The following is a 115,343-nucleotide window of genomic DNA, read 5'->3' on the forward strand; positions in this document are numbered from 1 at the left end:
CTTTTATTAGTAAATTTATAGGAAGTATGATTTTTCCTTTTATGGCAATTTATTTATCGAGTTATTATGGAGTGAAAACGGCGGGGATATTATTATTATTAAATGTATTGATGGGGATTGTAATCAACTTCTTTGGAGGATATTTTTCTGATAATTATGGGAGAAAGAAGCTGATCCTTTATGCAGAAGTGGGTCGGTTTATTGCATTTTTGATCATGATGTTATCTAATTCACCTTGGTTCGAATCCGTTTTTATCACGTTTTTAATGATGACTTTAAACACGATATTTATGGGGTTGTCAGGACCTGCAAATCAAGCGATGTTAATTGATGTAAGTAAACCAGAGCAAAGAAGAGTGATGTATTCCATCACATATTGGGCAAATAATCTATCGATAGCGTTTGGTGCAATGCTAGGTGCTCTATTTTTTGAACATTATTTATTCGAATTGTTAATCGGCCTTTCCGTGGGTGCTTTAGCAGTTGTCATCCTAGTGTTGTTTTTTATTGAAGAAAGTTACTTTCCTGTAAAAAAAGAAAATGCTTCATCCCATGTGACAGAAATGTTAAAAACCTATAGTCTCGTATTTAAAGATAAATTGTTTGTTCTATTTATGACCGCGGGTGTATTCATATTATCTATGGAAATTCAATTACCCAACTATATTGGTATTAGATTAAGTAAAGAAATGCTAACTCAGACCTTTTTGTTTTGGGAATTAGATGGTGTGAATATGGTGGGTTTTCTACTGACTGAGAACACAATTCTTGTCGTATTATTTCTTCTATTTACAACAAGTTTATTCAAACGATATTCAGATAAAAGTGTGCTTCTGTTAGGTTCTATCCTTTTTGTTATTGGATATGGTGTCGTATCTTATACGAATAACATTTGGTTTTTACTTGTTTTTATTGCTGTTGCCACATTAGGTGAAGTGGTGAAGTTACCTGTGCTACATTCCTATATGGCATCCATTCCACCTGAACATGCGAGAAGCTCTTATATGGCAGTCAATAATATGACGCTGAATCTTGCCCAAATCATTACCTCCATTTCTGTCACGATAAGTGCATTTTTATCCACATGGATAATGAGTATCTTTATTATAAGTATCGGTTTCATTGGCGTAGCCATCTATCATTTTATTTTTGCAGAACTTCAGACGAGAGTGGAGAAGGAGGAGAAAGTGAGTTCAGCTAATAAACAAAAACTAGCTTCATAAGGTTGTATAAGAGATAAATCTATTGTGTTGTTTTGAACATAAAATTTTTTAAGAGTGCAGTGTAATTTTTAATAAAATATGAGATAGTAGAAGAACAAAACACAGGATGAGTTCATCATCAATTTGGAGCAAGGAATGATAATAGAATGAGCATACTCGCAGTCGAGCATCTGCTAAAAACGTATGGAGAAAAAGTATTGTTTGATGATATTTCTTTTACAATATCTGAAAAGCAAAAAATAGGTTTAATTGGTGTCAATGGCACGGGTAAATCCACCTTATTAAGAGTGATTGCTGGCCTGGATTTAGTTGAAAAAGGGGAAATTATTCATGCAAATCAGTTTCATATTGAATATCTCCCTCAAGCTCCTCAGTTTGAAGAAGATTTAACGGTATTAGAGCAAATTTATTACGGCAATTCTTCCATTATGATCACACTAAGAGAATATGAGCTAGCATTGATGGAACTTGAACATGATCCCAACAGTGAGAATAAACAAGCTGCTCTTTTTAAAAAACAACAAAAGATGGATCAAGAGGAAGCATGGGAAGCGAATACTTCAGCAAAGACTGTATTAACTAGATTAGGCATTACAAACTTTACTGACCAGGTGAAAAACTTATCTGGAGGGCAACGGAAAAAAGTCGCCATTGCTAAGGCACTTATTCAACCTGCAGATTTACTCATATTAGATGAACCGACAAACCATTTAGACAATGGCACCATTGAGTGGTTAGAAGGGTATTTGTCAAAATATCAAGGAGCGCTCATCCTTGTTACACATGATCGTTACTTTTTAAATCGTGTGACAAATCGTATGTTTGAATTGGATCACGGGAAGCTTTATGCCTATGAAGGCAATTATGAAACTTTTTTAGAGAAAAAATCCGAGAGAGAAGAACAAGCTATCATTGATGAAAGCAAACGTAAAAATCTATTAAGAAAAGAACTAGCATGGTTGCGCCGTGGAGCTAAAGCAAGAACCACTAAACAAAAGGCACGTATTCAAAGAGTACATGAACTTCAAAATAAAAAAACAATTACGAAAGAAGATAGTTTGGATATCTCGATTGGGTCGAACCGACTTGGGAAAAAAGTGTTTGAGATTGAAGGGTTGTCTAAATCCATAGATGAAAAAAAACTTATAGATGATTTCAATTATTTAATAGTACCCCATGAACGTTTAGGCATTATTGGACCTAATGGCAGTGGGAAATCTACCTTATTAAATATATTAGCAGGAAAAATCAAGCCAGATACGGGAAATATGGAGATCGGTGAAACTGTAAAAATCGGTTATTATACGCAAGATAATGAGGAGTTAGATGGAAACTTAAGAGTAGTTGAATATATTAAACAAAGAGCAGAGATTGTAAAAACAGCCGATGGCACAACGATTACAGCAGAGCAGATGTTAGAGCGGTTTCTATTCCCTAGAAGCATCCAATGGACCTATATCCGAAAATTGTCCGGGGGAGAACGACGCCGTTTATATTTGTTATCCATATTAATGTCTGAGCCGAATGTATTATTACTAGATGAGCCTACGAATGATCTGGATATTCAAACGTTAACCATATTAGAGGATTATTTGGAAGTATTTAATGGCGTAGTCATTAGCGTTTCACATGATAGATATTTCTTAGACCGCGTAGTGGATCATCTAATTTGTTTTGAAGGGAACGGAGTTATTACACGTTTTCAAGGAAACTACACGGAGTATATGGAAATGAAAAGTGCTGAAAAAGAAAAACAAGCACTTGAAAAACAAAATGAAGTTCTTGTTAAAAATCAGACGAATAAAAAAGAACGACGTAAAAAGTTATCTTATAAAGAACAGATAGAGTGGGAAGAAATTGAAGATAAAATCACCAATATAGAGCAGCGAATTTCAGAAATTGAAGCAGAAATCGTAGAAGCGGGTAGTGATTCTGAAAAAGTAAGCGAACTTTATGAAGAACAGCAAAAAATGGAACAGTTACTAGAGCAAACGATGGAGCGTTGGGAAGAGTTGTCTTTGTTTATTGAAGAAATAGAGCAGGGTTGAATAACAGCTGAGGAGGGGCTGGAGAGCCAGCCCATAAATGATTATAGTAAAGAGCAACTTTTTCATTCTAACGCTGGTACTGGGGTACTCAAAGTTTTTGAACTCAAAGAGCTTGGGTTTTGCAATCAGCAATAATAGGTAGTTGAACCTTAAAGCAATTCATCTCGTTTTCAACTGAAACTGAACAATTCCCCTTATGCAGTTTTACGATACTTTTTATAATAGGAAGTCCTAAGCCGTTTCCAGGACGTGTACTATCAACCTGATGAAAGCTGTTCCATACCATGTTCATCTGTTTTTGATTCAATAGGTTGCCTGTATTAGCAATCGAAAAAACAACATGATTTCCATCATGGTTTGTCCTAATGAGAATCAACCCTTCACGATCAGAGTATTTAAGCGCATTAGATAAAAGATTGACTACTACTTGTTCTAATCTTCTTTGATCTGCATGAATCATAGGGATTTCTGTAAAATCCATTTGAATGGAAAGTCCTTTTTCATCTGCTTTCAATTGGTATCGCTCCAGTATATCCCTGATTAGTTCATTTAAATCAACTTGACCATACGTTAATCTAAATACGCCTGACTCATAACTCGATAAATCGAGCAAGTCTTTAAGGAGTTTTCCAAGTCGATCAGCCTCTTCAACAATAATCTTCTGGTAGTATTTTTTATCTTTCTCTGTTTTTGGGATGTCATGGAGGAGTCCATCTGCATACCCCTGAATCATACTCAGAGGATTCTTCAGTTCATGAGACACATCTGAGACAAACTGCCTGCGCATTTGCTCCATGCTTCGTTCTTTTTCTAGCTCAAAATTCAGTTTTTCATTGGAGATTTTAAGATCATCTATGACCTCTTCCAGCTTATTCGAGAGAATGTTGATATTACTGGATAGCTGTCCTATCTCATCATTGCTTTTGACTACAATTGGATCGGAAAAATCCAACTTACCCATTTTTTTTGTTTTGGCGCTCAGGTTTTTCGCTTCTTGTCCTATTAAATTCGATATTTTCCAGATTATGATTATACCCAACACAAATATCAAAGTGGCGGCACTGTATAAAAATCTCATTGCCACTGAGACCGATTCTAAAGCTTCTTTGCCTTTATAAATCTGTATAATTAAATCACCGTTGTGTAAAACCTTCAAGTGATAAATGGTCTTGTACTTACCTCTACCCATTATTTCAGCACCTTTGAGCACCTTATCTGGGTCCTCTTTGAGCTGTTTTATTAAAATGGGTGCCTCTTTCATAAACATATCAATAAACTTTTTTGGTGGCTTTTGTATACCATTAGATTGTCCAGATTGAGGAGATGAAGGATGTTCTAATCGAGCACCAGGATGTTGAGCTGGATTTATTGTTTCCTCATTGTAAACAAGATACAAACTTGCGCTTCGAATGTCGTTAATCCAGTAATAGTCTGGATTTTCACGGAGCTTCTCATTCAAATTCTCAGCAGTATTCTCCATATTTCGATGTGCATTCCATATAATATACGATTCCATAAAATATGTATTGATAAACAACAGGGTTCCTAGCAGGATAAAGAATACCAATGAAAATATCAAAGTCATTTTGATGCCCAAATTGCTAATATTACCCCACCTTAAACTGATAACCTACACCCCGCTTTGTTAATATCCATTTCGCATATTCTCCTAATTTCACTCTTAGTGTTTTAACATGCGTATCTACTGTACGTGGATCGCCGTAATAGTCGTAACCCCAAACAATATCAAGAATTCTGTTTCTGTCAAGAACAAGTTCATTATTCTTTATAAAATACTCGAGAAGCTCATATTCCATTTTGGTTAAATTAATAAAGGTTTCCAAAATTTTCACTTCACGTTTTGAAAAGTCCATTTTAAAATTTCCGACTTCAAAAAGTGTTTGTTTTGCTGTTCTTTTACGTCTGAGTGCTGTATTAACACGAGCAATTAAAATATCAAATCGAAACGGTTTTGTTATGTAGTCATCCGCACCAAAATTCAAACCTTTAATTTCATCATAAGACTCATCCAGAGCAGTCAAAAACAGGATAGGTACATCCGTCAGCTTTTTAATCTTCTCTATTGCTTCAAACCCCGTCATCTTAGGCATTCTGACATCAAGTAAAATCAAGTCCAGATTTGGATTGACCATTACTTTATCAATGCAATCCAATCCGTCCATGCCTTCTAAAACTTCATAACCTTCTGCTCTCAAGTAGTCTCCAATCACTTTTCGAATGTGATATTCATCATCAACAACAAGGATTTTCATACTTTAGCCTCCATGAAAAACTTATTCTCCTTTGTGAGCATTATAAAACCAAGCAATGTCTGCAAATTTCAAATATCTTTTCTATATGTGCTTCTAAATTTAAATGTTTCATCATCCATTGTAAAATGAAAATAAACACGTGTCCAACCTGGATTCATGGTAATTAATTCCCATACATAGTGCATTAGTGAACTTCTCAATCTCATCAGAATGAATTTTCAGAAGTTTGATACCATAAGGTTCAACTTTATATTGAGCTATCTCTCCTACAGGTACTTTTTCCCAAGGCAATCACTTCACAGTCTCTTCACATAACATCCCTAATATTTGTTTAATGAATCAACTATTAAATGTAAACGATTGATTATATACGCTGATTAAATGGATTCTGGAAAAGGGATTTATTTTCTGGAGGTGGAACTTATGCCAATACCCACACAGAGCAAGAATATACAGGGAAAGTTACTACTCTTGTAAAAAAACACGTCGACAATATGTAAGTTATAAATTACTACAAGGATCATACCCTGTATATAACAACAGTCTATCAGGAGGTACAATGATTATGTAAATGACGCAGATTTTAACGTATTATTAGGAAAAACAATCACAGTAATCGGATATGGAAGTTAAGGACATGCAAGCTCAAATCTTATGCATTGGATTAAAAAATAAGGTCTAATTTACTATAGCCCAGGAGGTTTTATGAATGAGAAAAAATAAATTATATATCATGTTGATGATAGTATGTTTCTTGTTAGCGAATGTTTCCATACCCCAAACACATGCTGAATTAAACACACTGAATTATGTAGCCTTAGGTGATTCAATAGCAGCGGGTTATACACCTGAAGGAGAAATTGACGAAGGTTACTCAGATTTTATTGAGGAATATTTAGATGAAAATGCACCATTGATTACGTATACAAAACAATTTGCAATTCCAGGACTTACAACTTCCGATTTAAATGGTCTAATTCAAAATAATTTATCAACAGAACAGTTCCTATCTCTATTTGGGGGAGGATTTCCTTCACCACTAGTTGGAGAAATAACAGAAAACATTAGTATTGAAAATTTAACAGTACAAGACGCAATTATAGATGCAGACGTCATTACTTTAACTATCGGAGCGAATGATATATTATCAGAAATACCCTACGATGCAGTAACAGGTACTATTGAGATGTCTGGTATTGACATTGATCAAATAACGAGAAAGATGGGGGAAGTAGAAGAAAATTTATCTAGTGTGTTGGAGCAAATCTTTGCACTAAATGGTGAAGTTCAAGTTTATGTTTCTGGGTATTTCTTCCCTTATCCACATTTAATTGATCAGATGCCACAAGCACAATTAGATATTTTGCTGGACACATTGGATTCATTAAATTCAATAATTATAGATGCAACAAATGACCATAATGACGCTTTCTATGTTTCTTTAGAGAGTGTATTTCCAAATGATCCAACTGAGTATTTACCAAATGAACAAATTCATCCTACAATTGAAGGTTATGAATTAATTGCTGATCGATTTATGGAAGTGATGGAGGAGCAAGCTAGCGGATTACCAGAACTACCAGAACCAGAAGAAACACCACTTACATTGAATTATGTAGCTTTAGGTGATTCAATAGCAGCGGGTTTCACACCAACTAGAACCATTGACAAAGGATACACAGATTTTATAGAGGAATATTTAGATGAAAATGAACCATTGATTACGTATACAAAACAATTTGCAATTCCAGGACTTACAACTTCCGATTTAAATGGTCTAATTGAAAATGATTTATCAACAGAACAGTTCCTATCTCTATTTGGGGGAGGATTTCCTGTACCACTAGTTGAAGAAATAACAGAAAACATTAGTATTGAAAATTTAACAGTACAAGACGCAATTATAGATGCAGACGTCATTACTTTAACTATCGGAGCGAATGATATATTATCAGAAATACCCTACGACACAAACAACAATATTGTTAACATGTCTGAAATGAATATTGATCAATTAATGACCAATATGGAAAAGGCAAAAGAAAATTTATCTGGTGTGTTGGAACAAATCTTTGAATTAAATGATGAAGTTCAAGTTTATGTTTCTGGGTATTTCTTCCCTTACCCACATTTATCTGATCAGTCACAAGTACAACCTTTGATGGAAACATTGAATACATTTAATACAAAAATTAAAACAGCAGCAGAAGACAATAACGCATTCTATGTTTCTTTAGAGGGTGTATTTTCAAATGGTCTATATTTATTACCAGGCGAAATCCATCCTACAGAAGTAGGTTATCAATTAATTGCTGAGCGGTTTATTGACGTGATGGAACAACAAGCTGAGGATTCACAGGAAAAGAATGAACCAGAAGAAACAACGGAAAGTAGAAATACATCTTCTACTAATTTAAATCGTGGCAATGAAACAGATAATGAAACTGAAGTATCTGATCCTGAAGTAGTTGAACCTGAACTTGATCCTGAAACTACAGAAAAAACAACACAACAAAAATTTGAAACATTAAAAACTATAGGCATCTTTAACGGTTATGAGGATGGTATGCCTCATTTAGAAGATGTGATGACAAGAGAACAAGCAGCTAAAATTATTACATTATTATTAGGGTTGAATATAGAAGATGCAGATTCATTAGATGAGTCTCAATATAGTGACGTTGAACAAGAACGATGGTCCTACAAATATATAGCAGCAGCAACTAAAGCAGGAATTATGAATGGCGTAGGAGATAATAAATTTGATTCTACTGGAAATGTCACTATGGAACAGTTTATTAAGATAATGGTAGAAGGATATGCATTTGTGAGTGGAATAGAAATAGCTGAAAATGAAAACTTAGAACTCGAAAATGTAAGTGGCTGGGCAAAGAAATATGTAGTCGCAGCGATTCAATTGGGACTGATGGAGGAACAAGCCGATTATACTTTGCCAGCATCCCGTGCATTACTAGTTGAAGGGGCATACACTATATATCAATCCCTGTATGAGGAGTAACCCCCAACGTGTTTCTGAGGGAAAAAAGAAAAATGTATATTGTGAGGGAATAAAGCGAGGTGTTATTCAAATGAAAACACGTGAATTCCTAGTTGAGGCGGCGCACAATGTATCAGCAAAGAACGGAACAGCTACTAGAGCAAACGATTGAGCGATGGGAAGAGCAGTCTTTAATTGAGCAGGGTTAAATGAAGAAGTGATCTTAAACCGTTAAGCAGGAGATTATGAATTATTGCTAACGGTTTTTTCATAAAGCTTCTAAACAAATAAATTTTTTCTATTATTCATACATATGGATTATCGTTGTATATATCAATTCAAACAAATATGATTGCTTAAATAGTAAATAAAAGGGATTATTTTGTAGTATATGTTAGATACACCCTTCTTATTTTATGACGTATAGTGAAGAAATATGTAGCCACAGCGATCAAATGGGAGCTTATAAAAGATCGAGAGAATTATAGGTTGTACTCAATACATGAATTCTTAGTTGAAGCTTCATACACAATCTATCAAATCCTCTATAAAAGTGTTCCTTTTTAGAAAATAAACTATTGACAAGAATGTAAGTAATAAGGTACATTCATATAAATGATTGTTGTTTATAAAAAAAGTCTAGCAGGAGGAATTATTCAATGGCAGTTACAATGTATTATGAAAATGACGCAGATTTAAACGTATTATCAGGAAAAACAATCGCAGTAATCGGATATGGAAGTCAAGGGCATGCACAGGCTCAAAATCTTAGAGATAGTGGTATTAAAGTAATCATCGGTTTACGTATAGGGCGTTCTTGGGATCAAGCAACTAATGATGGCTTTGAAGTATATACAGTGGATGAAGCAACGAAAAATGCAGATATTATTCAAATTTTAATGCCTGATCAAACACAAGCTGCAGTATATAGAGAATTGATCGCTCCATACTTGAAAAAAGGGGCAGCCGTCATGTTTTCACACGGTTTCAACATTAACTTTGGTCAAATCGTACCTCCTTCAGATGTGGACGTATTTATGATTGCACCAAAATCACCAGGACATTTAGTTCGTCGTACTTATGTAGAAGGATTTGGTGTACCATCATTAATTGCAGTTGAACAAGATGCAACGGGTCAAGCGAAAGAACTTGGGTTAGCTTACGCAAAAGGGATTGGGAGTACACGTGCAGGAGTCATTGAAACAACAATCCGTGAAGAAACGGAAACAGATTTATTCGGTGAACAAGCGGTATTATGCGGAGGTGTAAGCGCACTTGTAAAAGCTGGTTTTGAAACGTTAACTGAAGCAGGATACCAACCAGAAATTGCATACTTTGAATGTTTACACGAATTAAAATTGATTGTTGATTTAATGTACGAAGGTGGATTAGAGCGCATGCGTTATTCTATTAGTGATACAGCTGAGTATGGAGACTATGTATCAGGTCCTCGTATTGTGACAGAAGAGACGAAAAAAGAAATGAAAAAAATATTGGAAGAAATTCAACAAGGAAAATTTGCTCGTGAATTTATATTAGAAAATCAATCAAATCGTGCTTTCTTTACAGCTACACGTCGACAGGAGTCTGAACACCCAATTGAAGAAGTAGGTTCAAAATTGCGTGAAATGATGCATTGGATTAACAAATAAAAAGTACCTTCTAAATACATGAGAAATATTACGAACACTAGGGGATACCTCCAACCAACTTAAATTTTATTTCAAAGCTCCGTTAAATGCTGGATTGAATCCACAAGAAATAATTGGAGTTATCATTCATTGTAATGTTGGTTTCGGTTGAGATCGATTTCGAGTGGATTCAATCTAAATGGCAGAGTGAAAAGTGGGTGTGACTAAACATGATTGATATCAATAGCCGTTTTTTAGCAGAGATGGATTATAACTGGTTTTGGAAATTAAAGCGATTAAAGAAAGCAGAACAGAGAGGGATTACACATGTTGTATCTACACATCACTTTAATATAGATCACCAGTTAAGTAAAAAAGAAAATATCTTAGAAGTAATCTCAGAATTAAATGGAAGTGTGCAAAGAGAAGGTATGAATATCAAAATATTAGCAGGTCATCAAGTTTTAATATATGAAGATGTAGTTGAAGATTATAAAAAAAATCTAGTTCTATCTCTTAATAATGAACATCAATATATTTTTATTTCATTTCCTCTAACTCACATTCCTCCTTATACACGACGAGTGATATATGAGCTTCAAATGCTAGGTTTAAAACCCATTATTGTTTTACCAGAACGTAATCCAGTCATTTTAGAAAATCCAAATATATTATATCAACTTGTATGGAATGGATCTTTTACTCAAATAGGAGCATCGAGTATAACAGGGAAATTTGGCAAAAACATACAAAAACTTGCACTTCAATTTATTGCTCAGCAATTAACTCACTTTGTAGCGACAGATGAAGATGAATTTGATGATTTAATCCAATCTTATCAGAAGATTCAGCAAGAGTTTGGTGCAAGTACAAGATATAAAATGTTAGAAAATGCAAATAAATTAGCGAATAACAGGTTGTTTATTTCAGAAGAGCCAGTAAAACTTACAAGACAAAAATGGTGGAACATAATATAAGTTTTCAAACACATATACAAAACAATTTGCAATTCGCACAAATTTTGATAGATACATTGAATAATCCAACTTATCCATCCTTAAAAGAGTCTAGTGAAAAATAATGAACTAAGCTCTTTATTGTTGGCTTTTTTAGGTTATAATGAATATGAAGGAAAAATATTAGGAGCGATCAAATGAGCAGTACAAAAGAAAAGATTATTCAAGCAAGTCTTGATCTATTTGCAGATTATGGGCATAAAGTGACAACAGTAAAGATGATTGCTGAAAAACTAGACTTGAATGAACTAACCATATATCGTCATTTTGGATCTAAAGAAAAAATTATTGAAGAAGTTATACATATGATTCCAAGATTTGAGCCTCGTATTGTTGAATTTTTCTTAAATCAAGTTGTTTATGATTTAGAGACAGATCTGCGCAGTTTTGCAAAATTAATAATAGATACAAGTCAAGATAACTATATCTTTTTGAAGTTATTAATTAATAATTTAGATTTAAAAGAAAGAAACTATATGAATAAAAGTGATAGAGACAGGGTCAAGGAAGCATTTCATCATTACTTTAAGCAAATGGAAACGATGGGGAAAGTAATATCTTTAGATATGGTTTCTTTAAGCTTACTGCTTTATTCCACAGTGGAAGGAGCATTTCTTCTTATTGATAAATTCGGCGATTCCGAAGTTCAAGACATAAATTGGGAATTGTATATTGAATCATGGGTCAAGTTATTCGTAAAAGGTTTAGAGGTCAGATAACTCTACCCTTTCATATTAATAGATGATCATAGCAATATTTTAGGAGTGATGAAATGAGTAATACGAAAGAGAAAATACTCAAAGCAAGCCTTGAACTATTTGCAAAACATGGCTATAAAGTCACAACGGTAAAAATGATTGCCGATAAAATAGATATGAACGAGTTAACCATATATCGTCATTTTGGCTCAAAAGATAAAATTCTTAAGAACATACTTATTTTTTTTCCAAAACCAGAACCTCTTATCATTCATTATTTAAAAAACGAAGTTGTTTTTGATTTAGAGACAGATCTATACAACCTTGCAAAAATAATTTTGAAATTTAATGAAGATAATTATATGTATAAGAAGTTTTTAATCAATGTAGAGTTAGATAAAAGCACTTTTCCTATAGAGGAAAGAAATAGAGTTAGAGAAGAGCTTTATCTTTATTTTGACAATATGAAAAATATGGGAAAAATAGATGATGTAGATATCCAATCAAATATAATAATATTTTTTTCAACTTTGGAAGGAGCCATACTTCTTATTGAAAAGTTAGGGGAAGTCAAATTTCATGAGGTAAACTGGGATGAATATATTAATACGATGGTTAAAGTTCTTGTAAGAGGTTTAAAAGCCTGATGAAAAAAGATAAAAAAGCGTGATGAAACTTCACTCTATCCTTATTCCACTCCTAATACAAATCTTAGTGAAATCAACATACTTAAACTGATAAGTACAAACCAATACTTTGGTCTGCACCTATCACCTCAGTATGTTTTTTCTGTTTTGTGAGAATTTTGTGAGAGACTTCATTTAATATTTAATTATATTAAATAAGTATAGTTGAGGAGAGGGAAAATATGAAACAGAGGATATCTATGTTGATGAAATATTCAACTCAATGGAATGGTGGGGATGTAAAGAAATTTGATGGACCCGATGGCATTGCGATAGACAGCCAAGATAATGTGTATGTGGTTGATTATTGGCATAACCGTTTACAGGTCTTCGATAGTAACGGTGCGTATTTGAGATCTTGGAAAGGTGGGGATATAGGGGGATTTGATGGTCCCAGTGGCGTTGCAATAGACAGTCAAGACAATGTGTATATTACTGAATTTTTTGGTAACCGCGTACAAAAATTTACTAGTGATGGTGAATATGTGACATCTTGGTTTGGTTCGGTTTCTATAAGGGGAGGATTCGGAGATTTTAGGGAACCCAGTGGTATTGCGATAGACAATCAAGATAATGTGTATGTTGCAGATAGTGGAAATAACTGCGTACAAAAATTTACTAGTAATGGTAAATTTTTAACGTCTTGGTCTGGTTCAAATGCAATAAAGGGGGAACCTGGCGAATTTAAGGCTCCCAATGGTATCGTTACAGACAGTGAAGACAATGTGTATGTGGCTGAATTTTCTGGTAATCGAGTGCAAGTATTCAATAGTAATGGTGAGTATGTGACATCTTGGTCTGGTTCGGATTCTACAAAGGGGGAACCTGGGAGATTTGATGGTTCCAATGGTATTGTTGTAGATAGTCAAAGTAGGGTGTATGTGACTGAATTCTCTAGTAACCGCGTCCAAGTATTTAATAGAGATGGTGAATATGTGACATCTTGGTCTGGTTCAGACTCTACAAAGGGGGAGCCTGGAGTTTTTGGTAGACCAATTGGTATCGCTATCGACAGTTATGACAATGTATATGTGACTGAGTATCTTGGTGATCGAGTTCAGAAGTTTAGAAAAGTTTAAACTTAATGAGAACAATTGTACATCATGGTTATCTAAAGTGATGTTAGTCATTATATTATAGATTCAAGAAGAGCCTGATGTTGTGAGGTAGAACATGAAAACGAAACTAGTGGCAGTACTGTTATTAATATTCATATCATTAACGATCTTCGGAATAATGGCTCTGTTTGTATCCCAAAATAAGCAAAACACTCCTATTGCAAAAAATGGAATATTGGATTTATCAAAATGGGATTTTAAAAAAGCAGGGAAAGTAGCCCTTGATGGAGAGTGGGAGTTTTATCCTAATCAATTATTAGAGCCAATTGATTTCATTGATAGTCGGCAAGATGAGCTTACCCCCTATATTGTTCCTGTTCCAGAGAAGATTTCTTGGACAAAGTATGATCTTGGTGATCAATCTATGGAGGTGTTTGGAAAAGGGACCTTTCGTTTAAAAATCAAAATAAAGGAAGAAGATCAGATTTTTGGGATCAGAGTCTGTGGTATATCTAGATCAAACAAATTATTTGTGAATGGGAAGCTATTAGGTTCTAGTGGGAATCCTAATGATTACATAACTAGTATTAAACCTTACGTCGCGTATTTCATGGTTAATAGTGGCGTCAATGAAATTGTGTTGCAGGTGGCAAATTCCAATTTTACTGGAGGTGGTATCTATGTCTCTCAATATTTTGGTACGCAACAGCAAATCTCTCAATTTCGGGATACTTTGGTTATGAATCATTGGATTAGTATTAGTATTTTTCTTATTATGGGACTTTACTTTCTTGGAATGTATTCTCAAAGGAAAAAGGATCTCTTTTTACTATATTTCTCTCTTTATTGCTTATCGACAGGGGTATTTAGTGCTACTCATGGTGAAGGAGCAGGGTATATGGTCTTTCCTAACATTCCAGACTGGTTAATCATTAGGCTAGAGAGTGTATCTCTTATCACTTCAAATCTATTCTTAATATTATATATTTATACAGCTTTTAAAGTAGTGTCTTCAAAAAAGATAATTTGGTTTGCAGTTACAATAGGTTTGAGCATTGTGTTATATGAAATATTTATTGAATATGTTCCAAGTTGGATGAAAATTGTTGCCTATGTATATATGTTTTTTTCAATGTTATATGTAATGTATATTATGATCTTGGCCTTTTTAAAAAAAATGGAAGGCAGTGTATTTTTAATTTTTGGGACAATTGTAATGAGTGTGCATTTTATTAAGAATTCTTTTATATATGTTTTAGGGATTGAAAGTTTTAGGAGTTCCTTTCCATTTGAACCTTTCGTCTTAATTTTAATGTTCGCATTATTAATGTCTTTTCGTTTTTCCAATGCTTTCAACAAAATTGAACAATTATCCGAAGAATTGATGAAAGTGGATCAGGTGAAGGACGAATTTTTAGCGAAAACGTCGCATGAATTAAAAACACCGCTGCACGGCATTATGAATGTCTCAAACTTTTTACTTGATGAAGGGAAGGATAAGGTTCCAAAGGCGTATAGTGAGAACCTTTCACTCATTCATGATACTTCAATTAAACTTTCTAATCTAGTGAACGATTTAATTGATGTTACACGTTTGAAAAATGGAGAATTCAGATTGCAATCCACTACGGTAGATATGAAAGTTTCTACTCAAATCGTATGTGATGTACTCGCCTTTGAGGTTCAAGGGAAACCGATACAATTGATGAATAACATAACGGAGTCCGTCTTCATCGTCGCGGATGAAAACAGACTTCGACAAATTTTATATAATTTGATTCAAAATGCCATTAAACACACGGAGAATGGGACCATCATGGTTTCATGCCAACGAGTAGATGACATGGTGCAAGTGTATGTCGAGGATACCGGTGTTGGAATACCAGAAGATAAAAGGGAAGAGGTTTTTGGTTATTTTGAACAGTTGGATAAACTGTCACCCCAGGATGGCTATCAAAGCATGGGATTAGGGTTATATATTAGCAGACAGCTGATTGAGAAAATGAACGGTGAAATATGGGTCGATTGGTCGGAGGTTGGAAAAGGAACGAGAGTGGCTTTTACGTTGCCAAAAGCGGAGTATTCAGAACAACAAGCTAGTCAGTTACTCGTCCAATCCCATATTCCTTCGACTGCAGTTTCATTGCCACAGCATGATTTTGACAGGGTACAAGCATATGATCAAACGATTCTCATTGTAGATGATGAACCAACGAACATTCAAGTGTTGCTCCATTTATTATCCAAGCAGGGGTATAACGTCATCACTGCTTTTTCTGGTAAAGAAGCACTGAGAAAGATGAAACAATATCAAAACATTGATCTTGCTATATTGGATGTGATGATGCCTGTTATGTCTGGGATAGAGCTGTGCCGGAAGATTCGAGAAACGCATTCCTTACTCGAACTGCCTGTCTTATTTGCAACGGTGAAGGATCGACCGAAAGATATTGAATTAGGTTTTCAAGCAGGAGCGAATGACTATATTACCAAACCGTTTGATGGCAATACGATTTTAGCTAGAATTCAAACTTTGCTTTCGATGAAAAGTTCAATGGAAGATGCGTTTCATAATGAAATGGCTTTTTTACAGGCACAGATTAAACCGCACTTTTTATATAATGCGATGAGTAATATCATATCCTTTTGTTACACAGATGGGCAAAAGGCAGCCCACTTGTTAAATCATTTAAGTCAATATTTACGAATGATTTATAGTATGAATCATAAAACGATATTTATCCCTCTTCACAAAGAAGTGGACTTAATTAAAGCCTATGTCGAAATTGAGAAAGCTAGGTTTGATCGTTTTGATTTCAGTTATTACATCGATGAAGGTCTAGAAGATAATATTGTTCCATCCCTTTCCATCCAGCCTTTTGTAGAAAATGCGATCCGTCATGGTCTCTTTGAAAAAGAAGGAGAGGGTCAGGTGACCCTAATCATTCTTGAAAAAGATGAAAGCATTGAAGTGGTGGTAGAAGATAATGGTGTAGGAATGCGAGAAGACATTCTTAAACAGTTTGAACAAGGTGAAATACACAACGCTGGGATCGGGATGACGAATATAAAGAAACGATTAGAATCGATTTCTGGATCTGCGATTGAAGTAAGTTCAGAAATAGGTGAAGGAACGAAAGTCACAATACTGTTCTCTAAAGTGATGTAAGTCGTTATTTTGGACAGCCTCACGTTGATCAATAACATATTTTTATGAATATAAAACTATGATTATCCTTTAACTATATACTTTTCCATTTCAATTATTATTCGTTAATGGTTTAATGTTGCTAAGATATTTTGTTACTTTATACCATTCACTGTGTAATGAAGCTAAAAAACTATAGTATATAAGAACAATTGAATTCTATTAATTATTGAATAGTAAAATTAGAGGTAGTATATGAAAACTAGACTAGTGGCAGTACTGTTATTAATATTAATATCATTAACAACCTATGGAACGATGGCTGTATTTGTATCCCAAAATAAGCAAAACACTCCAATTGCAAAAAATGGGGTATTGGATGTATCAAATTGGGATTTTAAAGAGAAAGGGAAAGTTCCCCTTGATGGAGAGTGGGAGTTTTATCCTGATCAATTATTAGAGCCTGCTGATTTCGATGATAGTGAGCAAGGTAAGTTAATACCTTATATTGTTTCTGTTCCTGAGGTATCTTGGACTAGGTATGATCTTGGAGATCAAACGATGGATGCCTTCGGAAAAGCAACTTACAGGTTAAAAGTTAAAATAGAGGAAGATCAGATTTTTGGAATTCTAATAGGTGGTATTTTTAGATCACATAAATTATTTGTAAATGGAGAGGTATTAGGTTCTAGTGGTGATCCAGATGATTACTTGTCTAGTATTGAACCTTACGTCGTGTATTTCACGATAAATAATGGCATCAATGAAATTGTGTTGCAGGTGGCTAATAATAATTTCCCTGTTGGTGGTATTTTTGTTTCTCAAATTTTTGGTACGCAACAGCAAATCTCACAATATCAGGATACGTTGGTGATAAACGATTGGACTGCCATTAGTATTTTCTCTATTATGGGGTTTTACTTCCTTGGCATGTATTCTCAAAGAAGGAAGGATCACTTTTTATTGTTCTTTTCACTTTATTGTTTAACGACAGTGGGATTTATTGCTTCACATGGTAAAGGAGCAGGCTTTATGGTCTTTCCTAACATTCCAGATTGGATTGTACTTAGGTTTCAGTTTGGATCTCTCATAGCTTCGAGTCTATGTTTAATATTATATATTTATACAGTTTTTAAAACGGAATCATCGAAAAAGTTGATGATGTTTCTAGTAACATTAGGTTTGATCATTTTTCAATATACAATATTATTTACTGAAAATATTCCAATTTGGATGATGAATGGAGTCTATTTATATATGTTTTTTTCAATGGCATACGTTGTGTATGTCATGATTTTGGCCTTTTTAAAGGGAATGGAAGGTAGTATCTATTTGATTGTAGGGGTAATTGCAATGAGTGTGCATTTTATTAAGAATTCTTTTGTATATGTTTTAGGGATACAGAGCTTTAAATCTTCCTTTCCTTTTGAACCCTTTATTTTACTGTTAATGTTAGCATTATTAATGTCCTTACGTTTTTCAAATGCGTTCAAAAGAAATGAACAATTATCAGAAGAATTGCTGAAAGTAGACCAAGTGAAAGATGAGTTTTTAGCGAAAACGTCGCATGAATTAAAAACACCGCTGCATGGCATTATGAATATCTCATCCTTTTTACTTGATGAATCGGAGGAAAGGGGTTCAAAGAAATATCATGAAAATCTTTCCCTCATTCATGATACTTCCATTAAACTTTCCAATCTAGTGAACGATTTAATCGATGTTACACGTTTGAAAAATGGAGAATTCAGGTTACAACCTACATCGGTAGATATGAAAGTGTCTGCACAAATCGTATGTGATGTACTCACCTTTGAGGTTCAAGGGAAACCGATACAATTGATGAATAACATAACGGAGAGCGTCTTCGTTGTCGCGGATGAAAACAGACTTCGACAAATTTTATATAATTTGATTCAAAATGCCATCAAACACACGGAGAATGGGACCATCATGGTTTCATGCCAACGAGTAGATGACATGGTGCAAGTGTATGTCGAGGATACCGGTGTTGGAATACCAGAAGATAAAAGGGAAGAGGTTTTTGGTTATTTTGAACAGTTGGATAAACTGTCACCCCAGGATGGCTATCAAAGCATGGGATTAGGGTTATATATTAGCAGACAGCTGATTGAGAAAATGAACGGTGAAATATGGGTCGATTGGTCGGAGGTTGGAAAAGGAACGAGAGTGGCTTTTACCTTGCCAATAGAGGAGTATTCAGAACAACAAGTTAGCGAGGAACTAATTTTAAAATCAGACATGCCTTCAACTGCTGCCGTATTGTCACAACATGATTTTGACAGGGTACAAGCGTATGATCAAACGATTCTCATTGTAGATGATGAACCAACGAACATTCAAGTGTTGCTCCATTTATTATCCAAGCAGGGGTTTAACGTCATCACTGCTTTTTCTGGGAAGGAAGCACTAAGAAAGATGGAACAATATCAAAATATTGATCTTGCTATATTGGATGTGATGATGCCTGTTATGTCTGGGATAGAGTTGTGTCGAACGATTCGAGAAACGCATTCCTTACTCGAACTGCCTGTCTTATTTGCAACGGTGAAGGATCAACCGGAAGATATTGAACTGGGGTTTAAAGCAGGGGCGAATGACTATATTACCAAACCGTTTGATGGCAATACGATTTTAGCTAGAATTCAAACTTTGCTTTCGATGAAAAGTTCAATGGAAGATGCGTTTCATAATGAAATGGCTTTTTTACAGGCGCAGATTAAACCGCACTTTTTATATAATGCGATGAGTAATATCATTTCCTTTTGTTACACAGATGGGCAAAAGGCAGCTCACTTATTAAATCATTTAAGTCAATATTTACGAATGATTTATAGTGCGAATCATAAAACGATATTTGTCCCTCTTCACAAAGAGGTGGACTTAATTAAAGCCTATGTCGAAATTGAGAAAGCTAGGTTCGATCGTTTTGATTTTAGTTATCACATTGATGAAGGTCTAGAAGATAATATTGTTCCGTCCCTTTCCATCCAGCCTTTTGTAGAAAATGCGATCCGTCATGGACTTTTTGAAAAAGAAGGAGAGGGTCAGGTGACCTTAATCATTCTTGAAAAAGATGAAAGTATTGAAGTGGTAGTAGAAGATAATGGTGTGGGGATGTCGGAAGACATTCTTAAACAGTTTGAGCAAGGTGAAGTACACAACGCTGGAATCGGGATGACGAATATAAAGAAACGATTAGAATCGATCTCTGGATCTATGATTGATGTAAGTTCAAGATTAGGCAAAGGTTCAAAGGTAACAATGCGTTTACCTAAAGCAATGTAAGGTCAAATGATCTAAGGAGGGATATTTTTGCTAAAAGTGATGATTGTAGAAGATGAGCAACCGATTTTAAATTTAATGAAGATGGTCATTGAAAAAAACAATAAATTGTCCATTGTAGGATGTTTTACAAATCCTCTTCAAGCATTATCTAAGGTACCATTTTTAAAACCAGACGTTGTTTTTCTAGATATTGAGATGCCAAAAATGACGGGTTTAGAATTAGCTGAAAAAGTACTAGAAGTAGATGAAGATATTCAGATTGTTTTTACAACAGCATATGAGCGGTATGCATTAGAGGCTTTTAAAGTCTCTGCAGTTGATTATATTCTAAAACCTGTAACACCAGAGGAGATTGAAAGAGTAACAACCCGCTTAATGAAAATCCATAACAATTTGAGTGAAAAAAAAGATGATTCATCTCAAAATCAGGAAAAATACATTTTATGCTTAGGGACACTTGAAATGAGAGATGAGGATAACTCAGTCATTAAATGGCCTACAAGAAAAACAGAGGAGCTGTTTGCTTATTTTCTAATGCATCCTAATCAAGTCATTAGTAAGTGGAGATTAACCGAATTGTTGTGGGGGGACATGGAAGATCATCGTGCGATCCACAATTTGCATACAACGATTTACCGTTTAAAAAAAACCTTGAAAGAACATAGTAAATGGATCACTCTAAATAAGCTGAATGAAGGATATATGTTAGATATGTCAACTATTAAAAGTGATGTAGATGAATTCAAAGCATACTTTCACAATCATTCAGTTGTATCTGAAGATAATTTTGTTGAAAGTAAGCGAATTTTCAAACTATATAAAGGTTCTTTATTTGGAATGAAGGATTATATTTGGAAAATAGGATTAGAAGAAAACTTAGTAGAACAGTATAGTATTTTAACTCAGCTTATTGCAGATTTTTATTACAGTAAAGGTCAGTTAGATGCTGTAGAGAAGATATTAAAAGCATTTTTATTATTATATCCCCTTCACGAACAAATAAATCTAATGTTATTAAAGCTGTATTCATCGAATGATAATCAATTGAACACTCTAAAAAATTATTATAAATCTTATGTGGGATTATTACAGAAGGAGCTGGGAGTAACTCCACCATTAGAAACTCAGCAGTTCATACGACAATTTATGTGAATGTCATATGAATTTATCAGAAAAATTTATTGACAAATTACTCTTAATACATTACATTCATTTAAGTAGCTAATATGTATGATAGTATTTACATAATTATTTTCTGGGATGGAAAATTGTTTTTGCGATATAAGTTAGATAAATCTTGTATATCAGAAATAGTGTTTTTTTGCTACTAACATAGAAAGATGCTACATACTTATTATTGTGAATTATATTTTGAGGTTGTTCTATCTTGGAAGTATTCAGAATTTTATTTAGAGGGGAGATATTGAAAGCATTAAATTTTTTTTTGAATTTATTGTAAGTGTGATGCATCTTGCAGTAATAAAATTTTTTATTTAAGTATAGAAGATTAACAAAGAAAAGAAGAATAAGATCATTGTGGAGGGGTTAATTTTGAAAATAAATAAAATACTAGTGTTATGTCTAATTGGAATGATAAGTATATTTTTTGTAGCATGTTCTAATGGGGAGCATGCGGGAGAAGCGGTTCAAACTACGACGGAAACAAATAACGAAGGGAATGAAGAAACTTCTGAACAACCAGAAGAAACTTCTAAAGAAGTCGAGGAAGCTGTAAATCTTGAGATCACTCAATCAACTGGCGAAGCATGGGAAGATTCAATCGGAACGATATGGGTGAATTCTGCCGCAGTTTTTGAAAATAAGGGAAATGTTCCAGTAAAAATAAATGAAGCGCAAATGAATTTTAAAGATCAAGAAGGTGGTATTTTAGGTACAGCACAGATGATTTATGCTACACCAGAAGTAGTCCTTCCAGGGGAAACCGCGTATATTGTTGAAAGTACAATTTTGGAAGGAATTGAGTCTGCTGAAGCTTTTAAAGAAACTAGCTTTAATTTTGGTTTTGACGAAACTGACGAAAGTCCCAATCTTCTTGAAGTTTCAGGTGTAAAAGGAATTATAGGAGATGAATATACTCGTTACTTGGTTACTGGTTTGGTGAAAAATACAACAGAAGAAAAACAGGAAAACATTGAAATTGCCGCAGGTTTATTTGCAGAAGATGGTTCATTAATCGGTGTATTAGTAGGTACTATTGATGTGGGTGTTAATCCAGGTGGAGAAGCTGGTTTTGAATTAAGTTATCCAGAATTGCCAGCAGGAATTGATTTTGAAACAGTATCTACTATTGATGTGAAAGCCTATGGTTGGGACTGGTAAACAAGACTTTCAAACCAAGAGATAGATAATCTCAAACGTTCAGGATCAGAATGAATTACGCTTTAGAAGATAGTTTCCATCATATATATATATTGGGTACCGAAATCTTCTTATTATGGAGGTTTCGGTTTTTTAATTTAATAAGAAATGTCTTAGTGACATAATAATGAAATAAAGTTTATGTGTCTTTACCAAGTTAATAAAAAGGGGGGATATCTAAAAGTGAATAAAAAAATGTAATTTTTCTTCATTGGGTTTATAAAACATGCCTCATGGTCAAAGGTGATTATTCTTATCACAGCATGAAGAAAGATGAACTTGATTAATTCATCTTTTTTATTTTTTCAAGAACTTTATCAGTACTCCAAACCGCATTTGCTATCATTTTAAAATTAACCAAAGCAGCTTTATAACCATCTAATCCATCTATACTAGCCCCCGCTGTAGCATCGAAAACGATAACCACCTCAAATCCGTTTTCAATAAGTTCGCGCATATGTGATTCAACACACAGGTTGGCTGACATTCCTGCTAATATGACTTTTGATATACCATGTTTTCTTAATTGTAAAACTAAATCATTCGACTCAGGTCCATAAATTTTATGGGGACTTATTATGATAGACTTTTCATTGTCTATGTACGGTTTATATTGATCTAGGAAATCTGCACCTGAACCATTAAATCCTTCTATTTTCAAAGGATCTTTTAGTAAATACATATTTGTATCATGCATTAATTTTTCTACTGGTCCCCCAAAGATCCAGTTTTGATCGTAAGGAAAATAATAGTGTGGGGAGATAAAAGTTTTGATGTTATTTTTATTTGCAATTTTTAGAAGCTTTTCAAGATTTTCAATGGTGTCATTTTCTTTTACACTTTCTTTGACTAATTCCCAAGCAACACCCTCAGAACTTAGAAAGTCATTTTGTGGATCTGTAATTACGACTGCAGTATTATGAAGATCGATCTCCATCTGTGTTTTTGGTAAAGCACTTTCTTCTGCAAATGTGGGTACAACAACAATACTCAAAAAGAGTAATAAGCAAAAGAATAGTATAATAGGTTTTATTACATTTTCCATATAAGATTCCCTCCTATATACATAGAGTTTATTAATTAAGAAGAAAGTATACATTTTTCTTAATTTTTTTGTCCGAATCATCAAATATCTAATTTTCATAAAATATAATAAAATTTAGTAGAATTTCTATTAATTAAAAGGAAAGTGATCTACCTTTATAGAAATAGGTTAATTATTCCAACTAGATTTAGCGAACAACAAAGCTCATATTTTAGGAGGGATTGCAATGATAAAGAATAGTATGATTTTGATGTTATGTTTAGTATTAATAGGTTTATTTTTTGGAACAGATCAATTAGCACAAGCAGTAGGAGAAGGTCCTAATTATAATGGAAATGAAACAATCAAAAATGAACGTCTTCACTCTTATAATGAAATGGTAAATTTCCTTGAAAAAGTGGAGAAAAGGTCTGATGAGATGATCCTTGAAGTATACGGACAATCCATAAAAGGAAGGGATTTATATTTAGCTAAGTTTGGAGAGGATGAAGATAATCCAACAGTTCTATTCTTGACACAACAGCATGGAAATGAAGCACTTTCAACAGAATCGGCACTTGAAATCATTAAATATTTAACAAATAACAGTAAGGGAGTAAAAGAAATTCTAGAGAATGTAAACGTTTTAATTGCCCCACGCTTAAATGTGGATGGTGCAGAAGGAGATGTGAATTTTTCATTAGAGGATTACGTATCAGGAACACATACACGTTATAACGCAGATGGATTTGACTTAAATAGAGATCATGTAAATCGAAATCAACCTGAGACCAAAGCGCTTCATGAAAATGTGATTCAAAAGTATGGACCAGACTATATGATTGATTTCCATCATCAAGGTACACAAACAACACTAGGGGGTACAGATGAATACGTTTCTGGCTCCATTTTATATCCTACGAATGAAGGAGTAGATCCTGATGTGAGAGAACGTTCCAAGCAATTAGGAGCCATTGTGTATAATGCGGTTGATACAAATGGGTATGGTTTATTATCTAAGTATCGTGGTGGAACTGCACCAACGATCAGCCGGAATGGTCTTGCTCTGGAATATGGGATTGCGACACTACTATTTGAAATGAGAGGGATGGCAGATCACTATTATAAACCATATGTTTTAGGTCAAAAAAGTAATGGCTATTTGATTCAACAAGGTGTGACGGCAATGAAGGCGGTACTTGAATCATTTGTAGAAGGTTCCATTGAAACAGTGGATACTTCTTTTTGGGATACGCTTCCTTTGAGTGGTTCTAAAGGGGAAGAGCATGAAGATGAGCATCAATGATTAATTTTTACTTTAGTATGATCTGTTAAATGATGTTGGAAAAGACAGTAAGTACTGTATAGTGTTTAACATCATTATATATTTTAATTTTAGATATGAAATAGAAGAATAAATAAAAACTTTAAGTAATAATATTTGATTCAAAAATGTATGAAAACTAACTAAGAGGCTGGGACAAAACCCAATTAAAATGAATAAATCGCATGAAATCAATTTAATAATCCTTGATTTCATGCGATTTTATTTATGCGTTTTATGCAAAAATCAGTTAGTTTTCAACTTATGTCCCAGCCTGTTTTTAGTAAAAAAAACTAAAATAACATGAAAATAACTCTAATAAAATATTAAAAGAAAATTAAAAGAAAATTAAAAGAAAATTAAATTTTTCATAAGATTTATTACATATTTAAGTATGTCAACCCTATATTTCTTCCAATAGTTTCATATTTTATATGATTTTAGTTTGAAATCGCTTGCATTAGAAAACAATTTAATAGCTTGCTAACCCTTGATATATTAACGTTTGCTATGAATAGATAGATTATAATATATATGACTATTTTCATTGGTGGAAGATTCCTCCTCTAGTATCCTGAAAAACGTATGTTATAGTAAATGTGCAAGAGAAAAAACAAACCAAAACCAGGAGGAATTTATCATCATGAAAAAAGGAATGTTTCTATCTATTGCAGCTGCTACAGCACTATTTGTTTCTTCTTTAGGAATTAATTCTGCAGATGCTAGTCAGATCCAAGGTAAAACTTATAAGGAGGATTATTATCAGTTTAATCAAAGTGATATCAATGAAATGATAGAGCGTTTACTGATTAAAGTAGGTAGTCAGTATAAAATAGATGTCACTAAATTGATAGAAAAGTGCGGTGAGATTGTAAAACCGAAACCAGAGCAGCAGAAACCAGAGCAACCGAAACCAGAGCAACCGAAACCAGAGCAACCGAAACCAGAGCAACCAAAACCAGAGCAACCGAAACAAGAGCAACCAAAACCAGCACCATCAAAACCAGCTCCATCAAAACCAACACCACCGCCTAACAATGGAAATGAACCTGGTAAAGAAGAACCTTCTAAGTTAAGTGCGTATGAACAACAAGTAGTAGATTTAACAAATGCAGAACGTGCTAAACATAATTTGCCTGCATTGAAAGTAGATGAGAAGTTAAGTGAGGTTGCACGTATTAAGTCTGCTGACATGCAATCTAATGGATACTTTGATCATACAAGCCCAACTTATGGTTCACCATTTGATATGATGAGAAGCTTTGGAGTATCTTACAGATCTGCTGGAGAAAACATTGCTTATGGTCAAAGAACACCACAAGAAGTAGTAACTGCTTGGATGAATAGTAGCGGTCACCGTAAAAATATTTTGAGCTCTAGCTACACTCATATCGGTGTTGGCTATGTAGAACAAGGTAATTATTGGACTCAAATGTTTATTGGAAAATAAATAGTAATTATAAATATTAATTGCATGATCACGGCATGGGCCTGATTTTTCGAAAGATAGAAATCGGACTCATGATGTGAATTTCAGGTCACCGAAAGGTGACCTTTTAACTTTTCCATATAATAAATATAATTTCCCATTCGGTGTTTTATATTCTTAAATTTCAAATTTTCTAAGTATATTTGTGTAAAATGTTAGCCGTGTTCAATTACTGAACAGATTAAAGGGCTGTATGAACAGCCCTTTAAGGAATTAAATAAAAACTTTTGTTGAGAGGATTTAAATTTGATTCTAAATACTATTTAGGACAAATTTAATGCATTTATTTTTAATTTAGAGTCGGATTGAATGCTATCGCGGTTCATATTAGTATTCATATCAGTAGCTAACCACTTAGCTACTTCTTCAATATCTTTTGAAAATGCTCTGTCTTGAACTATTGATGGAGTTATTTTTCTGCCTTCTTCTAATATTGAACGTGTACTTTTGGACATTTTTTCTACTCCTCTTAATTCACAAGCTTGCATAGCACAAATAGCTTCAATAGCAATGACCTTCCTTACATTTTGAATGATTTGGTATGCATGTCTTGAGCCTATGGTTCCCATACTAACATGATCCTCTTGATTTGCTGAAGATGGAATAGAATCCACACTGGCTGGATGTGCAAGCGTTTTGTTCTCAGATACAAGAGAAGCTGCACAATATTGCATAATCATCGCCCCAGATTGCAGACCAGGTTCAGGGCTTAAAAATGGAGGCAAATCATTTAATTGTGGATTGACAAGACGTTCAATTCTTCGTTCTGAGATGTTTGCAATTTCAGCTATAGCAATCCCTAAAAAGTCCATGGCAAATGCAATCGGTTGACCGTGAAAATTACCGCCTGAAAGAACCTTTTCCCCATCGTCAAAAATAAGTGGATTATCGGTTACTGCATTCATTTCGATCTCAAGTTTTTCTTTTACATAGTTTAAGGTTTGCCATGTTGCACCATGTACCTGTGGGATGCAGCGAAGTGAATAAGCATCTTGTACACGTATCTCACCTTGTCTAGTAACTAGTTGACTACCTTCAAGGTATTTTCTAATGCGTTTTGCCACTTCAACTTGTTCTTTATAACCACGAGCTAAATGTATATCTTCATCCATGGCATCAATGACACCCTGTAATGCTTCAAAGGTTAATGAAGCTATTTGATCAGCTTGTAAAGCTAAATCCTCAGCTTCTATATAGGCAAGTATACCCATGGCAGTCATCGCTTGTGTACCGTTTATAAGTGCTAAACCTTCTTTTGCTGACAACGTTATGGGCATTATATTTTCATGGTTTAATGCACTCAAGGCTTCCATTTGTTTTCCTTTATAAAAAACTTCACCTTCTCCAACTAATACTAAAGCAAGGTGTGAAAGTGGTGCTAGGTCGCCGCTTGCACCCAATGAACCCTGTTGTGGAATGACAGGATGAATCTGTGAATTCACAAGTTGTATTAATCTCTCAATGACAACTGGACGAACACCAGAAAATCCTTTCAGTAAGGCATTTGCCCGCAATAAGGTCATCATTCGACTGACTTGTTCTGGGAAAGGTTCACCTACACCACATGCGTGAGAACGAATTAAATTTAGCTGTAGTTTTTCAACGTCTTCCTTTTGTATGAGGACATCACTAAATTTTCCAAATCCGGTTGTAATTCCATATATAACTCTTTCTTCTTTCACGATTTTTTCTACTGCTTTGCGACTTTCTTTTACTTTTTCCATGCTTTTATCTGAAGCCATTACTTTTTCATTTGTATATAAAACTTTTTTCATTTCTTCAATTGTTAATGAATTTCCTGTTAATGTAATCATAATGCTTTCCTCCTCACATATTTTAGGTGTAATAGTGGTTTTATTTCACTTTACTCAAGTAAAGTGAAATAAAAAAAGGACTATATCATGAAATCAAGCTGATTTCAAAAATATAGCCCCCTAATTACTCTATTTTCTATGGGCAAACGATTGTATTTTTTTTTAACTTAAGAATTTATAAAATTTCAAATTCTAAGTTTCAACAAAAACTACCTTTAAAGAAAACTCGATGATTGGCAAGTCTAGACGAAGGCAGAATCTGCCCTTATACTATCTACATTTTAATTATTTAATTTATGATAGTGTAAAGAAGTATTCGGCTACCTCCTCGAGAGACTCCGATAGGAGTTTTTGTTCTATGCTTCACTTTTTGGGGTGCTTACTAGATGTGATTAATTCCTAGCCCCATTGTTTCATGCTCAAGTCCTTTAATCGGAGCACCTATAGTACCATATAATGCTACAGCAATCCATTCTCCCTCTTGTTGTTTCTCATAAGGATTTCCTCTCACGATGGAAAAACGTAAACCTACAGTTCTAAGCACAGACCCGATTGATAATTGACCTCGAGTAATTCCATGTAAAGCTTCAATAATAGCATGGTATAAAGCATGTGTTTCTCGATAAATATCACCATCAATCATCCCATTGTTTTTCGCGGCGGTTTCAATAGCTGCAACAATTTTTTGGGAATCCATTGTCCCTACTTTTCCTGTACAGCTTTTCCAAGAATCAGGTATATTGCACTCATCTTCTAAAAGTAGTAGAAGCATGGCATGTTTACCAATTAGATGGTCTGATTGCAAAGACATTTCTATCTCAACTTTCAATTTATTAATTTTTTCTAATGACTATTAACTACTATCATTGTATGAGTTTGATTATGATGGTGTCAAATTTATTTTTATGATTGATGTGTTTATCTCTTTATAAGTAGTATTTACTAATTATGTTGTTATTATAATGGATCAAGTGGCTTTCATTTTTTATGATATTTACTTAACAAAAATGAAAGTATCACATGTACAGCAACTCGACTAGTCATATCGCGAAAATCCAAGGTAGGGTCAATCTCTACGATATCCATGCCTTGAACAAGTTCTTCTTCACCAAGCAAACGAATGGCTTCTAGTAAAGTATGACTATCCATTCCACCAGGTCCAATTGCTGGACAACCTGGAGCATAACTTTGATCCAATACATCTATATCGACAGAAATGTATATGACATCCACTTTGTTTTTTAATTGCCTGATACTGTCTTGGATAATTGATTGAATGGTCTGATTTAGTACATCTCGCATAGTATAAACTGTAATTCCTTGTTCCTTTGCATAATCACGATACACCTGACTATTAGAGAAATTGCGAATTCCAATTTGGACTAGATGATCCCCCTTGATTACCCCTGATTCAATTAAACTTCGAAATGGAGTTCCATTGGATGGTCCACCATCATCAAGGTTTCTTAAATCATGATGTGCATCAAATTGAATAATGCCCACTTTTCCTTTAGTTTGTGCAAAGCCTTCAATACTAGGGTAACTAACGGAATGATCTCCACCAAGTAAAATAGGTATCATTTGTGGATTAGCTGTGCATAACTCTTCCATTGTTTTTTTAATTCTATTCTGAGATTGGATAAGATCGGTCACATGCATATAAATATCCCCACAGTCCACAATGGGGTTGTTTAAATCTATATTTTCATCAATTGCGTAGGTTGTGTAAGACTGTAACAAATTGCGAATCACGTTAGGGGTGAAGGATGCACCTGAATGACTAATTGAAGGTTTAGAAAGAGGAGCACCAATGAGCGCTGCCCCTTCAATTTGTTTACCATCCCAATTTTCTAATAAATCCGCTGCTTTTTTAATATCACGATCTATAAATTTAGCGCTACCTGTTTTTTTTAAATATTGAAATTGTTCAGTCACACGAATTCCTTCTTTCGTATACCATTTTTCCATTTTTGAATACACGCTGGACATGGTTTACACCGTAATGATATGGAACATAATGATAATTTGTTGCGTCCCAAAGCACGATATCTGCTTGACGTCCAACTACAAGTTTTCCAGCTTTGTTTCCTCTGTTAATCGCATAAGCGGCGTTTGTTGTCACTGCATTCCATATTTCTTCTGGTGTCATTTTTAGCTTTAACATGGCAAGGTTCATGATGAATTGAATGTTTTCAGTTGGAGAACTACCTGGGTTGAAATCAGTTGAAATTGTCACAGATCCTCCTTGATCAATCATATCTCTTGCACGTGCAAATTGTTCTTTTCCTAAATAGAACGTTGTACCCGGAAGCAATACAGCAATCGTGTTTGATGCAGCTAATTTTTCAATTCCATAATCAGAGGCACCAACTAGATGTTCAGCAGAGATGGCATCTACTTCTGCTGCCATTTCCGTACCTCCAAGCGGATCTATTTCATCAGCATGGATTTTGACTTGAAAGCCTGATTCTTTCGCTTTTAGTAAAAACTGTTTCGATTGTTCTACTGTAAACACGCCTGTTTCACAAAAAATATCAACAAATTCAGCTAATTGCTGTTCTTTAAGTAGTGGTAATAAATCCAGCATTTCTTGTAAAAATGCATCTGAATTTTGTTTGTATTCCTCTGGAATCGCATGTGCACCTAAAAAGGTTGGAACAAGATCCATAACGTGTTGTTTGTGAAGTTCTTGGATTACTTTTAATTGTTTTAGCTCTGTTTCTTTATTTAACCCGTAACCACTTTTTGCTTCTAATGTTGTAATCCCGTATGATAATAATCGATCTAAGTGAAAGAGTCCTTTATCTATAAGGGATTCCTCAGAGGTTTTACGGGTTTCTCTAACGGTAGATAAAATACCTCCGCCTTGTTTTAATATATCTAGATAGGAAACTCCTTGTTGTTTTAAAGAAATTTCATGTTCACGTGAACCGCCAAATACAAGATGAGTATGTGGATCTACTAAACCAGGAGTAACCAGTTTACCTTCGCAATTGATCACTTCTGTAGCTAAGATGGATTTAGCTTCATCACTAGTACCGATAAAGGAGATTTCTCCATCTGTAATGGCTATAGCCCCATTTTCAATGAGAGGTAGTTTACTCATTTCTTCCCCTCTTTTTGCTCTATTCAATCCATCATCCATCGTTAATAATTGTCCAATATTAGTAAGCAATAAATCAGCATTGTTGATCATTGGTTCTCACTCCTCTTTTTTTAACATCGGTAGGTGAACATCTTTTTCTTTGGCTGTTTTGATCGCTAAGTCATAACCAGCGTCTGCGTGTCTAGCAATCCCCATACCAGGATCTGAGGTAAGAACACGTTCTAATCTCTCTTCTGCTTCTTTGGTTCCGTCTGCTAAGATAACCATTCCTGCATGAATGGAATAACCCATGCCTACCCCACCTCCGTGGTGAACAGATACCCAGCTGGCTCCATTTACACCATTAATCAGTGCATTTAAAATTGGCCAATCTGCAACTGCATCACTTCCATCCTTCATATCTTCAGTTTCACGATTAGGGGAAGCAACAGAACCGCAATCTAAATGATCTCTACCGATTACGATAGGCGCTGATAATTCACCGGATGCAACCATGTCATTAATGATTTTTCCAAACTTAGCTCTTTCTCCATAACCAAACCAGCAAATGCGGGAAGGAAGTCCTTGGAATGCTACTTTTTCACGTGCCATTTTGATCCATTTGCATAAATGTTCGTTTTCTTTAAATTCTTTTAAAATAACTTCGTCTAGTTTATAAATATCCTCTGGATCACCAGATAATGCAGCCCAACGGAAAGGACCTTTTCCTTCACAAAATTGTGGACGAATAAATGCAGGAACAAACCCAGGGAATGCAAAGGCATTTTCGAATCCTTCGTCATATGCAACTTGACGAATGTTATTGCCATAATCAAAAACGATTGCGCCTTTTTCTTGGAGTTGTACCATCGCTTCTACGTGGTTTTTAATACTAGACTTGGCAAGTCTGATGTACTGATCAGGATCTTCTTGACGAAGTTTTTCTCCTTCTTCAAGCGTAATTCCTTCTGGTAAGTACCCGTTTAAAGGATCGTGTGAAGAAGTTTGATCCGTTACTAAATCAGGGATGAAATTGCGTTCTATCATCTCTGGTAAGATTTCAGATGCATTCCCTAATAGACCGATGGATAAAGGTTTTTTATTTTGTTTTGCATCTAATGCAAGCTCAATCGCTTCGTCTAATGACTCTACCATGACATCGCAGTATTTTGTTTCTATACGGCGTTGGATTCTAGTTTTGTCTACTTCAATTGCTATGACAACACCATCATTCATAGTTACTGCTAATGGCTGCGCACCACCCATACCTCCTAAACCAGCTGTTACTGTAATAGTGCCTTTTAATGAATTTTGGAAGTGTTGTTTAGCAGCCTCTGCAAACGTTTCATATGTCCCTTGTAAAATGCCTTGAGTTCCAATATAAATCCAGCTTCCAGCTGTCATTTGTCCGTACATCATTAGCCCTTTTTGATCAAGCTCTCGGAAATGCTCCCAATTTGCCCAGGCGGGTACAAGATTGGAGTTGGCGATTAATACACGAGGTGCATTTTCATGTGATTTGAATACTGCCACTGGTTTACCTGACTGTACTAATAATGTTTCATCGTTTTCGAGCTTTTGTAAAGTTTCTACGATTTTATCATAACTTTCCCAGTTTCTTGCTGCTTTACCTATACCACCATATACAACAAGTTCTTCTGGTTTTTCAGCGACTTCAGGATCTAGATTGTTCATCAACATTCGAAGTGCAGCTTCTTGAATCCAGCCTTTTGTATTTAACTGATTGCCTCTAGGAGCACGTATGGATTGATGTGTTTTTGACATGAATATCATCCTTTCATTTTTTCACCTTTTATCATTTTTATTTATACATTTATCGTATAGAATAACCAAAAAACTGGGAAGGATTAATCTTCAGATTGATGTGGTAAAATTGCGGTTAAATTACAAAAATAGTCCAGAAATATTAATTATTATGGACTATTTTTAGTTATTTGTATTATTTTTATAAAATAAATATTTTAACAGACATATATTTTTCAATTTCTATTTTTAAAACTCTTCACTCTATTAAAATACATATATACTTCATAAAGGTATTTATGGTAAAATTTACATTAACAGAATGTATAATTACAAACTATCGGAAATTTTGTTAGAGATGGGAGGATTGATAAATATATAAATAAATCAGCTGTGATTAGTAGACATAAAATCTAATTTAGAAAGAAGGGAATTTCATATGGCAGGATTCAAAAGTATGATTAGAACGATAGGAATTATCGTAATTGCACTTGTAGTATCTTTATCATCATTTAATACTTCTAGTGAAGCTGCACTTTTAGGGTGGGATTTGGTTGATAATAATAAACACTTGGATTGGAATAGCGATAGTAAGTATATTTCAAGTATAAATAATGCTATGAAGTTATGGGAAAATTATAAATCAGGTATTATTAGACCTGATACAGCTGCTGAAAGAGAAGATGTATTTTTAACAGATTATATGCAAGTAAGTTCTACTATTGCTAGTACTAGCTCTAATGGCATTATTAGATTTAATGATTATCATTACGCTGACATGTCAAATGGTGAGAGACTCAAAACAACTACACATGAGTTTGGTCACGCTTTAGGTTTAGCACATACTTTTGGTCGAAGAGATATTATGAGGCAGGGTAAGGTCTCAATTACAAAATTGTCCTCTACTGATAAGAGATCATATGATGAAGCTTACTTAACATATTAAATGAAAGGAAGTGTAATGATTATGAGAAAGATATTAATTGTTTTAATACTTTTACCCTCGTTGATTTTAAGTGCATGTTCTAGCTTAAATGAAGCTAGTATGAATGATTTACCAGTAACTAAATTAACAGGTTCTTTTAGTATAGACGTTAATGATTTAACTCAAATTGTAGGTGATGCGGATTATGTGTTTGTAGCTGAAGTTATGGAAGAAGTTGAAACTTTATACAAATATCCAGTAACTATTGAGACAGAGAATGGGCTTAAGGAAGTAAGTGACCCATATACTAAATATTCTATTAAAGTCGTTGATAATATAAAAGGTAAGTTAAAGGGAGATAAGCAATTTGATATTTTAAAAGCAGGAGGAATAAGTCAGGATCAAGAATCAATTGTGTTGTATGAGGAGGATGAATTATTACAAGCTGGTAAGTATTATATCATTTCAGCTTATGCTCAACCAGATGGTTCACTTTTAGTATCCGGCCCTAACTCAAGCTCAGTTTTAAATGAAACGAGTAAAAGCAAAATATTTTCCTCAAAAGAATATAAAGAGTATAAAGAAGCTTTTAAAAATGAATTTAAAAGTGATAGAAAGAGATTTAAATCTAAACACGAAATATAATATAATGATTCCTTAATAGTGAGAGCAGCAGAGAATAAATTAAAGAAGCTACAAGCATAAAAACGATTAGGTTAAATGCTTGTAGCTTCCTTTTTATAACTTGGCAGAATCGTTAGTTGGAAGTATTCGGCTACCTCTTCGAGAGACTCCGATAGGAGTTTTTGTTCTGTTTAGATTATAAAAATTTATGAATCAGATTCAAACAATCAGTAACGATATGCTTTGGAGCTTCTTCTTTAATTTTAAATTTTCGAGCCTTCCAATCTAAACTTTTCACCTGATCTGTTAAAATAACTCCTTCAATAGCCAAGCCAGTTGGCAATTCTACTTCGAAGGGATAACCCTTTTTATGACTGGTAATTGGGCAGATAATAGCAAACCCTGTGGCTTGATTAAATATTTTTGGAGAAAGAACAATACCTGGTCGTGTGCCTGCTTGTTCATGTCCTGCTTGTGGATTAAAATTAGCATAAACAAGGTCACCTCGTTCTGGACATGACATTAAATCAGTTCATTCCCTTCCGTTCCAAAGTCTATTTCATCATGACGGTTTTCTGGTGTTATTTTCGCTAAAAGTTCTTCTAATGTAGGTGTTTTCTTTTTCTGCTTTAAAATTATATTTTGATTCTCAGTAACACTCATTTCGATTTCTGTACCTTGTTCTATTGAAATATTTTCAGCGATATTTTTAGGGATACGAACTGCAAGGCTATTACCCCATTTTTGCACAGTCGTTATCACACGAATCACTCCTTCATTCGATTGATATTCTTTATTTTTCATTATAACACCCCCAAATATTTTCGTATACACTTAGTATATACGTTGGCTTTTGAAAGTATTACAATTATTAGGGAATCCGTATTTATAAAATAAAATTCTTGAATATAATCTTGAGTAACCACCTAAAATATTATTTTAACTCTGTATTTGAATTAATAGATTTTCATTTTTTGTCTATTAATTCTAGAAGAAACAAGAGCAGCGAACAAAGTGACTATACAACCAAATAAAAATGGAATGGTACTCCCAAGTATGAACCAAATCAAAGACCCTACAATAGGGATGGTTACAGCAATTATATGTGATAAGGTACTCCCAACTGCCAGTGTAGTACTTAAATCTTCTCTAGGAACCAACTTCCCAACATAAGTAGAAATACCAATATCGTCAAAACCAACAAAAACATCATCTAATACAAACAAAATATATATAAGCCAAATATGTTCAATGTAAGCATAACCAAGAAAGATAAAGGTTACGATGATATAATTGACAGCTAATGCTTTACTAATCCCTAACTTCTTTATCACTTTTCCAATATACGGACGTGTTAATACGGCTATGACACCGTGTAAACTATATAAAAGTACCATTGTTGAAAGTGGGGTTTCAAATTTAACAATTAATAGAAGTGTAGCAAACGTAATAAATATCATCTCACGTGCAGCTGACAAAGTAATTAGAAGATAATAAGGAAAATATGTCTTTCTTAAATATAAATTGTTGTGCTTTTTACTCATACCTTTGTTCATATTTAATTTTTTCACAAAAAATGTTGAGACCAACGCGATAGGTAGTGCAATAAAGAGAATAATATTTGTCTCGAATTTTTGACTTAAAATCCAAATGAAAAACATTCCCAATAAACCTGCACCTGCACTTAAGCTTGCTACATAACCAAAGATTGTGGATCGATTATCTTCCGTCGTTAAATCTGTGATTAAATAATCTCTATAAATAAAAAACAGGTGCGTACCTGTACTAAAAATGAATGTGTATACCATCAATCCCCAGAAACCAGAGGCTAAAGAATACAATAGTAACCCTAATGCGATTAAAAGGATAGAGAAAATGAGCACGTTTCTTTCTTTAAATCTGATTGTAATTAAAATGAAGAATATAGCGAGTAGTCCCGGAATTTCTTTCATCGCATCGATGGTTCCAAATTGAAAGGCTGTAACTAAGAAATCTTCAACAATATAGTTTTTATATGTGACTTGGAAAAAAGAAATTGAAATACTAACTATAAAAATAGAAAGTAGTAAACGAGATATATTTTTATTCTTATGATTGTCCAACGATCTAACACTCCTTTAAATGATAAATACCTAATTTAGATACTCATATTTAAAGGTGGTGCTCTCTGTCTATAAGTTCAAACGATTCAAATTAGTCATATCTCATGCATGTTATAATCCTCCTTAATCATTTTGTATATATTACTTTTCCAACTCTATTTATGTGATCTTTAAGGTCGTTATGGTTAAGATGAGTACCGTCAATTACATCAAAAAAATATGGCATATGACTTTGTTCTTCTAACAATGCATGCAGTTTAGTGATTATATGCATATTAATTTTTTCACCATAAATAGCAATATCAATATCTGAACCTGGTTTATGATTTCCTTTTGCACGAGAACCAAATAGGGTCGCTTTTTCAATTTCATCAAAAGTAGAAATTGTATTTACAATCGCTTCTAAGTCTAGTTCAACAAGTCCATATTTCATAGTTCTTCCTCAAGCTTCTTATGGAGTTCTATTAGAACGTTGTAGTACTGTTCTTTTATTAATCGTTCCGCTTCATCTGCATATTTTTCATTGTATGTGTGAGCCATTAAATTCCTTTTATCCAACATATCGATCCAAGTCAATTTGGATCTTATCTCCTACAAAAGAGATTAGTTAATTATATTTCTATCAATTTAATTACTCAAAAATATAATTTTGTTTGAAGTTTATCTACAGCACGTTCAATCTCTTTTAAATCCTCTGCAGAAGCATCTTCCATTCGATTTTTAAAATTAAACTCTATCTGCTTATAAACTTTTTTCATCATCATTTCCCCTTCTTTAGTAAGGGAAATGAACTGCTTTCTACGGTCCTCAACATCAGATTTTTTTTCAATTAAATAGAGATCCCCTAATTTTCTGATCTCTCTACTTGCATTTGGCATAGAAATACGTATACAATCACTAATTTCGCTAAGCGTAATTGGTTGTTTACTTACGTAAATAAAATCAAGAATATCATATTGAACTTGTGTAACGATGTCAGGCCTCACGTCTCTATTGAGTTCGTTTGTCACCCGTAGAACCGAGCTTGTAAAAGTAATTAGTTTATTAAAAAGGGCTTTGTTTTCCATCGTTTTCACCTCTTAGTTGTACAATAGCAAAATATTTATCAAAATACAATTATCATTTGACAACTAAAAAGAAATGAATTATGATTTAATTATCAAAAGATAACTAAATGAGGTGAGTTAATATGAAATCATTAGTCATTTTTACCCATCCAAATCACAACAGTTTATCCTATGCGTTTTTACAAAAAGTACTTGAGGGAATTGGTGAAAACTCAAATATTATGGAAGTGCAAGTATTAGATCTATACGAAGAAGGATTTAATCCATTGCTAGTATTTAATAGTGAAAAAAGAAGAAGGGATATGCACCGTGATCCAAATATGGAAAAGTATAGAGAACAGATTCTTTGGGCAGATCAAATTGTTTTCATATATCCAATCTGGTGGGGAAGGCCTCCTGCAATGCTATTGGGCTATATAGATCAATTGTTTGCAGCGAACTTTGCCTATAAAGATGATGGTCTTTTTCCGAAAGGGCTTTTAAAAGGAAAGTCGGTTATATGCGTATCAACGATGAAAGGACCTGCTAATTATCCGTTGATTTTTTTAAATAATGCTCATAAAGTTTTAATGAAAAAAGCTCTTTTGAATTTTGTAGGAATAAAAAAAGTGAAGTTTTTTGAGTTTGGTAATATGGAAAGTCCAAAAGGGAAACAAACTGAAAAGTTAAATAAAGTGTATCGGTATTTTCAGCAAGTGTAAGTAAAAAGAAAAATTATAATGGTGCAAAACTAGAACTTGGATTATAATTAGCATAGGTTGTTTAACAAGTGAATATTGTAAAAAAGGGTGAAACGTTCAAACGTTTCTTAAAAGGGAAGACGGTGTGAATCCGTCACGGTCCCGCCACTGTAAATGGAGAGTAAAGTGTAAACCACTGTGTAAAACGGGAAGGTTTATACAAATTGAATGATTTTCAGTTGAATTGCGTTTGATCCATGAGTCAGGAGACCTGCCTTTTTTTGTATCACAAGTGTACCTACGAGGATAGGGAAAGTGAATAAATTTTTAGACATTTATTTGCACTTTTCGGCACTTCTGTAGGAAGTGTTTTTTTATTTTTAATATTAAGTGGAGGAAGAGCAAGATGCAAAAAAAGTTATTTCTTGGCGTAGGATTTTTACTAACGTTTCTACTACTTATGCCAGCATCTCTAATCATGGGTGAGGAAAGTATAAAGGTAGAAGTGAACAATGAGAACGGTGGAGAAACAAGACCTGATTTAGACACAGCAAAGGTTGAGCTTACATTTACAGAGATTGAGAACGGATCTGCTAACATTTTATTGAGTAGTCCTGAACGGAATTTTTTCTCTCCAACCGATTTTCCAATTGTAGAGGGTACTAAGTTAATTGATTCTACAATTCTAGTTGAAAATGGCAAGGCTGAATTTGATTATATGTTCCCTATTCGTGGTGATTATCAAATGAAGGTAGAGGTTTTAGATGAAAACGGGACCTTGGCAGGCACTCATTTATTGAACATTCATATTCCAGAAAATCCAGATGAGGTACAAAATGCAATTGTTTTTGTAGGTATCCTTGTTTTATTTGGTTTTTTTGTTGGTCTTATTTTAACAGCTAGAAGGGGGAGAGGTCATGCGATATCGTAGTCTGTTACTGACGTTGGGATTTGTTCTTCTATTCACACTATCTGCAACTGTTATGGCTCATGATGATAATGATCATGGTCGTTCGATAGATCATCATGCAGAAGTAGGGAAACTTTATACATTTGAAGGGAACTTGGAAACATTAGAGAGTGGACCCTATGAAATTAGGTTTCAAGCTATTCGCTTAGAGGATAATGCACACATTCTTTCTATGAAAAATACATCTGAAGATGGAACCTATCAATTTACGGCTCAGTTTTTTGATGGAGCCGAGCATGATGTCACATTTTCACTCCTAAATCCGGTTACGGACGAAGTCATTATGGAAAGAACGGAATTAGTTGAAGTGCAAGGTTTTGATCCACCGATATTTATTAAATTAAAAACGATATTCTTTTTAGTGATGATGATTGGGATAGGTATGTTATTAGGTGTAGGTGTCATAAAATTAAAAAGGTCGAGACATGCGACAAAAGGAGGAGCTTACCATGGAATATAAATATGAATATCAGAACAAAAATAGCTTTAAAAATAAATTTAAAGCAGTGTTTCTTTCACTTCCGATTCAACTAACTGTTGTTGCACTTTTGGCGGGGATCGTTATTTATACTGCTTTATTTTCCAGTTATGCACCCGTACATGATGCGCTACATGATTTAAGGCATGGTTTAATGTTTATTCCATGTCACTAAGGTGGTCTTTTAATTGAAAAATGTTTTAGTAAATCTATTTTCCGTTGTGATGCATCGATTAGCTAAGAAACATCAAGTTGTAGCATTGGAACAGACGATTTCTTTATTTTTAAAATTTTATAGCAATCATCCTGATAAGCTATTTGCGATATTACTTAGGTTTAGTGAGGATTCTCGATGGGTTCTACGTTATTTGTCAGGTAGAGAGTTAGGGAGGTTTTTTACAGAAAAGCCTGAGCAAGTGATGGAGATTTGGTTTAGGCTAGCGAAAGATGATAACCTCTATGTAAGAGAAGGGACAGCGAAGGGGATTACATACGCAAGTGAAACGAATATAAAAGAAGTTTGGAAAAAGTGGGAGGCAGCTTTCTCCCACACCTCTGAACATGTTCGTCAAACGGCAGCTATGACATTGATTCACTTTTTAAAAAAATATAATAAAGAGATCAACCTGATTCCCGTCCTAGAACTTGTAAAAAATGATACCTCATCTAAAGTGAAGGTGATCGTTGAAAAGTATATCGTCCCTCTTGAAGAAGTGGGGGATAATTCACATAAGCCTATACTTGACTATCAAACGACAGAAGAGCTCCCTATATCTTCACGGCTGATAGATCAAGTAGTAGGACAGGATCATGCTGTAGAAGCGATTAAAATTGCAGCTCGTCAGAAGCGTTCGGTGTTATTAATTGGAGAACCTGGAACAGGAAAAAGTATGTTAGGGCAAGCGATTACTGAACTATTACCAGTCTCAAGCTTAGAAGACGTTATAGTGGAAAGTGACAATTCTGAAAAAAACGTCCCTAAGATTAAAGCTCAACCTGCTGGAATGGCAGAAACGTATATTCAACAGTTTGAAAATGAAGCTCGAGCGAGTCTTACTACTTTTCGTTGGATGATGGGTTTTGTTTATGTGGCTGTTTTATTTGTTGCGTTCTTCTACTATTTTACAAAGAATGAACCGATTTTTCTTTTGATTGGGATTGTTGTAGTAGGGTTGTTATATTGGGTTTCTAAAAAAATGAAAACAAATCCTACAGTGCAAATTCCTAAAATTTTGGTTAACCATACAAATACAAAACGGCCTCCTTTCATAGATGCCACTGGACTTCATGCAGGAGCGCTTTTAGGTGATATTCGCCATGATCCTTATCAATCTGGGGGATTGGAAGCCAGTTCACATCAGTTAGTTGAACCAGGTGCCATTCATCAAGCACATCAAGGGGTATTATATATTGATGAAGTATCCACACTGTCCACAGAATCACAGCAGTTTTTACTCACTGCTTTTCAAGAGAAAAAACTACCCATTACAGGACGTTCGCCTGGTTCCAGTGGGAGTATGATACGAACAGAACCGGTACCAACAGATTTTATTATGGTGTTGGCTGGCAATGTTCCCGATGTGGATAAAATTCATCCCGCTTTAAGATCAAGAATTCACGGTTATGGTTATGAGATTTATACTAAGACAACCATGGAAGATACGGAATATAATCGTTATAAACTAGCACAATTCATAGCACAGGAAGTACAAAAAGATGGGAAAATACCTCACTTTACTAAAGAGGCAGTTCATGTGATCATTGGACGAGCCAAAGAGATGTCACCACGTTCGAATCAGTTAACAACAAGGTTTAGAGATTTAGGTGGATTGATTCGTGCAGCTGGGGATATTGCTGTGCAGTCTGAAGCTAAACTAGTAAGTATGGAGCACGTTGAGCAAGCACTATTGAAAGTAAAGACATTGGAAGAGCAAATGTTTTTGGAAGCGGATAAAGGTAGTTTATCAACCCCTTATTCACAAGTGGGGATGGTTCAAACTTTAGTTAATTACAAAGGGATCATGGAACAGGTTGTAAAGATTTCGATAAGTGTCCAACCTTGCGATGTGGTGGAACTTAAAGCTTCTAGGCTGATGGAAATTAAGGATCGAATGAGTTTAGAGGCTTTATTAAATAAGTTGGGTTTGCATGGAAGGTATTATATTCAGTTCGATAGTGCAAACCAGATTGATGGGTCAAGTCGGACGAATGGAACTGACCACTCAAGTTCAATAGAAGGAATAGTTTTGGCTATTCTTGTAAATGCGTTGTCGATTAAACATAATATATCAATGCCTGTGGATTTTGTTGTTTGTGGAGATGTGGATATGATGGGGGCAATTACGGAGAGCTCCTATTTTGAGCGTAAGATAAAAGCGGCGGAGCGTTTAGGCATCACAAAGATCATGGCTCCATTTTCCAATTATTCAGATGATGTTCCAGATAGCATAGAAATGATTTGGATAAATACGGTGAAAGATGTTGAAGAGATGATGGTCAATCATTTCTTTTAGCCATCCAGCTGCGAGGAGAATCCCCAGTTATTTTTTTAAAAACTCGGCTAAAATAGTTGGCATCTGAAAATCCAACTTTTACTGAAATATCACTTAAATTTAGATTAGACGCTTCAAGTAGTTTTTTAGCTTCCTCGATACGTTTTTTTTGTAAATACTCTATGAAAGACATACCGGTTTCTTGTTTAAACAAATGACTGATATAATAACTGTTACGATTCACATGTTTTGCTGCATCAGACAATGTAAGTGATTTTGCATAATTCTTTTTAATAAACACTTGAAGTTGATTCACAATAAGTGAATGAACGGGAGGTTGTTTAAGATGAATGAGGTCAAACAGCTCATAACAAAAAGTTAACATTTTTTGTGTGATATCAAATAAAACCTCTCCAAATAAAATGATCTGAAATAAATCTTGATATTTATGTTCTAATGTATTTTCAATATTTTGTTTACTCATGAATCGATGAATGTGGGCTAACACACTTGTTAAACGTATTCGCATAGTTTCAGGGTTTGGATATAAACCACTCTCATCAGGAAAACCAGTAAATTGCTTATATAACCATTTCTTAATTTCTTCATGATTATAGCTTTCTAATACTTCTACTAATTTTTTGCTTTCTTTAGGAGATAAAAAGGAGTCAATTTGTTTATGAGCATAAGGTTGCATGGGACTAAAAACTTGATTTCCCCCAAAATAGAATCTTCTAGTTAGGCTACTCTTAGCTTCGTGATATGCTTGTTTTATACTCTTCATATTTTTCTTAGGTTGTCCAATTCCTCCAGAGATGGAGAAACCTTGTTCTTTACCTTGATAACAAAGTCGGATGAGAATTTGCTCTAATGTAATGATCGGGTTTGATGCTCCTGTTAGCATCGTTTCATCAAAAAAAAGAACCAGGTGATTTTCAACTGGAATGATCAATACTTGATATTCGCTTAATTCTTGTTTAACAAATGATAGTAAATGGGTAAAGCTCATTTTTATTTCATTATTTTGATCCAATTCAATGACAGCAAGCAGTCTTGGGATCTCCTCTTCGTGTTCAATTTCTAGATTTTCTAAAAATAATAAATCGTAAGCCAAATAATGTTGAGGAATTATGTTTTTATTTATAGCACTAGGTGCTTTAAAGTTTTTGATCATTTGACGTATAGTTTTGATCCATGTTTGTGTATCATATGGTTTAACAAATAAGGCCTCTGCTTTACATAGAAGTGATGCATATGCTGCATCAAATGTTTTGTGAATTGTATGAACGACCGTTTGCGTATGATTTTGTTTTAATAAGGGTCTTAAATTAGCTAATTCTTCAGATGAAAAGAGATCTAGTTCAAATATAAGTAAATCCACTTTATGCTGGGACAATAATGTTAAACATGGTTGGCTATCTGTTGCTTCAATGAGATGTTTATAAGGAATGTGGTTGGAAGAAAGAAGCCACTTCATTCCATTTCGTTCAAGCTCGTCCCTTATACATAGACATATTTTCACTATCTTCCCCTCCCCATAAAAACTTTCATATTAAGTATTATAATCTTATCATTCAATGTGTTTTTCCTCCACTAATATGCAAAATAAATAAAGAAAAACTCTTGAATTTTATATATTATATAAATTAGTATACTTATATTAGATATCTATACATCTAAGAGTAATTTCTAAGCAAGTCACTTAGGGAGATGTGAATGGGAAATTATTATAAAAATATTTTGCTGGTTACAGATATGGACGGAACACTGTTAAACTCAGATAACAAAGTAAGTATGAATAATAAACGAGCATTAGAACACTTCGTATATGAAGGTGGATTATTTACTGTTGCGACAGGTAGGATGGAGAGATCGGTGATCCCATACTTAGATGATTTACCCATTAATGTTCCAGGTGTTTTATATAACGGTGGAGCATTATACGATTTTCAAAATCAAAAAATATTATGGAATCAAGGTTTGCCTGAAGACTTTTCATTATTATTGGAAGAAATAATACAAGCTTTTCCTGGTATTGGTGTAGAAATTTATATGAATCAAAATGTGTATTTCATCACACATAACGAGCACACAGACAGTCACCGTATAAAAGAAAAACTTAAAAAAAATACGCATTCACTTGAACAATTGCAAGGCTCTTGGCAAAAAGTAATGTTGGTTTGGGAGGCTTCATTATTAGATCAAGTAGAGTCTTTTTTGGAACAAAATTCCAGGGGGATAGATTGGGTAAGGTCGGAACCTCAGTTTCTCGAAGTACTAGCTAAAAATGTAAACAAAGGGAATGGGTTAATAAAATTAAAAAAACATCTGGATCTGTTAAATGTATCCACAGTTGCATTTGGAGATCATTTGAATGATATAACTTTGTTAACAGCCTCCGATTTAGGAATAGCTGTAGATAATGGTCATGATCAATTAAAGAGCATTGCTTGTTATAGTGGGAAACATCATGATGAAGATGCACTTGCCGCTATCATTTATCAAAAGAATCTAATATTTGATTTATTGGTGATGAAGAAAAATGAAGTAAAAGAAAAAAACCGCTTATGACGGATCATAGGCGGTAATATAGGAGAGAAATTATAATTAATGTGCAATTCTTTGTTGTAATTTTTTGTTTTGCTGTAAAGAAGGTTGTCGGGCTTTCCTTACTTTTTGAATATCCTTACGAATGTAAATAGAAGTGATCAGTGCTATGGTTAGAAATACGGCAAACACATAAAAAGTGGCGTTATAGCTGTTCGTAGTATCTCTTATATAAGCCACAAGCATTGGTCCGAAAACACCTGCCATTGACCAAGAGGTTAACAAATAACCATGAATGGCTCCTAGTTGTTTTGTTCCAAACATATCCCCAATAAATGCTGGTAAGGAAGCAAATCCTCCACCATAAATCGTCAGGATCGTAAATATGAGAATCATAAACAGGATCTGATTAGAAACAGATGGCAATAATAAGAATGCAATAAGCTGGATGGTGAAAAATGCAGTATATACATTTGTTCTTCCTAAATAATCAGATGCAGAAGCCCAGCCGATGCGACCCCCACCATTAAAAAATCCCATCAGACCTACCATACTTGCTGCTGCAACAGCTGTCATCCCTACTTTTTCTTGAGCCATGGGTGAAGCGACAGAGATCAGCATTATACCAGATGAAATATTCACAAACATCATGACCCATAACATCCAAAATCTTTTTGTTTTAACGGCTTCATTTGCTGTAAGCTGTGCTAAATCTTCTTTTAGTCGCATCGTTCCTTTTTCTGTTTTTTCCTTCATTCCTGCAGGCATCCAGCCTTCTTCAGGTTTAGAAATATAAGATGCTCCTGACAACATGAGGATAAAGTATGAGATACCTAAAATGTAAAACGTTTGTGAGAGACCCACATTTTCTATAAGATAATTGGCAATAGGACTACAGATTAATGCACCTGCACCAAAGCCCATCACGGCCATCCCAGTTGCTAACCCGCGATGATCTGGAAACCATTTGACTAAAGTAGAAACAGGTGATATATAACCAATACCTAGTCCCATACCACTGATCAACCCATAAGATACATAGTAACCTACTAATGATTCAAAATGAACAGCTATTCCTGTTCCGATTAAACCTGCGGCAAATAAAATAGCTGCAACTGTTGCTGAAAAACGTGGTCCTTTCTTCTCTACTAATCTACCAAAAAAAGCAGCAGACATTCCTAAACAAAAAATTGCAATTGTAAATGCAAGAGCGGTTTGTGTACTGTTCCATCCCAGTTGTTCAGCTAGAGGATTTTTATAAACGCTGTAAGCATACACCGAACCAATAGAAAGGTGAATTGCAACAGCGGATAATGCAATGAGCCAACGATTTTTAGCTTTCATGATAGCTCTCTCCTTTAATATTTGAAAATCCTTATTTATCTTTGTGTTCCATAAAAGTGATGAATATTTTATTCACAATATGTTTCTATTTAGATATCATGAAATCATGAATTGGGGTGGATTTCAGGGAGTTCCATCACTTTTATGGATTAAAATATTCTTTCAAATAAAGTATAAAACTTATAAAATGTTATGTCTGTGATTTTTTTCACAATAAAGAATATATACTTTTTTAAAAAATATATAAATTTAATCTTGACAATTACAACTGTACTATTTATTATTACAGTATAGGAAATAATTTCTTTATTTTTTTAGATTAAATGTAATAATTATAAATACAGTTTAAAGTGAAGGGGTTGAGAAGATGTGCTCATAGTAAAGATATAGTCCATATCTTTTTATACTAAATGTAACAATAATGATTACAGTACTTGTTCAACACTAAAAATAAAAAAACATTTATTAGAACAAATATATATCCGTCTTACTTTGATGTTATGCTCAAAATTTTATTTTTGGAGGGATTTAAATTGTCAGTATTATTTAATTCACCATCTATTGGTAAATTACAAATGAAAAACAGATTTACAGTAGCTCCTTTAACCCGTACAAGTGCTACACATGAAGGGGTTGTTACAGAAAAAAATGCGAAATATTATGCAAGATTCGCAAAAGGACAATTTGGGCTTATTATTACGGAGGGTACTTATACAGATGACCAACACAGTCAAGGGTATTTTAATCAACCTGGGATCATCAATCAAGAGCAAATAGACGGGTGGAAAAAGGTTGTAGATGCAGTTCATAAAGAAGGTTCAAAAATTATAGTTCAATTAATGCATGCTGGTGCACAAGCGGTAGGTAATCGTTTTACAGAACAATCCATTGCTCCATCATCTGTACTTTTAGAAGGTGAAATGGCCTGGAAGAAAACGCCTAAAGCAGCCTCTATAGAAGATTTAATAAAAATTAAAAATAATTTTGTGAAAGCTGCTTTAAATGCGAAAGAGGCTGGATTTGATGGAGTTGAACTTCACGGTGCTAACGGATATTTATTAGATGAATTTTTATTAACGTATACAAATAAGCGCCAAGATCAATATGGTGGTTCTGTACAAAATCGAGTGAGGTATTTAGTTGAAATTATTCAAGCAGTACGTGAAGCAGTAGGAGAGGATTTTATAGTGGGTATACGTTTGACCCAGAATAATCATATAGATGGATATACACATAAATGGGAAGAAGGAGATGCTGAAGTGATTTTCTCAAGTGTGAAAGATGCAGGCGTGGACTATATTCATACATTTCAATATGAGGGCTGGAAACCTGCGTTTGGAGAAAATTCCAAATCTCTTGCAACAGCAGCTAAAAAATATGGTCAGGTAACAGTGATTGCAAATGGGAATTTACATGAATTAAATAAAGCATCTGAAATGGTTCAAGACAAGGATGCTGATTTTATTGCTATAGGCAAACTAGCACTGTCAAATCCAGATTTACCAGTGAAAGCAAAAAATGGTGTACAATTCACACCATTTGATGCAGAGAAGTTCATCGGTTCTGATTATACCATTAAAGAGTTTGAATATCATATGTAACCAATTCTAAACATAACATATTGAAAATAATGATTTTAATAGGGGGATGAATGACAATATGAAATTGAAGACAGCAATTGTCACAGGAGCATCAGGTGGTATTGGATCTGCTACAGTGATTGACCTTGCTAAAGAAGGATTACAAGTGATCGCTGCAATGCGTAATCTAGAAAAAGGAAATAGGCTAAAACAGGAATTAGAAGAACTGGAACTTAGCCACTTAGTTAAATTTGAGCTACTAGACGTAACAGATGAATTGTCTATTCAGTCCTTCAAAAAGAAGTTGCATAACTATGATAGCATTGATGTGCTAATTAATAATGCGGGAACTTATGTAGCAGGATTTGCTGAGGAAGTTGGAATGAATAAATATAGAGAACAATTTGAAACAAATGTCTTTGGATTAATTGCAGTAACTCAGGCAGTGATACCTTTTATGAGAAAACAAAAGGGTGGGAAAATCATAAACATCAGTAGTATTGTTGGAGTCATGGCTTTTCCATCTATGGCGGCTTATGTCGCATCAAAATATGCTGTAGAAGGGTTTTCTGAATCCTTGCGTTTAGAATTAAAACCTTTTGATATAGATGTAGTGTTGGTTGAACCAGGAGCATATAATACTGGTATTGTAAACAATATGTTTGATATGGATACAGGTGAAGATTCTCCATACCTAAGTTTTAAGAAAAAGCAAATTGATGATTTTTCAAATATGAACCTTGGTAATCCTGAAGAGGTTGCTCAAAAAATATCTTCTATTATAAAATTAAACGAACCTTCACTTCGTTATCCAGTCGGAAAAGGAATTCAAGAGCAGATTAATGCCAAAAGAGAAACAACATGGCTAGATTGGGAAAAGAAGCTTATAGGGAATGCAGATAAATAAGATTAAAACATTAAAATATTAACTTAAATAATATTAATATAAAAAAATTGGAGGAATTAAAAGATGAAAGCAGTCGTTATTAATCAATATGGAGGAAGAGATCAATTACAAGAAATGGCGGTACCAGTTCCAAAGTTAAATGATAAGGATGTATTAATTGAAGTTCATGCGTCAGCCGTAAATCCAGTAGATATTTTTACTAGAGAAGGGTATCTTCAAGAAAATGTTCCACACCAATTCCCAGTTATTCTTGGACTTGATGTTGCAGGTATCGTTAAAGAAGTTGGGGCTTCTGTAACTAAATTTAAAGTGGGTGACGAAGTATTCAGTCGACCAGATATCGCTAGAAATGGAACTTATGCAGAGTATGTAGCAGTTGATGAGGACTATATAGCAAAAAAGCCATCAAACCTTACATTTGAAGAGGCTGCTTCTATTCCTTTGGTAGGCATTACAACCTACCAAAGTTTAGTAGATACAGCTGGTTTAAAACAAAGAGATAAGGTTTTAATTCATGCTGGGGCAGGGGGAGTTGGTACTTTTGCTATTCAATTTGCTAAAAGTAAAGGTGCTTATGTAGCAACTACAACTAGTGAGAAAAATGTTCAATTGGTTAAACAGCTTGGTGCGGATGAAGTGATCAACTATGAGACAACAGATTTTTCTGAAGTATTATCTGATTATGACATTGTACTTGATACATTAGGTGGGGACATACAGGAAAAGAGTTTAAAAGTATTAAAAGATGGTGGGACATTAGTTGCACTTAATCAACCACCTGCAGAAAATTTTGGAAAAGAGAAAAACATCAAAGCAAGTTTTATCTTTATGCAACCAAATGGAGAGCAACTTAAAGAAATTGGAGAGCTTATAGAAGCAAACAAAATTAAACCTATTATTGCAGAACAATTCAGCTTATCAGAACAAGGGATTCGTAATGCACATGAATTAAGTGAGTCAAAACGTGCTAAAGGTAAAATTGTTATTAAAATTAAATAAAAACATAAACATAAACATAACTTAATCATTAATAATAAATTAACATTAATATATATTGAACCTTTATCTTGGAATCAACAATTGACTTTTTCCAAGGTAAGGGACTGTATCCAAAAATATTTTGCGTACAGACGCCCACCTCTATAGGTGGGTCTTCAAATCAGGTGGAGTAGAGTCTCCATCTGATTTCTCGATGTTTAAGCAAAGCTTAAACGAGTTCACTTTTTTGTTTGTATTTTTAACATTTCTACACGATGAACCAGTAACTGTATTTCTCTAGACATTTTTAGTGTCCAAAAATAGTGTTCATTTAAATCGTTTTTTAATAAATAAATTTCTTGATGAAAGTAATTATATTTTTGAGCGATGTTCTTCAGAGTTTTTTCCTGATTTTGTACCATGTATTTAATGTTATTTGACGGTTCTTCATGAAACTGGGAATACATAAACGAATCAATTCTTTCATAACATAATTTTTAACAATGTTGAGAAATTTTAATAATGATAAATAAAAGCGTGCAACCCTATACATAAAAAAATACTTTAGCACATTCTATTGTTAATGTAATAGATTACATTTGTAAAATTCACAAATGACCATTGCTATTATATAGTAACCGATCATAATTCAACAATAGAAAATATCAAAAATATAGTTAATTTGGATTATATTTCACAAAAAAGACAAAAGATAATTTTTATAAGTGTTTTGAAAATAGTTTTCTTAAATAAGATAACGCTTACAAGAGTTCACTTCTCATTTTTTTTGATCTACTATGAGGTTCAAAAGCATAGTCTTGTATTAGAGCAGCAAAAAGGAGATGAGTTAGTTGGATATTTTTGTTGTAATTTTGGAAGCCATTTTAGGTCTTGCTTTTTTAGGTACAGGTTTTTCAAAGTTATTTGGTGCAAAGGCGATGGTAGAGGATTTTAGGCGATATAGTTTCCCAAAATGGTTTTTACCTTTTACAGGCTTTGTTGAAGCTGTAGGTGCTGTAGCGCTCATCACCGGCTTATGGCTTGATTCTTTAAGTGGTTTGGGTGCTTTATTGTTGGCTGTTACGATGTTTTTCGCTGTATTAACACATCTTGTAAGAGTGAAAGATCCCGTCTCAAAGGCATTACCTGCTTTTATGTTATTTGTAATCGCTTTGATTGTGACCATATCCAATTGGTCTGAAATGATGGAATTGTTTTAAGAGAAAAATCATTTTTGAGAGATATTGAAACGTGAAGAAGGGTTTTGAGGTTAGACCTTTCTCACGTTTTTTTGTTCTACTTTAAGAAAAGACAATTAAGATTGTCACAAATGTTATGCTGATTTCGTTTTAATAATTGAATAAACATAAATAAACTAATGGAGGTATTCAATATGGGTCAAAGATTAGAAATAGAACAAGGTGTATATAAAGCCATGATGGGGATGGAGAGTTATTTGAGTGAAAGTGAATTACCTAAAACGTTATTAGAGTTAATTAAAATGCGCTCTTCACAGATCAATGGCTGTGCATTTTGTATGGATATGCATGCTACAGATGCGATAACAAAAGGAGAAACTAGCCAACGTTTACATGTTTTGTCTGCTTGGAGAGAAACGCACTTTTTTACATCCGAAGAAAAAGCTGCACTGGCACTAACAGAAGCAGTAACCATTGTGCAGGATCATGAAAAGATTGAAAAGGCTTTTAAAGAGGCCAGTTTACATTTTGACAAGAAAAGATTAAATGATATTTTAGCAGCGATTGTGACTATCAATGGCTGGAATCGTATTGCCATTACGGCAGGAATGCCAATTGAGAAACAGTGAACTCGTTTAAGCAAAGTTTAAACATCGTGGAATCAGATGGAGACTCTACTCCACCTGATTAAAAGATCTCACCTATAGAGGTGGGCGTCTTAACGCAAAAGATTTAGTAGGATAAATACGAATAATGATTTATCTATTCCTAGCAGAAGCCCCCCACTTTAAACTGAAACAATGTGAAACGAGTGAAAGTTTAAGTGGGGGATGAATGCATCTGAAGAATGGGAATGACTATCTTGCCATACTAATCATGATCGTGCTATATATGTAATAATAGATTTTCATACGTTCTTTTTCAATGAACATTACATTTTTATTACGAAGTGTAAGGTGGAGGTAGGCTCAGTGAATAAACAATTAGAAGTGAAGATAGAAGAAATAGTAGGTCAAATACATAGAGTTAATGTACTTAATGAACAAGGCTGTACTTCAGAAGTACGTCAAATAATTACAGATAATGGATCCTATTTATTAAAAAGTTCGTTTGAGGGAAAATACCGAGAATGGTTAAAAAATGAAGCTCAGGTATTAGAAAAGCTAAATAATAGTAACCAAATTCCAGTCCCTATATACTATGGAAAAATTGAGGAAAAAGATAGTTCTCATTTAATTATGTCGTTTGAGAATGGAATTACACTAACTTCTGCTTTAAAGAAAGCGAAAAATAAAACAGAAAAGAAATCCTTAATTAGGAGTTTTGGACATCTACTTTATTGTCTTCATGAAACAAATCTAATTGAATCACTTAATCGTAAAAATGATTGGTTAGTTGAGCAACTGATAAAGGCTGAGAATTATGTGGAAAGTGGACAAACAGAAGGTAGCTTAGAACTGTTGCAGCAATTAAAATTGAATAAACCTCTATCATTAGAGCAAACGATGATTCATGGAGATTGTACAACTGATAATGTACTCGTATTAGATGGAGAGGTCAGATTATTTATTGATGTAGCTGGAATGACTGTTGGGGACCCTCGATATGATGAATCCTTAGCCATTAGCAGCTTTGTGAATAATGAAGAATACAAAAGTGCTTTTTATGAGGGTTATAAACGTTATAAGGTATCGAATGAAGAGTTTCAATATTTTGATGAGGGACTATATGAATTTTTCTAGCCTCAGCTTATTGAACTAAAGAGTGCTAGTTGAAGAGAATTTATGTAATATATAAAGGATAATAAGTTACAAGGTTTACAAGATAGTGATTCGTTTGTTGAGGTACATGTGTGGTACAATACATGCATTGTACTGGAGAAAGGTGTACCAACTAGATGACAGATAAAAACAAAGGAATCATTTTACTAATACTAGCAGCACTTGGGTTTTCATTGATGGCGATGTTCGTCAAACTTTCAGGTGATTTACCTACAACACAAAAAACATTTTTTAGAAATCTCATTTCTGCGATTATTTCTTTTGGAATGGTTGTTTATTATAAGGAGAGTTTGTTTGGAAAACGTGAGAATCAATCAATTTTATTATTAAGATCCGTTTTAGGAACGTTGGGCATTTTATTTTTCTTTTATTCCATTGATCATCTTGTTCTTTCAGATGCAGATATGTTAAATAAACTAAGTCCCTTTTTATTGATCATTTTCTGTTCTATCTTTTTGAAGGAGAAGGCCAAGCCTTACCAAATCATCTCAATTGTTATTGCTTTTATTGGGACGTTGTTCATTATTAAGCCGCAATTTTCCGTAGATGTTTTTCCATATATGATGGGAGTATTATCGTCCATATTTGCAGCAGGAGCGTATACAACTTTAAGGGTTTTAGGAAAGAAGGAAAAGTCTTATACTATTGTTTTTTATTTCTCAGCTTTTTCTACTATAATTTTGGTTCCTTTCTTGATCCTTTTTTATGAACCAATGAGTTTACAACAGTTGATCTATTTATTACTAGCAGGGGTCTTTGCAACAGTTGGGCAATTTGGAATTACACTAGCTTACAAATTTGCACCAGCAAATGAGATTTCTATCTTTTTCTATATGAATGTAGTATTTTCGACTGTGATTAGTATGATCATTTTCAGTCAAACACCAGATGTATTCAGTGTTGTTGGTTATATCGTCATTTTCAGCGCTGCCTTTTATATGTTTGTTAAAAATAATCATATAGCCAAAAATACGAATCCAATGACTCCTCCTAGTAAGCAGTAGTACAACATGGGCAGCAGCGTGTATCGAATGATTGTTCCTTCTTTTCCGTATAAATTGACTACAGATGCGGCAGCGACTACATTTAAAATACAGATCATGTTACCACCATTTGCTCCGAGTGCCTGTAACGATACAATGATATCTGGATTAGACCCAATTTGCTCCGCAGTACTGAACTGAAACAAAGAGAACATCATATTGCTGAAAGTTGCACTTCCGGAAATGAAAGAACCTAATGCCCCAACAAAAGGTGCAAATAGAGGCCAAGATTGACCAAGTGTTTCCGCAGCAGAGTTAGCAAGCTCAATAGGCATGCTTTCTAAACCGGACTTGTTAAGGCTTGAATTTATAAAAATCCGTACCATCGGAACGGCTGTCCCAAGTGCTATCAAACTGCCGATCATTGTTTTTAAGGATGTGTTGATAGTAGAGAAGACTTGTTGTTTTGAAAAACGATATATCATAAAGGAAACCATTACTGTAACGATAAAAATTGTGCCAGGTAAATATAACGGTTCAAGCTCTGTGCTAATTTCTGTACCAATAATATTTACCCATGAAATCTTAATAGATTTTAACCAGTCCTTGAATGGGAGAATTTCAATTCGGGTTACGACGAGTAATAAAAGTACAATTAAATAGGGAACCCATGCTTTGAATAAGGAGGGTTGGTTTATGGTATTGTTGCTTTGTTGAGGAGCATAATCTTTTGAATTTTCAAGTTCAAGTTCATATGGAATCTTAGGTAATAAAAACTGTTTTTTTGCAGCAAGAATGACTAATATTAAACCTATAAAACCCCCCATAATGGATGGGAATTCTGGTCCCAACAGTATTGCAACAAGCAATGATGAAATGGAAAAACTAAATCCAGCGAATAAAGCAAACTTCCATATGGCTAACCCATCTTTCCAGTTTTTATTTTTTCCAAAAAACTTTGTATAAATGACAACTAATAATAAAGGAATAAAGGAACCGACAAATAAATCGATCCAAGCCACTTGTACTGCAATGTTAGCTACATATTCCATTAAAGTTAACTGTTCATTTTGTAAATATGCATTTACATTTGGAGCAAGTGTACCTTCCGTTTGTAATCCTTGTCCGATTCCTACTAACATAGGTGTTCCCACTGCACCGAAGGTTACAGGTGCGCTATCAGCAACTAGTGTTAAAACTACAGCAGGTAAAGGAGCGAATCCAAGTGCGACTAATAGAGGTGCGCCGATAGCTGCAGGTGTACCAAATCCAGCAGCACCTTCAATGAAGGCACCGAACAACCAAGCTACAATAATGATCTGGACTCGGGCATCTGAACTAATCTTCATAAATCCTGTACGTATAGAGTCCATAGCTCTGCTATTTTTCAACGTATTTAGAAGAAGGATTGCTCCAAAAACGATATATAAAATGGAAAGAGCAATAATCACACCTTGTAAGGATGACGCCACGATATGTTGTAAGGGCACCTCCCAAAAGAAATAAGTAAATATGGCTGTGACCAAAAAACTGATCGGCATTGCTTTTGCAGCTGGAATGCGCAAAATAACTAAAAAAATAAACACGGATAGGACAGGCATTAATGCTGTGATCCATTGTAAACTGTTCATGTTATGTAATTCCTTTTCGTATGGTTATTGTTATTAAGTATTTGAATTTTGTAATTATTTTAAATATTGTATCATAAAAAAACCTTCTAATTCACATTATTAGTGATTTAGAAGGTTTTATGGTTCTATGATTTACTTGGGTGTGGATCATGTTATTGCATTTAATATTGTATTCAAAACGCCCAATTTCCGTTACGGAATAGTGGTTCTCTTTTTCCATTCGCTGTTTCACCGTCAATGTTCATTTCAGCAGACCCTATCATGAAATCTTCATGTACGAGACTATCATTTGCTCCTAGTTGGTCTAATTCTTCTCTAGTCATTTGGGTGCCCCCTTCTAAGTTGAACGCATAAGCACTACCGATCGCAAGATGATTAGAAGCATTTTCATCAAATAACGTATTGTAAAAAATGAGTTTGGAATTTGAGATAGGAGAATCGTTTGGAACTAGCGCAATTTCACCTAAAAAGTGTGAACCTTCATCTGTTTCAATCAAAGTTTTTAGACTATCATAACCCTGCTCTGCTTCAAAATCAACGATTTTCCCGTTTTCAAAAGTGATTTTAAAGTTATCAATTAAATTACCACCATAACTTAGTGGTTTTGTGCTGGAAACATATCCATTAACACCTGTTTTTAAAGGCAGAGTAAATACTTCTTCTGTAGGAATGTTAGCAAAGAATTCGATTCCTTGTTCATTCAGCGAGCTCCCGCCTGTCCAAAGATGTTTTTCATGAAGCTCTATTGTTAGTTTTGTACCAGGTGCTTCATAATGTAAATACTTGTATTTTTTCTTATTTAAAAAGTCTGCTTTGTTATGCAAATTTTCATCATGTTCTTTCCATGCTTGAATAGGGTCCTCTACATCTACTCTGGCAATCTTGAAGATGGCATCCCAAAGCTTTGCAATCTGTTCTTCCTCTGGAACGTTTGGAAATACTTTAGCTGCCCATGCTTTTGATGGTGTGGCTAAAACATTCCAGCTTGTTTTATCAGCTTGGATATACTGACCGAATTTCTTATAAGCTTGTCCTGCGGCTTTTTGAAATGCAGCAATTTTTTCTGTGTTGACCCCTTTTAATAAATCTGGATCGTCTGAAACTATGGATAACACTGCAGTACCTTCCTCAACAAGTTTCGTCTGACCATCGGCTTTCCAAGTAGGAAAGTCTTGAAAAGATTCTAACGGTGCTAGATCATACTTGATACGGGTGATTTGGCTATCTCTCCAGTCTACGATTACATCCTTTGCTCCAAGTTCATAAGCTTTTTTTGTGATTAAACGAACAAAATTTGAACTTGTAAGATCACATCTTATTAATAGTTTTTGACCTTTTTGAATATTGACACCATTTTTTAGTGCAATTTCAACATATTTTTCAAGATTATGCTCAAAATGATTCATATATAAATCCCACCTTTATAAAAAATATAAAACCCCACTTCAAATGGAAAAAAACAAAAGTGGGGGAGATTACTTTATCATATTTGTTTAAAAAGCCCAATTTCCGTTACGGAATAATGGTTCTTTTTTTCCATCCGCTGTTTCACCATCAATGTTCATTTCTGCTGAACCAACCATAAAGTCTTGATGTACTAAACTATTGTTTGCACCTAATTCAGCAAGCTGGTCTCTTGTCATTTGCTTCCCATCTTCAAAGCTGAATGCATAGGCACTACCGATTGCAAGGTGATTAGAAGCATTTTCATCAAATAACGTGTTGTAAAAAATAAGATTGGAATTTGAGATCGGTGAATTATGTGGAACTAGCGCCACTTCACCTAAAAAGTGTGAACCTTCATCTGTTTCAATCAAAGTTTTTAGAGTATCATAACCCTGTTCTGCTTCGAAATCTACGATTTTCCCATTTTCAAAAGTGATTTTAAAGTTATCAATTAAATTACCACCGTAACTTAGCGGCTTAGTACTGGAAACATAACCATTAACACCTGTTTTCAAAGGTGCTGTGAATACTTCTTCTGTTGGAATGTTAGCAAAGAAATCGATGCCTTTTTCATTTGGTGAGCTTCCACCTAACCATAAGTGTTTTTCAGGTAATTCGATCGTTAATTTTGTTCCTGGTGCTTCATAATGCAAAAATTTATATTTTTTCTCATTTAAAAAGTCTGCTTTGTCATGCAACTTCTTATCATGGTCTTTCCATGCTTGGATAGGATCATCCTGATCAACTCTTGCAATACTAAAAAATGCATTCCAAAGCTTTTCAACCTGCTCCTCTTCTGGAACATCAGGGAACACTTTTGCTGCCCATACCTTTGATGATACACCAATGATATTCCAGCTTGTTTTATCCGATTGGATATACTCACGGAATTTACTTAATGCTTGACCTTGAGCTTTTTGAGCTGCGGCAATCTTTGGAGTTTCAACCCCTCTTAATAAATCTGGATCATCAGAATAGATGGAAAGAACAGCAGCCCCTTCTTCTACAAGCTTTGTGTAACCTTGTGCAACCCAGGCAGGGAATTCTTGAAAGGACTCTAAAGGAGCGTGATCGTATTTAATACGAGTAATCTCGCTATCCTTCCAATCAACAATGACATCCTTTGCACCTAACTCATAAGCCTTTTTGGTTAATAAGCGTACGAAATCCGCAGCAGTTAGCCCACAGCGTATTAGAAGTTTTTGGCCTTTTTGAATATTGACGCCTACTTTTAATGTAACTTCAGCGTATTTTTCTAAATTACGTTCAAAATTACTCATTAATAAAATACCACCTTCATGGGAATTTTTTCATTATATGTATGTTGTAATGAATGAAAGATCTTATGTTCAGATTAACAATAGCGCTTGCGTGTTTCAAGTCATTGGAGTAAAGGAGTACAATCCACTCCAAATAAGAAGAGTTTTATGCATTACTTACTAGTTTTTATGACCTTTGCAGCTACTTTAGTAATCAGTTGTCGAGGGAAGAATCTAGGCAAGTTGGCAGTGATGTAGTTTCCTAACCCATCAATGGCATAACTTTTCCCTTTTTTTAAAGCTTTCATTGCAGTATCTACAACTTGCTCTGATGTTCTTATGTTTTTGGCACCAAATTCTCCAGAAACTTCAAAAAAATTCGTAGCAGTTGGTCCTGGACAGATGGCTAGGACTTTTACACCCTTTGGTTTTAATTCACTCCACAAGGCTTCTGAGAAGGATAGAACAAAAGCTTTTGTTGCTCCGTATACAGCCATTTTTGGGAGTGGTTGAAATGCTGCTGTGGAAGCGATGTTAATGATAGCTCCTTCTCTCTTTTTTTCCATGTCTGTTGCAAAGAGGTATGTCATATCTACGAGAGCACTGACATTTACCATGATCTGTCCATGCGCTTGGTCAGGATCATTATGTATAAAACTGCCAACTTGTCCAAACCCCGCGTTATTAATAAGCATATCTACATGAAGATTAAGATCGTCCACCGCTTTTTTGACTTCTTTTGCAGCGTTTTCTTTACTTAGATCTGAAACAACGACATAAGTTTGTACGCCATATTTTTCATTGTATTGCTTAGCTAATTCTTCTAACTTCTGTTGTGTACGAGCGACTAAAATTAGATTCATTCCTTGTTCAGCCAGCTTATTAGCAAATACTTCTCCAATGCCAGAAGAGGCACCTGTAATGAGTGCTGTTTGATTTTTATACTCCATTATGTATTCTCCCTTTTTCTTTCAATTAAACCATTTACACGCTTTATTTTCAAATAACAGTTTTCCAAATTTTGAGAGCGAAAATCAGTCAGTATTGAAATAAAAAGGAAGCCCAGTTAACGTATACTTTCTATCACATTCCATAAACCACATTTATTAACTTATCTGGATTTCTTACGATATATATTTCTTTTACTTTATTATTTTCAAATCGATAAGTTATAACATTTACTGGTATTTTGTTTTCATAAGCTATAAATCCAGGTTGCCCATTAATGTTGGTTAATTTATTTTCGGCTTTTTGAGTTGCTTTTCTTGAGATACCTAATAGGAAAGATAAAACTCTAGAGCGAGATTTGATTGGATTTATTGCTGCTATCACTTTTCCTCCACCATCGGTATATAGGACTACATCTTCTGACAATAATTGAGTTAGCTGTTGTGTGTTTTCAGTAGATAATGCATTTAAAAATCTTGTGACGATATTTTCATTTTCCTCATAGGTGAAGCTGGTTTCTCTTTGATTAAGATTAATTTTTTGCTTTGTTCGGCTAAAAATTTTGCGGCAGTTGGATTCTGTTTTTTCTGTGATCTCTGCGACTTCTTTATAATCTAAGTTTAATACCTCTCGTAAAATGAATACTGTTCTTTCGATAGGTGTGAGCTTTTCCATCATATATAAATAGGCAGTAGAGAGGTATTCTTTTCCTATGATTTCTCTAGAAGGGTCTTGATGAGTATGATCTATAACTAACGGCTCAGGCAACCAAGGTCCCACATATACTTCTCTTTTTTTTCGCGCTGATTTTAAAACGTCTAGGCAACGATTGGTAGTAATTTTACAGAAATACGCTTTTGTATTTTCGATGTGTTCAAGATTTCTTGTACTTGCTGTTACAAACGTATCTTGAACGATATCCTCAGCATCTACAATCGTTCCTAACATACGATAGGCTATGGAAAATAATAATGGTCGATAGGAATCAAATTGCTCATTCATGTGAGCTCCTCCTTTCATGACAGCAAGTGAACTCGTTTAAACAAAGTTTAATAAAGGACTGTTCCTCAGTTCATCCTGTATAAGTTAAGTCTCTTGCTTCTTCCAAAATGGCATCTGCTGCAGACTTGGCGCTGGTGATCGAGGCATCTGCTAACAGTCCGCCTGTAGTCACCCAATCTCCTGCTATATATAATCCTGGAATTTCAGGAATTTCTGAATTTATTGTAGGCATATTTGTTAATGGCATTGCATTACAAACCGTTATGGAAGGTAAGAAACGTTGGAAAACGACTTCTTTTTCCCAGTCTGGTTCAAGGACACCTAAAAATTTCTTTAGTTGATTGTGGATTTTCTTAGAATCTAGTTCCTCATCTACAGATAAGTACCTACCAAGATGAATGACATGGAGATTTTTCTCTGTTACTAAATTAGCTACTGCTGATTGATTGGAATAATAGAGTGGTTCATCGAGACCTAATGCAAATTTAACATTAAGGTTGGTTGTTTTTTTCAATACGATATCCCAGAAAGCGCCTTTTACTGGTAGGCAAAGGTCACGATGTTGTTTTAAAGTAGATGACAACTGTTTAGATTTAACCATGGATAATGTATTTGCTGGTGTGGATGTAGAAATGACATGTTCTGAAGTAAATGTCTCATCTAAATTATCGATTACTGTGATATTGGGATTTGTTCCTTGTAGTTCAATGATATGATGATTTTCTTTAATGGTTACTCCATGTGATAAAGCCTGTTGTTTAAGTTGGTCAACAATTGTTTGCCATCCGCCATCTAAATATCGCACTCCAGTTAAACCTAACTTTACTTGTTCAATAATTATACCAGCACTTGATCGTTTTGGATCATTGCAATAAGAGGAAAGTCTACATAACATGTAAAATAATTTTTTTACCTTCTCTTCCCTTAAATGAGCTTCAACCCATTCATATAAACTGATATTTTTTATGAATTGAGCATTTATTTTGTTTAACCCACTTACTAATTTAATGAATTCTCTTTTTTCTTTCCATTTTAGTAGTTTGGATGTTAATAAAGCAACTGGACTTAGTGTTAATGGATAGGTTTTATTTTCATACAATAATGTCCCTTTTGACAATGGAGAACCACCATTTAATTTGATATTTAATTCTTCAAGAATTTTTACACCGGGTCCATTAGGATATATGGCATGTGGTCCTAGATTTAATAAGCCACCTGCTTTTTCTATTGTAGTAGCACGACCCCCGACTTGTTTTGATTTTTCAAGAAGAAGTACCTTTTTATGTGCTTTGGCTAAAATAACGGAAGCAGTAAGCCCTGCCATCCCTCCACCTATAATGATGACATCCCATTTATGTTGATTTTCATTCATTTATATTCACTCTCCTCTTTGTTTTACTTACATAACGAGGAGTGAGAATGTTTTGTGACATTGATATGAAAGGTTCACATATTATTATTTGGATTGTTTTTGATACATATTTATATCAAATAAGTTGTTTAGTAAAGTAGGAAGTTCATTTTGTTGATATTCCTTTTTTGTTTTTTCACCATTTCTCGTTGTGATGATCTCATGATTGGTTAAAGTAATTCTTCCTGTCTCTGTTGCTCGTGTTACAATCTTTTTTTGAGTAAAGGGAGATTCTGGACTGGTTTGATTCCATTTGCAAACCTCTTCAAAAAATGAAAATATTCTAGGTGAAGTAGTGAAACGATAGACAGGTGTCCATTCCTCGTTTAAGTATTTTTGTAAGTGTAAAAATTCCCCTACAGGATAAACTCTATATTTTCCACTGATATCTTCAACGATCTCACCAGTAAGAGGCACTGGACTACGAACTGTATCCCCAGCTGCAACCTCTGTCAAGTAATCCACCCCTTTTAAAGTAACTATATTGGTTAAATGAGTATGATTTCTGTACCACTGATCTTTTTCTTTAGCAACCGTAGATGAAATCATTGTGACTTCATAACCAAGTTGCTTTAACAGCCAATGGAACAATCCATTCACTTCATAACAGAAACCACCTCTATAATTTCGTACGATTTTCTGATAAATCTGAGATAAATCTAGTTGTACAGGTGCTTTATTGATTACATCCAAATTTTCAAAGGGGACATGATATAGATTTTGTATTTGTAATAATTTTAAATCTTCAATCGCTTCCCCGGTTAAAGATTGAACTTTGATTCTTTTTAAATATTCATTTACGTTCATTTCTTTATTTATAGTCATTTAATTTCACTCTCCTTTTTTGAATACATACACGACGAGTGGATTTAGCGTTTTGTGACATGATAAGAATATTTACCACTATCATTTTATTTTGATGGGACATCTATCATTCCAGCTTTAACACTTGGGTTAGAGGTTTTATGAAAGTATCGTTTGCTTATCATAGCCATAAAAACAGCTAAAAGTAGTATGAAACTTAATATTGATACGGCTGGTATCGTTCCGGTTTTGGGAATCATCACTGTAAAGCTTCCGATCAATGTGATGCGAAGCATAAGTCCTATCGTTTCAAATAAGCTGTTCACTCTTCCTATTTTTTCATTAGGGATCGTTTCCATCATTAGTGTATTTCGTGCTACTCTAGTACTTGCATTACCAAAACCTCGAAATATTGAGAGAATTAGAAATAGCAAGGTAAATGGGAAGATGGAGACAAGAATCATAGAAATCGTAAAGGTAACGATGCCTATGAGGATAATCTGTACATTGCCAAATCGTTTGATGAACAAAGGGATTAGGATTCCTGCCAGAAGAGAGCCGATCCCAAATAACATTCCTTGTAATCCATAAATACTTCCACTTGCTTTCAGTGTTGATTCAATATAAATGGGAAAGAGATAATTTGTAATCATGACTGTAATAAATGGGATGAGAGCAGATAATAAGAAGAAAAACAGCAGCGGCTGATCTTTTAGGTAATCATATCCTTCACGCATTTTTCTCCAAAATGATTTTCTTTCAGTATGGGTTCGATTGGATTGGATGTATGGGATGGTGGATAAAATCACAAACGCAATCGTATAGGTAATGGCATCTATGAATAAGATCCAATGTAAGTCTAGTCTACCAAGTAAGATACTCGCAATCCCTCCAGCAACGATGAAAGTAGATAGTTGCCCTTGAATTTCCATCATTCCATTTAAAGTTTTGTATAAACTGCGGTCAAAGATTTCTTGATTCATTGCAAACATCGTTGGATAAAATAATGAAAAATAAAATGATCCTGTGAGAAACAAAATGACCAAGTGCCAAGTCTGATATTCAACGCCGAAAAATCCGAACAGTGAAAATAGTCCAACCATTGTAAAACCAATCATCTGACTCCATAGTAATAATTTCTTTCTGGATTGGTAATCTATCAGATTACCAATTAGGGGTGCTGCAAAAAATAAAACGATGGTTGTAATCAATGAAACATACCCAAAAGCATCTGCTCCTCCTTCCTTAGAGACAAATACCCATGGTATAGCAAACATCGTAATTCCTGAACCTATGGAAGAAAAAACATTAGCGGTTAAAATTTTGATAAAACGATGATCTTGAAATATGGAAGTCATGATGGATGGCACCTCTCCTTATTTTTAATGTCTTTATATGTAAATTATAAGCTTCATCGGATGTAAACACCTCATCACTAAGCTTTAAAATGAACTACAACTTTCGTATGATATAATGACAAAAAAGAAAAAGTGATCTTAATAGTTATGTAATTTAATAAAGAAAGTGGCTATTTTATATGAATATAAATATTCCCTGTTTTACAAACGACTGGGCGATGGTTTTAAAAGAAGAAGTAGAAAAAGAGTACTTTCAACAATTGATGAAGTTTTTACAAGAAGAGTATGAAACTCGGGATATCTATCCCAATAAAGAACATATTTTTAATGCTCTACACCATACTTCATATGAGAATACAAAGGCAGTTATCCTTGGACAAGATCCATATCATGGAGCGAAACAAGCACATGGTTTAAGTTTTTCAGTACAACATGGAATACAGATCCCCCCATCTTTAAAAAACATATTTAAAGAGTTAAGTAATGATCTAAGTATTCCAATACCTAAACATGGTTGTTTGGAAAAATGGGCTGAACAAGGTGTTTTATTATTAAATACGGTATTAACGGTCCGAGAGGGACAAGCTCATTCGCATAAAGGGAAAGGGTGGGAGACGTTTACGGATCAAGTGATGCTTTCATTAAATGATCGTCCTGAACCAGTTGTGTTTATACTATGGGGTAGACCGGCTCAATTAAAAAGGAAGTTAATTACTGCACCACAACATTATATTATTGAAGCTCCTCATCCTAGTCCATTGTCTGCACATCGAGGTTTTTTTGGCAGTACACCATTTTCAAAAGTGAATGCATTTTTGAGGAAGAAGGGAACAGAGGAAATAAACTGGGGTGAGATTTAGAAAATATCCATTGTAGTTGCCATAAACATGGTAAAAATAGTATAATATTAAGTGATGAAGTGGAATACTGATAAAAGAAACCGTCAGATGCTGCAAACACCCGACGGTCTCATACAATAGCCGCAGTTAATGCGGTAGGCATAAAGTCAATTTTGAGATAGACCGCAACCTAATGGCAAATAGAAGGCGGTCTATTTCCTATTTTGAAACGACAGCATTGCAACAATAAGCAATCCAAACGTTAACATCAATGATATCGCTTGATACACTGTCATTGGCCTCACCCCCTTTATTGAGGGATAAGCCCACCGCCCTTAGCCAACTACTGTACGAACTAAATTATAACATAATTTCCCATACTATATTTTCCAATGTTTTCAAACTCTTATTATATGGGCGGAAGTCACAATGTTCTAGTATAATTAATAAGGGGGTGGCATTCATTTGAAAAAAGCATTTAAATTGTTTGTAATTTTATTATTAATTGTAGGTCTTTCTCTTGCATTATTTCTAGCGTATATGACCATTACGGAGGAAATTCCTGAAGATGTTATTAAGTTGGAAGTTGAAAATAACAACCAAATGGTATTGAAGCAGGGAGAGCCATTTAGTACGACTATTTTCAATATTGGATATGGAGGATTGGATAAGGAGCAAGACTTTTTTATGGATGGGGGAAAAGGCTCACGTTCAAGTAGTGAAAAGCAAACGTTGAACAATCTTGCAAATACTCAAAGTTTTTTACAAGATGCAGATTCTGATTTTATTCTTTTACAAGAAATAGATGTTAAAGCTAGTAGATCCTATAATACGAACCAAGTAGCTATGTTTAAAGAGCGTTTAAAAGGTTACGGTTCAACCTTTGCTTATAACTATAATACTCCATGGGTACCCGTTCCGATTTTAAATCCAATGGGATATGTCAATAGTGGGCTGCTTTCTTTTTCTAAGTATAAGATAGATGAGTCTACAAGATACCAGCTTCCAGGAAGAGAAAAGTGGCCTGTTCAATTATTTGAATTAGATCGAGCCATTATCGAAACCAAAATACCAGTTGATAACGGGAAATATTTATGGATGATAAACGTTCATTTATCGGCGTACGATAAAGGTGGGAAAATAAGAGCTCAACAAGTCACTTTCTTAAAAGAATATATGAATGAACTCTACAAAAAAGGTGATTATGTTGTTTTAGGTGGTGATTGGAATCATCTGCTGTATGATGCTCAGTTAAATGACCCGAAATTTATGGAGGAATGGCCTGAATGGCTCGTGCAATTGCCAGAAGATTTTACCGAGGGAGAATTTCAATGGGTGGTTGATCCTACTGTTTGGACCGTTCGTGATAACGCAATACCATTTGTGGAGGGAGAAAGTTTTGTAACAATCATTGATGGATTTTTAGTGTCACCGAATATTGAAATTGTAGATGTAAAGGGACATGATTTAGGATTTGAAAATAGTGACCATAATCCCGTTACTACAATATTAAAGTTAAAATAATTAACTCAGATATAAAAAGTAAAATAAGAGGGGGTATATTTTTCCTTGTTTCAAACTCTCTCTTTATGCCAAAGTAATTACATCTTAGAAACTTGATTGCAAAAAGAAAAGATTCCACTGCTCGGCTTTAAAGAATTCATGATTAGCATATTACTTATAAATATTTTAAGTAATAATGCTTCACGAAATGATGAATGCCAAGTGTAGGGGGTCTTTTTTTTATTGGCTTTGTGTTGATGGAGGTGAGTATAGGAGAATGAAGTAGCCGTTTTATTATATTGGGAATGAGCAGTACAAATGAATAGGAATAGGAACAACATTTTAAATTGAAAAGGTAAGAATGAAGAGTTTGGGTAAGGAAGTTGCCCATAGGGGATGAGAATGTGTTAATAACTGAATATTTTGAAATTATTGAGCGTTTTATGCTTACTATCTCCCCTACTAACAAGGTGGAGAAGCATAAACTTGCTGAGGAAGTAGATCCAGAGACTATGATTATTCGTCACATAATGGATTCTCGAAGGTTTCAAACACCTTATCAGTATGTAAAGCAATGCCAATTTGAACTAGAGTATGTTGATGTTACAGCAGTGAAAACCCTAGAACAAGTAGATCGATTAAGTAATTCATTATATGAAGAAAGATCTCTTTCAAATGCAGAGGGATTGGAAGAGCGGAAGTCTATACATGTGGAATCATTTACTTTTACCACTCCTGTTCATGTAGGAGAGAATGTATCATGCACTGGAGTATTAACTGTAACAGAGACAATTTCTTTACCACAGGAAACCTTTGAGAAGATGAGAAACATCCACAATACGTATAGACAATTAAATGAAGGAGGAATGTAAGATGTCAGGAGGAACTTGGAGTCCAATTTCTTTACCAAATCAACCAGGATTATATTTAAATTTTGTAGAATCAGCAGTAGCACAAATTCAAGGGGGAAGTCGTGGAACCGTAGCGATCCCACTATTAAGTTATGGTGATGCAGCAGAAGCTGGGAAAGTCTATTCTATAGAAAAAGAAAGTGAAGCATACCAATTATTTGATACTGAAGGAGTGCAATCCATTCAGTTAGCTTTACAAGGTGGAGCAAAAGAGGTGCTCGTTTACACGATGCCTGATTCGCCACAAGAAGCAGATTACGCTGCGATGCGTGATGTTCTGGATACCTATCCATTTAATGTGTTTGTATTCGATGGTGAAGCAGATGCAACACAGCAATCAAATACACAAACGTGGGTGGAGGACAATCGAGATGAAGGAAAACATTTCTTGGCAGTATTAGGACGTAATGATGATGCTACAGTTCCAGTAACCAGACAGTATGGAGATGACTACATTGTTCATCTTATTAACGGAGTGAAAAAAGGAGATAACGAATATACATCTGCTCAATTTGCCCCTTATATTGCTGGTTTTATTGCAGGAACAGCCATTAATAAATCTATTACTTATGCTCAAGTTTTTGTAGATGATGTGAATGTTCGTTACAAAAATTCAGATGTAAAAACAGCTTTAGAAAACGGTGCACTCGTTCTTGTCCACGATGGAGACAAAGTGAAAATTGAACAGGGTATTACTTCATCAGGAAGTAAAATCAGAGCCATTGGTGCAAGACAAGCAGTGGCAACAGATGTTGCAAAAACAGCAGCTGATTCTTATATAGGTAAATTAGATAATAATGAAGATGGTCAGAAAGCACTTATGTCGGCGATTAAGGCGTACCTTGAAACATTAGAAAATTCAAATGTTTTAACGGATATTCTAGTAGAGCTTGATCCTGATCGAGTTTCTGCAGGAGATTCGGTTTTCTTACGTATTAGTTATAGAGAGCTGGATTCTATGGAACGTATTTTCCTGAATATCAACATTTAAAATGAATAAGAAGAAAGTGAAGGTGATTATAGATGGCTTTAGATGCAACTCGTACGATTAACGGTACTTTTGGTGAAGTGTGGCATGATGGTGAATGGTTAACAAACATAAAAAGTGCTGAAGCAACAGTAGAATTGAATAAGGAAGAAATTCAACGTGCAGGTACACGCTGGGTCGCTCATAAAGTAACAGGACTTAGTGGAAGTGGTACCATGACTGGATATAAAGTAACTACAGAATTTATTGAAAACATTGGTAAAATTGCAGATGACCGTAGTGGAGTATTTGTGACCGAACTTATTCTAGCGTTAAAAGACCCAGAGTCATTTGGTGCGTATCGTGTACGTCTTAAGGGTGTACAGTTTGACAACATTCCACTGATTAACTATGAAGTGGGTGCAATTGTGGAAGAAGAACTTCCATTCACATTCACTGGATATGAATTATTAGATACGATTAGTGAAGCATAAATTTGATCAAAATGAAAGGCGAGTTTTCCCTAGACTCGTCTTTTTCACATTTATAAACGAGAGGATGGACCTTGATGAAGAGTAAAAAGAATGCAGAAGCAGTATTACGTACTCTATTGGATGCAGATTTAAGACCTGAGAAACAAGTATTTATGAAACGCTTTAAGATTGATTTTCATATTCAAGCACTAGATGGGAAAACGATTAATAAAATTCGTGAGCAGGCTAGTTTTCCAGTTAAAGATGGAGAAAAGCAAATTGATGATGAAAAGTTTGGTGCATTAGTAATTGAAAAAGCATGTCTCATCCCAAATTGGACAGATGGACAGTTATTAGAAGCTTTTGGTCCAACACCGATAGATGTGATTCAGAAACGTTTGTTAGCGGGAGAAATTGCTAAATTATCAAATGAAATACTATCACTGTCAGGATTTGCTGATGAGGATGAGAGTTTAGAAGAAATAAAAAACTAATTAAATCAGGTGGCACGCCCTCTTTATTTCACATCATTTTTCAGCGTCATGGACTGCCTCCTGATGAACTTTATGACAAACCGATCGGAGCACAACGATTTATCTTTGCTTCAATGCTTTTGCAGTTAGAGGAAGAAGAGAAAGAACAGAAACGTTTGCAGCGTTTAAGGAAAGGAGGGGTATGATATGGCAAGAGCAGCAGAATTAAACGTGACAATGAATCACTATGAGAAACTAATTAATCCAGTAGATCAAGTGTATAAGAAAGTAACAAACATGTTTGCACAAACAAATCAATGGATCAATAAATCTACTGGAGTAGTAGATCGTTTAAAAGTCCAATCAAAAGCATTGAATACTAATGTAGAGAAAGTAAAATCTACTATATCTGAAGTACAAAATGTTGGTGATGTAGCACAAAATACTTGGCAAGATACAGTAAATTTAGGAAGTACATTGAAAAATACTTTTAAAGAAGCGCAAGGTTTTGGAAGCACTATGATAAAGTCATGGCAAGAAGCAGAGAACTTTGGTCAACAAGTGAAAGGCATTTGGTCTGAAACAGGCATCAAATCAACATGGAATCAAACAACAAGTCTTGTAGATACATTAGAAGGTTCTTTGAAAAACGTAGAAACATATGCAGATAAAGCAAAAGGGGCATGGGGTCAATTTAAGGAGATTTCAGGTTCTATAAAAGGGGTTTGGAACAATCCTGAAGATGAATCTTCTAACAAAGTTGTTGTACTTGACAAAATAGAAGAGAAATTGACACCAGTATTTCAAAAGACTCTTACCTTTGTTAACAATTCACTTCAAACCGTACAAAAAACCAAGTCAATTCTATCCAAGGTTGGTCAATTTGGAAAAACGGCACAAAACACATGGAAAGAGGGCTTAGAAGTAAGTAAAGTACTTCAAGGGACATTTCAAGAGGCGAAAAATGTAGGCAAGACGATGAAGGCAACGTGGAATGAGACCGGAAAATTTGGAAATCGAGTAAAAAGCATTTGGTCTAGTTCAGCTAGTGTAGGAGATAAGATTATGGCAACTTGGCAAGAGGCTTCTGCATTTGGCTCCACTGTAAAGGAGGCTTGGAATCAAGTATCATCCTTTGCTCAAACGTTAAAAACGACATTTGATAGTGTCCAAAAATTTGCAAAGACTGCGAAAGGAACGTGGGATCAAGCAAAAAAAATTCCTGGGCAATTGAAAAAAATATGGAAGAACCCTGTTGAGTCAGCAAACAATTCCGAGACTGCCAAAAACAACAAGAAGACCAAGAAACAGGCGAAAGAGCCTTTAAATAAAAGAACCAAGAATCCATCTGTTGAGAAAGCGAAAGATCGCCCAATTAAAAAAACCAACCGGAAAAAGAGAAGAAAAAGAAGAGGTGTTGCTGGTTTGGTAGGAGGTATAGCAGGAGATTTATTAGTAGGTGGAGGAAGTGGTGAAGGTAAATGTTGCTGTGATGGGGTACCCTCTGCAATTCATGCAATAGGAGCCTCTAAATCAGTGACATCGAATCAACTATCCAAATCCAATAAACAGCTTGCCAAGGTGACTTCAAACAATACTTTAAATTTGGTGAAAAACGGTAAGTCCGTTGCTAAGGGAGCGACAAAACGTATACCGATAATTGGCACATTACTAAGTGCTGCAGACATTGTTACCGCAAAAGATAAAAAGCAAGCCATTGGAGAAACAGCAGGTGGTGTGATTGGAGCTACCCTAGGAGGCACCATTGGTTCAGTCATCCCTGTTATTGGTACTGCAATAGGTGCAACTATCGGAGGTGCGCTTGGCTCCTGGGCTGGCGGGAAACTAGCATCTATGGATATGGACAAGGTGAAAGAAAGGTTTACTTCAATAAAAGATACTGCAATAAACCAACTAGTTAAGATGACAGACTTAGGGCGGTCTACTATGGAAAAAGTGCAAGAATTCGGTTCCTCAATTTTGGATAAGACCAAAGTATTTGGTACATCGATCTTAAATGAGGCAAAAGAGATGGGTTCTATACTAGATTTCTTTGATTTCAGTAGTGATATAAATAAGAATGGTAGTGTTCCACAATCACATACTCCATACCATTCCAATGTTACCAATATGTACTCAAATGATTCCGTTGAAAGTAACGATCTTGGGAAACAGACGGGCAACAACACATTTCACGTAACAGTAAATTACACAGGAAATAATGATGAAATGGAGCATGATGTAGACAAAATAGTGGATACAATGGTTCGTAAACTTCGAATAGCAGGTATGTCATTCGTGTAGGAGGTGATTACTGTGCAATTTTGGCTAACATTTAATAACGGAGCTGAAAAATTACAATTACCAGTAAATCCAGACCGAATCGAGGCAACAAGTGGCCATCAATATTCCGATGTTCAAGTCTCTCAATTTGGAGAGTACACTGTCATAGGTGATAAGCAGCTTAGGGAATTTCAAATTTCATCCTTTTTTCCGAGGGATTACCACTCGGTTTATTGTGAATATGAGACGTTGCCTGATCCTTGGTTAACTGTAAAAAGAATTCGCTCATGGCAACAATCGGGAGAACCAGTGCGTTTCATTGTCACTGAAGGGTTAGGTGAAACTGATAAAATCAATGTGCTGGTCACGATACGATCCTTTCAATATGAGGAAAAAGCAGGGAGCCCAGGTGACGTCTATTATAATATGGCCCTAAAAGAGTATCGATTTTTGAATTTTAAAAAAGTAGAAGATGAACCTACACTGCAAGAAGCACGTCCAGGTTCGAAAAATTCGGTAAGTAACTACATCGTGAAGAGCGGCGATACATTGTGGAAGATCGCTCAATCCACACTCGGTAATGGGAGCTTGTGGACAAACATTCATAATGCCAACATTGATGTCATAGGACCTAATCCTAATCAGATTATACCAGGGCAAAAGTTGGTGATACCATCATGAATGTAGAAATTCAGTATAACAATGATATATACCTAGATCCGATAGTTACTTCCATTACATGGTCCGGAGATAGTAAACAGGCATTTCGCAAATTAGAGCTTCAGTTATCAAATACAACAAATGGGAAAGAACCAACCGTTAGTATAGAGAAAGGTAAACTTTTGAAATTTTCAAAAGATAGCGAGGAATTATTTAGAGGAGTGATCTTCTCGCATTCTATTCAAGCAGATGGGAATATGAGTGTTACAGCCTATGATGAGAATATTTATTTAACAAAGAATGTAGATACGAAGAAGTTTACCAATATGACAGCCTCTTCAATCATCAAACAGTTATGTAACGACTTCGGTATTTCCTTTGGATCTATTGAAGATACAGGATATGTCTTTCCTAAATTAATCATGAGAAATAAAACCCTTTGGGACATGATGAATACCACCTTAACCGAGACAAATAAACAAATCGGGAGGCGTTTTATTTTATTCTCCAAAGAGGGGAAGTTACAACTCATCGAACGAAAGAGGAATGTCGTCGAATGGTCTTTACAAAATGGATTTAATATTTTAAACGCATCCTCTTCCGAGTCTATTGAAGATGTACGAAATCAAGTCAAAGTGATTAGTGGAGATCATGAAGATCAACCTATCTCAACAGTCGTTGAAAATCAAACTTTAATTAATAATTATGGTTTAATGCAGCATATCGAGGAGAGCGATGTAGATCAAAACTCCTCACAAGTCCAACAGTTGGCGAATCAATTGTTAAAAGACTTGAGCAAAGTGAATGAGGAAGCAGAGATAGAAGCCTTGGGAAATGAAGAAGTGATAGCTGGGTCAGTGATTCACGTCTCTGAAACCATGACGAATTTAACAGGCAATTATCATATATCTACCGATACTCATACATTTCAAGACAAAGTACACCGTATGAGACTAAAGGTGGAAAATTTGAGTTAACCAAATATATAAAAGGTGGTGAATACAAATGGCTTTAAGTCCTATTACTGAATTAATAAAGACAGAAACGAGTACCACTTTAAAAAAAACTGAATCTTCAAAGACATATAAGCTTGATTTTGATACAGGGGAAATAAAGGGGTATATTGATGGAATTGAAGCGGTTAAGCAATATGTACGCAAGGCACTCTCAACACCTCGATTTCGATACCTAATATACACTGATCAATACGGGAGTGAATTAGAGGATTTAATCGGTCAAAATGTTCCTCATGAGTTGGTGGATGCTGAAGTCCCTCGTTTGATAGAAGAAGCCATTTCTTATGACGATCGCATTCGAGCCGTACGTAATTTTAGCATTTCTCGAAAAGGAGATGCACTTTATGCCACTTTTGAAGTGGAAACGGTGGATGGAACAATAGAACAGGAGGTGAAAGTATAGTGGCGTATGAAACAGAAACTAAAGAAGTAATTTTGGAACGCATGCTTAGTAAATCACCCGCAACCATTGATCAACGTGAAGGTTCTATCACCTATGATCTACTCTCACCAGCTGCTATTGAACTTGCTCAATCCTATATTCAACTAGAATTGGCTTTAAAACACGGCTTTGCTGATACTACTTATGGCGAATATTTGGACATGCGTTGTAGAGAGATGGGAGTAGAGAGGCGATCTGAATTACATGCATCTGGCAGGGTTACCTTTACAAGTGACAATGAAATTACGATTCCAGAAGGTGTCCGTATTTCAACGGCGGTGACTGTTGATAGTGATCCTATCTATTTCGTGACAATTGAAGAAGGAGTCATTGGTCAGGAGAATTCATCTGTTGATATTGCTGTTAAAGCTGAAGAGGGTGGTACATTGGCAAATGTTGATGTCGGGGAAATTAGCCTTGTTTATGGAGAGTTGAGTGGAGTTGTTGAGGTTGCAAACTCTGAATCATTTGAAAATGGGGTAGATGAAGAAACGGATTCAGATTTATTGAACCGTTATTTAGAGCGTGTTCAAAATCCCTCAACAAGCGGGAATGCCAATCATTATTTAGAGTGGGCTAAAGAAATATCAGGGATCTCAGATGCAGTCGTTATTCCAGTTTGGAATGGCAATGGAACAGTAAAAGTGATTCTTCTCTCAACAGAAAAAACAGCTCCGGACGAAAGCATTATTACTAAAGTGAGGCAGTACATTGAATCGGTACGCCCAGTAGGGGCAGAAGTTACTATTGTTGGAGCACCTGAAGTTACTATTGCAATTGATGCTTCTATTGTATTAGATCAAGGGTATGATCTGGATCAAGTTTCGGAGCAAATTAGAGTATATGTAAGAGAGTACCTTGCTAGTTTAGCGTATCGTGATTCTTATGTTAGATACTCACAAATAGCTAGTACCATATTAGATATCGACGGAGTCTTAGATTACGTTGGACTAACTATTAATGGAGGTACGTCCAATGTCCATGTGCCTATTGAGGATGGGGAAGTGGCTGTTTTAGGTGAGGTGACGATCAGTGGAGGTTGATAGAGAGATAAAGCAGCAGATGTTAGATTATTTACCCAAATACTATCAAGAGTCTGTGATCGGGACAAATGTGATTTTACTTGAAGCTGAAGAAATAGAGGGATTAAATAAAGAAATTAATGAAGTTCTTCAACAATTCTTTATTGAGACAGCAACATGGGGATTAGATCATTGGGAGCGTATATGTGGATTAGCAACCGACCAGTCTAAATCATTCGAAGAGCGCAGATCCGTCGTCAAATCTAAACTACGTGGAATCGGAACCGTTACTGTGGGATTGATAAAAGAAGTAGCAGAATCATACGGGCATGGAGAAGTAGCAGTAGAAGAAATACCACAAGATTATAGAATTGTCATCACATTTATTGGAGAATTAGGTATACCAACAAATTTGGGAGATATTCAACAGGCATTAGCAGAGATCATACCTGCTCACCTTGGTATTAATTATGTCTTTACCTATATGACTTGGGACGACCTAGACTCATACGTGTTAACTTGGAATGAATTAGATAGCAAAAATGTAACATGGGATCAGTTTGAAACTTATAGAGAATAGAGGAGGCAGATTCACATCGAACGGTTAGAAGGAAGTGCCTATAGTCAACTCATCCAAATGTTCAGAATATTTGGATTTAATAAAGAGATTGATATTGAACTAGCTACGATTAAATCTATCAATCCTTTAAAACTGCAGGTAGATAATATGAAAATTATTCTTGAAGAAGAAGACTTAGTTGTAGCTGAACCTTTGCTTGAACACAAGAGAACATTACGCATACAAAGTCAAGACATGACATTAGATACAAAGGTAACTAGTCACGATATTGTAAGTACAAGTCCACATGGACCATGTGAGACTACTTTCACTCAATTAGCATTAGACGCAAAAGTAACTGGTGAATCTGTGGAGGTCACGATTGAATCACCACTTGAAGTTGGAGATCGAGTCATTGTTGCCTCGATTAGTAATAATCAAAAATACATTGTGCTGGATAAAGCAGCTGTATAAAGGAGGAAGTTGAGTATGCCAGACATAACACCAAACCTAGGCATCAATAAACCGTTGGGGAATGAAAACGTCTCTCGTGAATCTTTTAACGAGAATTGGGATATTATTGACGAGAATGCAGCCAAAAAAGACGAGCTAGATTCCCATGTAATAAATACGACACAGCACATTACAGCGAATGAACGCAGTGCTTGGGATGCTAAAGAAACACCCTCAGGTGCACAAGAGAAAGCAGATTTAGCTGAAGCAAATGCCAAGTCCTATACAGATCAGAAAGTATCTTCTATTCAACTAACTGCAGAAAATATTAGCATTAAAGATGAGGATGGGGATTTTTCATCTGAAAATGTGGAAGGAGCCCTCTCAGAGCTTTTTCAATCTGTCAGTGATGGAAAAACCACGCTAGCTGCCGCTATTACTGACATGGGACAAAGTGCAATTGGACATTATACCTTTGCACAATTGGCAGCAGCCATACGCAATATATCAGATGACGCTACAGCTTCAGTGGGAAATGTACTTACAGGAGCAACGTTTTATCAAGGTGGGGTAAAAAGAACAGGGACCATGCCCAATCGAGGAGTGATGACTTATACACCAAGTACATCCAATCAAACCATTCCAGAAGGATATCATAGTGGATCAGGACAAGTAGTAGGAGACGCAGACTTGAAAAGTGGGAATATCAAAAAAGGGGTTAGCATCTTTGGAGTGAATGGAGCTTCGGATGTAGTGGATACAGGAGATGCCACAGCAGTAAATGACAATCTCCTGCTTGGTACAACTGCTTATGTCAATGGTTCTAAAATTACTGGAAGGATGCCTACTCGAGGAGCGATGACTTATACACCAAGTACATCCAATCAAACCATTCCAGAAGGATATCATAGTGGGTCAGGATACGTAGCAGGGGATGCTGATCTAAAAAGTGGGAATATCAAAAAAGGGGTTAACATCTTTGGAGTAAGTGGAGCTTCGGATGTAGTAGATACAGGGGATGCTACAGCGGCAACATCTAATATATTAACTGGGAAAACAGCATATGTGAATGGATCTAAGATAACAGGAACCATGCCCAATCGAGGGAATTTGGTGGTAACTCCAAGTAGGTCGAATCAAAGCATTTCATCAGGATACCATAGTGGCTCGGGATATGTGGTAGGGGATGCTGATCTCACCTCAGCTAATATTAGAGCAGGTAAAAATATTTTTGGTGTTTCTGGATCATTTTCTAGTGATGCTACGGCTTTAGCAAGTGATATCGTGAGTGGAAAAACTGCATACGTCAATGGCAGCAAAGTTACAGGAACTTCTAATAGAAAACAATGGGCTTCAGGCACAGTGAACTTAAATATTGGTTATTCCACAACGGATAATGTATCGGTATCAAATCTACCATTTACTCCTACTATTCTGAAAATTGTTGGTTATTCAATTAGCATAGGTGGTTCATTAGAAAAAAGAGTAGATGGAGGAGATGCTGTTTATATTTCCAGCGAGCAATTTGTGCTCTCACAGGGATTGTATGTAAGAGAAATAAGGCTTGGGAATGGAGAAATAACACCTATATTCACTACATTGAATATAACCTCTTTTTATCCTACATCTAATGGTTTTTACTTTGCACATGAGGGAGCGGGTGAACCTGCATTTCTAAATATGCCCGTTCAATTTTCTTGGACGGCCATTGAATAGTATACAGTTAGTATATGGTTTCAATAGATAACCTGTAAATAAGGATGAGATGTATTACGTGTTTATATAAAGGAGGATGCAATCATGATTTTTATTAAATTAGGCGAAAAAATTGAAGAAAAGAAAGTTAGAGTCTCACTGATTCACTACATGCCCTTTGATGAAAAAGAGGGTCTTAGCGATAATGAAATTTCTCAAGGTGTTTTAGTAGAAAATCTTCCAGAAAAAGACAAAATACTTCTAGCCCAAGGATCAAAAGCATTATTATACTATAATCCAAATGACAAATCGTTGTTTTATGAATATGAACAAAATGGTGAAAACCTCAATGAAACAAAGCGAAGGTTTTCTTTTTTTTCAAAAAAATAGACGGAAATACAACAATACAACAACATACCTTACAATTATTTGATTGGATTGAATGAAAGGAGGGTTCATTTTGCCGGAATTAACACCTAATCTAGGAATCAAGAAACCTTTGGGCAATGAAAATGTCTCACGTCATTCTTTAAATGAGAACTGGGGCATTATCGATGAACAAGTTGCAACGAAAGATAATTTTCAATCTCATGCTTCAAATACAACAACACATATTACAGAAGCGGAGAGGAGCACGTGGAATGCTAAAGAAACAACAACAGGTGCACAAGCAAAAGCAGATACAGCAGAAGAGAGTGCGAGAAAATATACGGACTCTCAAGTATCAGCTATACAACTTACAGCTAATAACATCACAATTGATGATGTAAATGGACATTTTAATTCAGAAGACGTAGAAGGAGCTTTATCCGAACTTTTTCAATCTGTCAGTGATGGGAAAGAAGCGATCGCAACCGCTATTATTGACGTAGATAATACGAAAGATTCTAGTGGCAGTGATACTTTTTTTGAGTTATCCAATGATATTAAAACCATTAAAAAATCAATTGCCGTTCATCATGAAGAACAATTCCCAACGTTAATGTTTGATAGTCTTATCTGGTCTTATGATGGACATACGGATAGAGTACGGGGGATTAATGTGGATACAACTGGATATGTATACACAAGTGGTTACGATCAAACACTACACAAACTTACACCTGATGGTCGTCATATATGGACATATTCCGGTCATACTGACATTGTTAAGGCGATTGCTATTGATGATGATGGTTATGTATATTCAGGAGGCTTCGATAATACAATGCATAAGATTTCACCAAGCGGAAGTCAAATATGGATCTATGCAGAACATACATGGGTTGTAGATTGTATTGAATTCGATCAAGAAGGTTACATTTACACGGCGAGTTCTGATGGGACTATACACAAAGTAACCCCGAATGGAAGTCAGGTATGGACATACTCGCAAGATTTATTTCGAGTGAAAAGTCTCGCATTAGATACAGAAGGTTACATTTATGCGGGAGATTGGAATCAAAGTGTACAGAAGATTTCACCCAATGCAACCCAGATCTGGGTGTATACTGAGCATACGAGCCCTGTTTATGGTATCGATGTGGATGCAGAAGGTTATGTGTATAGTGGGAGTTGGGATAAAACTGTTCATAAGATTACCCCAAATGGAACAAAGGTATGGTCTTGGGGAGGAGCAGAAACTAATGGAACCATAGACAATATAAAAGTAGATCAGGATGGATATATTTATGCTGTTGGATTAGGAATTGAGACAGCCCCTACAGAATTGGTTCATAAGATATCACCAAATGGTACGAAGTTATGGTCTTACACTGGACATACAGAAGCAGTTTGGGCCATTGCAGTGGATGCAGATGGTTTTGTTTATACGGGAAGCGATGATCTTATGGTTCATAAAATTTCAGGTATGTATCGCGTTTCTATATAAGAGTACAAAGAAATTCTGAGATATACCAAATTACGAAATATATAAATTTATAATGAGGTGATGAAATGGATATGGATAATGAATTAATCACATTTTTTATGACACAAGGGCCGTTTGCAGGCCTTTTTGTTTGGCTTTTATATACAACAAAAAAAGAGGGGAAAGAGCGAGAGAATCGGCTTCATGCTCTACTTAATAAGTTCTCAGAAAAGTATGACTTAATAATAGACAAGATCGATAAACTTGAAAATAAGATGAAGGGTTAGTTGATGCGATTATGCCAAATGGATTATTTAAAGTTGCAATTGATGCGGGACATGGACCAGAAACAAAGGGGAAACGTTCTCCAGATGAAAGTTTAAGAGAATTCGAGTTTAATCGTGTGGTTGCAGGTTATGTTCAAGAAAGATTGCTTCAGTATGAGAGTATAGAAACGATCTTCACCCATGAACTTGATCGAGATGTTCCATTAAAGGAACGAACAAATGTAGCTAATGATTGGCGAGCAGACTTGTTTATCTCCATCCACGCCAATGCTTATCTGGGTGATTGGAATGAAGTCACTGGGATAGAAACATTTGTTTATAAATCCCTTCCAGCACAAGGTGTTAAACTTGCTAACCATGTACAAAATCAGTTGGTTCAATTAACAGGAAGAAAAGATCGTGGAGTGAAAGGAGCAAACTTTCATGTATTACGTGAGACGGAAATGACGGCAATTTTAGTTGAATGCGAGTTTATGACAAACGAACAATCTTGTAAGCTGTTAAAGTCTGATCGGTACCGACAATTATGTGCTGAGGGAATTGTTTACGGAATTGTAGAGACATATGGCCTTGAGTTAAAAGAAAAGAGTAGCTTTAGGGATGTGAGTAAACGGCACTGGAGTTACTCAGAAATTCAAGAAGTAGCTGATTTAGGGATTATGAACGGCTATACCGATGGAACATTTAAACCTTCCCAAACGCTGACTCGAGCGGAGTTGGCAGTCACTGCGTACAGAATTATTCACTATGTCAAAAACGATTTAAAATAGAATACAACCCTTTGTGTTTTGAGGAGTGGGCTTCCCATTCGGGAAATTCTGTAACCGTAATGGTGACTATGAGCCTTTTGTTGTTATCACACCCACTCTAACCTCTCTCTATCCCACGAACAAAAAAATCACTTTTAAGAATACCAGACTTAGAATGGATGGTTGCTACTTTTGATAGTTTCATTTTCTGTCTCCTTCATGTTTTTCAGATCCTATCTATCCGTTATTCACCCTTTTTATCAAAAACTAAACCCTCGTCTATACGTTTTTTCTATCTGCGCATAAGATGATTAAAGGAATAGAAATCCATAATACATGTCTCAAAATAAATAGACAATAAAAAAAGGAAAGGAAATGAAAATATGAATACACTTATCGTTCCAACTGAGTTCCCTACGATTCAAGAAGCGGTTAACTCGGCCAATCCAGGTGATACCATCGAGGTTCTTGTATCAGGTGGACCCTACGCTGGCACAACTGTCTCAACGAATGACCTTTTCCTCAAAGGTATAGGTAATCCTGTTGTAGAAGGTTCTAATAATGGTTTTTTTCTTAACGGCGTTTCAGGTGTCACGATTAAGGGTTTTACTATCCAAAATAGTGTTCATGGCATAAATTTATCGTCTAGTAACAACAACACGATTGAAAAAAATACCGTTCAAAATAATAGTGTTAGTGGTATAAGTTTATTGAATAGTGCCAACAACATGATTGAAAATAATATATCTCAAGAAAATAGTGTCGATGGTATAAATTTATCGTCTAGTAACAACAATATACTTGAAAAAAATACCGTTCAAAATAATAGTGTTCAGGGTATATGGTTATCGTCTAGTAACAACAACACAATTGAGAAAAATACCTTTCAAAATAATAGTATTCATGGTATAACTTTAGCGTCTAGTAACGACAATAGGATTGAGAAAAATACTGTTCAAAATAATAGTGTTAGTGGAGTCACTTTAGCTTCTAGTAACAACAACACGATTGAAAAAAATATCATTGAAAATAATGATCTTAATGGTATAACTTTAATGACTAGTAACGACAACTGGATTGAAAAAAATACCGTTCAGAATAATGATCTTAATGGTATAAATTTATTGATTGGCAACAACAACACGATTGAAGAAAATACCATTCAAAATAATGGTTCTGATGGGATAGGGTTAGAACGTTCAGACAACAATACACTTGAAAGAAATACCGTTCAGAATAATGTTTTTGACGGGATAGAATTAGAACGTTCAGACAACAATAGGCTTGAAAAAAATACCGTTCAGAATAATGTTTTTGACGGAATAGAATTAGAAGGTTCAGACAACAATGCACTTGAAAAAAATACCGTTCAGAATAATGTTTTTGACGGGATAGAATTAGAAGGTTCATTCAACAATACGCTTGAAAGAAATACCGTTCAAAATAATAGTGTTGATGGTATAGAATTATTAGGTTCATTCAACAATACGCTTGAAAAAAATACTGTTCAAAATAATGGGTTTGACGGGATAGAGGTAGAAGTCTCTCGCGACAATACGCTTGAAAAAAATACCGTTCAAAATAATGGTTCTGACGGAATAGAGTTAGAAGTCTCCCACGACAATACGCTTGAAAAAAATACCGTTCTAAATAATGGGTTTGACGGGATAGAGTTAGAAATTTCTCACGACAATGTACTTGAAAGAAATACCGTTCTAAATAATGGTTCTGATGGTATAGAATTAGAAGGTTCTGACAATAACACGCTTGAAAGAAACACGGTTTCAAACAATAAGGTTAACGGCATTGACGTAACATCAACTAGTGAACAAAATATCGTGATTAAAAATACTGCCCTCGATAATGATGATATAGATCTTGTCGTTGATCCAAATACGAACACCGTTGCAAACAATGTATGTAATACAAGCGATCCCGCTGGACAGTGTGAGAGTGGCTGTTAACGACTTCTCAATTGAATGATAGAGCTCATTATTAGATACTTAACAGCCGATTCTTAACCAAAGGGAACCGGCTGTTTTTTTGTCTAAATTGTGTTTAAATATTTCCACTATTTTTAAGTGAGTATTGCTTGATTGGACTTGGATTAGAAAATTCATAGTAAAAAACATTGATTTTACGTAAGCGTTCCTGCTCATTTTTCTCACGAATCCACTCTTCTTTAGCGGTTCGTTTCCTACGTACAGGAGGATTGCATTTCATATAATTGACATCCATCTCTTCAGCTAAAATCATATTATATTCGCGTTGTTGTCGTAAATGAAACTGCCAACTACTCATTATTGGGTACTCCTCACGTTGTACCTTATAAGGGTTAACATCAGATAATTCCTCATATAGAATTAAATCAGCCAATTGTTGTAGAAGATGAGGGCTTGAGGACTGAGATTTGCTAATTTCTAGATGGTTCTTCTCTATGATGGCCTCAATACATCGTATCCGCTCTTCTCTCAATTGAACTTCATAACATATTTGATTGAATGTAAAGCTCTTTCCTTCTTTAATACACTCTTTAAGCATGCCCACCTTCTTGTCCAATTCATCCGTAGTTGCTTTCAATGATATCGCCCTCCCATCCATGTTCACATGAATTATGATCTGAACATATCTTGATCACTATCTCGCTATATTTCCAATCCTTATATACTTGAGCGATCTTTGAAAGTGCAACTTGAAGATGAGAGCTTACTTGCTTTTGTGATATTCCAAGAATTTCACTTGCTTGTTGTTGAGGAAATTGTCTGTATCCATACACTAATATGAACGTTTGAGCTTGTCTTTTTGTTAGATTTGCTAGTTCAATCGCAGTGTTTAAATCTAGTAAAATGTCGCTTGCTTTTGTATCTCCTTTATACCGTCGATTAGAAATAATGAATCGATCTTTTAATAATTTTCTGACACCTTTAATATCATCTAGCGCATAACTGACTCTAAAATGTTTGTTATGATTCTTTTCTTCTATCTCTTTCATTGATTGTATTGTCATTTTTCTCATTTTCCCTCCCATGTTATTGCAATATTTTGGTATATATACCGAACACTGATCATTACGATATGCATTGCTATCAATAACTAAAAAAGCAGCGATGCATAAAGAGGGCTGTTTGTGCCGAGTATACATTTTTTAACAGAGGCAACACCAGTGGGAATGAGTCATTTAATAAAAATAGGAACATTTGTTCTTATTATAATTGCTTTATTTTATTTAGTCAACCATAAAATTGAAATATATGGTAAAGAATATCTTTGCTATTAAATTCAAATCATGAGCTATTTCTTTTTTTTACTTCATAATAATCTAAATACCAATCTACAAAATGACTGATTCCTTCTTCAATTGTAGTTTTTGGTTTGTAGTCTACATCCTTAATTAACATACCTACGTCTGCATAGTTTCAGATTTGTTGATAAGTGAAATTTTCATGAGTCCTATGAATCCAGCGCAGTCTGTAACCAATACTTGCTTTTGTTTGGTCAATGGAATGAAAAAAATAGAACATATATTTGTTGTTAACAGTTTGTGGATAAATTGTGGATAAGTTTGTAGTTTTCCACAGGTTCAGCTTACCACCTTTTGTTTTTATTAAAAGAAACTAAAAAAACATCATAAATCTCTTTCTGTGTTCATATAGTTAACTAATCAAATTGAAATAGTACAAGCTTATTGAAATTATTAGGAGGGTTTTATTATGGAAATGGAATTAATGGTTCTCTTTTTTACTATAGTAGGGGTGTTTATTATTTATTCTCTAAATCATTTAAAGACTTTGGATGAGAACGATGGAAGTTACACCGTTAATGAATTCTATAAACCCTTTGATATACAAAAGGAATACGAACGAGTGAAAAATGAACAAGCTCCGATTACAGCACCAGTGGTTCGCATTAAACCTGCTTTGAGTTCAACTGCACCAAGACAGGAATGGACAAAAAAAGAATTCATCACACCTCACAAGGAAAAAGCAGCTATTAACTTCAAAAATCATAAGACTCAAATACCAGAGAAATTATCGCAGGAAGCTGCCGTTTTAGAACATTTAAATTCCTTATCGAATGAGGATTTTCAAGAAGTGATCCTTGCTTTATGTGAAAAGGTTTTAAATATAAAAAGTTCCTTTAAAGAATGCATGTCACCTCTAAAAACATCCTTCTTATTTTCTGGTGTTATGAATATCAATGGTTTAATCCCATTGCAAATGGACTATATTGCAGAGGTTAGAAAATCAGAAGCATCAACACCTGTTGAAATGAAACACATTAATCGAATTTTAACCAAATTAAATAGAGGTCAAATGGGTCTATATATTACTACATCTTATTTTACAGTTTCTGCACAAAAAGAAATAAAAAACAGTTGCTCCTCTTTAAAGCTTATATCTGGTTTAGATCTAGTAAAATGTTTAAAGGAGCATCAATTGATTGAAGGAAACAAAATAAAATCCTCATGGCTAGATGAAATTTGCAATAAGAATAATGAAAAGTTGAGCGCATGAATAAAAAAACCTTTAACTCCTCACTATAAGGAGTGAAAGTACTAAAAAAAGTATTGGAGGTTTTTCCATGCCAAGTGAAAACACGAGTAAACAAAGGCAAAATCCAATCTCCCAAGCCCAAAACTCAGCGCAAAGAGCAGAAAATGCTGTTGAACAAGCACAGACACATCCTAACCAAACTACATTCCAACAAGCGGAGCATGCCATCAACAGAGCAGAACATGCACTCGATCAAGCTAAAGGTAGTGAAAATCAAGAGCCAGCAGATAGAATAGAGGAACGATTAAATCAACAAATTAAAAACCTGAAAGAAGTTGAAAATCAAACTCATTATGGAAGGTAATTTTTAAAAAAATTATTTAAAGCTGGATAGAATGAAGACGAGACTAATGAGAACAGCATCTATCTCATTAGTCTTTATTTTTATCAGAAAAGAACATAACTTGTCATATTATGAAGTATTAGTTACGGTTTTTCTCTCAGCAGGTTCACCATTTGTTGAATTTCTATGCTTTGACTTTGCTGTATCGTCATCTTGGTCATTGCCTTGTTGTTTTTGTTTGGCTCTATTGTTTGTATTTCTAGACAAATGAACTCACTTCCCTTATTAAAATTATACTACATGTGTATCTTTTGATATTTGTTAAAATGTTATGCATACATGCTTATCTCTTAGTAACAAAAACAATAATTTTGTCGATTGGTGTTTCAAATTAAATAAATTCAAGCTATAATTATAAATATTGGTTATTTCTTCCTTGATTTATGAAACGTGAAAGGAGGGGTGATGATATTTGCAGCTGAAAACAAAACTATCCATTATTTTTTCTACAACTGTTATTTTGATTCTGTTGTTAAATAATACGTTTAATTATTTCTCTACTCGAGAGATTTTACGTGAAGAAAAAGAGCATGAGATGGTATTGTTGGCTAATCGGTTAGCTACTTTTCTTGAATTTTCAGAAAACGCTTTCTATATTAATGTACCGGATTATTTGCTAAAGATGAATTATGCAAACAATAAAAGTATATTAGAAATTTCTGGATTTGCTCCGAATACAAATAAAGAAGTGCCTGTATTCGCTCAAAACAATCAATCTCAATCCATTAATGATTTTATACAATTAGAAAAGTATGATTATCATGCAGATACAGATGTGGATTTCATTACACAAGCACTAGATACAGGTCTAACTATGAGTTATATTTCAACTTTACAAGAGCAAAAAGTAATGAAAATATTCACCCCAATAGAGATGGATAAACCGTATGTTATTGGCATTGTATTTGATTATAGTGATATACAGAAAGTTTTAAATAACCAATTGTGTTTTACCCTCTTGATTTTAATGTCAGCCATTGGAATTATTATCTTCGTTAGTTATATTTTAGCTGGATTTATCGTAGACCCCCTGCAGAAAATTCTACTAAATTTAAATGACATTAATAACGGGAAGTATGGAGTTCAAGTAGAAGTAAATCGAAAAGATGAACTTGGTTTATTGAGTGAAAGAGTGAATCTATTATCTTTGAATTTAAAAAAGTTTCAGCAATCGGAAGAAATGTTAGTTAAATCGGAAAAGTTATCTGTTGTAGGTCAGTTAGCTGCTGGAGTGGCTCATGAAATTCGAAATCCTCTTACTTCCTTAATTGGATTTTTAAACTTAATTAAACATGGTAAGGAAATGAACAAGGAAGTTTTAGAGGTTATGACTTCAGAACTTCACAGGATCGAATTGATTTTAAGTGAGTTGTTAGTACTGGCTAAACCGCAAGAGATAACATATAAACATAAAAACATACATAACATATTTAAGGATGTACTGACGTTAATTGAAATACAAGCCACACAAAATAATGTGAAACTGCAATTGGACATAGAAGAAAAAGTTCCATTTATTGATTGTGATGAAAACCAATTGAAACAAGTGTTCATTAATTTATTAAAAAATGCGATTGAAGCCATGCCATCTGGAGGAAATATCATTATTGTAGTTAACATGAACGAAGATAACAAAGTATTGATTAGCATTCAGGATGATGGGTGTGGGATGAATGAGGAAGAAGTGTGTAAGTTAGGCGAACCTTTCTTTACTAATAAGGAAGAAGGAACAGGTTTAGGGTTTATGTTAAGTGAAAAGATGATACATAACCATAAAGGAACTATTCATATTCATAGTATTAAAAATGTAGGTACTAGTGTGGATATAATTTTACCTTTAACACAAGATTCGAATACATAATCGTCAAGAATCGTTCATTGCTTCGTTGTAAGCATTCATGTTAAGATATTGAAAGATACACTAGGGGAGCCGATCGGCTGAGATAGAATAATTATTCTGGACCCTTTGTACCTGATCTGGGTTATTCCAGCGTAGGGAAGTGAAGATGAGATGTCATATTTTAAACTAAAACATCAATCCACTCTTTACGTACGAAGGAGTGGTTTTTTTATGTCTCAACGTGAACTGCATGTGATTTCGAATGGGAAAGCTTCATTACAACGTTTTGCTGATATTGCGGGGCAGATACATCCCTATGTAACAGCTTTCCATATTCGAGAAAAGCAAAAAAGCGCAAAAGAGCTTATGTTAGGTATATCATTTTTAAAAGACAAAGGTGTCCCGCTTTCAAAAATCGTGATTAATGACCGAGTGGATGTAGCCGTAATAAGTCGTGTATCAGGGGTTCACCTAGCTTGTCATAGCCTGGATGCTGAATTAGTAAAACAAACCTTTCCGAATCTTAGAGTAGGATGTTCTGTACATTCTTTAGAAGAGGCATTGTCTATAGAGGAAAAATATGTGGATTATGTCTTTTACGGTCATGTATATGAGACTGCTTCAAAACCAGGATTGCCCGGAAGAGGTTTGAATGAACTAGATACCCTTATACAAAAGCTAGAAATTCCTGTTATAGCAATAGGCGGAATAAAACCTTCTAACATTCAAGAGGTTATGACTACAGGGGCTTCAGGTATTGCAGTCATGTCAGGGTTGTTGGAAGCGGAAGATCCTCTTAAGGAAGCAATAACATATCGACAACTACTAAAGTGATTCGAATGGAGAGGAAAAACATGGTGAATCATTACGATGCAATTGTGGTAGGGGGAGGAGTCATTGGGAGCTCTGTTGCCTACAGCTTAGCAAAACGAGGTTTGAATGTCATCATTTTAGAAAAAGAAAGACTAGCGTCACAAGCATCACAAGCCGCAGCAGGTATGTTAGCTGCACAAGCTGAAATGACAGAAGCAGGACCTTTATTTGAACTCTCTAGAAAAAGCAGAAATATGTTCCCAAGTTTAGCTGATGAGCTCAAGGAGCAGAGTGGAATTGATATAATATTAACAAATAAAGGCATGTTTAAGATCGCAGTAACAGAGCAGCAAGTGAACGAGTACAAGCAAATGATTTCTTTTCAACGAGAAGCTGGGGAACAGGTAGAATGGTACACTGGAGATGAATTGCGTGATAAGGAGCCAGCTTTATCTAAATTAGTGTTAGGTGGTTTATATCTTCCAAACGATGGTCATGTGTCAGCACCAGAGTTATCTCTTGCATTTGCAAAATCAGCTGCAAAGCTTGGAGTAACGATACAAGAATATACCGAAGTATTTTCCTTTATATTAGAAAATGGTAGAGTCAAAGGTGTGAAAACAGAACAAGGAGAACTACAGAGTGAAAATGTGATTGTAACTACTGGAGCATGGAGCCGGCGATTGTTGCGAGAAACTGGAATTGAATCTTCTGATTATCCAGTAAAAGGGGAATGTTTTTCTGTCATATTTCAAAAACCTATACTTGAATCGACAATCTTTTCACATGGTTGTTACCTTGTCCCCAAAGAAGGTGGCAGACTCATTGTTGGTGCGACCATGAAGGAAAATACATTTGATCGAAAGGTTACGGTTGATGGCATTGCTAGTTTATTAGATAAAGCAAAAAGATTATTGCCAAACATCGTACACGCGGAATGGGAGAAAACATGGGCAGGGATTCGACCTCAAACAGCAGATAGTATACCTTACTTAGGTGAACACCCAGAATGGCAAGGACTATTTATAGCGACAGGTCATTATCGTAATGGTATTCTCCTTAGTCCTATCACTGGAGAAATTATCGCGGACCTAGTCGAAAAGAAACCATACAATGATGTGGATTTAACTCCGTTTTGTGTTCATCGTCCTTTATTATAATTAGACTACAGAGGTTAGCTTCATTTTTTGGGTAAATTAAAGAGGTGATATATTTGAAACTTCATATTAATGGAGAAAATGTTGAAGTGCCAGGCTCAATTCATTCCGTTACCGAGTTGTTAGCATATTTTCAACTGCAAGATAAAGTTGTGATTGTAGAATTAAATCAAGATATTTTGGAAAAAGAAAACCATGCACAAACTAATATTTCAAATGGTGATCGTATTGAAATTGTACATTTTGTAGGAGGCGGTTAATTTGTTAAACATAGGACCTTATTCATTCCATTCTAGACTAATGTTAGGAACAGGGAAATATCCTGATTTTGATATTCAAAAACAAGCGGTAGACGTATCTGAAACTGAAATTTTAACGTTTTCTGTAAGAAGAATGAACATCTTTGAACCAAGTCAGCCCAATTTTTTAGAGAGAATTGAAGTAGAGAAATTCAAGCTTCTACCGAACACAGCAGGTGCATCCACTGCGGAAGAGGCTGTACGTATTGCAAAACTTGCTAAAGCGTCTGGTTTATGTGACATGATTAAAGTAGAAGTGATTGGTGATCCTAAAACATTATTACCTGATCCAGTGGAAACGCTAAAAGCAACAGAAGAGTTATTAGCTGAAGGTTTTATTGTTTTACCTTATACATCTGATGATGTGTTACTTGCAAAAAGATTACAAGACTTGGGAGTACATGCCATAATGCCAGGTGCATCACCGATTGGTTCAGGTCAAGGGATCATTAACCCATTGAATTTAAGTTTCATTATTGAGCAAGCAACAGTTCCAGTTATTGTAGATGCAGGGATTGGGACACCATCGGATGCAGCGATTGCGATGGAAATGGGAGCAGATGGGGTTCTATTAAACACAGCAGTATCTGGGTCAAAAGATCCAGTGAAGATGGCACAGGCAATGAAGTTAGGCATTGAAGCAGGCCGTTTAGGGTTCGAAGCGGGACGTATCCCGAAAAAACGATATGCAACAGCCAGTAGTCCAACGGAAGGGTTGAGTACCGTTTGAGTGATCGATATTCAAGACAAACCTTATTTACTCCCATTGGAGAAAAGGGACAGGAACTGATATCTCAAAAACATGTGTTGTTAATCGGAGCGGGTGCTTTAGGTACAGGTAATGCCGAAGCTTTAGTGAGAGCAGGTATTGGTAAACTTACCATTGTTGACCGTGATTACGTGGAGTGGAGCAACTTACAAAGACAGCAGTTATACCGCGAAGCGGATGCAACAAACCGAATGCCAAAAGCTATCGCTGCGGAAAAACGACTGAAAGAAATAAACTCCGAGGTGAACATCGTTGCTCATGTAATGGATGTGACAACAGAGGAAATCGAACAACTTGTAGAAGGTGTTGACCTCATCTTAGATGCTACAGATAATTTTGATACCCGTTTATTAGTGAACGATATTTCTCAAAAACACCAAATTCCTTGGATTTATGGAGCTTGTGTAGGCAGTTATGGCTTGTCCTATACAATATTTCCCGGGAAAACGCCTTGTCTGAATTGTTTGTTAGAGACAGTGCCCCTTGGTGGAGCAACCTGTGATACGGTAGGGGTCATTAGTCCTGCGGTTCAAATGGTAGTGGCTTATCAGGTGACAGAAGCGTTAAAAGTTTTAGTTGAGGATGAGGAAGCTTTAAGGAACAAACTTGTATCGTTTGATCTTTGGAAAAACCAGCATACAGCGATTAATGTAAACAAAGCGAAAAAGGACTCTTGTAAATCGTGTGGATCAGATCCGACTTATCCATACTTGTCTGCTGGAAGTCATACAAAAACAGCTGTTTTATGTGGTAGAAATACCGTGCAAATTCGTCCTCCAGAACCGAAAAAACTCAATTTAGATCAGTTAGCCGAAACGTTGAAAAAGCAAGGTGGGGAGATAGATTTAAATCCTTTTCTTTTAAACTTTAAGATAGGTGAACATCGAATGGTGATATTCCAGGATGGGCGTGTGCTTGTGCATGGGACGAAGGATATTACTGAGGCTAAGAATTTGTATCATCGGTATTTGGGATAATAATGGAAAAAAATTTAGAGGGCTCCTGCTTTGGAGTCTTTTTTCTGAATAAACCCAAGAAGATAAGAAAATTTAGACTGCTAAACCAATGTAAAATACTCTCATTCCTTCCACTTGCAAAGTTCGCAAAAGTCAGTCATAAGAGTATTTTACATTTCAAGCTAAGAAGTATATTATTGTTATTTCTTTGAAGTTATGAATCGATTGATAGATAACCAACTAGCACATATTTTGAATTAAATTGACAAACTTCGTTAGTCACAAGGAAGTGGCTAAGATTTATCGAGATACATTAATATGAAGTGGAAGGAATAAGAGCAAATCACTTTACATGAATATGCTGCACATTTTAATTGTTTTACATTTTTTAAAGTTTGAGAGGAGAACAAACAATGAAACCAATCAAAGTTTTAACCATAGCAGGTTCAGACAGTGGTGGTGGAGCAGGCATCCAAGCCGATTTAAAAACTTTTCAAGAGCTTGAGGTATTTGGCATGTCAGCCATTACTGCGATTACTGCTCAAAATACATTAGGAGTACAAGGTGTGTATCCTTCTTCACTTGAAGCGATAGCTAATCAAATTGATTCTATTGGAACGGACATGGGAGCCGATGCGATAAAAACAGGGATGTTGTTCAATAGTGAGGTGATTGAGCTTGTTTGCGAGAAAATCAAACAATATGAATGGGATAATGTTGTTGTTGACCCAGTGATGATTGCTAAAGGTGGAGCATCTCTTTTACAAGAAGAAGCAGTAAAAACAATGAGGGAGAAATTAATACCTTTAAGTAAAGTTATTACTCCTAATATGCCAGAAGCGGAAGCATTAACAGGAAAAAAGATTCATTCCTTAGAAGATCGAAAAGAAGTTGCAAAAATGCTGCATGATTTAGGTGCTGTGAATGTTGTGATTAAAGGTGGACATGATACAAATTCAGATGAAGTGATAGATCTTTTATTTGACGGAACAGAGTTTACAACTTATCAAAGTAAAAGGATTAATACAAATAATACACATGGAACAGGATGCACATTCGCTGCGGCAGTCGCTAGTGAATTAGCAAAAGGAAGTTCAATAAAAGAAGCTGTAGGAAACGCTAAGAAATTTGTAAATGTATCTATAGAAAATGCTATGCAAATTGGAAGTGGTCATGGGCCGTTAAACCATGCTGCGCATCGCACTGTAGGTGAATTGAGTAATGGCTAGTAGCTTTCAAAATATTTCACCAGAATCAATGAAATCACATTTAAAACTATATTTTGTTATGGGTAGTGTGAATTGCTTAAAACATCCTGTAGAAGTTTTGTCCGAAGCCATAAAAGGTGGCATTACAATGTTTCAGTATCGTGAAAAAGGAAACGGTGCCTTACAGGGAGAGGAAAAGCTTCAATTAGGAAAAAAACTGCAATCTTTATGTAAACAAAATGATATTCCTTTTATCGTAAATGATGATATAAATCTTGCACTAGAATTAGATGCGGATGGGATACATATCGGTCAAGAGGATGGCGATATATCGAAGACTAGAAAATTAATAGGGACGAAAATATTAGGGGTTTCAACCCATGATTTATTTGAAGCAACAGAAGCAGTGGGTCTAGGCGCAAATTATATAGGGGTTGGTCCAATGTATGAAACAACAACAAAATTGGATACAAATGAAGTCGCAGGTCCGGACATGATTCGACAACTAAGACAAAACAATATAGAGATCCCCATTGTTGGCATAGGGGGAATCAATCAAAATAATATAAAATCCGTCATAAAAGCAGGGGCGGACGGAGTTGCTTTAATCTCTGCTATTAGCTCTTTAAACCACCCTAGAGAAGCATCGAGCAAATTAATCGAGACGATCAATGATTCTTACACTAATGAATGATACCCGTATATTCTAGCTATTTTTACAATATTCACCATGTTATCTCGTGAGTGAATATTTATTAAAATTTTGACGAATTATGCTATAATACATTTATTCAAACCGCTGTAGGGTTATTATCAGGAGGAAAGTAAGTAATGGAAGAATCGATTAGCTTAAAGGAAATATATGAGATTGTTAAAAAAAAATTGTGGTTGATTTTAGCGATTACTGTGATAGCAATACTTATCAGTGCAGTAGTTAGTTTATTTATATTAACACCGATCTATCAGTCATCTACCCAGATTTTGGTGAACAATGCGAAGTCAGATAATAATGCAATTGATATTAACGATATTCGTACAAATACAGAATTAATTAATACATATAGTGTTATTATAAAAAGTCCAGCAATTTTAGATATTGTAATAGAAGAACTTGAATTAGAGCGATCGTCTGCGGCTTTAAAGAAACAAATTAATGTTAAACCTGAGAATAACTCACAAGTCGTCTCCATCGTAGTTGAAGATGAAGATCCAGTATTAGCAGTTAATATAGCAAATACGATTTCCAACGTATTTAAAACAAGAATTATAGAATTAATGAATAACAACGTAGACAATGTAAGTATATTAGCAGAAGCTAAAGTTTCTGAAAATCCATCACCGATAAAACCAAATCCAACTTTAAACTTAGCAATTGCGATTATCATTGGATTAATGACAGGTGTTGGGTTGGCATTTTTATTAGAGTATTTAGACAATACTGTGAAAACAGAACAGGATATCGAGAAGTTACTGGAGCTACCTGTATTAGGTTCTATTAGTCAAATTAGTGAACACGAAGAAAAAACATCTGCTTTTAGTCAGAAAAATCGACCAGTTGGGGGTGTCACGATTGAGTCGTAAAAAGCAAAAACAAACCAATCAACGTAGCTTAGTAACATTAACAAATCCTAAATCACCTATCTCAGAACAATATCGTACGATTCGCACAAATATTCAATTTGCTGCTGTAGATCAAAACATCAAATCGATAGTGGTGACTTCTTCAACTCCAGCAGAAGGAAAATCTACAACAACAGCCAATTTAGCGATTGTATTTGCTCAGCAAGGCAAACGTGTATTGTTAGTCGATGCAGATCTTCGTAAACCTACGATGCATTACACCTTTCAATTATTTAATACCTTTGGTTTGACTAATGTTTTAGCAAGCCAAGCTGCTATAAATGGGGTGATGAGTGAAACAGAAATTGAACATCTGTCTGTTATTACAAGCGGACCCATCCCTCCTAACCCTGCCGAAATGTTAGGGTCTAATGCAATGAGACAATTTGTAGAAGAAGCCAAAAAAAAATTTGACATTGTCCTGTTTGACAGTCCTCCTGTTTTAGCTGTCACAGACGCACAAATATTAGGTGATTTATGTGATGGTGTCATATTAGTTGTAGAAAGTGGAGGAACAGAAGTCGAGGCTGCATTGAAATCAAAAGAGCGATTATTACAAGCGAACACGAAAATATTAGGTACGGTATTAAACCAGAAGAAAACATCGAAAAAACAAGATTATTACTCATATTATGGAAGTTAATATAATACAATTTATTAGTTTTAATTAATAGGTGTTTAATTTACTTTTGAGCACCTATTAATTTTTTTTTACTTGATTTCACAGAGACTTCACAAAAGAAATCTAATATGAACATGTATTTAGGAAAATAAATTTTAAATCTAGTAAAAGAGTATTCTAAAAAAATATTATATAATATTAATGAATTAGGAAAAAAGAACTATTTTCTATTCTCATTTTTAGAAAAACATGCTAAAATAGGACGGTATATTATCTTTTTCGACAATTTCTTTTGATTAAAACACACTATTTATTTCCATAATTATAATTTTCTAGGTTTAGGATGGTGAAAAAATGATAGATTTACATAGTCATATCTTACCTGGAGTAGATGATGGGGCGAAAGACCTAGAAGAAAGTATGCAGCTTGCTAGGGAAGCGGTAAAACAAGGAATCACCAAAATTATTGCTACTCCGCATCATCGAAATGGATCTTACTACAATTCCAAAGATGAAATTTTAAAAGCAGTAGAGCGTGTAAATGAAGAATTGTTTTTAGAAAATATACAACTAGAAGTATACCCTGGGCAAGAAACACGTATTTACGGAGAAATGGTTCATGATATTGAGCAGGGTGAGCTATTATCATTAAATAATGATCATAAATACATATTTGTGGAGCTTCCCTCGAATCACGTTCCACGTTACACAAATCAGCTACTATTTGAACTGCAGTTAAATGGGTTAAAACCAATTATTGTCCATCCTGAAAGAAATCAAGAATTAACTGAACACCCTGAAGCGTTATATGAGTTAGTGAAAAATGGAGCATTAACACAAGTCACAGCAGCAAGTGTGGTTGGAAAGTTCGGAAAAAAAATTCAGAAATTTACAAATCAACTAATTGAACATCATCAGACTCACTTTGTTGCATCTGATGTACATCATGTGACACGAAGAGGATTCCATCTAAAAGAAGCTTACGAATACATAGACCAAGAATTTGGAAGCAACTGGCGAGATTTACTTTTCAAAAATCCTCAAAGATTAATAGAAGGAAAGATGATTCATTATGAAGAACCGCAACGAATCAAAAGAAAAAAGATATTTGGTATTTTTTAAACTCTTTTCTTTTTTAGGTTAAAGTTATACATCTGGAATATTTTACTGGTATTCAATTAATAAAAAATAATGTAAGTTGGTATTACAAAGTTAATGCTTACTATCACTATCAAATGATAAAATTTCTGGCTATAGATTTTTATGGGAGAGAATCTAGAGTTAGGAGTTTTATTACTTACTTGCTCTTTTCTTTTGGTTTTTGTAATGAAGTATTTTTAATTTTTTAAAATGACCAAGTTGGACTTTTTGCTGACATAATAAATGTTTAATATGATGGTGTAAGATACATAATACATTAAATCTTAAGGAGGAAAAAGTAATGAGTTCCGTGATAAAAGTTTCAAAGTATGAAACCTACAATGGGTTTCCACGTAATTATTTGAAAGATACATAGAGTTAGGAGATGGGTTATGAGTATAAAAAAAGTAAAAAAAGCAATCATTCCTGCTGCAGGATTGGGTACTCGTTTTTTACCTGCAACGAAAGCAATGCCAAAAGAGATGTTGCCGATTGTAGATAAACCTACAATTCAGTATATCGTTGAAGAAGCTGTAGCTTCAGGTATCGAAGATATCATGATTGTTACGGGAAAAGGGAAACGAGCGATAGAAGATCATTTTGATCATGCGTTTGAATTAGAGCAAAATTTGAAGGAAAAGGGGAAAGACGACCTACTTGAAAAAGTACAACAATCTTCAAATCTAGCAAACATACATTACATAAGACAAAAAGAACCTAAGGGATTAGGACATGCCATCTGGTGTGCACGTACATTTATTGGGGATGAACCTTTTGCGGTTTTATTAGGAGACGATATTGTTCAATCTGATGTTCCTTGTTTAGGGCAGTTAATTCATGAATATGAAAAAACTTTAGCTCCGATGATTGGTGTTCAGCAGGTGCCAGATGAAGAAACACATCGATATGGAATAGTTGATCCAATGGAACAAGTAGGTAGACGGTATCAAGTTAGTAGTTTTATAGAAAAACCTGATCAAGGAGCAGCTCCTTCTAATTTGGCAATTATGGGACGATATATTCTTACGCCTGAGATTTTTATGTTTTTAGAAGAACAAAATATTGGAACAGGTGGAGAGATTCAATTAACGGATGCTATTTCTAAATTAAATGAAATTCAGCGAGTTTTTGCCTATGATTTTGAAGGAAAACGATATGACGTTGGGGAGAAACTAGGATTTATTCAAACGACGATTGAATTTGCAATGCAGGATGATGAATTAAAATCCAAACTTATCTCTTTTATGGAAAAAATCCAAAATAAAAATGAAGTTAATATTTAAAAAATATATAGATAAGGGAGGTTCGTTTGTGACGTACCGAAAACGACTATTACTCCTGATTTTATTAGATTCGTTGTGTGTGTTCACGGCTATTTATTTTAGTCATTTTATATTAAGTACGAAATATTATCTCACACCTTTTCTACTTATTAGTTCACTGACCTTGTTAATCGTTCATCATATGTTAGCAGCTTATTACAAGCTTTACAAAAGAGTATGGGAATATGCAAGTATCGGGGAATTAGTTACAATCTACAAATCTGTTACCTATTCTATTTTGATCACTGCACTTGTGCAACTGGTTTTTTACCAAGATATATACATTAGAGCGCTTGTCATTACTTGGATGTTTCATATGATGTTTATAGGTGGGTCAAGGTTTGTATGGCGATTATATCGAGATTCGTATTTAAAGGTGAAAAATCGGGGAGAGAGAACACTAATTATTGGTGCAGGTGCTGCTGGTACAATGATTGCTCGGCAATTAAAAAATAACTCAGGTTCAAAACTATACCCTGTAGCTTTTATCGATGATGAATGTCAAAAACAACAGATGGAAATCATGGGCATACCTGTAATTGGTGGAGTGAAAGATATAGAAAAGTCAGTGATTGATTTTGATATTAAAAACATTGTCATAGCTATACCTTCTCTTAACAAAAAAAAATTAAATAAAATTGTACAGGAATGTAGTAAAACAAATGTCAGAACTCAAATCCTTCCTATGATTGAAGATTTGGTTTTAGGAAAAGTTTCGGTTAATGACTTTAGGGATGTAAGAATAGAAGATTTACTTGGAAGAGAACCAGTGAAACTGGATGATAGAAATCTATTAGAAACGATTCAAAATCAAACGATACTAGTAACGGGTGCTGGCGGTTCGATAGGTTCAGAGATTTGTCGTCAAGTTTCAAAATATAAACCAAGTAAAATCGTATTGCTTGGCCATGGTGAAAATAGTATTTACATAATAGAACAAGAATTATTAAATACATACAATGAAATCAATTTCGTGACTGAAATTGCAGACGTTCAAGATAAAGATAAAATGTTTGCTGTGTTATCAAAACATAAACCAAGTATTGTGTATCATGCTGCTGCACACAAACATGTCCCATTAATGGAACGCAATCCTGAAGAAGCTGTGAAAAACAATGTCATAGGAACAAAAAATGTTGCGGAAGCTGCTGATCATGCAAAAGTAAAAACATTTGTCATGGTTTCAACAGATAAAGCAGTGAATCCAACAAGTGTGATGGGAGCAACAAAACGGATAGCAGAAATGGTTGTACAGCATATGGATGCAATCAGCAACACTCGATTTGTAGCTGTTCGATTTGGAAATGTCCTTGGAAGTCGTGGAAGTGTCATTCCTTTATTTAAAAAACAAATTCAAGCAGGTGGTCCTGTTACGGTTACACATCCAGATATGGAACGATATTTTATGACAATTCCAGAGGCTTCTAGGCTTGTCATTCAAGCAGGTGCACTGGCTAGAGGTGGAGAGATCTTTGTTTTAGATATGGGTGATCCGGTAAAAATAGTAGATTTGGCTAAAAACTTAATAAAATTATCTGGATATTCTGTAGAGGACATAGGAATTGTGTACTCAGGGATTCGTCCAGGTGAGAAATTGTTTGAAGAGTTGTTGAATGAAAATGAAGTGCATCATAAACAAGTTTTTCCTAAGATTCATATTGGTAAAGCTACATTTATTGAAGGAAAATTCTTGCATGTTTTGTTCAATGAGTTTGAGAATTTGTCAGTGGATGAATTGAGGGTTACATTGTTAGATATTGCTGGTGGTCGGATGAAAGAAGAGAAGATGGTTGTTAATCAGTAAATGGATAAATTAGATTCATGATGTTTAGAATATCTTCTCTTTTGTAATGCGTTTTTGACAACAACTTTTATGATTAAGGACTGAAATTAAAATGTATATGAAAATTAAAAGATTGATAGATATAATTCTCTCTTTAATTGGGCTTATTGTCTTATCTCCGATATTTTTAATTTTAATTATAGGGACTAAACTGGATTCAAAAGGTCCAGTTCTTTTTAAGCAAAAGCGGGTTGGTATCAAGAAATCTCATTTTAATATATTAAAGTTTCGTACTATGAGTATAGATACGCCAAAGGATACTCCAACACATTTATTAGATAATCCAGAACAGTATATTACCAAGATGGGTAAGTTCTTAAGGAAAACCTCACTTGATGAACTACCTCAAATATGGAATATCTTCGTTGGACAGATGAGTATTATTGGTCCACGTCCTGCATTGTGGAATCAGTACGATTTGATTGCTGAACGTGAAAAATATGGAGCCAATGACGTTCCACCTGGTTTGACTGGTTGGGCTCAGATAAATGGTAGGGATGAGCTTCCTACTGAGATGAAGGCGGAGTTGGATGGAGAATATGTTGAGAAGATTAGTTTGTGGATGGATGTTAAGTGTTTTTTTAAAACTATAATTAGTGTAGTCAAAAGTGATGGTGTTGTTGAAGGAGGAAAAAATAAAGACCCGTTCATTAGATAGAATATGCAATCTACGAAACTTTATCATTATTTTTTCAATGAAAACAATAAATATGAAAATTGAAATACCAGTTGAAAATAAATATGTTTTTTAAACTAGGAGAGATATTTGAATGAAAAATGTTTGGATAACAGTAGATGTTGAAGAATGGTATCACCTAGAATATATGAGACAGTATATAGATGATACTGGAAATTTTAGAGTTGTACCATTAATGAGAGAATTTCTTGATAAATTAGATGAACTTAATATTAAAGCCACATTTTTCATTTTAGGAGAATTGGCGGAAGACAATTCACAAATTCTTAAGGAAATTGCGTCTAAAGGACATTCAATTGGTTGTCACGGATATGATCATGATCTCTTATATAATAAAAGTAATGACGAATTTGAAGAGCAAGTAACTAAAGCAAAGAAGATTATAGAAAAAATATCAGGTTCTAAAGTAGAAGGATATAGAGCCTCCTGTTTTTCTATGGAAGATGAAAAATTAAATATATTAGAGAAGATAGGGTTTAAATACGATAGTAGTTTTATTAGATTTGAACAGCATAATTTATATAAAATGTTAAAAATGACAGGTTTTAAGAAGGTTGACAGCTTGATACATTTTAAAAAAGATTTTTGCGAGGTTGAAATCCCTACTGTAAAGGTTTTGAAGTACAATATACCTATTTCTGGGGGCGGCTATATACGATTATTTCCACTATGGCTCTTAAAATTCTTACTAAAAAAATATCGAAAAACTGAGCATAATTTTTTACTCTATCTACACCCATTTGAGTTAACTAATGTAACCATTCCCACTCCTTCTAAAGCTCCTCTAAAAAATAAATTAAGAATGAATATTGGAAGAAGAAATAACCTAAATAAAATCGTGAAATTATTGGAGTATCTTAAAAAGGAAGGTGCCTCTTTTAGAGCAATGTCAGAAATATAAAAGCGAAAGTGAGACAAATATGAAGTTTTCTGTATTAATGTCATGTTACAAAAACGATAATCCTGAATTCTTAAGAATTGCAATTGAAAGCTCCTTTATAGAACAAACACTGAGACCTGATGAATTTTTACTAATTGTTGATGGACCTGTTTCTAAAGAGTTAGAAAATATAATAGCGGAATTTGAAAATCGATATAAATATATTTTTAAAGTACACAAATTGAAGGAAAATAAAGGGTTGGGTAATGCACTTAGAGTAGGTGTTCTAAATTGTAGTAATGAATATATTATTCGTATGGATTCAGATGACGTATCTCGTAAAGATAGATTTGAGAAGCTAATTTCTTATGCGAAAAGACATCCTGAGTGTTCCGTGATAGGTAGTTATACTGCTGAGTTTGAAATTGATGTTAATTATCTAACTTCAGTTAGAGTAGTAAAAGAACATCATAATGATATAGTTCAACAATCTAAATCTAGAAGCCCTGTTTCACATGTATCGGTCTTATTTAAAAAAAAAGCCGTATTAGGGGCAGGTAATTATATGGACTTTCCATTATATGAAGACTATTATTTATGGATAAGGATGCTAAAGGAACAATATGTTTTTCATAATATACCTGAAATACTTGTCTTTGTGAGAACGGATAAAAATAGATATAAAAGAAAAGGGAATAAAACATATATTAAAAGTACCCTTGCATTTCAAAGGTACCTTAGAGAAGTTGGGTTTATAAATGGTCGAGAATATTTTATAAATAAAAATGGAAGATTACTTGTGGCTATGATTCCACCATGGATTAGAAAGTTTGTTTATGTAAACCTTCTAAGGCGAAAACCAACAAAAATTTAAGAGGTGACTTTATGAAAGGGAAGCATATAAAAGAGGCACTACAAGGATTATTTTCCGTTAGTTTCCTTAAGGCATTAGGCTCTTCACTTGGATATTACATTCATGAAACTGTAACGTGGAGAAAAAAAATGAATCGTAAAGGAAATTTACGAGTTCATGCTACATCTTCTATTAGAAACCCTCAGAACGTTTTTGTTGGGGAAAACTCACACATAAATCATCAGTGTTGTATTTGGTGTGGAGAAAATTCAAAAATAACTTTAGGTGACAACCTATTGATGGGACCAGGTGTTAAAATATTTTCGACAAACCACGGGATGGATATTGATAAGCCGATGACATTTCAGAAATATTCGGAAGCGGATGTCACAATAGGTAATGATTGTTGGATTGGTGCTAATTGTGTAATTTTAAAAGGGGTTAATATCCCAGATGGATGTGTGGTTGCTGCAGGAAGTGTAGTTTCAAAATCATTAACTGAGCCTTATGCAATTTATGGTGGTATACCTGCAAAACAAATTAGTAAAAGAAAAAAAAAATAAATTCAATGTTAAATCGGATAGATTGGAGATTATAATGGAAACTCAATATAGTAGAGGTCTAGTTAGCGTAATTATACCTACCTATAAAAGAGCAAATATGCTTTTAAGAGCAGTTGATAGTGTTCTTAACCAAACCTATAAAAATATTGAAGTCTTAGTTGTGAATGATAATGAGCCTGGTGATGAGCATACTAACGATTTAAAAGAAATTCTATTGAAATATACTGATGAACGGTTGAATTATATTGAACAAAAAAAACATGTTAATGGAGCCGTTGCAAGAAATGTCGGTATAAAATTGGCTAAAGGTGAATATATAGCTTTTCTTGATGACGATGATTATTGGAAAAGTGAAAAAATAGAAAAACAAGTAAATGTACTAGAAGAATTAGATAATTCATGGGGTGGGGTTGCATGTCGGAAAAAATTTTACCTAGGGGGAAAACTAGTTAAGGCAACTTTACCTTATAAGGATGGATATGTTTTTGAACATGTCCTTCTAAGAAATATAGAAATTACTACCGGTACATTACTTATGAGAAGAGAAGCTCTTGATGATGCGGGATATTTTGACGAAAACCTTTTGCGGTATCAGGATGTACAATTATTCGCATTTCTCACTCAGAAATATAAAATTAAGTTAATGCAAGACTTCTTTTTATGTGCACATATAGATGACAATAGTAACAGGTTGAATCCACAAAAGTTAATTTCTGCTAAAAAATCTTTTTTTAATTCAGTAGAGCCATTAATGAAGTCACTACCAAAAAGGAAGAAAACAAGAGTATATAACATGCATCAGTTTGATATTGGTATAGCAATGATAAAACACAGGGAATTTAAATCTGGTTTAAAAATGATTTCTTTTGTTTTTAAGGATCCAGTTTCAACATACTATGCTGTAAAAAAAACCCTAGTTAAAATAGTAGAGACTAAACTCCGTAATTTTATAGTCTAAATTTAAATATAAATTAATAAACAACGTACTAGAATCAGTAATAAAATGTTTTTTTACAATTATACAACCGAAACTAATAATAAAATAGGGGGATTATAGATGCTAACTTTTGTTATTCCTTCCGGATATCCAGATGAGATTCAGCCTCAAAAAAATATCTTTATAAAAGAACAAGTTAAAGCATTAGCCAGTCAAGGAAACAGGATTGTAGTTCTAAATCTTAAAATGATTCCTCTCAAAGTTAAACGTGGAAATTTATATTATGAAATTACTCGGGAAGAAAATGAATATTCTATTGAATACTTCAAATGGTTTAAAATGTGGGGAACAAATAAAATACCACAATGGTATTTATATTATTGTGAGCATCAAATAAGGCGTTTATATAATGCTGCAGAAGCAGAATTTGGAAAGCCTGATGTCATTTATGCACACTTTTCATATTTCGGTGGGTATGTTGCCAGTAAAATTGCAAAGGATAAATCTATACCTCTAGTTGTTGAAGAACATCGTAGTACTTTAATGCAAGAAAATATCCCCCGCCATCATATTAAAGCGGTAAATACGTCTATAAGAAATGCACAGGAGTTTATATGTGTATCTGAAAATCTTAAAAAATCTATACAGAAAAACTGCTTTTATCTAGAAAAAGAAATAAAAGTTGTCCCAAATTTAATAGATAAAATGTTTATATATCATGACCCACCTAAAAATGATAAATTTATATTCTTTACAGTAGGAAACCTACTTCCTAGAAAACGATTTATTTTTTTAGTTAATTGTTTTATTAAAGCTTTTTCAAAAGATGAAAATATTGTATTGAAAATTGGGGGGAGTGGACCTGAATTTAAACAAATTAATGATTTAATTACTACAAATGAAAGAGAGCATCAGATATTTTTATTAGGGCAACTTTCACGTGAAAAAGTTGTAAATGAAAATATTAATAGTAATTGTTTTGTTTTGCCAAGCGCACATGAAACTTTCGGTGTGGTTTACCGTGAAGCTATGGCTATAGGTCGTCCAATTATCACAACTGATCATGGTGGTTTTGATAAAAAGCTTGATGAAAATGACGGTATTATGATACCCGTTGATGATGAAAATGCTCTAGTTTGTGCATTGCAAGAAATGCATAAAAACTTTAATAAATATTGTGGGAAAGATATTTCTCAGCGCTGCTTACAAGAAACATCACCTGATATAGTCTCCAAAAAAGTAAATAATATTTTAAAAGCTGCCATCATAAAATATAATAATTAAATTACTTATAATTGCTGAGATTAATTTTAAAGGGGTTTAGATAATGAAGGGGGATTTTTAGTGAATTTTAAACATGATAGAAAAATTAACATTAAAGATATATATATATTATGTATCTCTACTGTTATAATTTTTTTTGGTAATCTAGTAAGCTTTTCCTCTTTCAGGTTAAATGAATTTGTTACAGATCGATATCTTCTAGTATTTGTATTGCTAATATTATTATTCTCTTATATAAGGTGGAGAAGTCCTTATAATCTTCAGTTTTTAGTTATTTGGTTTTTATTTATAATATCAATATTATTTTCAAAAATTATTAATGAAGAATATAATTTAATAGATATTTTTGTTTTAATGGTATTTGTTCCCTGGTTATTTCGCATTGAGCGCAGATATTTATACCTATTATGTTGGTCCACAACAATTGCATTTATCCCTTTTATATTTGAATATGGTGTAAATGGATTTAATTCATATGGTATTACCACCGCACTCATTGGCATAAATACAGCTATTTTATTATATTTATCTAACAGGCAAAATTCATTTAGAATTTCTGTGTTAATTTTAATTACAACAGTGCTTCTTATTTACTTACGTTCACGTACAGCTTTGATATCATTCCTAATAGGGGGATTTGTATTAATTTATTTTAGTATAAATAAAATTAAATCAAAAAAGAAGTTCTTTTACTATATACTCTTTTCTACCTCAATAATTCTTTTTTGCTATTTTTATCTTGATGCTATTAGTAATTTAATCTTTAATAAATGGCAAGTGTCAGAGGAAGATATTACTACAGGTCGTGCTGAAATATGGACTTATCTATTTAGTAATGATATTTCAATTTTTGGAAAAGGTTCATCGTATTTCTGGAATACTTTTGAGCATATGGATGCCCATAATATCTTTATGCAATTGCTTGGACGATATGGTTTAGTGTCGATGGTTTTGTTCTTGGTTTTAGTTTTATATATATTAAAACTTATTATTCAAGTAAATGCAAAAGAAAGAATAGCATTCTTAGCCTTTTTTGGTGTTTATTTTGCACTAGGTATGTTTGAAAATACTCTTTTTGTTGACATAAAAACATTTAGTATTTCATTATTGTTTATTATTTATATAGCAATGTTACTACAAGCAAATAAACGAAATTCATAAATGTCTTTTTAAAAAATTGAAAAACGAGCAATAAATAAAGAGTCGTTCTAGCCTTATGCTTAATTTTAACAGTTTTAATGAATTCATATTTAATATTTATTGTATAGATGAAATCTTACTATGTCATGATAAAAGATTGACTTAAATAGAGAGGGTATATTAATGAATAAGCTCAAAAGAATTATTAAAACTAATCTCTTATTAAAAGATTTTTATAAGTTACTTAGTATTCTAAAAAACAAAACTATAATTAATTTTGTATTTCACCTAAAAATGATATTAAGATCAAGAGGTATATGCGATCTTAAATATAAAAAACTAAAAGAATTTAAAAATATACATTCGGGGAAACGCTGTTTTATTGTGGCGACTGGTCCAAGTTTGACTATTGAAGATATAGAAAAATTAAAAAATGAAGATACATTCAGTATGAATTCAATAGTATTATTATTTGATAAGACTGAATGGAGACCAACTTATTATGGCATACAAGACCCTTATGTTTATGACAGGATAAAAACTGATTTAGAAAATGTGGATGTAAAATATAAGTTTTTTGGACATAGATTATATGAAAAATCTAAATTACCCGAGGATAGTTATGTTTTCCCTCATAATATATTAAATCATAAAATTAACCATAAACCCTATAACTCAAAATTTAGTGGAGATATTTTTCTTCAAGTATATGATGGGTATACAATTACCTATTCATTAATACAGATTGCAGTCTATATGGGCTATAAAGAGATCTATTTAATTGGAGCAGATACAAATTATATAAAAGAGAAACAGCATATAGTTGAGCATGGTGTTGTTGATTCTAGCTATGCACAGGCAGGGACTAGAATGATTGAAGCATATAAAGTTGCAAAAAAATATGCAGATGAAAATGGTATAAAGATTTATAATGCAACTCGTGGTGGAATGTTAGAAGTTTTCCCAAGAGTTGATATAGATGAAGTAGTAGGACTGAGGGAGAAAAATTGAGTTTACTAGTCAAAATGTTTACAAATAAAAATGCTAAAGCTGGTAGTTTTTACTTAATAGGTAATTTGTTTAATAAAGCAATTGCTTTTATTACCATTCCGATTTTCACGAGATTAATGTCTACTTCGGACTATGGCATAGTTAACACATATTTGTCGTGGGTATCTATCCTGTCTTTAATTGTAGGTCTATCATTAGGTAATTCGTTACGCAGTGCTTATATAGATTATAAAGAAGATTTGGAAGGGTATATATCATCAATTTTTTTTCTATCATTGCTTAATTTTATTATTTCATCCACATTAATTATTGTTATATCACATTTCTTTTTTGAAAAATTGGATATTACACTAGTTATTCTCTGTTTAGTACAGTCTTTTATGACATTTATTCTAAATAGTATAACTATAAAGTATATGTTGTCAGTAAATTACATAAAAAGGACATTATTACTAGCATTACCTAATGTTATTGTATCAATTTTATCAATATTTTTTTTAATAAATATGAATGACAATCAATATTTAGGTAGGATTATACCTTATGTTATAACCACTTCTTTAATAGCAATGTATTACTTGGTGAAAATTTTTATACAAGGTAAAAAATATATTGATAAGACATATTGGAAATACGCTATTATTCTATCATTACCATTAATTTTTCACGGACTTTCTGCAACAATTTTAAGAACATCAGACTTAACAATGCTTACAGCTTTTCGTAGTACATCAGAGGCTGGTATTTATAGTTTAGTGTACAACCTAAGCATGATCTCTTTAGTTATAACATCATCATTAGAAAGTGTATGGATTCCGTGGTTTAATAAAAAATTATTAGGTGGAGAAAGAGAAAGTATAAATAAAAATGTAAAGATTTATATAGAGTTGGTCGTAATTGCAATGATAGGGATACTATTAATTAGCCCTGAGGTACTAGTAATTATCGCACCTAAAGAATATTGGAGTGGCGATATTTTAATACCACTAGTGTTACTAGCTTCTTTTTTCATCTTTTTATATTCTATCAGTGTTAACTTAGAGTACTTCTATAAATCTATTAAAATAATTGCAACTAATACTTTTATAGCTGCAGCTCTTAATCTAGTGCTTAACCTTATATTAATACCATCATATGGTTATATAGCGGCTGCTTTTACGACAGTAATTGCTTATGCTGTAACTTTTGGAATTCATTACTATGCTGCAAGAAAACTAGATAATCTATTATTTCCATTCAAAATTTATATCAAGCCTATAATAACTATGATCTTAGCAGTAATAATATCTTATCTAATTATAGATTATGCTATTTTCAGATGGCTAATAGCATTTGTAGGATCATTCATATATATATTAGTTTCATTTAGAAAGAATAGATTCACGGCATTATTGAAGTGAACAAAACAAAGAAAGAAGGAGTAAGAATGAATAAGAAAAAGGTAGTTGCTTTTGTACCGATAAAATTGAATAGTCAAAGGTTACCCAATAAAAACATTTTACCAATAGGTGATCAGCCTATGTGTTGGCATATTCTAGATAGTCTTCTAAGAGTAGATAAAATTGATGAAACATATGTATTCTGTAGTGAAAAGAAAGTAAAAAAATATATCCCCCCAGAAACTTCTTTTCTTAAAAGAGATTCTAGCCTTGATGGTGACTTGGTAAAGGGATTTGAGATTTATGATTCTTTTATTAATCAAGTAGATGCAGATATCTATATACTAGCTCATACTACTTCACCGTTTATTAAAAGTGACACGATTACACGCGCACTACTAACTATGTTAGATAAAGGTAAAGATTCTGCTTTTTCAGCACAAAAAATACAGACTTTCGCATGGTATAAAGGTGAGCCAATAAATTATGATTTAAATGACGTTCCACGAACTCAAGACATGGAACCTTTATACGTAGAAACAAGTGCTTTTTTTATGTTTGAAAAAGAAGTATTTACTAAGCACCGTCGAAGAATTGGTTTTAATCCACATATACAAGAAGTTGATAGTATCGAGGCGATTGATATTGATACAAAAGAAGATTATGAGTTTGCTTTACGTTTAATAGAAAATAAATAATAGGAGAGTGTAAATTATGTTGACATTAATTGCAGGTCCGTGTGTAATTGAAAATGAAGAAATGGTTATGCAAGTAGCCGGAGAAATTAATAAAATAACTGATGAATTAGGAGTTGATTATTATTTTAAAGCTTCATTTGATAAAGCTAATAGAACTTCAATTAATTCATATAGAGGTCCCGGATTAGAAAAAGGATTAAAGATTTTAAAGAGGATTAAAGACACTTATGGTTTAAAAGTAGTAACCGACATACATGAGCCATATCAAGCAGAACCAGTTTCAAAGGTAGTAGATATTATTCAAATTCCTGCATTTCTTTGCCGTCAAACAGACTTGCTTGTAGCAGCTGCTAAAACAGGAAGAATGATAAATGTAAAAAAAGCTCAATTTTTAGCACCTTGGGATATGAAGAATGTTGTAAATAAAATAAAAGAAAGTGGAAACGAAAATATATTACTTTGTGAACGAGGGACTACTTTCGGATATAATAATTTGGTTGTTGATATGACAAGTATTCTTGAGATGGGGAAACTTGGATATCCGGTAGTCTTTGATGCAACACACAGTGTCCAAAAACCTGGTGGTAAAGGTGATGCTACAGATGGAAATAGAGAGTATGTTGAGCATCTAGCAAAGGCTGCTTTAGCAGTAGGTGCGCATGGCTTATTTATGGAGGTTCACCCGGATCCAAAGAATGCTTTGTCTGACGGACCTAACATGGTACCACTTAGTGAATTTGAAACAATGTTAAAGAAATTAATAAAAGTATATCAAGCTGTCAATATTTAAATTGGAGGTTGGGAATTATGGATACCTTATCAGCAGATAGGAAAGTTATGGACTTTATAGCAGATGCAAAGGAAGTATTTGATACAGAGATTAATGCATTGAAAATTGTAAGAGACAGTCTAGATGATAATTTTAATCAAATTCTGAAAGCAATTTCAGAGTGCAGTGGGAAAATTATTGTAACAGGCATGGGTAAACCTGGTCATATTGCTCGAAAAATCGCAGCAACAATGGCAAGCCTAGGAACTCCTGCACTTTTTCTTCATCCTGCTGAAGCACTGCATGGAGATTTAGGCATGATTGGGAAGAATGATGTTGTAATTGCAATTAGTTATAGTGGTGAGAGTGAAGAAATCACTAGGATGATTAGCAATATAAAGGCAATTGGAGCAACCCTTATAGGCATTTCTGGGAATAAAGAATCTACTTTAGTTAAATACAGTGATTATGCTCAAGTTTTTCCTTATTTCAATGAAGCATGTTATTTAAACCTGGCACCAACATCAAGTGCAACGGCTGCATTAGTATATGGTGATGCTTTGGCTGTAGTTGCATCTAAAATATACGGATTTAATGAAAAGAATTATGGGTTGTATCATCCGGCTGGCTCTTTAGGTAAAAAATTATTTATTAAAGTAAAAGATATTATGGCTACTGGTGAAAATAATGCAATTATAAAGTCAGGACTGACATTAAAGAGTGCAATAGTTGAAATGGGGAAAAAAGGCTTAGGAATGATTACTATTGTAAACAATGATAATAATATTTTAGGTGTCGTTACCGATGGTGATTTAAGACGTCAGCTTGAGCAAGGTGTTGATGTTTATGATTTATTAGTTGATGAAATCATGTCGAAAAATCCAGTTGTTTTAAATGAAGAAGATATGGCAGTTGAGGCATTACAGATTCTAAAAGAGAAAAATATATCAAGTGCCCCTGTTCTTAACAGTAAAAGCAAAGTTATAGGCACAATTAGACTTAGAGACATCTTAAATGAAGGAATTGTAATATGATGATTAGATTACTTGTTATGGATGTAGATGGAACTCTTACTGATGGGAAGATATATGTTGGATCAGAAGGAGAAATAATGAAATCCTTTAATGTAAAGGATGGACTTGGAATTAATAAATTACATGATTTTGGAATAATACCTGTAATTATTACTGGGCGTCAATCTAAAATTCTTACGCACCGCGCAAATGAATTAAATATTACTGATGTTTATCAAGGTATAGATAGTAAATTAGATATATTAAAACAAATTTCTGATAAATATGAATGTGATTTTAGTGAGATTGCATATATAGGCGATGATGAAAATGACTTAGATTGTATGAGATTATGCGCAATGAAGGGATGCCCAGCAGATGCGGTAAAAGAAGTTAAGAAAATAGCAGACTTCGTCTCTCAGCAGAGTGGGGGTAACGGTGCGGTCAGAGAATTTATAGAATTTATTATTAGTTGATTTAAGTTAGACGCTTTTTAGAAAATTCCTTTTATCTTTAACATTATCAAATAATATATCTATACACCAAGTGTGTAGAAAAGAGAAATTAAAATAGAGAGGGTATTTTAATGAAAATAACTATTGCTGGCATTGGTTATGTAGGATTATCAAATGCAATTTTATTAGCACAACAAAATGAAGTAGTAGCATTAGATATTATCCAAGAAAAAGTTAATATGATTAATAATAAAAAATCTTCAATTATGGATAATGAGATTGAAAAGTTTTTAGCTTCGGGAGAATTAAATTTAAGGGCAACTACGGATAATTGCAAAGCATTCAAAGACGCTGATTATGTCGTTATTTCTACACCAACAAATTATGATCCAGAAAAAAACTATTTTAATACAAGAACAATTGAAGCAGTGATTGCCAATGTGTTATCAATTAATCCAGAAGCAATAATGGTAATAAAATCAACAGTACCAGTAGGATATACAGAGAAAGTTAAGGAAAAGTTTGAAACGGATAATATCATTTTCTCACCAGAGTTTTTGAGAGAAGGAAAGGCATTATATGATAACTTATATCCTTCTCGTATAATTGTTGGTGAGCAGACTGATAGAGCCAAGGTCTTTGCTGATTTGTTAGTTCAAGGAGCTATAAAAAAAGATATTCCTGTGCTATTTACTAATTCAACAGAAGCAGAGGCTATTAAACTATTTGCCAATACTTACCTAGCTATGAGAGTTGCGTTCTTTAATGAGCTAGATTCATATGCAGAGGTAAGAGAACTAGATACAAAACAAATTATCGATGGTGTTGGGCTTGACCCTCGTATAGGTAATCATTATAATAATCCTTCCTTTGGTTATGGTGGGTACTGTCTCCCTAAAGATACAAAACAGTTGTTAGCTAATTATATGGATGTTCCAAATAATATTATGACAGCAATTGTTGATGCAAATAGGACAAGAAAAGACCATATTGCAGAAATGATAATAAAGAGAAATTCTAAGGTAGTAGGTATCTATAGACTTACAATGAAATTGGATTCAGATAATTTTAGGAAATCTGCAATTCAAGGTGTAATGAAACGTATTAAAGCAAAAGGTATCGAAGTTGTTGTGTATGAACCAGCTCTTCATGAAGAGAGATTCTTTAATTCTAAAGTAATAAACAATTTAGAAAAGTTTAAGGAAATTTCAGATGTGATTGTGGCAAATCGATTAACTGATGAATTACAAGAAATAAAGGAGAAAGTATATACAAGGGACTTGTTTAGTAGAGATTAATTTTGAAGAAGTTTTTTATTGTGCTGTTCTAAATGTAAAACAAGAAATTTAGTGTAGTTTGAACAGGATTATTTACTGTTTGGTTGCTTGGTATTTTAAAGAGCAAATATGGATAAGTTAACAAACTAAAATTTTTTAAAACAGATTGAATATTTGAATGGAGAGACGTTCATGAATTTTAGCGAAATAAGGGCATAATTAAATAAGAGTAATGATGATGAAAAAACTGTTTTAATTTCAGTGTTTACTCTTATTTTAATAAAAATTCTCATGCCTCCACTAACAATTTTATAATGCTATTTATCTCTTATATAATGTGTCATTATAAAAGTAAGACAAAATATCAAGGGATAAAGTCCTAAAAAAAATTATTTTAGAACAATACGTCCTATTTACGGAGATTGAAATTAAAGATATACAATTACTTATTAAGTATTACATTAGTGTTTGAAAATGAAAGAGATATTATAAGAGAATTAGAAAATCTAAATGAAGTTTTATCTAAAAGGAATATGAGAAAACAAAAGAAGAGTTATCAAAATGATAAAATACTTCTAGAGGCATATTCTATGTAGTATAAGATAAAGTTCTCAATTAAGTATGAAATCTAAATGTGGGACCTTTCTGTCAACTAGATAAATTTATACCTAGGTTTAAGTGTACACAGTAAAGGTGTGGAACGACGATAGTATTTTGAAGGTGAGGGGACAAAGTGCACTTAAAGAAGCTAATTCCAATATCGGTAAAGAGATATTGGAAACTACAGAAGTTAAGGAAAAAATTCCCGGATAGTATTATACAGACACATAAAGTAGGTGAAGATGTTTCTTTAGGTTTGGGTTCAGCACTAGGTATAGGAGTAGATATTAGAAATAAAGTTAAAATTGGAAAGTACTCTTATATTAATCCTGGAACAATTGTAGCTTCAGGAATATTAGGTAATTATTGCTCAGTTGGATACAATTGTCAAATAGGGATGTTTGAACATCCGGTACATCATATGTCTACTTCTCCACATATTTATCATAAGGATAGAAGTTTATTAAATATTCATACCTGGGATGAAATCACTAATCCACCCATTATAGGGAATGATGTGTGGATAGGCAGCAATGTATTAGTTTTACAAGGGGTTAATATTGGAAACGGAGCGATAATTGCGGGAGGGTCTGTTGTAACTAAAAATGTCAGACCTTATAGTGTTGTGGCAGGTGTTCCAGCAAAATTTATCAAAAAAAGATTTGATGAAAAGTATATAGACTTTTTAGAAAACTTAAAATGGTGGGATTTAACTACTAAAGAACTTACTCAGTACAAATTATACTTTGAAGCTAAGGATAAGTGGGTAGATTTGGTTAAATAAATTATTAAATTCTATTTGAAATTTGTTGTTTTTATAATTTAGATGAAGAAACGTTAGTGGATATATAATAAGTAGCTCTCTTCTTAATATTAAACTAATATTTTTTTATTGTTAAAAGTAGATGAACGCGGAAAAGCTAAATATATTGGAGAGGAGAACTTAAATGAATATACTTGTAACAGGTGGCACTGGATATATTGGCTCGCATACCTGTGTAGCTTTATTAGAAGCAGGGTATAATATAATCGTAGCTGATAATCTTTGTAATAGTAGGGTTGAGGCTATAGATAAAATACAGCAGATAACGAATGAAGATGTTACTTTTTATCAAATAGATGTAATAGAAGAAAAATCTGTGGAAACTCTTTTTAGTAAACATAAACTAGATGGAGTCATTCATTTTGCTGGTCTTAAAGCGGTCGGTGAATCAGTAAAAATACCAATATCATATTACTACAACAACATAGTTAGTACTATGGTTCTTGCTAAGGCTTGCCAAAAATTTGGTGTTAAACGATTTGTTTTTAGTTCATCTGCAACAGTATATGGAGACAACACTGTACCTTTTGTAGAAACAATGGACCTTTTACCTACTACAAATCCATACGGTGAAACAAAAGCCATGAGTGAGAAGATTCTAACGGATATAGCTAAAGCAAATCCAGAATTTTCAGTTGCTCTTCTTCGCTACTTTAATCCAGTAGGTGCCCATGCAAATGGTTTAATTGGTGAAGCACCTAATGGTATTCCAAATAATCTTATGCCTTATGTTACTCAAGTTGCCAAAGGAAAACTGGATAAACTTAGGGTTTTTGGAAATGACTATCCAACAACAGACGGTACCGGTGTAAGAGATTATATTCATGTGTTGGATCTGGCAGAAGGACATGTTGCAGCGTTAGATAATCTCAAGGAAGGTGCTCATATTTATAACTTGGGAACTGGAAAAGGTACTAGTGTGCTAGAGTTAGTAAAAGCATTTGAAGATGCTAATGGTATTGAAGTTCCTTATGAAATAGTTGATCGTAGACCTGGAGATGTTGCTTCATGCTATGCTGATGTTTCAAAAGCTAAGAAAGAATTTGGTTGGACAGCTAAACGTGATATTATTGCAATGTGCCGCGATGCATGGCGATTTGAGAAAAATTTAAAGAGTTATTAGAAACAAAATAGAGATGTTATTGCCGGTCAAGCTGAAATGATGTACTCCCTTTTGAGTAGATAACTAAATAAAAGAAGTGAATATAAATTGTTTTGAGGATTTTTAAAATTAACAAAAAAGACTTTATTTGGAGTGGCGAGCATGATAGTTGAGTCTACTTGCGATACATTTTGTTAAAAAGTATCCAACCCATAGTGCCTACATAAGCTCTTCTATGTCAAGTCGTCTCTCGCTTCTACTTTCACGTTAAAAGTTCAGGCTGAATCCGATTCTTAAAATGATACCTGTTGTGATATACATTGTTTTGATTTTTTAACGTCATAGACCATTACTACGATGTTTCCTTCGTAGCAAGATAAATAATTTTTCTTAAACCTCATCTGATGGACAAGTTGTTTTTAATTTCACGCTCTTCAATTAATTATAATTAGATCATTATTCAATAAACAAATTATCTTAGTCAATTAAATAGTGTTACTTTTTTATTAATAAATCTTGATTGTTTAATAAATATATTCTTTTTTCTTCAAATGATAATCCTTTTGTATTCAGTGCATTTTCCAAGTATTTTTCTTTGTAATTCACTATACTACCGATCGGTTTTGCAGGATTACCTGCTATTATTAAGCCTTCTTGCTTAAAACTTTTGGTTACAACGCTTCCAGATCCAACAATAATATTGTCAACTAACTCAATGCCTGGCAAAATTAAACTATTTTGTCCAATAAAGCAATTATTACCTATTTTTATTCTGCCAAATAAATCTGTAGAGTTTGGAATTACTTTTGACGCAGAATTATCATGTGTTGTAAATTTAACACCAGTACTAATAGTTACATCGTCACCAAATTCAAGCAGATATGGCTCAGCAGAAATAAGTGGAGAAAATGCTCTCATATTTTTACCTATTTTAACGCCACAATCCATATAATATCGTACTTTTATCTCCATAGGATCTTTTTTTAAAATAAACTTATAAAATATAATTTTTAAATAAAAATTTAATCGTTTTAATCTTGACATAATGAGTATCATTCCTTTCGCTGTGCTCAAGGCATAAAAATTAATGAAAGTTCCTTCCTCCAACTTTCTCGTTTGGTGATATAATGTATTCGGATAAGCAGATACACTACAGAGCACGGGGAGGTGAGTGGTGCAGTTCAATACTGCCCGCATAATAAGATGTGCCGTTTGCTATTTTTAAGTACAAATAAGTGTGACATAGAGCACGTAAACTAATCCTTGTATAAACAATTCCCGTTTATTGCATAGCAAACAGTCAATGTCTGCTTATCCACTATAAACTTTGGCGGGGATGTGTTTATGCTTAAAATTGTTCACTCTATTTGCTGTGGAATTGATGTCCACAAAAAGTTTGTTGTTGCAACGATAGGTACGACTAACAAATCGGGTGTTACTGAGTACCAAACGAGGCAATTTTCAACCTTCACTGAAGATTTGCATCTTCTTTTGGATTGGTTAAAATCAAAATTTTGCGTTCATGTCTGTATGGAGTCTACAGGCAAGTATTGGTATCCTGTTTTCAATGTTTTAGAAAATGATTGCGATGTTGTCGTTGCTAACCCGAAATATGTCAAGGGTATTCGCGGCAAGAAAACCGATAAAAAAGATTCAATTTGGCTTTGCGACCTGCACAAGCACGGTTTAGTTCCCAATAGCTTTATACCGTCC

The 115,343-nt window shown here is 34.2% G+C and carries 111 protein-coding genes and 2 riboswitches (2 of these 113 only partly in view); of the genes, 82 read left to right on the top strand and 29 right to left on the bottom strand.

The features are described from left to right. Nucleotides 1–1,223, top strand: the 3' portion of a protein-coding gene (locus VQL36_RS01145; protein ID WP_349247547.1) for an MFS transporter. The gene continues 49 nt to the left of window position 1, outside the view; the window shows 1,223 of its 1,272 coding nt (coding positions 50–1,272); its start codon lies off the left edge, out of view; it ends in the stop codon at nt 1,221–1,223. 146 nt (nt 1,224–1,369) lie between these two features. Continuing rightward, on the top strand, nt 1,370–3,271 hold the full coding sequence (locus tag VQL36_RS01150; RefSeq protein ID WP_349247548.1) for an ABC-F family ATP-binding cassette domain-containing protein: 1,902 nt from the start codon (nt 1,370–1,372) through the stop codon (nt 3,269–3,271). A gap of 103 nt (nt 3,272–3,374) precedes the next feature. On the opposite strand, the gene VQL36_RS01155 is transcribed toward VQL36_RS01150, so the two are convergent. Together VQL36_RS01155 and VQL36_RS01160 are read right to left on the bottom strand one after the other, a co-directional pair. Then, entirely contained in the window at nt 3,375–4,787 is a 1,413-nt protein-coding gene (locus tag VQL36_RS01155; RefSeq protein WP_349247549.1) for a sensor histidine kinase, read from the bottom strand. Between the two features lie 91 nt (nt 4,788–4,878). Next, nucleotides 4,879–5,544: a response regulator transcription factor gene (locus VQL36_RS01160; protein ID WP_349247550.1), complete on the bottom strand. Its 666-nt coding sequence runs from the start codon at nt 5,542–5,544 to the stop codon at nt 4,879–4,881. A 709-nt stretch (nt 5,545–6,253) separates the two neighbouring features. Here VQL36_RS01160 and VQL36_RS01165 point away from each other — a divergent pair. The 11 genes from VQL36_RS01165 to VQL36_RS01215 all read left to right on the top strand — a co-directional run bounded on the left by VQL36_RS01165 (nt 6,254) and on the right by VQL36_RS01215 (nt 22,428). Beyond that, complete coding sequence (locus VQL36_RS01165; RefSeq protein ID WP_349247551.1) at nt 6,254–8,563, top strand: GDSL-type esterase/lipase family protein; 2,310 nt, start codon at nt 6,254–6,256, stop codon at nt 8,561–8,563. Then, nucleotides 8,553–8,714: a hypothetical protein gene (locus VQL36_RS01170; RefSeq protein ID WP_349247552.1), complete on the top strand. Its 162-nt coding sequence runs from the start codon at nt 8,553–8,555 to the stop codon at nt 8,712–8,714. The genes VQL36_RS01165 and VQL36_RS01170 overlap by 11 nt, the downstream gene beginning before the upstream one ends. A 487-nt stretch (nt 8,715–9,201) precedes the next feature. Further along, nucleotides 9,202–10,194, top strand: a complete 993-nt coding sequence (gene ilvC, locus VQL36_RS01175; protein WP_349247553.1) for a ketol-acid reductoisomerase — start codon at nt 9,202–9,204, stop codon at nt 10,192–10,194. A 209-nt stretch (nt 10,195–10,403) separates the two neighbouring features. Next, a complete protein-coding gene (locus VQL36_RS01180; RefSeq protein ID WP_349247554.1) occupies nt 10,404–11,150 on the top strand; it encodes a tyrosine-protein phosphatase in 747 nt (248 codons plus the stop codon). A gap of 176 nt (nt 11,151–11,326) precedes the next feature. After that, a complete protein-coding gene (locus VQL36_RS01185) occupies nt 11,327–11,908 on the top strand; it encodes a TetR/AcrR family transcriptional regulator (protein ID WP_349247555.1) in 582 nt (193 codons plus the stop codon). Nucleotides 11,909–11,961: 53 nt separating this feature from the next. Then, the gene (locus VQL36_RS01190) at nt 11,962–12,534 is read left to right on the top strand and encodes a TetR/AcrR family transcriptional regulator (RefSeq protein WP_349247556.1); all 573 of its coding nucleotides are present in this window, start codon (nt 11,962–11,964) and stop codon (nt 12,532–12,534) included. A 221-nt stretch (nt 12,535–12,755) separates the two neighbouring features. Then, on the top strand, nt 12,756–13,652 hold the full coding sequence (locus VQL36_RS01195) for a hypothetical protein (protein WP_349247557.1): 897 nt from the start codon (nt 12,756–12,758) through the stop codon (nt 13,650–13,652). A 94-nt stretch (nt 13,653–13,746) separates the two neighbouring features. Beyond that, nucleotides 13,747–16,800 carry an ATP-binding protein gene (locus VQL36_RS01200; protein ID WP_349247558.1) on the top strand — a complete coding sequence of 1,018 codons (3,054 nt, stop codon included), beginning with the start codon at nt 13,747–13,749 and terminating at the stop codon, nt 16,798–16,800. A 234-nt stretch (nt 16,801–17,034) separates the two neighbouring features. Then, nucleotides 17,035–20,088, top strand: coding sequence for an ATP-binding protein (locus VQL36_RS01205; RefSeq protein ID WP_349247559.1), 3,054 nt, complete (start codon nt 17,035–17,037; stop codon nt 20,086–20,088). A 36-nt stretch (nt 20,089–20,124) separates the two neighbouring features. Beyond that, nucleotides 20,125–21,240 (top strand): response regulator, encoded by a 1,116-nt coding sequence (locus VQL36_RS01210; protein ID WP_349251093.1) that lies wholly within the window; start codon nt 20,125–20,127, stop codon nt 21,238–21,240. A gap of 399 nt (nt 21,241–21,639) precedes the next feature. After that, nucleotides 21,640–22,428 (top strand): FxLYD domain-containing protein, encoded by a 789-nt coding sequence (locus tag VQL36_RS01215; RefSeq protein ID WP_349247560.1) that lies wholly within the window; start codon nt 21,640–21,642, stop codon nt 22,426–22,428. Between the two features lie 322 nt (nt 22,429–22,750). Here VQL36_RS01215 and VQL36_RS01220 read toward each other — a convergent pair whose 3' ends face one another. Then, entirely contained in the window at nt 22,751–23,512 is a 762-nt protein-coding gene (locus VQL36_RS01220; RefSeq protein WP_349247561.1) for a cysteine hydrolase, read from the bottom strand. A 226-nt stretch (nt 23,513–23,738) separates the two neighbouring features. Between VQL36_RS01220 and VQL36_RS01225 the strand changes: the two genes are divergently transcribed. Beyond that, on the top strand, nt 23,739–24,797 hold the full coding sequence (locus VQL36_RS01225; protein WP_349247562.1) for a M14 family zinc carboxypeptidase: 1,059 nt from the start codon (nt 23,739–23,741) through the stop codon (nt 24,795–24,797). Nucleotides 24,798–25,458: 661 nt separating this feature from the next. Next, nucleotides 25,459–26,265, top strand: coding sequence for a CAP domain-containing protein (locus tag VQL36_RS01230; protein WP_349247563.1), 807 nt, complete (start codon nt 25,459–25,461; stop codon nt 26,263–26,265). A 302-nt stretch (nt 26,266–26,567) separates the two neighbouring features. Here the strand turns inward: VQL36_RS01230 and hutH are convergent, their stop codons facing one another. The 5 genes from hutH to hutU form a co-directional block, all read right to left on the bottom strand. Then, entirely contained in the window at nt 26,568–28,118 is a 1,551-nt protein-coding gene (gene hutH, locus VQL36_RS01235) for a histidine ammonia-lyase (protein ID WP_349247564.1), read from the bottom strand. Between the two features lie 382 nt (nt 28,119–28,500). Further along, on the bottom strand, nt 28,501–28,929 hold the full coding sequence (hutP, locus tag VQL36_RS01240; RefSeq protein ID WP_349247565.1) for a hut operon transcriptional regulator HutP: 429 nt from the start codon (nt 28,927–28,929) through the stop codon (nt 28,501–28,503). Nucleotides 28,930–29,096: 167 nt separating this feature from the next. Then, nucleotides 29,097–30,086 (bottom strand): formimidoylglutamase, encoded by a 990-nt coding sequence (gene hutG / locus VQL36_RS01245; RefSeq protein ID WP_349247566.1) that lies wholly within the window; start codon nt 30,084–30,086, stop codon nt 29,097–29,099. Next, nucleotides 30,046–31,314, bottom strand: coding sequence for an imidazolonepropionase (gene hutI, locus VQL36_RS01250; RefSeq protein WP_349247567.1), 1,269 nt, complete (start codon nt 31,312–31,314; stop codon nt 30,046–30,048). Before hutI ends, hutG begins: the two co-directional genes overlap by 41 nt. Nucleotides 31,315–31,320: 6 nt before the next feature. After that, on the bottom strand, nt 31,321–32,988 hold the full coding sequence (gene hutU, locus VQL36_RS01255; RefSeq protein WP_349247568.1) for a urocanate hydratase: 1,668 nt from the start codon (nt 32,986–32,988) through the stop codon (nt 31,321–31,323). 418 nt (nt 32,989–33,406) lie between these two features. On the opposite strand from hutU, the gene VQL36_RS01260 reads away from it, so the two are divergent. Further along, nucleotides 33,407–33,913: a matrixin family metalloprotease gene (locus VQL36_RS01260; protein ID WP_349247569.1), complete on the top strand. Its 507-nt coding sequence runs from the start codon at nt 33,407–33,409 to the stop codon at nt 33,911–33,913. Between the two features lie 21 nt (nt 33,914–33,934). Next, the gene (locus tag VQL36_RS01265; protein WP_349247570.1) at nt 33,935–34,537 is read left to right on the top strand and encodes a hypothetical protein; all 603 of its coding nucleotides are present in this window, start codon (nt 33,935–33,937) and stop codon (nt 34,535–34,537) included. A 175-nt stretch (nt 34,538–34,712) separates the two neighbouring features. Here the strand turns inward: VQL36_RS01265 and VQL36_RS01270 are convergent, their stop codons facing one another. The 6 genes from VQL36_RS01270 to VQL36_RS01295 all read right to left on the bottom strand — a co-directional run bounded on the left by VQL36_RS01270 (nt 34,713) and on the right by VQL36_RS01295 (nt 37,685). After that, nucleotides 34,713–35,039, bottom strand: a complete 327-nt coding sequence (locus VQL36_RS01270) for a type II toxin-antitoxin system PemK/MazF family toxin (RefSeq protein ID WP_349247571.1) — start codon at nt 35,037–35,039, stop codon at nt 34,713–34,715. Beyond that, nucleotides 35,039–35,320, bottom strand: coding sequence for an AbrB/MazE/SpoVT family DNA-binding domain-containing protein (locus VQL36_RS01275; protein ID WP_349247572.1), 282 nt, complete (start codon nt 35,318–35,320; stop codon nt 35,039–35,041). Before VQL36_RS01275 ends, VQL36_RS01270 begins: the two co-directional genes overlap by 1 nt. A gap of 152 nt (nt 35,321–35,472) precedes the next feature. Continuing rightward, nucleotides 35,473–36,618: an MFS transporter gene (locus VQL36_RS01280; RefSeq protein ID WP_349247573.1), complete on the bottom strand. Its 1,146-nt coding sequence runs from the start codon at nt 36,616–36,618 to the stop codon at nt 35,473–35,475. Between the two features lie 127 nt (nt 36,619–36,745). Next, nucleotides 36,746–37,051 carry a nucleotidyltransferase domain-containing protein gene (locus tag VQL36_RS01285; RefSeq protein WP_349247574.1) on the bottom strand — a complete coding sequence of 102 codons (306 nt, stop codon included), beginning with the start codon at nt 37,049–37,051 and terminating at the stop codon, nt 36,746–36,748. Further along, nucleotides 37,048–37,194 carry a nucleotidyltransferase substrate binding protein gene (locus VQL36_RS01290; RefSeq protein ID WP_349247575.1) on the bottom strand — a complete coding sequence of 49 codons (147 nt, stop codon included), beginning with the start codon at nt 37,192–37,194 and terminating at the stop codon, nt 37,048–37,050. Before VQL36_RS01290 ends, VQL36_RS01285 begins: the two co-directional genes overlap by 4 nt. 59 nt (nt 37,195–37,253) lie before the next feature. Further along, a complete protein-coding gene (locus VQL36_RS01295) occupies nt 37,254–37,685 on the bottom strand; it encodes a MarR family winged helix-turn-helix transcriptional regulator (RefSeq protein ID WP_349247576.1) in 432 nt (143 codons plus the stop codon). A gap of 122 nt (nt 37,686–37,807) precedes the next feature. Between VQL36_RS01295 and VQL36_RS01300 the strand changes: the two genes are divergently transcribed. The 5 genes from VQL36_RS01300 (at nt 37,808) to lonB (ending at nt 42,326) form a co-directional block, all read left to right on the top strand. After that, on the top strand, nt 37,808–38,386 hold the full coding sequence (locus tag VQL36_RS01300) for an NAD(P)H-dependent oxidoreductase (protein WP_349247577.1): 579 nt from the start codon (nt 37,808–37,810) through the stop codon (nt 38,384–38,386). A gap of 68 nt (nt 38,387–38,454) precedes the next feature. Further along, a riboswitch (cobalamin riboswitch) is annotated at nt 38,455–38,659 on the top strand. A 112-nt stretch (nt 38,660–38,771) separates the two neighbouring features. Then, nucleotides 38,772–39,296, top strand: a complete 525-nt coding sequence (locus VQL36_RS01305) for a hypothetical protein (protein WP_349247578.1) — start codon at nt 38,772–38,774, stop codon at nt 39,294–39,296. Continuing rightward, complete coding sequence (locus tag VQL36_RS01310; RefSeq protein WP_349247579.1) at nt 39,283–39,795, top strand: hypothetical protein; 513 nt, start codon at nt 39,283–39,285, stop codon at nt 39,793–39,795. The genes VQL36_RS01305 and VQL36_RS01310 overlap by 14 nt, the downstream gene beginning before the upstream one ends. Beyond that, entirely contained in the window at nt 39,785–39,988 is a 204-nt protein-coding gene (locus tag VQL36_RS01315; RefSeq protein ID WP_349247580.1) for a CbtB domain-containing protein, read from the top strand. The genes VQL36_RS01310 and VQL36_RS01315 overlap by 11 nt, the downstream gene beginning before the upstream one ends. A gap of 13 nt (nt 39,989–40,001) precedes the next feature. Next, entirely contained in the window at nt 40,002–42,326 is a 2,325-nt protein-coding gene (lonB, locus tag VQL36_RS01320; protein WP_349247581.1) for an ATP-dependent protease LonB, read from the top strand. Here lonB and VQL36_RS01325 read toward each other — a convergent pair. Beyond that, a complete protein-coding gene (locus tag VQL36_RS01325) occupies nt 42,310–43,827 on the bottom strand; it encodes a helix-turn-helix domain-containing protein (RefSeq protein WP_349247582.1) in 1,518 nt (505 codons plus the stop codon). The two genes, lonB and VQL36_RS01325, sit on opposite strands and share 17 nt — an antisense overlap. Nucleotides 43,828–44,021: 194 nt before the next feature. Between VQL36_RS01325 and VQL36_RS01330 the strand changes: the two genes are divergently transcribed. Next, the gene (locus tag VQL36_RS01330; RefSeq protein WP_349247583.1) at nt 44,022–44,876 is read left to right on the top strand and encodes an HAD family hydrolase; all 855 of its coding nucleotides are present in this window, start codon (nt 44,022–44,024) and stop codon (nt 44,874–44,876) included. Nucleotides 44,877–44,912: 36 nt separating this feature from the next. On the opposite strand, the gene VQL36_RS01335 is transcribed toward VQL36_RS01330, so the two are convergent. Continuing rightward, complete coding sequence (locus tag VQL36_RS01335) at nt 44,913–46,196, bottom strand: OFA family MFS transporter (protein WP_413789463.1); 1,284 nt, start codon at nt 46,194–46,196, stop codon at nt 44,913–44,915. A gap of 533 nt (nt 46,197–46,729) precedes the next feature. On the opposite strand from VQL36_RS01335, the gene VQL36_RS01340 reads away from it, so the two are divergent. From VQL36_RS01340 to VQL36_RS01370, 7 genes are all read left to right on the top strand, one after another. Beyond that, nucleotides 46,730–47,797 carry an NADH:flavin oxidoreductase gene (locus VQL36_RS01340; RefSeq protein WP_349247584.1) on the top strand — a complete coding sequence of 356 codons (1,068 nt, stop codon included), beginning with the start codon at nt 46,730–46,732 and terminating at the stop codon, nt 47,795–47,797. Nucleotides 47,798–47,855: 58 nt separating this feature from the next. Continuing rightward, entirely contained in the window at nt 47,856–48,683 is an 828-nt protein-coding gene (locus VQL36_RS01345) for an SDR family oxidoreductase (protein WP_349247585.1), read from the top strand. A 63-nt stretch (nt 48,684–48,746) separates the two neighbouring features. Next, nucleotides 48,747–49,682 (top strand): NADP-dependent oxidoreductase, encoded by a 936-nt coding sequence (locus VQL36_RS01350; RefSeq protein ID WP_349247586.1) that lies wholly within the window; start codon nt 48,747–48,749, stop codon nt 49,680–49,682. Nucleotides 49,683–50,512: 830 nt separating this feature from the next. Further along, nucleotides 50,513–50,881 carry a DoxX family protein gene (locus VQL36_RS01355; RefSeq protein ID WP_349247587.1) on the top strand — a complete coding sequence of 123 codons (369 nt, stop codon included), beginning with the start codon at nt 50,513–50,515 and terminating at the stop codon, nt 50,879–50,881. A gap of 173 nt (nt 50,882–51,054) precedes the next feature. Beyond that, the gene (locus VQL36_RS01360) at nt 51,055–51,489 is read left to right on the top strand and encodes a carboxymuconolactone decarboxylase family protein (RefSeq protein ID WP_349247588.1); all 435 of its coding nucleotides are present in this window, start codon (nt 51,055–51,057) and stop codon (nt 51,487–51,489) included. 342 nt (nt 51,490–51,831) lie between these two features. Continuing rightward, on the top strand, nt 51,832–52,602 hold the full coding sequence (locus VQL36_RS01365; protein WP_349247589.1) for an aminoglycoside phosphotransferase family protein: 771 nt from the start codon (nt 51,832–51,834) through the stop codon (nt 52,600–52,602). Nucleotides 52,603–52,757: 155 nt separating this feature from the next. Beyond that, a complete protein-coding gene (locus VQL36_RS01370) occupies nt 52,758–53,645 on the top strand; it encodes a DMT family transporter (RefSeq protein ID WP_349247590.1) in 888 nt (295 codons plus the stop codon). Here VQL36_RS01370 and VQL36_RS01375 read toward each other — a convergent pair. The 8 genes from VQL36_RS01375 to VQL36_RS01410 form a co-directional block, all read right to left on the bottom strand. Next, nucleotides 53,597–55,255 carry an L-lactate permease gene (locus VQL36_RS01375; protein ID WP_349247591.1) on the bottom strand — a complete coding sequence of 553 codons (1,659 nt, stop codon included), beginning with the start codon at nt 55,253–55,255 and terminating at the stop codon, nt 53,597–53,599. The two genes, VQL36_RS01370 and VQL36_RS01375, sit on opposite strands and share 49 nt — an antisense overlap. 173 nt (nt 55,256–55,428) lie before the next feature. After that, the gene (locus tag VQL36_RS01380) at nt 55,429–56,661 is read right to left on the bottom strand and encodes an aminopeptidase (RefSeq protein WP_349247592.1); all 1,233 of its coding nucleotides are present in this window, start codon (nt 56,659–56,661) and stop codon (nt 55,429–55,431) included. 87 nt (nt 56,662–56,748) lie between these two features. Further along, on the bottom strand, nt 56,749–57,981 hold the full coding sequence (locus tag VQL36_RS01385) for an aminopeptidase (RefSeq protein WP_349247593.1): 1,233 nt from the start codon (nt 57,979–57,981) through the stop codon (nt 56,749–56,751). Between the two features lie 152 nt (nt 57,982–58,133). Beyond that, a complete protein-coding gene (locus VQL36_RS01390; RefSeq protein ID WP_349247594.1) occupies nt 58,134–58,910 on the bottom strand; it encodes an SDR family oxidoreductase in 777 nt (258 codons plus the stop codon). Nucleotides 58,911–59,043: 133 nt separating this feature from the next. Then, complete coding sequence (locus VQL36_RS01395) at nt 59,044–59,910, bottom strand: RNA polymerase sigma-70 factor (RefSeq protein ID WP_349247595.1); 867 nt, start codon at nt 59,908–59,910, stop codon at nt 59,044–59,046. A 70-nt stretch (nt 59,911–59,980) separates the two neighbouring features. Further along, a complete protein-coding gene (locus tag VQL36_RS01400; RefSeq protein WP_349247596.1) occupies nt 59,981–61,282 on the bottom strand; it encodes a phytoene desaturase family protein in 1,302 nt (433 codons plus the stop codon). An 84-nt stretch (nt 61,283–61,366) separates the two neighbouring features. Next, nucleotides 61,367–62,146, bottom strand: coding sequence for an arylamine N-acetyltransferase family protein (locus VQL36_RS01405; protein ID WP_349247597.1), 780 nt, complete (start codon nt 62,144–62,146; stop codon nt 61,367–61,369). A gap of 86 nt (nt 62,147–62,232) precedes the next feature. Further along, nucleotides 62,233–63,483, bottom strand: coding sequence for an MFS transporter (locus VQL36_RS01410; protein WP_349247598.1), 1,251 nt, complete (start codon nt 63,481–63,483; stop codon nt 62,233–62,235). A 179-nt stretch (nt 63,484–63,662) separates the two neighbouring features. On the opposite strand from VQL36_RS01410, the gene VQL36_RS01415 reads away from it, so the two are divergent. Next, a complete protein-coding gene (locus VQL36_RS01415) occupies nt 63,663–64,343 on the top strand; it encodes a uracil-DNA glycosylase (protein ID WP_349247599.1) in 681 nt (226 codons plus the stop codon). Between the two features lie 191 nt (nt 64,344–64,534). Here VQL36_RS01415 and VQL36_RS21090 read toward each other — a convergent pair whose 3' ends face one another. Next, nucleotides 64,535–64,618, bottom strand: coding sequence for a putative holin-like toxin (locus VQL36_RS21090; RefSeq protein WP_413789549.1), 84 nt, complete (start codon nt 64,616–64,618; stop codon nt 64,535–64,537). A gap of 169 nt (nt 64,619–64,787) precedes the next feature. Between VQL36_RS21090 and VQL36_RS01420 the strand changes: the two genes are divergently transcribed. From VQL36_RS01420 to VQL36_RS01505, 18 genes are all read left to right on the top strand, one after another. Continuing rightward, entirely contained in the window at nt 64,788–65,846 is a 1,059-nt protein-coding gene (locus tag VQL36_RS01420) for an endonuclease/exonuclease/phosphatase family protein (protein ID WP_349247600.1), read from the top strand. A 383-nt stretch (nt 65,847–66,229) separates the two neighbouring features. Then, nucleotides 66,230–66,697: a hypothetical protein gene (locus VQL36_RS01425; RefSeq protein ID WP_349247601.1), complete on the top strand. Its 468-nt coding sequence runs from the start codon at nt 66,230–66,232 to the stop codon at nt 66,695–66,697. Nucleotide 66,698: 1 nt separating this feature from the next. Further along, nucleotides 66,699–67,727, top strand: coding sequence for a phage tail sheath subtilisin-like domain-containing protein (locus VQL36_RS01430; protein WP_349247602.1), 1,029 nt, complete (start codon nt 66,699–66,701; stop codon nt 67,725–67,727). Between the two features lie 32 nt (nt 67,728–67,759). Beyond that, a complete protein-coding gene (locus VQL36_RS01435; protein ID WP_349247603.1) occupies nt 67,760–68,197 on the top strand; it encodes a phage tail tube protein in 438 nt (145 codons plus the stop codon). A 74-nt stretch (nt 68,198–68,271) separates the two neighbouring features. Continuing rightward, on the top strand, nt 68,272–68,670 hold the full coding sequence (locus VQL36_RS01440; protein WP_349247604.1) for a phage tail assembly chaperone: 399 nt from the start codon (nt 68,272–68,274) through the stop codon (nt 68,668–68,670). A 186-nt stretch (nt 68,671–68,856) separates the two neighbouring features. Next, on the top strand, nt 68,857–70,953 hold the full coding sequence (locus tag VQL36_RS01445; protein WP_349247605.1) for a hypothetical protein: 2,097 nt from the start codon (nt 68,857–68,859) through the stop codon (nt 70,951–70,953). 12 nt (nt 70,954–70,965) lie between these two features. After that, nucleotides 70,966–71,613, top strand: coding sequence for a LysM peptidoglycan-binding domain-containing protein (locus tag VQL36_RS01450; RefSeq protein WP_349247606.1), 648 nt, complete (start codon nt 70,966–70,968; stop codon nt 71,611–71,613). Further along, on the top strand, nt 71,610–72,569 hold the full coding sequence (locus VQL36_RS01455) for a hypothetical protein (RefSeq protein ID WP_349247607.1): 960 nt from the start codon (nt 71,610–71,612) through the stop codon (nt 72,567–72,569). Before VQL36_RS01450 ends, VQL36_RS01455 begins: the two co-directional genes overlap by 4 nt. Before the next feature lie 28 nt (nt 72,570–72,597). Beyond that, nucleotides 72,598–73,011 carry a DUF2634 domain-containing protein gene (locus VQL36_RS01460; RefSeq protein WP_349247608.1) on the top strand — a complete coding sequence of 138 codons (414 nt, stop codon included), beginning with the start codon at nt 72,598–72,600 and terminating at the stop codon, nt 73,009–73,011. Beyond that, on the top strand, nt 73,011–74,093 hold the full coding sequence (locus tag VQL36_RS01465) for a baseplate J/gp47 family protein (RefSeq protein WP_349247609.1): 1,083 nt from the start codon (nt 73,011–73,013) through the stop codon (nt 74,091–74,093). The genes VQL36_RS01460 and VQL36_RS01465 overlap by 1 nt, the downstream gene beginning before the upstream one ends. Next, on the top strand, nt 74,083–74,652 hold the full coding sequence (locus VQL36_RS01470) for a YmfQ family protein (RefSeq protein ID WP_349247610.1): 570 nt from the start codon (nt 74,083–74,085) through the stop codon (nt 74,650–74,652). The genes VQL36_RS01465 and VQL36_RS01470 overlap by 11 nt, the downstream gene beginning before the upstream one ends. 57 nt (nt 74,653–74,709) lie before the next feature. Further along, complete coding sequence (locus tag VQL36_RS01475; RefSeq protein ID WP_349247611.1) at nt 74,710–75,105, top strand: DUF2577 domain-containing protein; 396 nt, start codon at nt 74,710–74,712, stop codon at nt 75,103–75,105. Nucleotides 75,106–75,120: 15 nt separating this feature from the next. Continuing rightward, the gene (locus VQL36_RS01480; protein WP_349247612.1) at nt 75,121–76,800 is read left to right on the top strand and encodes a hypothetical protein; all 1,680 of its coding nucleotides are present in this window, start codon (nt 75,121–75,123) and stop codon (nt 76,798–76,800) included. 84 nt (nt 76,801–76,884) lie between these two features. After that, nucleotides 76,885–77,169 carry a hypothetical protein gene (locus tag VQL36_RS01485; RefSeq protein ID WP_349247613.1) on the top strand — a complete coding sequence of 95 codons (285 nt, stop codon included), beginning with the start codon at nt 76,885–76,887 and terminating at the stop codon, nt 77,167–77,169. 70 nt (nt 77,170–77,239) lie between these two features. Then, nucleotides 77,240–78,649 (top strand): WD40 repeat domain-containing protein, encoded by a 1,410-nt coding sequence (locus VQL36_RS01490; RefSeq protein WP_349247614.1) that lies wholly within the window; start codon nt 77,240–77,242, stop codon nt 78,647–78,649. 71 nt (nt 78,650–78,720) lie between these two features. Next, nucleotides 78,721–78,915, top strand: a complete 195-nt coding sequence (locus tag VQL36_RS01495) for a BhlA/UviB family holin-like peptide (protein WP_349251095.1) — start codon at nt 78,721–78,723, stop codon at nt 78,913–78,915. 11 nt (nt 78,916–78,926) lie between these two features. Further along, entirely contained in the window at nt 78,927–79,685 is a 759-nt protein-coding gene (locus VQL36_RS01500; protein ID WP_349247615.1) for an N-acetylmuramoyl-L-alanine amidase, read from the top strand. Nucleotides 79,686–80,047: 362 nt separating this feature from the next. After that, nucleotides 80,048–81,628, top strand: a complete 1,581-nt coding sequence (locus VQL36_RS01505; RefSeq protein WP_349247616.1) for a nitrous oxide reductase family maturation protein NosD — start codon at nt 80,048–80,050, stop codon at nt 81,626–81,628. Nucleotides 81,629–81,722: 94 nt separating this feature from the next. Here VQL36_RS01505 and VQL36_RS01510 read toward each other — a convergent pair whose 3' ends face one another. Further along, complete coding sequence (locus VQL36_RS01510) at nt 81,723–82,244, bottom strand: hypothetical protein (RefSeq protein ID WP_349247617.1); 522 nt, start codon at nt 82,242–82,244, stop codon at nt 81,723–81,725. Then, nucleotides 82,225–82,671 carry an RNA polymerase sigma factor gene (locus VQL36_RS01515; RefSeq protein ID WP_349247618.1) on the bottom strand — a complete coding sequence of 149 codons (447 nt, stop codon included), beginning with the start codon at nt 82,669–82,671 and terminating at the stop codon, nt 82,225–82,227. Before VQL36_RS01515 ends, VQL36_RS01510 begins: the two co-directional genes overlap by 20 nt. A gap of 703 nt (nt 82,672–83,374) precedes the next feature. Between VQL36_RS01515 and VQL36_RS01520 the strand changes: the two genes are divergently transcribed. Both VQL36_RS01520 and VQL36_RS01525 read left to right on the top strand, forming a co-directional pair. Next, entirely contained in the window at nt 83,375–84,178 is an 804-nt protein-coding gene (locus VQL36_RS01520) for a hypothetical protein (RefSeq protein WP_349247619.1), read from the top strand. A 67-nt stretch (nt 84,179–84,245) separates the two neighbouring features. Next, nucleotides 84,246–84,521, top strand: a complete 276-nt coding sequence (locus VQL36_RS01525) for a hypothetical protein (RefSeq protein WP_160646103.1) — start codon at nt 84,246–84,248, stop codon at nt 84,519–84,521. 108 nt (nt 84,522–84,629) lie between these two features. Here VQL36_RS01525 and VQL36_RS01530 read toward each other — a convergent pair whose 3' ends face one another. Next, nucleotides 84,630–84,767, bottom strand: a complete 138-nt coding sequence (locus tag VQL36_RS01530; protein ID WP_349247620.1) for a hypothetical protein — start codon at nt 84,765–84,767, stop codon at nt 84,630–84,632. A 205-nt stretch (nt 84,768–84,972) separates the two neighbouring features. On the opposite strand from VQL36_RS01530, the gene VQL36_RS01535 reads away from it, so the two are divergent. The 30 genes from VQL36_RS01535 (at nt 84,973) to galE (ending at nt 113,651) form a co-directional block, all read left to right on the top strand. After that, nucleotides 84,973–86,421, top strand: a complete 1,449-nt coding sequence (locus VQL36_RS01535; protein WP_349247621.1) for an ATP-binding protein — start codon at nt 84,973–84,975, stop codon at nt 86,419–86,421. Nucleotides 86,422–86,473: 52 nt separating this feature from the next. After that, a riboswitch (TPP riboswitch) is annotated at nt 86,474–86,576 on the top strand. A gap of 55 nt (nt 86,577–86,631) precedes the next feature. Continuing rightward, the gene (tenI, locus tag VQL36_RS01540; protein WP_349247622.1) at nt 86,632–87,234 is read left to right on the top strand and encodes a thiazole tautomerase TenI; all 603 of its coding nucleotides are present in this window, start codon (nt 86,632–86,634) and stop codon (nt 87,232–87,234) included. A 20-nt stretch (nt 87,235–87,254) separates the two neighbouring features. Next, a complete protein-coding gene (gene thiO / locus VQL36_RS01545) occupies nt 87,255–88,373 on the top strand; it encodes a glycine oxidase ThiO (protein ID WP_349247623.1) in 1,119 nt (372 codons plus the stop codon). Between the two features lie 53 nt (nt 88,374–88,426). Continuing rightward, nucleotides 88,427–88,630, top strand: coding sequence for a sulfur carrier protein ThiS (gene thiS, locus VQL36_RS01550; protein ID WP_349247624.1), 204 nt, complete (start codon nt 88,427–88,429; stop codon nt 88,628–88,630). A 1-nt stretch (nt 88,631) separates the two neighbouring features. Continuing rightward, nucleotides 88,632–89,399, top strand: a complete 768-nt coding sequence (locus tag VQL36_RS01555; RefSeq protein WP_349247625.1) for a thiazole synthase — start codon at nt 88,632–88,634, stop codon at nt 89,397–89,399. After that, nucleotides 89,396–90,415, top strand: a complete 1,020-nt coding sequence (locus tag VQL36_RS01560) for a thiazole biosynthesis adenylyltransferase ThiF (protein WP_349247626.1) — start codon at nt 89,396–89,398, stop codon at nt 90,413–90,415. Before VQL36_RS01555 ends, VQL36_RS01560 begins: the two co-directional genes overlap by 4 nt. Nucleotides 90,416–90,807: 392 nt before the next feature. Further along, nucleotides 90,808–91,623, top strand: a complete 816-nt coding sequence (thiD, locus tag VQL36_RS01565; RefSeq protein ID WP_349247627.1) for a bifunctional hydroxymethylpyrimidine kinase/phosphomethylpyrimidine kinase — start codon at nt 90,808–90,810, stop codon at nt 91,621–91,623. After that, the gene (thiE, locus tag VQL36_RS01570; protein ID WP_349247628.1) at nt 91,616–92,296 is read left to right on the top strand and encodes a thiamine phosphate synthase; all 681 of its coding nucleotides are present in this window, start codon (nt 91,616–91,618) and stop codon (nt 92,294–92,296) included. Before thiD ends, thiE begins: the two co-directional genes overlap by 8 nt. A 137-nt stretch (nt 92,297–92,433) precedes the next feature. Further along, nucleotides 92,434–93,183 carry a YveK family protein gene (locus VQL36_RS01575; RefSeq protein ID WP_349247629.1) on the top strand — a complete coding sequence of 250 codons (750 nt, stop codon included), beginning with the start codon at nt 92,434–92,436 and terminating at the stop codon, nt 93,181–93,183. Further along, entirely contained in the window at nt 93,173–93,865 is a 693-nt protein-coding gene (locus tag VQL36_RS01580; RefSeq protein WP_413789464.1) for a CpsD/CapB family tyrosine-protein kinase, read from the top strand. The genes VQL36_RS01575 and VQL36_RS01580 overlap by 11 nt, the downstream gene beginning before the upstream one ends. 333 nt (nt 93,866–94,198) lie before the next feature. Beyond that, nucleotides 94,199–94,966: a tyrosine-protein phosphatase gene (locus VQL36_RS01585; RefSeq protein WP_349247631.1), complete on the top strand. Its 768-nt coding sequence runs from the start codon at nt 94,199–94,201 to the stop codon at nt 94,964–94,966. Between the two features lie 416 nt (nt 94,967–95,382). After that, nucleotides 95,383–96,267, top strand: coding sequence for a UTP--glucose-1-phosphate uridylyltransferase GalU (galU, locus tag VQL36_RS01590; protein ID WP_349251096.1), 885 nt, complete (start codon nt 95,383–95,385; stop codon nt 96,265–96,267). 28 nt (nt 96,268–96,295) lie between these two features. After that, nucleotides 96,296–98,110, top strand: a complete 1,815-nt coding sequence (locus VQL36_RS01595; protein ID WP_349247632.1) for a nucleoside-diphosphate sugar epimerase/dehydratase — start codon at nt 96,296–96,298, stop codon at nt 98,108–98,110. A 91-nt stretch (nt 98,111–98,201) separates the two neighbouring features. After that, nucleotides 98,202–98,807 (top strand): sugar transferase, encoded by a 606-nt coding sequence (locus VQL36_RS01600; RefSeq protein ID WP_349247633.1) that lies wholly within the window; start codon nt 98,202–98,204, stop codon nt 98,805–98,807. Nucleotides 98,808–98,919: 112 nt separating this feature from the next. Then, nucleotides 98,920–99,747, top strand: coding sequence for a polysaccharide deacetylase family protein (locus VQL36_RS01605; protein WP_349247634.1), 828 nt, complete (start codon nt 98,920–98,922; stop codon nt 99,745–99,747). Between the two features lie 37 nt (nt 99,748–99,784). Continuing rightward, nucleotides 99,785–100,600, top strand: coding sequence for a glycosyltransferase (locus VQL36_RS01610; protein WP_349247635.1), 816 nt, complete (start codon nt 99,785–99,787; stop codon nt 100,598–100,600). Between the two features lie 11 nt (nt 100,601–100,611). Beyond that, nucleotides 100,612–101,142, top strand: a complete 531-nt coding sequence (locus VQL36_RS01615) for an acyltransferase (RefSeq protein WP_349247636.1) — start codon at nt 100,612–100,614, stop codon at nt 101,140–101,142. Between the two features lie 34 nt (nt 101,143–101,176). Beyond that, nucleotides 101,177–102,100: a glycosyltransferase family 2 protein gene (locus VQL36_RS01620; RefSeq protein ID WP_349247637.1), complete on the top strand. Its 924-nt coding sequence runs from the start codon at nt 101,177–101,179 to the stop codon at nt 102,098–102,100. Between the two features lie 99 nt (nt 102,101–102,199). Beyond that, entirely contained in the window at nt 102,200–103,363 is a 1,164-nt protein-coding gene (locus VQL36_RS01625) for a glycosyltransferase (RefSeq protein ID WP_349247638.1), read from the top strand. Between the two features lie 60 nt (nt 103,364–103,423). After that, nucleotides 103,424–104,524 (top strand): O-antigen ligase family protein, encoded by a 1,101-nt coding sequence (locus tag VQL36_RS01630; RefSeq protein ID WP_349247639.1) that lies wholly within the window; start codon nt 103,424–103,426, stop codon nt 104,522–104,524. A 162-nt stretch (nt 104,525–104,686) separates the two neighbouring features. Continuing rightward, a complete protein-coding gene (locus tag VQL36_RS01635; RefSeq protein WP_349247640.1) occupies nt 104,687–105,514 on the top strand; it encodes a 6-hydroxymethylpterin diphosphokinase MptE-like protein in 828 nt (275 codons plus the stop codon). Next, nucleotides 105,511–106,914, top strand: coding sequence for a lipopolysaccharide biosynthesis protein (locus VQL36_RS01640; RefSeq protein WP_349247641.1), 1,404 nt, complete (start codon nt 105,511–105,513; stop codon nt 106,912–106,914). Before VQL36_RS01635 ends, VQL36_RS01640 begins: the two co-directional genes overlap by 4 nt. Before the next feature lie 26 nt (nt 106,915–106,940). Continuing rightward, a complete protein-coding gene (locus VQL36_RS01645) occupies nt 106,941–107,591 on the top strand; it encodes a cytidylyltransferase domain-containing protein (protein WP_349247642.1) in 651 nt (216 codons plus the stop codon). Between the two features lie 16 nt (nt 107,592–107,607). Next, nucleotides 107,608–108,381, top strand: coding sequence for a 3-deoxy-8-phosphooctulonate synthase (gene kdsA / locus VQL36_RS01650; RefSeq protein WP_349247643.1), 774 nt, complete (start codon nt 107,608–107,610; stop codon nt 108,379–108,381). A 17-nt stretch (nt 108,382–108,398) separates the two neighbouring features. After that, complete coding sequence (locus VQL36_RS01655; RefSeq protein WP_349247644.1) at nt 108,399–109,394, top strand: KpsF/GutQ family sugar-phosphate isomerase; 996 nt, start codon at nt 108,399–108,401, stop codon at nt 109,392–109,394. Beyond that, a complete protein-coding gene (locus VQL36_RS01660; RefSeq protein WP_349247645.1) occupies nt 109,391–109,849 on the top strand; it encodes an HAD-IIIA family hydrolase in 459 nt (152 codons plus the stop codon). The genes VQL36_RS01655 and VQL36_RS01660 overlap by 4 nt, the downstream gene beginning before the upstream one ends. Nucleotides 109,850–109,959: 110 nt before the next feature. Then, complete coding sequence (locus VQL36_RS01665) at nt 109,960–111,126, top strand: nucleotide sugar dehydrogenase (RefSeq protein ID WP_349247646.1); 1,167 nt, start codon at nt 109,960–109,962, stop codon at nt 111,124–111,126. Nucleotides 111,127–111,527: 401 nt separating this feature from the next. Next, nucleotides 111,528–111,701, top strand: coding sequence for a hypothetical protein (locus VQL36_RS01670; protein WP_349247647.1), 174 nt, complete (start codon nt 111,528–111,530; stop codon nt 111,699–111,701). A 137-nt stretch (nt 111,702–111,838) separates the two neighbouring features. Then, a complete protein-coding gene (locus VQL36_RS01675) occupies nt 111,839–112,489 on the top strand; it encodes a CatB-related O-acetyltransferase (protein WP_349247648.1) in 651 nt (216 codons plus the stop codon). A 163-nt stretch (nt 112,490–112,652) separates the two neighbouring features. Next, a complete protein-coding gene (galE, locus tag VQL36_RS01680) occupies nt 112,653–113,651 on the top strand; it encodes a UDP-glucose 4-epimerase GalE (protein ID WP_349247649.1) in 999 nt (332 codons plus the stop codon). A 474-nt stretch (nt 113,652–114,125) separates the two neighbouring features. Here the strand turns inward: galE and VQL36_RS01685 are convergent, their stop codons facing one another. Then, on the bottom strand, nt 114,126–114,704 hold the full coding sequence (locus tag VQL36_RS01685; RefSeq protein ID WP_349247650.1) for an acyltransferase: 579 nt from the start codon (nt 114,702–114,704) through the stop codon (nt 114,126–114,128). A gap of 270 nt (nt 114,705–114,974) precedes the next feature. Between VQL36_RS01685 and VQL36_RS01690 the strand changes: the two genes are divergently transcribed. Continuing rightward, nucleotides 114,975–115,343, top strand: the 5' portion of a protein-coding gene (locus VQL36_RS01690; protein ID WP_349247651.1) for an IS110 family transposase. 237 nt of this gene lie beyond the right edge of the window; 369 of the gene's 606 nt are visible here — the first part of the coding sequence; the start codon lies at nt 114,975–114,977; its stop codon lies beyond the right edge, outside the window.

It is taken from the genome of Chengkuizengella sp. SCS-71B (assembly GCF_040100845.1).
Lineage (GTDB): Bacteria > Bacillota > Bacilli > Paenibacillales > KCTC-33759 > Chengkuizengella.

What these genes read in the sequence shown, in the direction of transcription:
- VQL36_RS01150 (WP_349247548.1), top strand. Translation starts at nt 1,370, where the DNA reads ATGAGCATACTCGCAGTCGAGCATCTGCTAAAAACGTATGGAGAAAAA.
- VQL36_RS01155 (WP_349247549.1), bottom strand. Translation starts at nt 4,787, where the DNA reads ATGGAATCGTATATTATATGGAATGCACATCGAAATATGGAGAATACT.
- VQL36_RS01160 (WP_349247550.1), bottom strand. Translation starts at nt 5,544, where the DNA reads ATGAAAATCCTTGTTGTTGATGATGAATATCACATTCGAAAAGTGATT.
- VQL36_RS01165 (WP_349247551.1), top strand. Translation starts at nt 6,254, where the DNA reads ATGAGAAAAAATAAATTATATATCATGTTGATGATAGTATGTTTCTTG.
- VQL36_RS01170 (WP_349247552.1), top strand. Translation starts at nt 8,553, where the DNA reads ATGAGGAGTAACCCCCAACGTGTTTCTGAGGGAAAAAAGAAAAATGTA.
- ilvC (WP_349247553.1), top strand. Translation starts at nt 9,202, where the DNA reads ATGGCAGTTACAATGTATTATGAAAATGACGCAGATTTAAACGTATTA.
- VQL36_RS01180 (WP_349247554.1), top strand. Translation starts at nt 10,404, where the DNA reads ATGATTGATATCAATAGCCGTTTTTTAGCAGAGATGGATTATAACTGG.
- VQL36_RS01185 (WP_349247555.1), top strand. Translation starts at nt 11,327, where the DNA reads ATGAGCAGTACAAAAGAAAAGATTATTCAAGCAAGTCTTGATCTATTT.
- VQL36_RS01190 (WP_349247556.1), top strand. Translation starts at nt 11,962, where the DNA reads ATGAGTAATACGAAAGAGAAAATACTCAAAGCAAGCCTTGAACTATTT.
- VQL36_RS01195 (WP_349247557.1), top strand. Translation starts at nt 12,756, where the DNA reads ATGAAACAGAGGATATCTATGTTGATGAAATATTCAACTCAATGGAAT.
- VQL36_RS01200 (WP_349247558.1), top strand. Translation starts at nt 13,747, where the DNA reads ATGAAAACGAAACTAGTGGCAGTACTGTTATTAATATTCATATCATTA.
- VQL36_RS01205 (WP_349247559.1), top strand. Translation starts at nt 17,035, where the DNA reads ATGAAAACTAGACTAGTGGCAGTACTGTTATTAATATTAATATCATTA.
- VQL36_RS01220 (WP_349247561.1), bottom strand. Translation starts at nt 23,512, where the DNA reads ATGGAAAATGTAATAAAACCTATTATACTATTCTTTTGCTTATTACTC.
- VQL36_RS01225 (WP_349247562.1), top strand. Translation starts at nt 23,739, where the DNA reads ATGATAAAGAATAGTATGATTTTGATGTTATGTTTAGTATTAATAGGT.
- VQL36_RS01230 (WP_349247563.1), top strand. Translation starts at nt 25,459, where the DNA reads ATGAAAAAAGGAATGTTTCTATCTATTGCAGCTGCTACAGCACTATTT.
- hutH (WP_349247564.1), bottom strand. Translation starts at nt 28,118, where the DNA reads ATGATTACATTAACAGGAAATTCATTAACAATTGAAGAAATGAAAAAA.
- hutP (WP_349247565.1), bottom strand. Translation starts at nt 28,929, where the DNA reads ATGTCTTTGCAATCAGACCATCTAATTGGTAAACATGCCATGCTTCTA.
- hutG (WP_349247566.1), bottom strand. Translation starts at nt 30,086, where the DNA reads ATGGAAAAATGGTATACGAAAGAAGGAATTCGTGTGACTGAACAATTT.
- hutI (WP_349247567.1), bottom strand. Translation starts at nt 31,314, where the DNA reads ATGATCAACAATGCTGATTTATTGCTTACTAATATTGGACAATTATTA.
- hutU (WP_349247568.1), bottom strand. Translation starts at nt 32,988, where the DNA reads ATGTCAAAAACACATCAATCCATACGTGCTCCTAGAGGCAATCAGTTA.
- VQL36_RS01260 (WP_349247569.1), top strand. Translation starts at nt 33,407, where the DNA reads ATGGCAGGATTCAAAAGTATGATTAGAACGATAGGAATTATCGTAATT.
- VQL36_RS01265 (WP_349247570.1), top strand. Translation starts at nt 33,935, where the DNA reads ATGAGAAAGATATTAATTGTTTTAATACTTTTACCCTCGTTGATTTTA.
- VQL36_RS01270 (WP_349247571.1), bottom strand. Translation starts at nt 35,039, where the DNA reads ATGTCATGTCCAGAACGAGGTGACCTTGTTTATGCTAATTTTAATCCA.
- VQL36_RS01275 (WP_349247572.1), bottom strand. Translation starts at nt 35,320, where the DNA reads ATGAAAAATAAAGAATATCAATCGAATGAAGGAGTGATTCGTGTGATA.
- VQL36_RS01285 (WP_349247574.1), bottom strand. Translation starts at nt 37,051, where the DNA reads ATGAAATATGGACTTGTTGAACTAGACTTAGAAGCGATTGTAAATACA.
- VQL36_RS01295 (WP_349247576.1), bottom strand. Translation starts at nt 37,685, where the DNA reads ATGGAAAACAAAGCCCTTTTTAATAAACTAATTACTTTTACAAGCTCG.
- VQL36_RS01300 (WP_349247577.1), top strand. Translation starts at nt 37,808, where the DNA reads ATGAAATCATTAGTCATTTTTACCCATCCAAATCACAACAGTTTATCC.
- VQL36_RS01305 (WP_349247578.1), top strand. Translation starts at nt 38,772, where the DNA reads ATGCAAAAAAAGTTATTTCTTGGCGTAGGATTTTTACTAACGTTTCTA.
- VQL36_RS01310 (WP_349247579.1), top strand. Translation starts at nt 39,283, where the DNA reads ATGCGATATCGTAGTCTGTTACTGACGTTGGGATTTGTTCTTCTATTC.
- VQL36_RS01315 (WP_349247580.1), top strand. Translation starts at nt 39,785, where the DNA reads ATGGAATATAAATATGAATATCAGAACAAAAATAGCTTTAAAAATAAA.
- VQL36_RS01330 (WP_349247583.1), top strand. Translation starts at nt 44,022, where the DNA reads ATGGGAAATTATTATAAAAATATTTTGCTGGTTACAGATATGGACGGA.
- VQL36_RS01335 (WP_413789463.1), bottom strand. Translation starts at nt 46,196, where the DNA reads ATGAAAGCTAAAAATCGTTGGCTCATTGCATTATCCGCTGTTGCAATT.
- VQL36_RS01345 (WP_349247585.1), top strand. Translation starts at nt 47,856, where the DNA reads ATGAAATTGAAGACAGCAATTGTCACAGGAGCATCAGGTGGTATTGGA.
- VQL36_RS01350 (WP_349247586.1), top strand. Translation starts at nt 48,747, where the DNA reads ATGAAAGCAGTCGTTATTAATCAATATGGAGGAAGAGATCAATTACAA.
- VQL36_RS01360 (WP_349247588.1), top strand. Translation starts at nt 51,055, where the DNA reads ATGGGTCAAAGATTAGAAATAGAACAAGGTGTATATAAAGCCATGATG.
- VQL36_RS01370 (WP_349247590.1), top strand. Translation starts at nt 52,758, where the DNA reads ATGACAGATAAAAACAAAGGAATCATTTTACTAATACTAGCAGCACTT.
- VQL36_RS01375 (WP_349247591.1), bottom strand. Translation starts at nt 55,255, where the DNA reads ATGAACAGTTTACAATGGATCACAGCATTAATGCCTGTCCTATCCGTG.
- VQL36_RS01380 (WP_349247592.1), bottom strand. Translation starts at nt 56,661, where the DNA reads ATGAATCATTTTGAGCATAATCTTGAAAAATATGTTGAAATTGCACTA.
- VQL36_RS01385 (WP_349247593.1), bottom strand. Translation starts at nt 57,981, where the DNA reads ATGAGTAATTTTGAACGTAATTTAGAAAAATACGCTGAAGTTACATTA.
- VQL36_RS01390 (WP_349247594.1), bottom strand. Translation starts at nt 58,910, where the DNA reads ATGGAGTATAAAAATCAAACAGCACTCATTACAGGTGCCTCTTCTGGC.
- VQL36_RS01395 (WP_349247595.1), bottom strand. Translation starts at nt 59,910, where the DNA reads ATGAATGAGCAATTTGATTCCTATCGACCATTATTATTTTCCATAGCC.
- VQL36_RS01400 (WP_349247596.1), bottom strand. Translation starts at nt 61,282, where the DNA reads ATGAATGAAAATCAACATAAATGGGATGTCATCATTATAGGTGGAGGG.
- VQL36_RS01405 (WP_349247597.1), bottom strand. Translation starts at nt 62,146, where the DNA reads ATGACTATAAATAAAGAAATGAACGTAAATGAATATTTAAAAAGAATC.
- VQL36_RS01410 (WP_349247598.1), bottom strand. Translation starts at nt 63,483, where the DNA reads ATGACTTCCATATTTCAAGATCATCGTTTTATCAAAATTTTAACCGCT.
- VQL36_RS01415 (WP_349247599.1), top strand. Translation starts at nt 63,663, where the DNA reads ATGAATATAAATATTCCCTGTTTTACAAACGACTGGGCGATGGTTTTA.
- VQL36_RS21090 (WP_413789549.1), bottom strand. Translation starts at nt 64,618, where the DNA reads ATGACAGTGTATCAAGCGATATCATTGATGTTAACGTTTGGATTGCTT.
- VQL36_RS01430 (WP_349247602.1), top strand. Translation starts at nt 66,699, where the DNA reads ATGTCAGGAGGAACTTGGAGTCCAATTTCTTTACCAAATCAACCAGGA.
- VQL36_RS01435 (WP_349247603.1), top strand. Translation starts at nt 67,760, where the DNA reads ATGGCTTTAGATGCAACTCGTACGATTAACGGTACTTTTGGTGAAGTG.
- VQL36_RS01440 (WP_349247604.1), top strand. Translation starts at nt 68,272, where the DNA reads ATGAAGAGTAAAAAGAATGCAGAAGCAGTATTACGTACTCTATTGGAT.
- VQL36_RS01445 (WP_349247605.1), top strand. Translation starts at nt 68,857, where the DNA reads ATGGCAAGAGCAGCAGAATTAAACGTGACAATGAATCACTATGAGAAA.
- VQL36_RS01455 (WP_349247607.1), top strand. Translation starts at nt 71,610, where the DNA reads ATGAATGTAGAAATTCAGTATAACAATGATATATACCTAGATCCGATA.
- VQL36_RS01460 (WP_349247608.1), top strand. Translation starts at nt 72,598, where the DNA reads ATGGCTTTAAGTCCTATTACTGAATTAATAAAGACAGAAACGAGTACC.
- VQL36_RS01475 (WP_349247611.1), top strand. Translation starts at nt 74,710, where the DNA reads ATGTTCAGAATATTTGGATTTAATAAAGAGATTGATATTGAACTAGCT.
- VQL36_RS01480 (WP_349247612.1), top strand. Translation starts at nt 75,121, where the DNA reads ATGCCAGACATAACACCAAACCTAGGCATCAATAAACCGTTGGGGAAT.
- VQL36_RS01485 (WP_349247613.1), top strand. Translation starts at nt 76,885, where the DNA reads ATGATTTTTATTAAATTAGGCGAAAAAATTGAAGAAAAGAAAGTTAGA.
- VQL36_RS01495 (WP_349251095.1), top strand. Translation starts at nt 78,721, where the DNA reads ATGGATAATGAATTAATCACATTTTTTATGACACAAGGGCCGTTTGCA.
- VQL36_RS01500 (WP_349247615.1), top strand. Translation starts at nt 78,927, where the DNA reads ATGCCAAATGGATTATTTAAAGTTGCAATTGATGCGGGACATGGACCA.
- VQL36_RS01505 (WP_349247616.1), top strand. Translation starts at nt 80,048, where the DNA reads ATGAATACACTTATCGTTCCAACTGAGTTCCCTACGATTCAAGAAGCG.
- VQL36_RS01515 (WP_349247618.1), bottom strand. Translation starts at nt 82,671, where the DNA reads ATGACAATACAATCAATGAAAGAGATAGAAGAAAAGAATCATAACAAA.
- VQL36_RS01520 (WP_349247619.1), top strand. Translation starts at nt 83,375, where the DNA reads ATGGAAATGGAATTAATGGTTCTCTTTTTTACTATAGTAGGGGTGTTT.
- VQL36_RS01525 (WP_160646103.1), top strand. Translation starts at nt 84,246, where the DNA reads ATGCCAAGTGAAAACACGAGTAAACAAAGGCAAAATCCAATCTCCCAA.
- tenI (WP_349247622.1), top strand. Translation starts at nt 86,632, where the DNA reads ATGTCTCAACGTGAACTGCATGTGATTTCGAATGGGAAAGCTTCATTA.
- thiO (WP_349247623.1), top strand. Translation starts at nt 87,255, where the DNA reads ATGGTGAATCATTACGATGCAATTGTGGTAGGGGGAGGAGTCATTGGG.
- thiD (WP_349247627.1), top strand. Translation starts at nt 90,808, where the DNA reads ATGAAACCAATCAAAGTTTTAACCATAGCAGGTTCAGACAGTGGTGGT.
- thiE (WP_349247628.1), top strand. Translation starts at nt 91,616, where the DNA reads ATGGCTAGTAGCTTTCAAAATATTTCACCAGAATCAATGAAATCACAT.
- VQL36_RS01575 (WP_349247629.1), top strand. Translation starts at nt 92,434, where the DNA reads ATGGAAGAATCGATTAGCTTAAAGGAAATATATGAGATTGTTAAAAAA.
- VQL36_RS01585 (WP_349247631.1), top strand. Translation starts at nt 94,199, where the DNA reads ATGATAGATTTACATAGTCATATCTTACCTGGAGTAGATGATGGGGCG.
- VQL36_RS01600 (WP_349247633.1), top strand. Translation starts at nt 98,202, where the DNA reads ATGTATATGAAAATTAAAAGATTGATAGATATAATTCTCTCTTTAATT.
- VQL36_RS01605 (WP_349247634.1), top strand. Translation starts at nt 98,920, where the DNA reads ATGAAAAATGTTTGGATAACAGTAGATGTTGAAGAATGGTATCACCTA.
- VQL36_RS01610 (WP_349247635.1), top strand. Translation starts at nt 99,785, where the DNA reads ATGTCATGTTACAAAAACGATAATCCTGAATTCTTAAGAATTGCAATT.
- VQL36_RS01615 (WP_349247636.1), top strand. Translation starts at nt 100,612, where the DNA reads ATGAAAGGGAAGCATATAAAAGAGGCACTACAAGGATTATTTTCCGTT.
- VQL36_RS01620 (WP_349247637.1), top strand. Translation starts at nt 101,177, where the DNA reads ATGGAAACTCAATATAGTAGAGGTCTAGTTAGCGTAATTATACCTACC.
- VQL36_RS01625 (WP_349247638.1), top strand. Translation starts at nt 102,200, where the DNA reads ATGCTAACTTTTGTTATTCCTTCCGGATATCCAGATGAGATTCAGCCT.
- VQL36_RS01635 (WP_349247640.1), top strand. Translation starts at nt 104,687, where the DNA reads ATGAATAAGCTCAAAAGAATTATTAAAACTAATCTCTTATTAAAAGAT.
- VQL36_RS01645 (WP_349247642.1), top strand. Translation starts at nt 106,941, where the DNA reads ATGAATAAGAAAAAGGTAGTTGCTTTTGTACCGATAAAATTGAATAGT.
- kdsA (WP_349247643.1), top strand. Translation starts at nt 107,608, where the DNA reads ATGTTGACATTAATTGCAGGTCCGTGTGTAATTGAAAATGAAGAAATG.
- VQL36_RS01655 (WP_349247644.1), top strand. Translation starts at nt 108,399, where the DNA reads ATGGATACCTTATCAGCAGATAGGAAAGTTATGGACTTTATAGCAGAT.
- VQL36_RS01660 (WP_349247645.1), top strand. Translation starts at nt 109,391, where the DNA reads ATGATGATTAGATTACTTGTTATGGATGTAGATGGAACTCTTACTGAT.
- VQL36_RS01665 (WP_349247646.1), top strand. Translation starts at nt 109,960, where the DNA reads ATGAAAATAACTATTGCTGGCATTGGTTATGTAGGATTATCAAATGCA.
- galE (WP_349247649.1), top strand. Translation starts at nt 112,653, where the DNA reads ATGAATATACTTGTAACAGGTGGCACTGGATATATTGGCTCGCATACC.